The organism is Mucilaginibacter sp. 320_HR, assembly GCF_059691875.1.
The window spans coordinates 1-115,343 of record NZ_JCAWAI010000001.1 but is presented as its reverse complement, the minus strand read 5'-3'; the positions used below and the strand labels follow the sequence as shown (position 1 = coordinate 115,343).

The following is a 115,343-nucleotide window of genomic DNA, read 5'->3' as shown; positions in this document are numbered from 1 at the left end:
TGAGCGGCCTTTTACTGTAATGCGCATATCGCTTACCCCTGCCATGGTTCCACCCGGCCGGTAAGTGATCTTACCTACTTCTGTCTGAGAGTTGATGTGCAAACCAAATACCACATCCACTTTAGGGTTCTGCATTACGCCTTCAGCCACCATTTCCTCTGCACCACCTTTTTCGCCAGCCGGAGCACCTTCTTCTGCAGGCTGGAAAATAAACTTCACTGTTCCGTGTAAATCGCCCTTCATATCAGACAGCACTTTGGCTACGCCCATTAATATTGCCATGTGTGAGTCGTGCCCGCAGGCATGCATAACGCCTACCTGCTGCCCATTGTACTCGGTAGTTACGGTTGATTTAAAAGGTAAATTATTACGTTCTGTTACAGGCAGGCCATCCATATCTGCCCGCAAAGCAACAACCGGCCCCGGCTTTGCACCTTTTAATATCCCAACAACTCCGGTGGTGGCTATGCCGGTTTTCACTTCCATGCCCAGCGAGGTTAAATATTTAGAAATAATGCCGGATGTGCGTACCTCGCGGTTACCCAATTCAGGGTGCTCATGAAAGTCACGCCGCCAGGACACAATTTGAGTTTGCATGGCATCAGCTTTTGTTGCAACAGCTTTTAGATATTGGGAGGTTTGTGCGTTAGCATAAAGAACCGATAAGGAAAGTAACAAAGTATACCGCTTTTTCATATTGAGGGATTTGGCAGCTTAAGTTATGCTAAATGTGTTGAAATTTCATCAGCCTTGCACAAACCCTGAATAACAAAAAAGCGACGGTTAGGTGCCGTCGCTTTCAGTTATGTTGTTATAGAGTCTATTTAAAACTTAACAGGTCGATAGTAAATATCAGATTAGCATTACCTGGAATTTTACCTGATCCATTTGGACCATAAGCCAAACCGGATGGAATGATAAGTAATATACGGCCGCCAGATTTTACATGTGGCACGCCATACTGCCATCCTTTAATTAGAGATGTTAGCGCATATGTAATATTGCCACTCTCAAACTGCGTACCATCCAATAGTTTACCAACGTAATTAACTGTAACAGTAGAACTCAATGTTGGATTTGTACCATTACCCTCAGTAAGCACCTGGTAATATACACCGGATGGATCTTTAGTTGCATTGATGCTGGGGTTAGCAGCCAGGTAAGTTTGAATAGCAGCATCATCAATGGCAGCTTGCTCGCTGGCGCTAATAGTCTTGTCTTTCTTGCAGGCAGATAAGCCAACAATTACGAAACTCAGAATTAATAAAACTTTCTTCATATCTGTGGTAACGGGAAAACTGCGGCTTACGATACAGTTGTTTTTATTTTTAATTCGTTCATCTGTGCTTCGGCGATAGTGGATGGCGAGTCTATCATTACATCACGGCCGGAATTATTTTTCGGGAAGGCGATCACATCGCGGATTGAATCCAATCCGGCAAAGATAGAGGCGAGCCTGTCAAAACCGAATGCAATGCCACCATGCGGAGGTGCGCCAAACTCAAAAGCATCCATCAAAAAGCCAAATTGCTTCTGTGCTTCTTCTGCAGAAAAGCCCAGGTGTTTAAACATAAGCGATTGCAAACCACGGTCGTGGATACGGATAGAACCACCACCTATTTCGGTACCGTTGATTACAAGGTCATAAGCGTTGGCGCGTACATCACCAGGGGCAGTGTCTAGTAAGGCGATATCTTCCGGCTTTGGCGAAGTGAACGGGTGGTGCATGGCATGGTAACGGCCGGATTCTTCGTCCCATTCCAGCAACGGGAAATCTACTACCCAAAGCGGCGAGAACTTATTTTTGTTGCGTAAGCCCAAACGGCCGCCTATTTCCAGGCGCAGCTCGTTCATTTGCTTGCGTACTTTGTCGGTTTGGCCGGCAAGCACCACGATAAGGTCACCCTTTTCGGTTTCTAAAGCAGCCGACCATTTGGCCAGCTCTTCTTCATTATAAAACTTATCTACAGATGATTTAATGGTCCCATCCTCATTGTGACGGGCGTAGATCAAACCTGTTGCACCTATTTGCGGGCGCTTCAGCCATTCGGTCAATTCATCTATTTGCTTGCGGGTGTAGTTTGCGCAACCTTTAGCATTAATGGCTACTACCAGTTCGGCATTATCAAAAACACCAAAACCCTTGCCTTTTACAACGTCAGTCAGTTCAACAAACTGCATCCCGAAACGAGTGTCGGGCTTGTCGGAACCGTACAGGCGCATAGCGTCTGCGTACTGCATACGTGGAAAATCTTCAAACTCCACACCCTTTACATGGCGGAACAAATGACGGGTTAACCCTTCAAAAATGTTCAGGATATCTTCCTGCGTGATGAACGACATCTCGCAGTCTATCTGGGTAAACTCCGGCTGGCGGTCTGCGCGCAGGTCTTCGTCCCTAAAACATTTAACGATCTGAAAGTAACGGTCAAACCCGCTTACCATCAGCAACTGCTTAAAGGTTTGCGGCGATTGCGGCAGCGCGTAAAACTCACCCGGGTTCATGCGGCTGGGCACCACAAAGTCGCGCGCGCCTTCCGGTGTAGATTTGATAAGCACCGGAGTTTCTACCTCTATAAAGTCAAGTTCAGACAAGTAACGGCGTATCTCCTGTGCCATTTTATGGCGAAGCACCAGATTGTTACGTATAGGGTTGCGGCGCAGGTCCAGATAGCGGTATTTAGCACGGAGTTCCTCACCACCATCAGTTTCGTCCTCTATCAGGAAAGGTGGGATCTTTGCAGCGTTAAGCACCTCAAGTTCGGTTACCAGTATCTCAATTTCGCCGGTGGGTATTTTTAAGTTCTTGTTGGTACGCTCAAGCACCTTACCGGTAACTTTTATCACAAACTCGCGGCCTAGGCCACGGCTGGTTTCACGCAGCTGCGCGTTACTATCGGTATTAAATATCAACTGGGTTAAACCATAACGGTCGCGCACATCAATAAAGGTGGTGCCGCCCAGGTCCCGCGATTTTTGCACCCATCCGCAGAGGGTTACCGTCTCGCCTAAATTGCTGATATTTAATTGTCCGCAAGTGTGTGTACGTAGCATAGTTTCCTTGTTAAAAAGTCTGCAAAAGTAGGTTTTTAGTCGGGAAGTCCGCAAGTCAGCGCGGCGGAAAGTGTGTTTAAAACACTTATTACCTTTAAAAATCTCAGCTATTTAATGAGTTTTAGCCTTTCGGTACTAAAAAAATATATCTTTGCCGCATAATTCTCAAGGGGTGCCTTGCTTTGAGCAATCAAACTGAAAGACAGGCTGAGATCAAACCCATACCCCCCATCCCCCTGAAAGGGAGCTATAATACTTAAGTCGACTAAGTAAGTAGCTCCGCTAACACAGGGCCGGGGAGTGACACCTGATCCGGGTAATGCCGGCGTAGGGAGAGGTAACAAGTTAAGTGTACTGCCGTTTTATCCCGGCGAGCAGATGGTTTAACTCATTTATTGTTCAAACATTTTGAAAAACTTTTTTGCGGCGCTTATCGCCCTGCTGCTGCCTGTACTGGCATCGGCTCAACTTTCCATCAGCGGAAAGGTTACTAGTCAAACCGGCGAGGCACTGCCGGGCGCAACCATCAGCTTAAAACAAACCGCTTCGTCCACCGTAACAGATGCGGCGGGCAAGTATCAGTTCAACAATCTTACTACCGGCACTTACACCATTGAAGCCAGCTATGTAGGGTACACTATCAACAGCAAATCTGTTGTTTTAAAAGGTAGTCAAACCATCAACTTCATACTTAGCGCTAATGCAACAAGTATTGAAGAAGTTACGGTTACCGCAACGAGGGCGGGCAAAAATTCGCCCACCGCTTTTACAAACGTAAGCAGGCAGGAGCTGCAAAAGCGCAATTTCGGGCAGGATCTTCCGTACCTGCTCAACCAAACCCCATCGGTAGTTACTACTTCTGATGCCGGCGCAGGTGTGGGTTATACCGGTATCCGCATCCGTGGCAGCGATGCTACAAGGGTGAATGTAACCATTAACGGTATCCCCTATAACGACTCTGAGAGCCAGGGCTCTTACTTTGTTGACCTGCCGGATATTGCATCCTCTATCAACAACATCCAGGTGCAGCGTGGTGTAGGTACATCTACCAACGGCGCAGGTGCATTTGGTGGCAGTATAAACATTCAGACCACAACACGCAGGGATACCGGTTATGCAGATATCAGCACATCGGCAGGTTCGTTCGGTACTGTTAAAAACACTGTAAACCTGGGAACCGGCTTGCTTGGTGGTCATTTTAGTGTTGATGGCCGTTTATCACGCATTCGCAGCGACGGCTATATAGACAGGGCCTCGTCAAATTTGAAGTCATTCTTCGTAAGCGGTGCTTATTATGGTAAAACCAGCACGTTGCGGGCTAACGTATTCTCGGGCTACGAACGTACTTACCAGGCCTGGAACGGTGTGCCGGATTATATTATTGGCGATAACACCGTCCCCAACAACCGCACATATAACGAATTGGGGCTGATGCCAAACGGGCAGTATTACAAAGACCAGGTAGATGATTATACACAGAACCATTACCAATTACTGTATGATCAAAAGCTGAGTGATAAACTATCATTCAGCGGCGCATTGCACTATACCAAAGGTAAAGGCTATTACGAGGAATATAAAACAGGCGCAAAAGTAGCGGACTATGGCTTAACTCCTGTAATTATCGGCGGAGATACAATAGTCAGGACCGACCTTGCGCGTCGCCGCTGGTTGGATAATGACTTTTATGGCGTTACTTATGCCCTTAAGTACGTGCCAACTGATGCACTTAATTTAACGTTGGGCGGCGCGTACAATCGTTACACAGGCGCGCACTTTGGTAATATTATATATACCGCGCAAAGCGCAGGTATTACACCAAATTACGAGTACTACCGCGACGATGCCAAAAAGAACGACTTCAACATTTTCACCCGTGGTGAATTTAAAGCGGGTGATGTTACCTTATACGGTGACTTGCAGTACCGCAGGGTAGCTTATTCTTTCTTTGGCCTTGACCAGAACTTAAACAATGCACAACAGGAGGCAACACTTAACTTTTTTAACCCTAAAGTTGGTTTAACTTACCAGTTTAATGACGACAATAACATTTATGCTTCATTTGCTGTAGGCCACCACGAACCTAACCGTGACGACTACGTTAACTCCACGCCGCTAACACGCCCCAAAGCAGAAAGCCTGAAAGACTTTGAAGCAGGCTACCGTACTACAAGTGAGGTTTTCAAAGGTGGCATTAACCTGTTTTACATGTTGTACAGTAACCAGCTAATATTAACAGGTGCTTTAAACGATGTAGGCGAGCCAATACGGCAAAATGTTAAGGATAGCTACCGCGCCGGTATCGAGCTTGATGGCCGCGTAAAAATTACCGACAACTTTAGCTGGGCGGCTAATGCAACCATCAGCACCAATAAAATTAAAAATTACGGCCAGTTCTTTTCAAACTACGATGATAACACGCTGGTAGGGCAAACATTTAAGAAAACTGATATTGCTTTCTCGCCGTCGTTTACCGGTTATAGTGAATTAAGTTATGCTCCATTCAAAGGCAGCGAGATCGCTTTTGTAAGCAAATACGTGGGCAGCCAGTATTTAGATAATACTATGAACACCAACCCTGCTGGTTTCCCGGTGACCGGTGATAACCGCTTTATAACCGACCGAAAGCTAAACAGCTATTTTGTAAATGATGTACGGCTACGCTACAATTTCAGCGTACACTGTATCAAGAATATCGGGTTAGGCTTGCTGGTTAGCAACGTATTCAGCAAAAAGTACGAGGCAAATGGCGCAACCTACCCGGATATTGAAGGTGGACAGGTAGTTAATTACAACTACTACTTTCCGCAGGCAACACGAAACTTCCTGGCTTCTGTAACCTTAAGTTTCTGATCAGATACAACAACCTACAAAGGCAGCTTATTTACAGATAAGCTGCCTTTTGTTGTTTAAAGATGAATGGATTACAAGTTGTGGTACGATAACGACTGTCAAGTTTTGCCAAATAATTATTTAAACCGCGGTTTCGTTTAATTTTTTTTATTTTTATTGACGAAATATTTTGTTAAACGCACCCTTGTTGCAATATATGTTCATTATCTACTGGTACTATTTACACTTATGAAAATGATGTCTAGCGCTGATTTAAATACGAAAGGATTAAAAAAATGGAGCAGCCGTGCAGGGGCTTTAACCCTTATTGCCGTTTTACTACTTGCAGCTGGTTGTAAAAAAGCAGGTGAGCCAATTATAAAAAATGAAGGCACTGGTGGTATACCAGCAACTGCAAATCTTGATAAGATAGTAGCGTTTAAAAATTTTAAGAAAACACCATCTATAGGTTATGACCTTGTTGCAATCGGCGACTCTTATATTCAAGGTGATTACTACACCCTAAACTTAAAAGGCAAATTGATTAATAGCGGCCTTTCAGACGGTGGCCCGGGTTATTGCAGTTTCGGCCGTTTCGATGAAAACGACTCTAACTCTATTGACAGTTCTATCGACCCATCTCAACTAACGTTTACTTACAGCGCAATGCAGTGGGCACTTAATCAGGCAGATGCAATTGGCCCATGCGGAGATGTAAAAAGCAATATCGACAATGCTCCTATCAATGTTGTTTCTACTATCCCTCTTAATACAATTACCATCATCTATGAGCAACACCCGGGTGCAGGAAGTTTCCGGTACAGGGTAAATGGAGGGGACTGGACAACCATGAGTGCCGAAGCAGCAAATAGTACCATAGCAAATGTTATTGTAAATACATCAGCAGCCGGGTCTGTTATTAACCTTGATATTGAGTCGCTTAAAGCAGGGCAGCGTTTTTGCGGCGTAGTGGGTAGAAAAAGCGGAAATTTAACAGTTCACAAGGCGGGTATGTCTGGTGGAATTTCCGTGTTTTTTGCTCAGAATGATCAGTGGAGAGACGCGGTAAAGGTGTTAAATCCAAAGGGAGTGATCATAAGTTTTGGCACAAACGAAATGGAACTGGGTATTGAACCGGAAAACTTGCGGGTGAATGTACAATACATAATAAACAGAGTGAGAGAAGCTCATCCTAATTGTGATATATTATTAATGTGCCCGCCGGAAACAAAGTACGAAAAGCTGGAACCGAAAGCTTACAAGATTGCCGATTATGGTGCCGCACTATACCAACTTGCTTTAGAAAACAATACCGCATTTGTAAACCTTGCCGCTGTGTTCCCTCATTTCAGCCAGGCATCTATCGATCAGGGCTACATGAATCCTGATGGCAAGCACCCGGGAGAAAAGGGCGGAGAGTTGATAGCTAAAACCTTGTACGACGCATTTAATAAATAACATAAACTCAATTCCATAATAAAGGCTGCCCACATACGGCAGCCTTTATCTTTTAACCGAGGGGCTGTTTTCTACTAAACGGTTATATAACATAAATATCACATTGGATGTAAAACGCATTACCCATATTTGCGTTTTGTTAACATTTACCCAATGAAAGTTAAGTATCTTCTCTTAGCCGCGCTATTGTATTCAGCCGGTAGTTTCGCACAAAACAAAAAAACATCTACAGTAATCCAAACTGCTTTACCAAGGCCCAAACTGGTGGTTGGGATAGTTGTAGACCAGATGCGATGGGATTACTTGTACCGATATTATGACCGCTACCAGGCGGGTGGTTTTAAGCGCATGCTTAATGAGGGATTTACATGTGAGAATACCCTTATACCCTATATACCAACAGTAACAGCTATTGGTCATAGCTCTATTTATACCGGCTCGGTTCCTGCTATTCATGGCATTGCCGGTAACGACTTTATTGTACAGGCTACCGGAAGATCAATGTACTGCACTGAAGATACTACGGTTAGTACAGTGGGCAGCACCTCAGTGGCGGGCAAAATGTCTCCAAAAAATTTGCAGGCCAGCACCATTACAGACGAGTTGAAGCTTGCCACTAACTTTCGCTCTAAAGTTATCGGTATAGCGTTGAAAGACCGTGGCGGCATACTGCCAGCAGGGCATGCAGCAAACGCTGCCTACTGGTTTGACGATGCAAGCGGCAACTGGATAACAAGCACGTTCTACATGAACGCGCTTCCGGCATGGGTAAAAACCTTTAATGCGGGCAAGCCTGCAGAAAAGTACCTAAAGCAGGACTGGAACACACTGTACCCTGTAAACACCTATTTACAAAGCGCCGCAGACAACAGCCCTAAATACGAAGGCAAATTTGCAGGAGCCGAAACGCCTACCTTCCCAATAAAAACTTCGGAGTTATATAAAGGCCGCGTGGGCATGATCCGCAATACACCGTATGGCAACTCCATGACTCTGGACCTTGCCCGCGCTGCGGTAGATAACGAGAAAATGGGACAGAACACGGTAACAGACTTCCTGGCGGTGAGCCTGTCGTCTACCGATTATATTGGCCACCAGTTTGGGCCTAACTCAATAGAGGTTGAAGACACTTACCTTCGCCTGGATAAAGACCTGGCTGCATTTTTTACTTTTCTGGATGGCAAGCTCGGTAAAGGTAACTACAGTGTATTCCTGAGTGCTGACCACGGAGCTGCACACAATCCTAATTTCCTTATTGACCACAACATTCCTGCAGGGTACTGGGACGAAAGTGCTGCATTAACAAAGCTTAACACAGCCCTGGAAGACAAATACAAAACAAAGGGACTTGTACGATCACTATCTAATTATCAGGTAAACTTAAACTACACCTCGCTTGAAAAGGAAAAGATCAGCGAAGAAGGTGTTAAGGCAGATTGTATCCAGTTATTGCAAAAACAGGCTGGTGTTGCTTACGTAGTAGATATGCAGCGGGCCCAAACCGCTAACATTCCGGCAGATTTACGTACACGTATTATAAACGGCTACAATGCCGAGCGCAGCGGGACTGTACAAATAGTGCTGAAACCAGGTTGGTATGGCGGCCACGGTGGCACCGGTACAACCCACGGCACCTGGAACCCTTACGATGCACATATTCCATTAGTGTTTATGGGTTGGGGTATTAAACATGGAAGCCTTGTTCGTGAAACGCACATGACGGATATAGCAGCTACCCTTGCGGCACTATTGCACATACAGGCACCCAGCGGTAATATAGGAACTCCGATAGGTGAGGTATTGAAATAATACCTCATTTCAGTATATTCAGCCCATAATTAGAAATTAGTGATGATGAAAAGTTTTAATTGGGGCAGGGTATTCCTTTTATTGTTAATGGCACTAAGCATACAAACTGCTTTTGCGCAAATTCCGTCTACTCATTGGGCTACAGATGGCTATCAGTACTACAAAGTGCAAAACGGCGAAGTAGTGATGCTGGACGCGCGCGATGCGTCCAAGAAAACGGTTGTACTAAGTCGTGCCATGCTAACGCCAGCCGGCCAGGAGCCTGTTGCAGTGCGTAATTTCTACCTTTCTGAAGACGGGCAGAAAGCGCTCATCTATACGAAAGCGAAACGTGTTTGGCGCTATGCAACACGCGGAGATTATTGGGTATATGACATGGCCGCTAAAAAGCTCACCAAACTTGGTGGGCAGTTGCCTGCATCATCATTAATGTTTGGCAAATTTTCGCCGGATGCCACCAAAGTGGGCTATGTCAGCGGCCACAACATCTACGTAGAAACACTTGCAGACAACAGCATAAAACAGCTAACAACTGACGGCACCGAAAAACTTATAAACGGCACTTTTGACTGGGCTTACGAAGAAGAATTTTTTTGCCGCGATGGTTTCCGCTGGAGCCCCGACAGCAAACAGATAGCTTACTGGCAAATAGACGCCAGCAAGACCAGAAACTATTTGATGCTGAACACTACCGATTCGATTTACCCGTTTGTTAAGCCTGTTGAATACCCGGTAGCGGGCGAAGCGCCGTCACCATTTAAAATTGGTGTGGTAAGCGCTGCAGGCGGCAGTACTAAATGGATGGACATCCCGACAGATCCTGTACTTCAATCATACGTGCCCCGCATGGAGTGGGCGGCAAATAATTCAGAACTGATCATCCAACACCTTAACCGCGCCCAGAACCAAACCGAGATAATGCTGTGCAACGTAGGCACAGGCGCTGCAAAAACTATTTACGAGGAAAAAGACGCAGCCTGGCTGGACATTTTGCCCGAGTGGGAGGAGCATTATTACTACGGCGGATGGGATTGGTTTAATAACGGCAAGGAATTTATGTGGGCCAGTGAAAAGGACGGATGGCGCCACCTGTACCGCATTAGCCATGATGGTAAAAAAGAGAAGCTCATAACCAAGGGCAACTATGATGTAATGCAGATCAACGCGGTAGACGAGAAATCGGGCTATGTGTATTTTTCTGCCTCTCCCCAAAACGCTACTCAAAAATATCTTTACCGTACAAAGCTGGATGGTAGCGGAGTTGCAGAGCGCCTTACCCCAATGAGCCAACCCGGCACACACAGCTACGACGTATCGCCGAATGGCAAAGCGGCGACACATTCCTTCTCCAATTATTACACCCAGGAAGCTAATGAAGTAGTATCCCTGCCTGAGCACAAGACCTTTAGCGGTGCCGAAGAAGTAGCTAAAGCTATTGCTGCGTCTGCCGCTGCCAAAACACGTTCTAATATTGAATTCTTTAAAGTTAAAGACGAAGAAGGCGTGGAAATGGACGGATGGATGCAAAAGCCTGATAACTTCGACCCTAAAAAGAAATACCCTGTTGTTCTTTACGTTTACGGCGAACCATGGGGACAAAATGTTAAAGACGAGTTTGGCGCTACTTACAACTTCTTGTACACCGGTAACATGGCGAAAGACGGCTATATATACGTTTCTATAGACAACAGGGGTACACCTGTACCTAAGGGACGTGAATGGCGCAAATCTATATATAAAGGGATAGGCACCTTAAACATACGCGACCTTGCTTTAGGTATGAAACAAATGCTTAAAGACCGTGCATACATGGATAGCTCTCGCGTGGCTGTTTGGGGATGGAGCGGTGGCGGATCATCAACACTTAACCTGATGTTCCAATATCCGGAGATATTTAAAACAGGCATAGCTGTTGCTGCAGTAGGTAACCAGCTCAATTATGACAACATTTACCAGGAACGTTATACCGGCGTACCGGTAGACGAAGCCGGCCGTGAAGCGTACCGCAAAGGTTCACCGATAACTTATGCTAAAAACTTGAAAGGCAACCTGCTTTATATACATGGTACTGGCGATGATAACGTACACTATAACAATGCCGAGCAGCTGATAAATGAGCTGGTGAAATATAACCGACAATTTGAATTGATGAGCTATCCTAACCGTACCCACGGCATAGCTGAAGGGCCGGGCACTACGCAGCACTTGCGCACATTGTACACCAATTACCTGCGGGAACATTGCGCCCCGGGTGCACGGTAATTATCAGGATGAGCTTACGCGCTTTGCCTTAAGAACTAAGCCCAGATACCTTTCGGTATTTGGGCTTAGTTTTGTGTAACAGGTGTAACACGCGCGCGTGTTACACCTGTTACACTTTGCTCGCTTTAAAAACATCTAAAAACTTACTGCTGAGCTATTTAACAAAATCCCATGTTACAGTTTTAAAATGGTGATACAGTTTACCCAAAACAGCTTATAGAACAATATGCTGAAATACAGAGATTTATATATACCTCTCTTTTTTACACTGTAACAAGTGTTACACCCCTGTTACAAACTTTATGGCATAAAAAAAGCCCCGCAGGTAGCAGGGCTTTAATTAGGTGTATTATTGGTTAGTACTGGAGGTCGTCACTGTCGCCACCCTTAAAATTTTCATTTTCTACAGCTCTGGCAACACGGCTTTCGCCGCTTTCAAAATCAGTTTTACGGCCAAGCATAGTAAAGTTCTCAGCCACTACTTCTGTAGTGTATTTTTTTATTCCCTCTTTATCTTCAAAGGAACGGGTGCGTAATTTTCCCTCTATATAAACAAGTTTTCCTTTTTGTAAAAATTTTGCAGCAACATCAGCAAGACCGCGCCACATCACGATGTTGTGCCACTCTGTCTGCTCTACTTTTCTGCCTTCTTTATTAAATGTTTCAGAAGTAGCCAAAGGAAAACTAGCAACGGCAACGCCGCCCTCCAAATGCCTTACCTCAGGGTCTTTTCCTAAATGACCAACAAGTATTACTTTATTAATTCCAGACATGGCATAAATTAACGGAGAATTATTTAGAAATTAAAAAAATATTTTATAAATATAAAAATCGGTTTTGGCAAGGCTAATTTTTCCAAATCAGCAACATTTGTAAAAAACCATTCCGGTTTCATTTTTATAGGTTTCTCTTCAATTACTATAAACTGTATAAACAGCTCCTGGTGTGTCAAAACATGTTTCACAACAGCCGAATTATACTTAATTTTTACTTTTTCTCCAAAATATTCCTGTACTTCAACTATATCTAAAACTTCGTCCGGCGTTAACTGCCTGTCACTTTCAAACAGGGGTAAATCATACATATTTGCCCAAATACCACTTTCGTCGCGCTTATTAAGTACAAGCTTATCATTTTCAATATTTAACAAATAGTTAAAAAATCTTACCCGCTTCTTGATCTTGTTCACTTTTACGGGAAGTGCCGTTGTCGAGTTTAATTTAAATGCAACACAGTTAAGCCTTACCGGGCAAATACCACATGCAGGGTTACGGGGTTTACACAGCATTGCCCCAAACTCCATCATTGCCTGGTTGTGCAATCCCGGTCGTTCCTGGTCAAGTACCTCATCAGCCAATTGCTGGAACAGCTTTTTCCCCTTAGGTAGATTTATAGGTTCATCTACACCAAAGTACCGTGCCAGCACGCGGTAAACATTGCCGTCAACCACGGCCTTGGCCTCATTAGCTGCAAAGGACGAGATAGCTGCTGCGGTGTACTCGCCTATCCCTTTAAGCTTAAGCAGCTGGCTATACGTCACGGGGAACACACCATTATAATGCTCCTGCACCAACTGCGCCGTTTTGAGCATATTGCGTCCGCGGGAATAATACCCAAGGCCTTGCCAAAGTTTTAAAATATCGTCTTCGGGTGCAGCCGCAAAATCAGTAACGGTAGGGTAGCGGTCCAAAAAGCGGTTAAAATACGGTAAACCCTGCTCTACGCGCGTTTGCTGCAGTATAATTTCAGACAGCCAAATGGTGTAAGCATCTGTTGTATTTCGCCATGGAAGATCACGTTTATTTTCGGTATACCAGGTGATGAGTTTGGAGGATAGATCCATTCAATACAAAAATACATTATCCATTTTAGTATCATAATTTTAACTCAGAAAACGTGTTTGATGCCGCTTCCAAAAAAAATGCGCCATTTATTTTAATCTTTAATTTTAAAGCGATACTTTTGCAACCCCAAAACAGTTAAGTATTTATACAATTAAATAAAAGAAAACAGGATATGACCAAGGCAGAAATTATAGCTGAAATCTCTTCTAAAACAGGTATCGAGAAGGTGGACGTGCAGGAAACTGTTGAAGCGTTTTTCAAAGTAGTGAAAAGCTCAATGGTAGGCGGCGAGAATGTTTACGTAAGAGGTTTCGGTAGCTTTGTGGTAAAGAAAAGAGCTAAAAAGACCGCGCGTAACATTTCAAAAAACACTGCCATTATTATCCCTGAGCATTTTGTACCCAGCTTTAAGCCAGCTAAAACTTTTGTAGAGAAAGTACGCACAGGCAACAAATCTGCTAAAGCAAGCAAATAATAAGTATGAACAAAAAACAAATAGTCGTAAGTGCGATAGTAGTTGCTACTATGGGCTATTTGTATGTATTGCCTGTTAAAGGCCTTGTAAAGCCAAAAGAAACAAGCAACAGCACTGCCGGCGTTGCACCGGCACAGCAGCAAGCCGCCAATGTTACCGAGGAAGCAGCTGCAGCACTTGCAAAACCAGGACTATCGCAGGAACAGCTTCAGCAAATAAACACGCTGGAAGAAAAGCTGAAAGCTGCAGGTGAGGCCGACAAGCCGGCCCTTCAGCGCCAGTTGGCTACATTGTGGGACCAGGCACAGCAACCTGCACCAGCTGCGTTTTATTACCGGGCGCTTGCCCGTAAGAACAACGAATTTGCCGACTGGGTTAACACAGGTAACCGTTTTAACGAAGCAACAAAAGCAACTGAAGACCAGGCGCAGCAAGCAGGCCTTGCCGCTAATGCCGCAGAAGCTTTTCAAAATGCGACCAAACAAAAGCCTGATGATCTTGAAGCCAAAACCGGCTTAGGGGTGGCACTTGTAAATGGTGGCGGTATGCCTATGCAGGGTATTACTTTACTGCTTGATGTAGTAAAGCAAGACCCAAAAAATCATGCAGCATTGCTTAACCTTGGCATGTTTGCCATGAAGAGCGGGCAGTATGACAAAGCAGTAGGCAGGTTTAAAACCATGCTGCAAACCAAAGAAGAAGTGGAGCCATTGTTTTACCTGGCAGAAAGCTATAAGCAGCTGGGCCAAAAGCAGGACGCTATTGAAGCTTACGAAAGGTGCAAAAAATTAATGGACGACCCCGTTGCCGGGCAACGCATTGACGAGTATATAAAGGAATTAAAAAAATAACAAACACTTAAAAATTATTATCATGCCAAGCGGTAAAAAACGTAAGAGACATAAAATGGCTACCCACAAACGCAAAAAGCGTTTAAGAAAAAACAGGCATAAGAAAAAATAAGCTGCTTTAAGTAGTTTATGCCCCCGTTAGGGGGCTTTTATGTATGTTTTTGTCCACTTATAACATATGGCGCTCCAACGCGCCATTTTAAGAAATGGAGTAGCAATTGATAAAAGAATTAATTATCGATTCATCCCCCAACGGGGCTACTATTGCATTATTACAGGACAAACAACTTGTAGAACTCCATAAAGAGCAGATCACCAATAATTATACTGTTGGAGATATTTATTTAGGCCGCATTAAAAAAATTATGCCGAGCCTGAACGCTGCTTTTGTGGATGTAGGTTATGAGAAGGATGCCTTTTTGCATTACCTTGATTTGGGGCCGCAGGTACAAAGCCTGCTTAAGCTTACCAAACAGGTACGTAGCGGGGGATACCAATCAAAGCTTTTAGATAACTTTAAGCTCGAAGCCGATATAAACAAAGGAGGCAAGATCTCTGATGTTTTAGCGAAAGGCGGGCTTATACCTGTACAAATTGCCAAAGAACCTATCTCTACCAAAGGCCCGCGCCTTAGTTCAGATCTGTCAATAGCCGGCCGTTATGTTGTACTGGTGCCTTTTTCGGAAGTTATCTCTATCTCTAAAAAGATAAAAAGCAATACTGAGCGTACACGCCTCCGTAAAGTGGTGGAAAGCATTAAGCCGCAGCATTTTGGGGTAATTATACGTACGGTATCTGAGGGTAAAGGTGTACAGGAACTGCAAAAGGACCTGCTTGATTTGATAGCCAAATGGGAAACCTTTGTTACCAAGCTACCCGGTACCGAACCTGCTAAGAAAGTGCTTGGCGAAATTGGCCGCACATCAACCATCCTGAGGGATATTTTAAACCCCGACTTTCAGCATATATACACCAACGAACAGGGGATGTATGATGAGGTGCGCTCGTATATACACGAGATATCGCCCGAGATGGAAAGCATTGTGCGCCTGCACAAGCATAAGGACCCGCTGTTTGAATACCATGGTATAGAAAAGCAGATTAAGGGTGCTTTTGGCAAAACGGTAAACCTTGCCGGCGGAGCTTACCTGGTAATTGAGCATACCGAAGCGCTGCACGTTATAGACGTAAACAGCGGTAACCGCACTGCCAACAAGGAGAACCAGGAGGAGAACGCTTTCCAGGTAAACAAAGAAGCTGCGCGCGAAATTGCCCGCCAGTTGCGCCTCAGGGATATGGGCGGTATTGTAGTGGTCGATTTTATTGACATGCACAAGCCAACTAACCGTAAGGACCTTTTTGACCACCTTAGGGCCGAGATGGCGCATGACCGTGCTAAGCACACCATACTGCCTCCTAGTAAATTTGGTTTAGTGCAAATTACCCGCCAGCGCGTGCGCCCGGAGATGAACATTGTAACTACCGAAGTTTGCCCTACCTGTAACGGAACCGGAACTATACGGCCAACCATACTGCTGCTGGATGATATTGAGAACAACTTCAATTACATACTGGAGGAGCAGAATGAAAAAAATATTACGCTTTGCGTACACCCGTACATAGAAGCTTACATTAAAAAGGGCTTTTTTAATCGCCAGCTTAAATGGTACTTTAAGTACAACCAGTGGATCAAAATAAAAAGCAACCCTGCCTATCAGATCACCGAGTTCCACTTTTTCTCCAATAAGGACGAAGAAATAAAGCTTTAATATAGTATCGCACTCACCATGCGGATGAAGGAAAGCGGTGATGCTAATGTAGCATCTCCGCTTTTTTGTTACACCATTTGCTCATTTATCCCGTTCGATATCGCACTAAAACTGTACGTTTACGTACAGCTCACTTCGTAGTTATTTGTAAATGAGCTCAATAAGGCATATTATGGTGTTGGCATGCCTATTGGGCTAGTGCTCAACGGTAGCGGTAAAATTACACCGAAGTTGTATGACCATGTTCAACCTGAAAATTGCTTTTCGTAATATCTTAAGAAACAGAGTCTTCTCGGCTATTAACATCTTTGGCCTTGCGTTAAGTATCGCTTGCTGCATGCTAACATCTCTTTATGTTTGGAATGAGTGGAATGAGGATTCATTTCACAAGAAAATACAGCAAATATATCGCGTAACAGAGCTGCAAAATCAAGCGGGTAAAATGTACAATGTTGCGGTAACCCCGGGGCCGCTATCTGCCGCTCTGCAAAAGGACTTTCCGGAGATTGCCAATACAGTACGATTTGGCAGCTGGAGCGGGATACTGGCAAATGGTAAACAAAGTTTCGAGCAGGGATCAATACAACTTACAGACAATTCCATTTTTAGCGTATTTGACTTCCCTTTAGTTAAGGGCAACCCAAAAACCGCTTTAAAGGACCCTAGTGGCCTGGTTGTTACAGAGAAAATAGCAGAACAGTATTTCGGAAAAAATTGGCGCAACAATCCAAACGTAATAGGCCAAACATTTCGCTTTAACAACGAGACTGATTTTAAACTGACCGGAGTAGCTAAAGATGTACCTGCAAACTCCAGCATTCGTTTTGATGTGTTATTACCACTGGCTTACCTTCTCAACTCCGATCCATTTTCAAATAAGTGGAACAGCAATAACTACCACACCTATCTACAATTAAAACAAGGTACTAATGCGAATGCGTTTCAAAAAAAGATAGAAAGCAGGTTACGTTTTTATAACAACAACTCGGGCGATAAACTAAGTTTGCAACCGCTTAAAGAGCAATACCTCTACTCAAATTTTGATTTTAATACAGATTGGGGTAAAAGAAGCAATATAAAGTACATCCGTATCTTTTTAGGTGTCGGGTTTATATTATTGCTTATCGCCTGCGTAAACTTTATAAACCTTTCTACCGCCAGATCGCTTAAGCGATCAACAGAGGTTGGCATCCGCAAAGTAACCGGTGCATCACGCAAACAGTTAATAGTGCAATTTTTAAGTGAATCTCTGCTTATCGCTATTATTTCAGGGTTACTCGCAGTGTTCCTGATAAGTTTAGGTAAGCCTGTCATCGCTGCTCTCGCAGGTCTTAATATTGATATAAGTCCCTCCGGATCAATGATTATTCCTTTCTTCATTCTTTTTGTTGTTGTGATAGGCTTATGCGCAGGTATTTATCCCGCCTTTGTTTTGTCGTCGTTTACCCCTTCCAGGGTGTTGAAGAAAGCTGAGGCTGTACAATCCGGCAAGTTATTCAGGCAATCAATGGTGGTGGGGCAATTTGCAATTTCGGTAACACTCATTATCTGCGTGTGCTTCATGTATCAACAATTTCAATTTATAAGGAATAAAGATCTTGGTTTTAACAAGGAACAAGTTTTGCGAGTGCGCCTTGGTGGTAAGCTAATGGAAAAGGCAGGCGTATTTAAACACGATATACAGCAACTCGCCGGAGTGGAGTCGGCTTCGCTTGCAACGTCATCGCTGGTAAATGATGAAAACTCCAGCTATATGGAATGGGAAGGCATGCAAAAAGATGATAAGTTTTTAATAACCCAGGCCAACATTGATCCCTACTTTATAGGTACGCTTGGGATGCGTTTAATAAAAGGGGTTAATTTTTCACAACAACTAAGTAACGACACAGCCAATTACATCATTAATCAATCTGCAGCTATGCGTATGGGCTATAACCAAAGTTCGGCAATTGGCAAGCAGGTAACCTTTTGGGGCGCTAAAGGAAAAATTATAGGCGTTGTTAAGGACTTTAATTACAAACCCCTCAATGCCGCTGTAGAACCATATATATTCAGGTACCAGCCTAAAGACCGGTACTTTGGGCTATTCTTAAAAATTACACCAGGTAAAGCAGAAGATGTATTAGCACACATACAAAAGATTTATCAAGGGTACGAACCTGCGGTCAGCTTTAGCTATTCGTTTCTTGATGAAGCGTTGGATCAGTCCTACCAGGATGATAAACGTACCGCGCGTTTTATCCTGTTCTTCGCAGGGTTGACAATTTTTGTAGGTTGTTTAGGATTATTTGGCCTCACTGTGTATTCCGCAGAACAGCGTGTTAAAGAAATAGGCATCCGCAAGGTTTTAGGTGCTGGTGTAACAGGTATAGCGGGGTTACTCTCAAAAGATTTTTTAAAGCTTATACTCATCGCTGTTGTGCTGGCTATACCTATTTCACGCTATTTTACTTACAAGTGGCTGGATAATTACAATTACAGGATAACTATAGAATGGTGGGTTTTTGCTGTGGTAGGTTTGTGCGTTTGTGGTGTGGCTGCTCTTACAATAAGTTTTCAGGCCTTCAAAGCAGCCGTGGCAAACCCCGTAAAAAGTCTGCGTGACGAATAACCTTAGGCATTATAATGCCGCGCCGCTTAACTAATATTATTAGCAATACCGCGGATTTTTCTTAGCTTTGTTCATTAGCAATTTGCAACCAGCATATCTGCACCTTTACAATGGCTAAAACCAAAATAGCATACTTCTGCCAGAGCTGCGGCTATGAATCGCCTAAATGGCTGGGCAAATGCCCAAGCTGCCAGCAATGGAACACATTTGTAGAAGAGATACTTGAGAAATCGGCAGCGGCGGTTCCTACGTGGAAGGCTACGCCTACATCATCTCAACGGGCCAACAAGCCAGTGCCTGTAGCGGACATTGTATTTAAAGAGGAGCACCGCCTGCTTACTCCGGATAAAGAATTTAACCGGGTACTTGGCGGCGGCATTGTTGCCGGATCGCTGGTGCTGATGGGCGGGGAACCGGGCATAGGTAAATCTACCCTGATGCTGCAGATAGCGCTGACAATGCCCAATATAAAGGTGCTGTATGTATCCGGCGAGGAAAGCGACCACCAGATAAAGATGCGGGCGGAAAGGTTAACCCCCCACCCCCCTGAAGGGGGAGTTTTTGGAATTAATGGGACTTCTACACCCCCTTCAGGGGGCCGGGGGGCTTTCATCCTTACCGAAACTTCCACCCAAAATATATTCAAACAAATAGAAGAACTACAGCCCGACCTAGTAGTGATTGATTCTATCCAGACCCTGCATTCCGCGCATGTAGAGTCTACTCCCGGGAGTGTGTCGCAGGTACGGGAATGTACTGCCGAATTGCTTCGATTTGCTAAAGAGACCGCTACACCGGTGTTCCTTATCGGCCACATAACTAAGGACGGTATGATAGCCGGCCCCAAAATACTGGAACACATGGTTGATACCGTTCTACAGTTTGAGGGCGACAGGCACCATGTTTACCGCATATTGCGCACCATTAAAAACCGTTTTGGCTCCGCATCGGAACTGGGTATATACGAAATGCTTGGCGAGGGCTTACGCGAAGTATCAAACCCGTCGGAGATATTGTTATCACAACGGGATGAACCGTTAAGCGGTATCACGATATCAGTAACACTAGAGGGTATGCGCCCGATGCTGATAGAAACACAGGCGCTGGTGAGTACATCTGCATACGGCACACCGCAACGTACCGCTACCGGTTTTGATACTAAACGCATGAGCATGCTGCTGGCAGTATTAGAGAAGCGCTGTGGCTTTAAACTGGGTACGCAGGATGTATTCCTGAACATTACAGGTGGTATACGGGTGGAAGACCCTGCAATTGACCTGGGCCTTGCAGCTGCCATTGTTTCCTCTTACCAGGACATCCCCATTCCTGCAAAAACCTGCTTTGCGGGCGAGATAGGGCTTTCGGGTGAAATACGTGCGGTTAACCGCATAGAACAACGTATAGCTGAAGCGCAAAAGCTTGGATTTGAGCAGATCTTTATTTCTAAGTACAATATGCCTTCAGCTGCAAAAGATAAAAAGCGGCTGGACCTGACGCGCTATACTATAGATGTAAAGCCTGTTGGCAGAATAGAGGAAGTGTTTGGGTTGCTGTTTGGGTAAAAGGCGTTGCTTTAGGAGATCTTTACCGCAAGCAGTGTAATATCATCAATAGGTTTGCCTTTTATAACGGTGTTGATGTGTTCCATCATTGCGTTGTTAAAGTCGTCTGGTGAGAGTTCGCCGTTTTCTATTACAAACTCCAGCAGTTTTTCCTCACTCCAGGCCTCATAATTCTGTAGTTCGTGATCCATCAGGCCGTCTGTGTAGTTAAAGAACAGGCTTTCAGGCTCTATATCAATCTCGCCTTCGTTTAAAAAAGGCAGTTCTTCAAAAGCACCGATCATGGTTGTTCCCAACTTCAACGGAACCGCCTCACCCTGGCAATACAGGATGGTTGGATTGTGCCCCGCGTTAACGTAATTCAGTTTCCTCGTTTTTTGATTGAAACGCGCCAGGAACATCGTGATAAAACGTTCGCCTTTTGTATTTTGGATAACCAGTTTATTAAGGCGTTCTATTATAGTGGTAAGGTCGTCTTCAATGGCGGCCAGTCCCTGCAAGCTCGCCTGAAAGTTGGCCATCAGCAAAGCCGCGGATATTCCCTTGCCTGATACATCGGCAATGCACCACAGGAACTCGTCTTCATTCAGCCGTATAAAATCGAAGTAATCCCCGCCGATGGTTTGGTGCGGCAGGTATTTGGCCCCAACTTCAACACCATTCTCCTTATACACCCGCATAGGAATAAGCATGTTCTGCACCTCAACTGCCAGCTCCATCTCGCGCGTCAAGCGTTCGGTCTGGAGGCGTTCGCGGAACAACCTTTTGTTTTCCAGCGCTACTACTATAACGTTAATAAGCGTTTGAATAAAGGTCAGGTCATTGTTGAGCATTTCGCCGTTGGTGTTAAAATCACCGATGAGCGCATATGCCAATGCCTTGTTTTTGTGGTAAATGGGAATAAAATAGTTGTACGTGCCTAAAATAGGGTCGCTATGGTTATTTAATGCGGAGGGGGCCTTTAACTTGCTAAGGTGTTTCCAGGTGTTGTTGAGTACGTTGGCACGTTCAATGTGGCCGCCGTATTTAGAGATACAGCTGTAAACACCCTCCTTTTCTATCAGGAAACGGAACTTGCCTACCTGCAGGTAGCGCTGCAAAATTACCTCCAGCATCCGTATAAGGTCGGGTGTAGAGGCGTTCTTGTTGATCGCTCTAGTAATTTCGAGCAAAGAGTTTAGCTCCGTTTGCCGCTTAAGCAGCAGCCGGATTAATTCTTCCTCTCCCGAGTTACCCTGTAGATTTTGCATTATTTGTTAGGCAGTCTAAAGTAATGAAATTTAATTCAAACGGAATTATTTAGCTGCTTATGCAGAACAAATTTCGTGCTGCTATCGCACTACACGGCCTTTCCAGGAGTATTTACGCGTGTTCCCCATTAAACCTATGTACACAAAGTAGATAATATGAACAGGAATAAGTATTGCCAGCAATGCTACCAGGCTGCTGCGCTTAAAAAATGAGGTAATCGGTAACAGGTATGCTGCCTCGAACAAATACTTTAGCAGGTACTGCACCAGGAATAACACCAGGAACGAGATATTATAAAAACCTAGTAGGGCATTCACCAGCATAGAAAGGTTAAAGAGCCAGATAGCAACGGCAAGCGCAACTATCTTTTTGTCCTTATACCGTGTGGATTTTGACGCCCAGCGCCTGCGTTGCTGAAGAAATTCCCTCAGGGTATGCTTGGCATGGGTATAAACCACCGCATCGGTGTTTTTTAAAAAGCCTATGCGATTGGGGTATACTACGGCTATTTTCTGCAGCAGCAGTTCGTCATCGCCGGAGGCAAGGTCATCTATACCTTTAAAGCCGCCAACTTCATGAAAAACATCTTTACGGTAAGCCAGGTTAGCCCCGTTGCAGTTAGATGCTCGTCCATTGCCGATGAATGCACCGCCTATGCCAATCAGGTAAGCAAACTCCAGCGTTTGCAAACGTTCAAAAAGGCTGCGTTCTTCAAAATAAGTAACCGGTGAGGATATCATCACCAGATCATGTGTCTCGTAATAAGCAACTACAGAGCTCAACCATTTGGTACCCATACGGCAGTCAGCGTCTGTTGCTACCATCAGGTCGCCGGTAGAGCGGCTTATGGCTTCGGCAATGGCCTTTTTCTTGTAAGAATTGAGCGGTTCATCCTCCTGCAGCTGCATCAGCTTAATACCCCGGCCGGCATAGCTACGGATGATCTCGGCGGTGCTATCGGTAGAGTGGTCATCTACTATGATCACTTCTGTAAGGTGCCTGGGGTAATCCTGCGCCAGGATGTCATCAATAGTATAGCGTATGCGTTCCTCTTCGTTACGGGCGGCTATCAGTATGGTTACTTTTGTATTAAGCGGCGCGCCATCTGTTTTCGGGCGTTTTAAGTTGCTCCATCCTTTTATAAGATAGGCTACAACCACCAGATAAACAGCGGTGAGCAGAAGAGAAATGATACTAGGTACGATCAAAGAATTTTAATTTAAGAACAAACACAGAACCCAGTATCGCAGGGATAATGAGATTAATAAGCCAAATAGACGAAACAGCTGCAATAATAGCTATTTGCTGGGTGGTAATGTACAGAAACAAATGCGCTGCGGTAAAGCTGCGTACACCTATATCTAAAAGGTCCAATGAGGGAAGGGCCGACTGGATGAAAATAAAGACAATCACGGTAAGCATCATTGGGCCAAATGGTATAACAGGCAGCAACAGATGTATAACCAAATAGTACTGGAACGTAAACACCGCGAACCTGGCTATGCTGTATGCCATCACTACTATCAATTCGCGCTTATTATAGCGGCCCATTATGTAAAAGAAGCGGTGATACTTACGCAGAAACTTAATGCGGTCCAGCAGGGCAACCAGCCAGCTAATATGGAAATAGAACACCAGGAACAAACCCAGGACGATAAGCGATAATATCGTGATCCCTGCTAATAACCAAGGATCCAACTTTAGATAGGTATATATAAATACCAAACCAGCCAGGATGCCGGTAAGATTGGTAACCACGTTTTGCGCAAAAGCACCTACAGCCATTGCAAACACACCATGTATACGTTTACGGCTCGGCAGGAACATTACCCTCCCACCATATTCGCCTATGCGGTTTGGGGTAAACACAGCCCATGTCAGGCCACAAAAAACCGCTTCGATCGCTTCCCATACAGATATTGCAACCAGCCGCTTTGCCAGGTACTGCCATTTTAAACTTTCCAGCAGCCAGTTCAGGAACATGAGCAGCACTATTGCACTAAGCGTAATTAGTACCTGCTGCCTGCTTATTTTTGATATCAACAGCTCGAACTGCCTAAGATCGGTGTTTTTGGTTAGGAACTTGTGGTAGATGAACAGCGCCGCCAGGAACAGTATGCCCGCTTTAAGCAGGTACGAGAGAAACTTTTTAGCGTACGCGGTCAATTAAATAGAATTTGTTGCAATGTTACAAAAAGCCGCGGCAAGCCGCGCGCTTGTCTGCCCATAATGTAGAGGTATGGCAGCAATTTGGCTTTGGTAAGACAATGTTGTATATATTTTGTTTTGTACCTGCATGCCTACCCTAATATCTCCCGGATATCATCTGCAGATAACGACTTGATAAAGCTTTCTTCGGTAGTGATTAGCGAGCGGGCAACGCTTAGCTTACGTTGCTGCAGGGCAAGTATTTTTTCTTCTACCGTGTCTTTGGTGATGAACTTGTATATGAACACGTTTTTGGTTTGGCCAATACGGTGCGTACGGTCTATAGCCTGCTGCTCTACAGCCGGGTTCCACCATGGATCCAGTATAAACACATAGTCTGCCTCTGTTAAGTTTAGGCCCACACCTCCTGCTTTTATCGAGATCAGGAACACCCTTGTCTTTTTATCCTCCTGGAACTGCCTCACCACATCGCCGCGGTTTTGGGTGCTTCCATCCAGGTAAACGTAAGGGATACCCTCCTTCTCTACGTGTTCGCGGTAAATGTTCAGCTGTTTTACAAACTGCGAGAAGATAAGCACCTTATGCCCGCCATCCAGCACGTTGGCAAGCGTATGCACTACGTTCTCAAATTTGCCCGAATCACCTTCGTATTCGGCGTCTATCATGGCAGGATGATTAGCTATTTGCCTAAGCTTGATCAATCCCTGTAATACCTGTATCTGCGTTTTAGCATAAGTACCATCTTCCAGGCTGCGCAGCAACTCGTTCCGGTATTCTGACCGTACTTTCTCGTACACCTCGGTTTGTTCTTCGCTCATCTGGCAGTAGAACAGGTTTTCCGTTTTTGGCGGCAGCTCTGTAGCTACCTGTTCTTTCGTACGGCGCAGTACAAAAGGCTTTATAATAGCCTGCAGCTTGCGCGCCTTCTCCTCATCTTTCTTCTTTTCTATCGGCGCCACAAACTCGTTGTGAAAATATTGCTGAGAACCCAGCAGGCCCGGGTTAATGAACGACATCTGCGTCCACAGGTCGTTTACCGAGTTCTCTACCGGTGTGCCGCTGAGTATAAGCTTATACCTCGACTTTAGTTGCCTTACGGCCTGGTAAGATTTGGATGACGGATTTTTGATGTTCTGGCTCTCGTCAAGTATAACATACTCAAAAAAGAACGCCTTAAACATTTCTATATCTATACGGCTTATGCCGTATGTAGTTATCACGGCATCGTAGTTGGCAAATACATCGGCAGATTTGTACCTGAAAGCGCCTGTATGTACCATAATGCGCAGCTGCGGTGCAAACTTCTTGGCTTCATTAAGCCAGTTGTATATCAGCGAAGTAGGCATTATCACCAGCGAAGTGCCTTTGCCACCGTTTGCCTCGGTATCTTCTTTATGTTTTTGCAGCAGCGCCAGTGTTTGTATGGTTTTACCCAAGCCCATATCATCCGCCAGACAGCCACCGAAATGGAAATCTTTTAAGAAGTGGAACCAATTGTAACCGGCCTTCTGGTAAGGTCGCAGGCTGCCGGCAAAGTTTTGAGGCATAGGAACGTCTTCAGTTTCCTCAAAGTCTGTAAGCTTTTGCAGTTTGCGGTTCATGGCGGTTTCTGCCATTTCTCCTCCCAAATCACTCACCAAACCAAGGTGGTGGCGCCGAAGCTTTATGTCTTCGCCCGATTCTGAAAAATGCAGCAGGTTACCAAATTGGGAGAACCAGTGCTCGGGTATTACCGCTATCTCGCCTGATGGCAAAACAAATTCTTTCTTACGGCTTAAAATATGATTTTTCAGTTGGATGAAAGGTATAGCGTACGGGCCGAAGTAAACTACCGCATTAATGTCAAACCAGTCATTGTTCTCTTTTACCTGCAGATCTATTTTGGTGGCACCGAATACGTAGCGCTTTTGGCCGTCCGGCTGCTCTATTTCAAATCCTTTTTCAACCAGTTCATCATGATGCTGGTTGAGCCACTCAAAAATGGGGAACGAGCGGTCGCCCTCCTCATCACTCACTGCAACCTCAAGGTTTTGGAACAGCGACGATGTGGTTTTAAGACCCATACCCTCCAGCTGCGACAGCTTCCCTTTTTCCCAGCTTACCGAGCGGCGGATGCGGTGAAAAAGGTAATCGTCGCCGTTCTTTTCCATCCGGACAGATACATTCCTGCCATCGCCGTAAGGGAATACATAGCCAGCGTACTTAAAATACAATTGCAGCTGCGATGTGCCGCCTTCTACATAAATAGGTTTTACAACCGCTACCGCATCGTACTTTTCGGTATTTATGGTAAAGCCCTCCGCATATACATTGTGCTTCTCTATCAGGGGCGCAACAAATTTTTCGAAGTAAGAATGTTCTGAAGATTTTGGAATAGAAATGTACCGTTTGTTAAGGAAAGGCTGCAGCTTTTTACCCTCAATATCCTTATCAAAATAGTATAAGGTATCATCAAGCAGCATCCAAGCCGGGTGGTTGCAAATGATCTCCGCATCCTTAAACATGAACTCTATCCGCAGGTTTTGGTACTTAATGGTAGGGAAGTAACGTATCTCCTCTTCGTTCCTGCGGAAATGGAACAGCACGGTTGCCGCTTCATCGGCAATGTGCACCTGCCGGCCTGCCGGGTAGCCCTCTTTGCTCATGAGGTACAATTGCTTTTTGCTGCTGCCTAAAAGGCCCAGCGCTTCCACAATCTTCTTTTCTATTTTAGGGCGGATGGTCTCAAAAAGCTGTTCGTTAAAAACCTTGGCAAAAAATTCAAATGGGCGGATAGGTTTTTTATAGAAGCGTTTGATAATGTTACCCTGCTCAATATCCTCCAGTATCTTTATCAGCTTACGGTCGGTATCATCTATACAGTGGGTAAACTCTTCGGCAGTGTTACTAAAAAGGCGCTGATGTGTAAATGAAAATTCGCCGTTGGGATTCAGCTGAACAATGTGCGGTTCGATAACATACGACAGGAAATCATGCCGGGCAATGGCATAAATTATCTGGCAGGGTTTGGTACTATCGACGCGTAACATTAATCACAGGTAAAAAATTAATGCAAGCTACGATCAGAAAAAATTCAAACGTAAACAGAAATTATAGGAAACCAAATTCTTTAGCAGGATTTTTATTAACAATTGGGCAGAGACCCTTTTATCCTGTCATGCTGAATTTGTTTCAGCACCTCATAATTTGGGATGTCCGCATTCGTTGGGCGAAAAAAGCTTTGTAGATAAAAGGCTAAATCCATGATCTGCGCCGGAGGTGCAACCCTTAGCTAAGGGGTTGATAGCACCCTAAACTTCCACTTCTCCTGTAAACACCAATTCAGCTGGCCCTTCCAGGAAAATGTTGCTAAACTTTTCGCCGTCGTGATCAAACCGGATGTTCAGATCGCCGCCCAATACTTTTATAGGTGTGTTAATGGTGCCATACTGCTGGTTATGTTTTGCCATAGCCAGTGCTACGGCGGTAACACCCGTGCCGCAGGCGTAGGTCTCGTTCTCTACACCGCGTTCGAACGTACGCACAAAATAGCCGTCACCTTCTTTCTCAACAAAGTTCACGTTAATGCCTTCTGTCTTGTAAGTCGCATTGTTGCGTATGGCGTAACCTTCATTATAAACGTCTTTTACCTTAAGTTCCGTTGCCTGTTTTACGTAGTGTGGCGAGCCTGTATTTAGCACATAAGCGCTGCCGTCCTTTTCAATCGTGTCAACATCTATCATCTGCAAACTCACCCAATTGCCTGCATCTGAAATTTTGGCATGATGAATCCCATCAGTAGCAAGAAATTTTGTCGTGTCATTTATTACACCCAGGTACTTGGCAAAGGCCACAATACACCTGCCGCCGTTGCCGCACATGCTGCCTTCTTTACCATCGGCATTGTAATACACCATCTTAAAGTCGTACCCGTCCAGGTTCTCCAGCAGCATAAGTCCGTCGGCGCCAACACCAAAACGGCGGTCGCAAAGCCGCGCTACAGTTTCAGTACTAAGCTGTTTTACAGCATTTTGCCTATTGTCTATCAGGATGAAATCGTTTCCGGCGCCCTGGTATTTATAAAATTTAGCGTTCACAAAAATCTATTTTTGATTACTGTTGTTCCTTTTAGACCAACCACATGTAACAAACGTAAGCAACTGTAAAGGTCTATTTAACAATTTTTAACAAAATTGCACATAACTTATCATTGTTTATGTCGTCTATATGGTATTAAATTTGACACTACGGTATACATAACCGTAAACATAAAAGAGAAAATATATATGGATATGAAAAGATTTGGTTTAACACTACTTACCGCTTTCGCAGGCGGTGCCATGGCGTTAGGCGTATACAAATATGCCGAAAACAAGTACGACCAGGGCATGTCTTTTGAAGATAAGCAAAAGGTATATTTTGCTAACAACCGTTCTGCTGCACCTATTACCTCATCTGCCGGTACGGTGGACTTTACCCAGGCTGCTGCAGAAGCTACCCCGGCGGTAGTTTACATCCGCACCACTTACGCGTCAAAGTCAGGCGGCGACCAGGACCAGTTTGAGCAGATGTTCGGCCAGATGTTTGGCCAGCGTATGCGACCACAAGGCCCGCAAATGGCTTCAGGTTCGGGCGTGATTATCTCTACCGACGGCTACATTGTTACCAACAACCACGTGGTAGCTAAGGCCGAGAAGATACAGATCACCACTAACGACCACCGCCAGTTTGAAGCAAAGGTAATTGGTACCGACCCTAACACCGACCTTGCCCTGATCAAAATTAACGCAACCAACCTGCCTATTGTAAAACTGGGCAACTCTGACGCGGTACGCGTTGGCGAGTGGGTGCTTGCTGTAGGTAACCCTTTTAAACTAACCTCTACCGTTACTGCAGGTATTGTAAGCGCGAAAGGCCGCAGCATAAACATCATTGGCAATAACGATGAGGACGACGATAACCAAAACCCGTTTGGCCCGGTTAGGCAGCAAACTCCAACCCTGAGAAAAGGTATTGAATCTTTTATTCAGACAGATGCGGCTATTAACCCGGGTAATAGTGGTGGCGCGCTGATAAACACCAATGGTGAACTAATTGGTATTAACGCTGCTATCGCGTCGCACACAGGTTCATACGAAGGTTATGGCTTTGCCATTCCTATTAACCTTGCCAAAAAGGTATTAAATGATATTAAGAAATACGGTTCGGTAAAACGTGGTTATATTGGTATAAGCTTTGCAGACCTTAGCGACCCTGAAGCAGCGCAAGGCATTAAAACCGATAAGACTAACGGCTTGTACGTAAACAGCCTGGTAGCAGGTGGTGGTGCAGAAAAAGCAGGAATACAGCCAGGTGATATTATTACTAAGGTTGAAGGTAACACCGTATACGAATCATCAGACCTCCAGGAGCGTGTTGCACGTTTACAGCCTGGCGATAAAATAAATATCACTGTATTGCGTAACGGCAGCGAGAAAAGCTTTGATGTAACGCTGAAAGAAGAGGCACCTGTTGCTAAAACCGCGACGCTGTCAAAATCAGCATCAGAACTGTTTAATAAACTGGGTGCCAGCTTTGCGCCAATAAGTGCGGCTCAAAAAGCTAAGTTCCATGTGAGCAATGGCGTAGTGGTTACCCAGGTTCGTACTGGCGGTATATTTGATGATACCGAAATCCCGGTAGGTTCTGTTATCACCTCTATCAACAGGCAGCCAATCAGCAGCATTGAAGATATGGATAAAGTGATCACCAACCTGCGTAACGGCCGACTGATCATCAGCGGTGTTTACCCGAACGGCGGAAGCTTTAACAACGTTTTTGAAGTTCAGTAATTGAGCAATTTTGAATATTAAAGGCCACCCAAAAGGTGGCCTTTTTTTGTGCTCATATGGAGGTACTTTTAACCTGTAATTTATACTATTACTTGCAAATTTATGTGAAAATAGCCGTGTAAAAACGTGCGGTTTTTGAAGGTGACTGCATGAAAAATGGCCAGAAAACAGCCTTATTGATGTTATTTCGGTGTTTTTATAAAGGTTTTTTTGTGCGGTTAAAAAAGTGTTCAAAACGCACCGGCTCAAAAAACGCTGAACACTTTTGAACATCTTCTTTTTTGGAGGCCGCCTTTGTGGCGTGTATCTTTGCTGCCGATATGACGATGAGTGCGGGTACCCCTTTTAAGTTTTTAGACCAGGACCTTTTATTGCTGCCGCAAAAAGCTATTTACTGGGAACAGGAGAAAGCGTTGATAGCTGCGGACGTACATTTGGGTAAGGTGGGGCACTTTCGCAAGGCAGGCATAGCCGTTCCGCTAAATATGGAGCAGGATGACCTGGCCGTACTGTCGGACCTTATTGCTGAGCACCGGCCGGAGAAGATCATCTTTCTGGGCGACCTCTTCCACAGCGATATGAATGCCGATTGGGACTGGTTTGTACTATGGCGCAAACAGTTCCCCAAGCTCCAGATCATACTGGTAAAAGGCAACCATGACATTATACACGACAGACATTACCTCGAGCTGGATATTGTATTAACAGAGCACCTGAGCGTAGGCCCTTTCCTGATGCTCCACCACCCCCTAAACGACCCAACCAAACGGCAGGATGGCGGCTATGTGCTTTGCGGCCATATACACCCCGGCGTTAGCCTAGTAGGCCGCGGCCGGCAGAGCGTTACTTTGCCCTGCTTTGCATTCGGGAAAAACCAGGCAATCCTACCTTCTTTTGGCAAGTTCACGGGTAAGGTTGCAATCCGCAGTCTTAAGAGTGACAGCATTTTCGGCGTGTTGAAAGATAAAGTGATCGCGATAAGTTAGTGAGTTTTCAAATACTCGTGCACTTCCGTGTCTACTTCTTCAAAAGCGATATTCGGTTTCAGTATCCTCCAATTCTTATCTAACAAGAAAAACGCCGGTAACTTTTTTATACCCCAGCTGCTTACATTAGGTGAAGCATCACCTTTATTATCTGATACCTGTAACCAGGCTACATGATTCCCTTTTATCGCTTTTTTCCAGGCAGCGTCGTCGTCTCCCACCGATACACTTACAACACTGAAATACTTTCGGTCGGCGGGTGTAAGTATCATACCGGGAACAATACGCTCGTGCGTCAGTTGGCTCATGTCGTTATCTGGCTTCCAGAATTCAACAAGTATAACTTTGTTGCCGACCTGGTTTTTGTTGAACGGCTTGCCATCCGAGGTGTTGCCTTTGATCTGCGGTGCCTCAGCTCCGGCAATCATGTTAACTAAAGGCATAAGTTTGTTGCTGATGTTAAGTCCGTCGTCGCTGTTCTTTACGCTATCACTTAGCTTCTGAAAAATAGCATAGTAAGCCGATGGATCCTCAACAAAGTATTGGCTTGCCATAATGTGCGCGCCTATTGCTGTTTTTGGGTGCTTATCTACATACTGCTTAAGTACATCTAATTGTAATTCCCGTTGTTTCTTTTGTAGCGCACGGGTGCTCTCGTACAACTTGTTCCGCTCTGATTTAGATAACCGGGAAACCTCGTTTGAAGCCAGCTGATGTTTTGCAGAATCTATCTGCTCAACTATACGGGATGTAGCTTTGTACTCCCCGGCGTAATAATCGTTAAGTTCTCTCTGCGTAGCTGATGCTGTCTCTATTTTAGGATAGGTGTCCGGCTTAGCAGTATTTACATCTATGCTGTACTCACTATTATCTAAATAAATGTCATAGCTCATGTTGTTCTTAATTGCCTTATCAGTGTTAAATAAGGTTAAGGTATAATAGCCGGGTGACTGTAATTGCCGGGAAAAGTTAAGTTTCCCGCTCCTAAGTGGCTCATTTATTACTTCTTGATTATTCTGTTTGATGATTATAATTCCGTTAGCAATCTCCGGCGCTTTGACAGTTAACTTTAATCCGGATGGTTTATTACAGGCAAAAAGCAGCAAAATTAGTGCTGCGGCATAGTGTAGTTTCATATACTGGTTTAGTCAACCTAAATAAAGAATAATTTACCAGTTGTTGAACCGGCCGGGTAAATAAACTTATTACTAGTCTAACTAACACGTCAGCATCGCAATTTTAGATTGTTTCTAAATAACCGATTGTTCTGTATTAAGCCGAAACCATTTATATCATTTAGTTTTTAATAAATACTTTTGCCTAAATTAATATGACCGAATAATGAGCGAATTCAAACAAACCTTTAACTCCTCGCTGGGAAAGAAGCTTATCATGGCTTTAACAGGCTTGTTTTTGTGTACTTTTTTAATTGTGCACTTAGGTGGTAACTTGCTGTTGTTTAAACACGACCAAGGGTACTCTTTTAACGCCTATGCAAACTTCCTGACACACTTCCCTCCAATAGAAGTAATAGCTTACATTTTGTATTTGGCTATTATCCTGCATGCCATCTATGCATTGGTACTTACTGTTAAAAACCGCCGCGCCAGGCCTGTAGATTATGCTGTACGTACAAAGTCACCTGCATCATGGTCATCCAAGAACATGGGGCTGTTGGGTTCTATCCTGTTATTGTTCATTGTAATCCATATGGGCGATTTCTGGCTTACTTATAAGTACAAGCACATTCTTGGATTTAAAGAATACCGTACTAACCAGGTTACCGGCGAGCGTACAGTTGTTGATTTTAACCCGCCTAACCAGGAATTCGAGCGTTCTTTCACTACTGATGGCGATATCGAGATCATGCGTGTTAAAGACCTTCATTCCCGTATACAGTGGAGCTTTAGCCACCTTTGGTATGTGGCATTCTACGTAATTGCAATGGGCGCATTATCGTTCCACTTGCTGCATGGTTTCCAAAGTGCTTTCCAAACTTTTGGTTGGATGCACAGGAAGTATAAACCTATCATTTACTTTATCGGCACCTGGTTGTTCGCGGTGATCATACCATTAGGGTTCGCTTTGATGCCTGTAGTGTACTACTTTCAAAGTTTAAGTAAATAATACTTGAGAAGGAATCGGGATAAGAATCACGATTCAAGACAACAAAAATACCGACAGAGGAAAGAACACAGCTGTTAAACGCTTGAAATCTCGCCTCTTTAATTTAAAGAAGAATATGAGTTTAGATGCTAAAATTCCGCAGGGCCCGCTGGCCGAAAAATGGAGCAAGCATAAATTTAACTTAAAGCTGGTTAACCCTGCTAACAAGCGTAAATACGATGTAATAGTTGTAGGTACGGGCTTGGCAGGCGCTTCAGCAGCGGCATCTCTGGCCGAGCTTGGTTACAATGTTAAGTCATTCTGCTTTCAGGACAGCCCACGCCGCGCACACTCAATTGCCGCGCAGGGTGGTATAAACGCTGCTAAAAACTATCAGAACGACGGTGACAGCGTTTACCGTCTGTTTTACGATACTATTAAAGGTGGCGACTACCGCGCCCGTGAAGGAAACGTTTATCGTTTAGCGGAGGTTTCCGTAAATATTATTGACCAGTGCGTGGCACAGGGTGTACCATTTGCCCGCGAGTATGGCGGCTTGCTGGATAACCGTTCATTTGGTGGTTCACAGGTATCACGTACTTTTTACGCCCGTGGCCAAACAGGGCAGCAATTGCTGTTGGGAGCCTTTTCAGCACTTAACCGCCAGATAAACCTGGGTAAGGTTAAAATGTACACCCGTACAGAAATGCTGGATGTGGTGGTAATTGACGGCCATGCTAAAGGTATTGTTACACGCAACCTGATCACCGGCGCAATAGAAACACACTCCGGACACGCGGTTCTGCTAGCTACAGGCGGCTACGGTAACGTTTTCTATCTATCTACAAACGCTATCGGTTCTAATGTAACAGCAGCATGGCGTGCTCACAAGCGTGGCGCTTATTTTGCAAACCCATGCTACACACAAATACACCCAACTTGTATACCGGTTACCGGCGACCACCAGAGTAAGCTTACGCTGATGTCTGAGTCGTTACGTAATGACGGACGTGTTTGGGCTCCCAAAACAGTAGAAATTGCTGAAAAACTTCGCAAAAAAGAGATAACCGCCGCACAGGTCAAAGAAGACGAAAGAGATTACTTCCTGGAAAGGAAATATCCATCATTTGGTAACCTTGTTCCGCGTGACGTGGCTTCACGTAACGCCAAGGAAATGGCTGATGAAGGCAAAGGTGTTGGTACATCTGGTCTGGCTGTTTATCTTGACTTTGCAGAAGCAATCGAACGAATGGGCGAGGACACCGTAAGGGCTAAGTATGGCAACTTGTTTGATATGTACTATCAAATTACCGACGAAAACCCTTACAAACAGCCAATGCGTATTTATCCTGCAGTGCACTACACTATGGGTGGGCTTTGGGTTGATTATAACCTCAGCACTAATGTACCGGGGTTATATGCAATGGGCGAGTGTAACTTTAGCGACCACGGCGCTAACCGTTTGGGTGCATCTGCACTAATGCAGGGCCTGAGCGACGGGTACTTTGTTATCCCTTACACACTGGGCGACTACCTGGCTACCATCGGCCCTAAACCAGTTGATAAGAACCACCCAGCTTTTGAAAAAACCAAGCAGGACGTAATAGCATACAACAACAAACTGCTTGCATTAAAAGGCAATAAAACTGTAGTAGAATACCATCGTGAGCTTGGCCATATCATGTGGGAGTATTGTGGAATGGCACGTACGGCAGAAGGCCTGACCAAAGCGAAAGCGATGATCAAAGCTCTAAAAGCTGACTTCTGGAAGAACGCAATTTTGACCGGTGAAAACGATGAGGTGAACGCTGCGCTTGAGAGAGCCGGCCGTGTTGCTGACTTTATTGAACTGGGCGAGCTTATGGTTACTGATGCACTTAACCGCAACGAATCATGTGGCGGACACTTCCGTTTGGAGTCTCAGACAGAAGAAGGTGAAGCATTGCGCGATGATGAAAATTACGCTTATGTAGCTGCCTGGGAATTTAGAGGAGAAGACCAGGAAGAAGTGCTGCACAAAGAAGATCTGGTATTTGAAAACGTTAAGTTAACACAAAGAAGTTACAAGTAAGAGTAAGCAAATCAGGCTGCAGGCGACGTTTTGTTGCTGAAGAATGATCAATTTACTCACTAATCTCAATAAAGATGAGTCAAGGAAATATGAACCTGACGCTGAAAGTATGGCGCCAAAAAAACTCACAAACATCAGGTAAGTTTGTGACCTATAAGGCCGAAGGTATTTCTCCGGACATGTCCTTCCTGGAGATGCTGGACGTAGTGAACGAAAGCCTTACCAGAAAAGGCGATGAGCCAATTTATTTTGACCATGATTGCCGCGAAGGTATTTGCGGATCATGTTCATTGTATATCAATGGCCGCCCTCATGGCCCTAAAAGGGCTATTACCACCTGCCAGTTACACATGCGCAGCTTTAGCGACGGCGAAACCATCACCATCGAGCCATGGCGCTCAGCTGCGTTCCCTGTGATAAAAGACCTGGGTACAGATCGTTCTGCATTTGACAGGATACAGCAAGCAGGTGGCTTTATATCAGTTAATACTGGTGGTGCACAGGATGCTAACGCAATACTTATCCCTAAAGTAGTTGCTGACGAAGCTTTCAACTCTGCTACCTGTATACAGTGCGGTGCCTGCGTTGCAGCATGTAAGAATGCATCGGCAATGCTGTTTGTATCTGCAAAAATCACTCAGCTGGGTTTATTGCCGCAAGGCCAGCCGGAGCGTTACAGCCGTGTACAATCAATGGTGGCGCAGATGGATGCTGAAGGTTTTGGTAACTGTACCAATACAGGTGCCTGCGAAGCAGAATGCCCCAAAGAGATAACGCTGATGAACATTGGCCGCATGAACAATGATTATTACAGTGCTAAGCTTTTCCGTGAAGAAAAGGCGCACGAGCACACCGGCGGAGAAAACTAATTTTACGCTTTTAATAAAAAAGCCCTGATCACTAAACGTGATCAGGGCTTTTCTTTTGATGGTTATTTCGGTTTAAACTTTCTTTACAGCTTCAATCAGTTCGGGTACCTTGGGAACTTTCGCAAAGGATTTCACCAGGAAGCCATTCCTGTCGTATACTGCCACAAAGGGCGTTGTGGTTATCTGGTAGTACTTCTGCACGCTGCCGCCGTAACCTTCGGTACCCATAGTAAAGTTCTTGTAGGCAGATATGTTAAAGTCATGGTCAAAGGCTTTAACCATCTTAATGTCCGTAAAAGTTATCATTACCACCTGTAAATCCTTAAAGCTGTTCATCTTCGGCTTCATGTCGTAGATCAGCTTTTGGCAATGGCTGCAATCCGGTGCAAAATAGATAAGCATAACAGGCTTATTCTTCTGCAGATCTGCATTGGTAGTATAGGTATTATCCATTTTGAGCATCTTATAAGGTGCTATAACGGGTGGCTGCGCTTTAATGCAGCCTGTAGCCATAATAAGGCCAAGGGCAAATAAAAGTCTTTTCATCTTTTGGTATAACATCTTTATGCTAAGCTTCCAGCAGCTCCAGCTGCCAGTAAATGTGCTCTTCAGTTACAGGGAATAACGCGTTTTCGCGCACGGTATGATACACAGCATCAAATATCTGCATATAATTGCCTTTATGTGATGGTACCGCTTCTACACACTTGCGGTTGTCAATATCCATTATCACCAGCTTACCTTCGTTTCCTGCCGGTTCTACACCATACTCGCCGTTATCGGGCATCATGCCCTTGTCTAACTGTGCTTCCTGCACATCGGTGCGGTTCTTAACAAAGCTGCCTGCGGTACCGTTAACAATAAACCCGGGCTGTTCCTCAGCAATCAGCAAGCCCGAGGTTAGGTAAACATTAAGCTGATTAGGGTACTTCAGATGAAAATGGAAATAATCAGGAACTTCTGATCCCTCACGATAGATACCCGTGGTTTTTTCAAAAGACAACGGTCTTCCAAACAAAGCAATAGTGTTATCTACCAGGTGTGCACCTAAATCACACACCAGGCCATTTGCGGGCACGTCTTTAGTTTCTTTAAAGGCTTTAACCCCTATCTGTGCCTTGTACCTGTCCATCCTGAAGATCACCTCCTGCAAAGTACCCAAACGGCCGCTTTCGATAACTTCTTTCACCGAAAGAAAACCACTGTCGTACCTGCGATTCTGATATATCATCACGTGCTTCTGCAGCTCGCGGCCTTTATCAAACAAATACTTTATTTGCTCCGCTGTAGCAGCTGCGGGCTTTTCAATCAGCACGTGCTTGCCGGCCTCCATCGCTTTAATGGCATGCTCCAGGTGCAGGTTGCTGGGCGTATTTACTATGACCAGCTCAATTTCATCGTCGTTTAATAAATCGTCTATTGAATTATAGCTGATAACATCCGGATAAATTTCCGCTGCCTTTTTCTGACTGCGTTCTACTATTGCCTTTAACCTGAAATTGGCATTAGTGTGGATGAAAGGTGCGTGGAAAATTCTACCGGACATGCCGTAGGCCATTAAACCGGTTACAATAGGTGCTGACATATTGGTAAAATTATCATTATTAATACACGCGGCAATAAATAATCAACAAAAAAAAGGGGAACAAGCAGCGCCAGTTCCCCTTTTCTCTCTTATTTAAAAAACCGATTATTTCATCGATTTTTGGATGGCTTCTATTTTAGCCAGGTGTGCTTGTACCACAGGCAAGGTTTTGGTAGCAAATGCCATCAGTTCCTTGTCTTTGCAGTTTTTAGAACCATCTTCAAGTAACGATGCAGTTTTTTTATGGCCATCAACCATTGCGTCTACATAAGCTTTATCAAACTCTTTGCCTGATTTACCTGCAAGCTCAGTAGCTTTTTTCTGGTGCTCTTCATCAGGTGCAACCGGTAATGTAATATTCTTGGTTTTAGCAATCGCCATCAGTTCTTCGTTTGCTTTACCGTGGTCCATTACCATCATGTTGGCAAATTCTTTTACTTGCGGGTTTGTTGCTTTTTCAGCTGCCAATTTGCCCAATGCAACTTCTGCAAGGCCACCATTTGCTACGTCAGTAGCAAACTTAGCGTCCATTTCGTCAACTGCTATACCGGTAGCACCGGTTGTAGTTGTATCCTTAACCTGGTTAACGCTATCGGCACTTTCTTTACTGTCTTTTGCGGCATTGTTACATGCCTGGAACGACAAGGCTGCAAGCCCTATCATTGCCACTAAACTGATCTTTTTCATTTTGTAGGTTATGTATTTGTTTTTTAGTTAACACTTTTTCGCACAATTAGTTTTCGGGCACCTTATTCTTGTTAAACAGCAGTATTGTTATAGCCAAAGTTTTGTTATTTTTGACACATATAAAATCAACATTATGAATTTTCCTGCCGAGTTAAAGTATACGAAAGATCACGAGTGGATTAGGGTTGAAGGCAACACTGCTACTATAGGAATTACCGAATTTGCCCAAGGCGAATTGGGTGACATTGTTTACATCGATATCAATACTGTTGGGCAGGATGTTGCCAAAGAGGCTGTTTTTGGCACCGTTGAGGCTGTAAAAACAGTATCTGACTTATTCATGCCGGTAAATGGTACCGTAGCTGAAATTAACCCGCTATTAGATACTCAGCCTGAATTGGTAAACAGCGACCCTTACGGTGACGGCTGGATGGTAAAAATTACACTGAGTGACGTTACCGAGGTTGACGAGTTATTATCTGCAGACGATTATAAAGGCGTAATTGGCGTTTAATGACCGGAAAGCTTAAATATTACGGGCCCGCTATTTTGTGGGCCCTCTTTATTTTAATTATTTGCAGCCTGCCTATGGGCGGGATAGATAAGTCGCCAAGGTTTTTTCCCGGGTTTGATAAACTGGTGCACTGCGGTTTGTTCTTTGTGCTTGCAACGCTTTATTGCTTCGGCAGCATCAGGCGGTTTAAAACCCGGGGCTTGAGAATAGAGATAGCAATGAAGAACACCATTGTGCTGATTAGCTATGGTGCATTGATAGAAGTTTTACAAATGTATATATTTACTTGGCGCACCGGCGACGCTACCGACTTGTTTGCCGACACTGTTGGTGCTTGCATGGGCATATTTGCCGTATTGGTAACTGCTACTGCATTAAATCATGAAAACAGCTAAAATTATACTGCTCGGCATACTTGCCACTGTTGTTGTTTCGTCATGCGGCATCTTTAAGAAAGATTGTGGTTGCCCGCATTTTGGTGCCCGTAAGCCTACTCAAAAAGTTTACAGATCGTAGACGATCATCTAAAAAATACCCCTAATCTTATTTGGATTTATTTTAAATAAGCTTACATTTGTGTAGAAATTTACGCAAATGAATTTATCAGAACTTTCAGTAGGAGAAGCAGGTACAGTAAAAGAGTTTACTGACCTTGAAATGTCTGTTAAACTAATGGAAATGGGCTGCCTGCCCGGAGAAAAGATAACTGTAGCACGGGTAGCTCCACTTGGTGACCCTATTGCTATTCATGTTTCCGGCTATCAATTAAGTTTGCGCAAGTTTGAAGCGTCAACAATAATTTTGCAGTAGTTCTTTTGGCCCATTGAAAGTTGATATAAGAGTAGCGCTCGTAGGCAATCCTAATACCGGTAAATCAACACTTTTTAACGCCCTAACGGGCCTTAACCAAAAAATAGGCAATTTCCCCGGCGTTACTGTTGATAAGAAAGTAGGCTTTTCTCAATTGCCTGATGGCCGAAAGGCCGAAATCGTAGATCTTCCTGGAACATACAGTCTTTATCCCAAAAGCCGCGACGAATCTATTGTATTTAGCGTTTTAGCCGATAAAGATTCAGAATTAACGCCCGACCTGGTGGTCATCATTCTTGATGCTACTAATCTCAAACGCAACCTGCTGCTATATACGCAGGTAGCCGACCTTAAAATACCTGTAATAATTGCGCTTAACATGATGGATATGGCCAAGAAAGCCAATATCCGGATTGATATTAATCTACTATCGGCAAGGCTTGGAGTGCCCGTTGTACCGGTTTCTGCACGTAAAAGCGAAGGCATAGATGAACTGAAAAAAGCAATCTCATATATAAGCAAGTTTGCACTACAGGTAGATACTATTGATGTACGCGCGCTGGCACCAGCATTAATTGATGATATAGCTGAGGAGATAAATACTGACAACCCCTATTTTGCTTTGCAGCTGGCGCACCAGCATGAAACGCTGAAGTTTCTTAAACCGCAGCAGAGTGACCGTATAGAGGAACTGGAGAAAAAACATAATTTCCATTCGCAAAAAGCTCAGGCAACTGAAACCATAGCGCGGTACAATTACATTAACGATGTACTTTACGATACGGTTAAAACACCCGAAACAGCGCACGAAGAAAGCATAAGCAATAAAATAGACCGTGTTCTCACACACAAAGTCTTTGGCTTTTTAATTTTCATTGGGGTACTGTTGTTTATGTTTCAGTCCATCTTTGCATGGTCGGCTTATCCCATGTCGCTTATCGAAGATCTTTTTGTTTGGATAGAAGTAATACTGCGGAACGTTTTACCTGCAGGCCCGGTAGCCGATTTGATTATAGATGGTGTAGTTGCCGGTTTAAGCGGAGTAATGGTATTTATTCCCCAGATAGCTATTCTATTTGCATTTATCTCCATCCTCGAAGATACCGGCTATATGGCCCGCGTAACGTTCATGATGGACAAGATAATGCGTAAGGTAGGCCTTAATGGCAAATCGGTAGTGCCGCTAATAGGAGGCTTCGCTTGTGCGGTACCATCTATTATGAGTACGCGTACAATAGAGAACTGGAAAGACAGGATGATAACCATAATGGTTACGCCGCTTATAACCTGCTCGGCACGCCTGCCAGTTTACGTATTGCTTATATCTCTTGTAGTGCCAAACCGCAACATTTGGTGGCTGTTTAACTTACAAGGGCTTGCGCTAACAGGCATGTACCTGCTCAGCCTGGTATCGGCAATAGTAGTAGCATTTGTAATGAAGTATATTTTGAAGGCGCGCGAGCGTGGATACTTTATTATGGAGCTGCCCGTGTATCGTATGCCGCGGTGGAACAACGTATTGCTTTCTATGTACGATCGTGCTAAGACCTTTGTGCTCGAAGCCGGCAAAGTTATAATTGCAGTATCTGTTATCCTTTGGGTATTATCTTCTTATGGACCGGGCGACCGCTTCCAAAAGATTGAACAAAAGTACAGTGCGCCTAAATATACCGGCAACGTGAAACCTGACGAACTGAACCGGATTATTTCATCAGAAAAACTCGAAAATTCTTATGCCGGGGTACTGGGGCATGCAATAGAGCCGGCAATAAAGCCGCTTGGCTTCGACTGGAAAATAGGCATTTCGCTAATTACATCATTTGCCGCACGCGAAGTATTCGTGGGCACAATGGCCACCATTTACAGTGTAGAAGGTGATGCCGACCGAATAGATTCTGTACAGGATAAAATGCGGAACGCCCGTAATCCGCAAACAGGCAAACCGGTGTTTACGCTGGCAGTTGCTTTCTCCCTGATGATGTTTTATGCTTTTGCTATGCAATGTGCCAGCACCGTAGCCGTGGTTTACCGCGAAACAAAAAACTGGCGCTGGCCGGCCGCACAGTTCCTGTACATGACCGTACTGGCATATGGGGCTGCATTTTTGGTATATAACCTTCTAAAATAACGCGGGACTTTTGTCTGTAAGCTATTCTAATTATCTTTGATACAGAGGTAGACATTGGATAAAGTAAAAGTTCTGGAAAAGTATCTTCCACCGGGTGCGGCCCCTCTTATCGGCCGCTGGATAGATTACTTTAAATGCGAGTTTAAGATCTCCCGTAACCGTAACAGCAAATTTGGCGATTACCGTGCACCTTATGGTGGTAAGGGTCACCGCATATCTGTAAATTATGATCTCAACCCTTACGCTTTCCTGGTAACAACCGTACACGAGTTTGCGCATTTGCATACCTGGAACGAGCATAAGCAAAATGCAAAACCACACGGCACCGAATGGAAAAGCAACTTTAAGCGGATGATGCAGCCTTTTTTTGAAAAGGACATATTTCCAGCAGATATTAAACATGCTATAACCAGTTACCTTAATAATCCGGCTGCGTCCACCTGTTCAGACCTTACACTTTATCGTTCCTTAAGAAAATACGACGCTCCGAAAGAAGATGTACATACCGTAGAAAAGCTGCCTGTAAATGCCGTTTTCAAATTAAAGGACGGTAGGGTATTTCGTAAGGGAGAAAAGCTGCGCAAACGGTTTAAATGCGTAGAGGTAAGCAGCAAGCGGGTATACCTTTTCAACCCTGTTGCCGAGGTGGAATTAATTGAAGGTTAGGGCACCTAAAGTGTGCCCTGCTCTTAAAACCTGAGTAACCTGTCCATACACTCTTCAAGCCTGGCCTTTGCCAGGAACTGATCTTCCAGCGCCTTGTTCATGGGTATAGGCGTATCCAGACTGCCGCACCGCATTACAGGAGCATCAAGATACTTAAACAAGTGCTCACCGATGTAAGCGGCTAATTCACCACCGAATCCGCTGGTGAGTGTGTCCTCATGCAGTATCAGCACTTTGGATGTCTTCATTACTGTTTTCTCAACAGCCTCTTTGTCCCACGGCTGCAAGCTGCGCAAATCAAGTATCTCTATAGATTGGTCCGGATGATTGTCTGCATACTCCATAGCCCAGTGCACGCCAAGTCCGTAGGTAATAATGCTGGCTTTAGTACCCTTTCTTACAATATTGGCCTTACCTATCTCCACATAATAATCATCGTCCGGAACATTGCCGGTAGTGCTACGGTATAGATATTTATGCTCGAAATACATTATAGGGTTAGGATCTTCAATAGCCGACATAAGCAGCCCTTTGGCATCATCAGGAAATGCTGGGTATACCACTTTTAATCCGGGAGTTTTAGTAAACCAGGCTTCGTTAGATTGCGAATGAAACGGCCCCGCACCAGTACCTGCCCCGGTAGGCATTCGTATCACCACGTCTACATGCTGCCCCCAGCGATAGTATGTCTTTGCCAGGTTGTTTACAACCTGGTTAAAGCCGCTGCTTACAAAATCGGCAAACTGCATTTCAACCACGGCCTTATAGCCATTGAGTGCAAGCCCCATGGCAGCACCCACAATACCCGACTCGCAGATCGGTGTATTGCGTACCCGCTCTTTTCCAAATTCTTCAACAAAGCCCTGGCTAATTTTAAATGCGCCACCATACTCGGCAATGTCTTGCCCCATGATTATCAGGTTGTTGTATTTCCGCATACTTTGCCTCAGGCCATCACTAATAGCGTCTATGTATCTTTTACCGGATAATACCTCGTATGGCCTAGGTTCCGGTTTGTGATACATCCGATAGACTGAGTTCAACTCCGTTTGAGCATGGGGTACAATATCCGGCTCGTTGAAAACCTTCTCTATTTCTATATCTATCAATTTTGTGAACTCCTCACGCAGGTAAGGCACCCATTCTTTACGGAGTACCTGTTCATCCAGCAAGTATTGCTCAAAGTTATCCAGCGGATCATGTTGCCGCCACTCTTCAAACAAGTGCTGGGGTACATACTTGGTTCCGGATGCCTCCTCATGCCCGCGCATCCTGAAGGTCATACACTCCAGCAACACCGGCCGTGGTTTCCGGCGCATATCCTGCGCCAGTTCGTTCACGGTATGATAAACCTCAAGTATGTTGTTACCGTTAATTCGTCGTCCCTCTATGCCATAACCAATTGCCCGGTCTACCAACGCTTCACACCGATATTGTTCGTTAGTAGGAGTAGATAGTGCATAGCCGTTGTTTTCTATGATAAAAATGACGGGCAGATCCCAAACTGCTGCTATGTTAAGTGCTTCGTGGAAATCCCCTTCGCTGGTGGCACCTTCTCCGGTGTATACCAACGTCACTTTCTGCTGTCGGCTAAGTTTATCAGCCAGTGCTATACCATCGGCTAAGGCAAGTTGCGGCCCCAAATGCGAGATCATTCCAATTACCTTGTACTCCTGGGTGCCAAAATGAAAGGACCTGTCGCGGCCCCGCGTAAAGCCGGACATCTTGCCCTGCCACTGTGCCATTAAGCGTGATATAGGGATATTTCGCGCGGTAAATACGCCCAAATTGCGATGCATGGGCAAGATGTATTCATCAGGCTGCATAGCAAGCGTACTGCCTACAGCAATAGCTTCCTGGCCAATACCGGAGAACCATTTGGATATGCGGCCCTGGCGCAGCAGGATCAGCATCTTCTCTTCGACCAAACGTGGCAATAATAGTTTCTTGTAAAACGTTATTAAACCGTCATTATCGATATTTTTACGGTCGAAAATCATACCCCTAATCTAAGAAGTTTTTAAAACTTTGTATGTTTGAACATTCCTATTTACTATGAAGCAATTGTACGTTATCCTACTGGTGATATTTGTTGGCTCGGGCCTTGTTGCATTCTCGCCTGACAGCTTTCTGCTCCCCGAGAACTTCTACCTGCATAAAGGCGATAAATTAAGCGTACACCTGCTTAGCGGCGATGACTTTACCAAGGAAGGTGAAGACCGCTACAATTCCAAAAAGACGGTCAAATTTAATATATACGACGGCTCTAAACCTACCGACCTGCTAAAGGTAGCTAAGGACAGCGCCGCCCCGGTACTTAGCTATACTCCTGCAAACAACGGGCTGGTACTTATCGGCATGACGCTTAAACCCGAAGTGAACGAATTACCTCACGAGGACTTTGTGGCTTACCTGCAAAAGCAGGGATACGATAATTTGGCCGATAAAATAAAAGATGATACCCGGTTAAACCTGGTTGAAAAGTACCGGTATTTTCTAAAGACACTGGTTAGTGTTGATAACGGCGGCGGCAGCAATTACAATAAAGTTACGGGCGATGAACTGGAAATTGTGCTTAAACAAAACCCATACAAGAAAAGCTACGGCGACGATATTACCGCTGTTGTAAACTTTCAGGGGAAACCGCTTAAGGAAGGCAATGTAAGCCTTTACATAAAGTCGGCATCTGGCAACGTGCACAAGGACTTGTTTAAAACAGATGCAGATGGCGTATTTAACTTTACCCCGAGCCGGGATGGTATTTACATGATCCGCTGCGTACAGATAGCCCCCTCTAAAACAAACGATGCTGATTTTGATACCTGGTGCGCAACTTACTCCTTTGCATTCAGCAACCGCGATGAGCTACCAAATACCTACAAAGAGTTCGGCTTTGGTGATAAGCACTAAAGCAGGTTAAGCATATCCATGTTAAACCTTGGCTTAATGCTATAACGTAATTGCACAAGGCCGGTAGTGTATGTTTGCTGGCTGATAAGTTCCAGATCAAGCTTTTGCTCAAGATTGCCGAACAGTGGCTTTCCTGATCCAAGTATCACGGGATGAACGGAGAGCAAAAGTTCTGCAACCAGGTTCTTATTTATAAAGGCAGAGAGCAAACTGGCCCCGCCAAACATCCAGATGCTTTTACCCGCCTCATTAAGGATGCCGTCAACCGCGTGATCGAAATTAGTTGACGGGATCACCTCAACATCTTCATTTTTCCCCGGGGTTAACGTGTCCGAGAACACATACATCTTTTTACCCGGGAAGCTATAATCTTCTGCTTTGATCAGCTCGTAGCTTTTACGACCGATAAAAATGGCGTCCGTTTCTTCAAAGAAAGCAGCCATTCCATAGTCCTGGTCGGTTAGGCACCAATCGTATTCACCGTTAGGGCCTTCTATAAATCCGTCGAGTGTAACGGCTACGTTCAGTATGATCTTTCGCATTTAAACTTCTTTGTCTGCCTGGTTACGCTCTGCCCATTGCTGGCTGAACGATTTTTCTGCCACCTGCGGCATCTCACGGAAATGCCCCCATGATTTCTTAAAGAACGTCCGCATCATCCAGTTCTTTGTTTTGCCTTTAAAGAAGTCGGTAAGGCTGCGTTTCAGCATACCTTTTTTCCAAAGCGCCCAACCCCACTTTTCTTTTTTGGGCACTATCCCTTCGTTAACCGCGTCGCGCCTGTTCAGCAGCAGCATTTTATGGATGTCTATCTTCACCGGGCATACTTCGGTGCACTTACCGCAAAGGCTGGAGGCATAGCTCAAATGTTTAAACTCTTCCATGCCCTTCATGTGAGGGGTTATTACAGATCCTATCGGCCCGCTGTAAGTAGTATCATAAGTATGGCCCCCAATGTTCTTATACACCGGGCATACGTTAAGGCATGCTCCGCAGCGTATGCAGTATAAGCCTTGCCGCTGTTCTTTTTGCGCCAGCAGGTTAGTGCGGCCGTTATCCAGCAGCACAACGTACATCTCGTCGGGCCCGTCCGTTTCGTTAGGTTGGCGTGGGCCGCTCAGTATGGTGTTGTAAACGGTTAAGTTCTGCCCCGTACCATGGGTAGCCAGCATGGGCCAAAACAAATCAAGGTCGGTTATAGATGGTATTAGTTTTTCTATCCCAACTACCGCAATGTGAATTTTAGGAAATGAGGTAGTCAGCCTGGCATTACCTTCGTTCTCGCTAATGGCTATACTGCCGGTATCGGCAATCAGAAAGTTGGCTCCTGTTATCCCTACATCTGCGCTCAGGTACTTGTCGCGCAGTAGTTCGCGTGCTTTTTGGGTGAGTTGTTCGGGGGTGGAGTCTATCGGCGTACCAAATCGTTCGTTAAACAGCTTTGCTATGTCCTCTTTGGAGAGGTGCATTGCCGGGGTAACAATATGATAAGGCGGCTGCCCAAGCAGCTGCACTATGTATTCGCCCAGGTCGCTCTCTACCGACTCAACCTGGTGTTGCTCTAAAAACTCATTAAGATGTATCTCCTCCGTAGCCATCGACTTGGATTTGATCACCGTTTTTGCACCGGCTTTTTGGATAATGTTAAGTATCTCGCGGTTTGCTTCTTCGGCATCGTTTGCCCATATCACCTTGCCGCCGCGCTTTTGAAAGTTGGCTTCAAACTCGGGCAAAAACTTGTCCAGGTTCTCCATCACCTTCCACTTTATGGCATGGCCTTTCTTTTTAGAATGGTCCAGGTTTATCATCCTGGCAAGGCCGCGGGTAACAGCTGTATCGTATTTATCAATGTTGTAATTGATAATACGCCGGTGGTCCATCTCAAAGGCTTTCTCCTCCGATGCTACCAAAAACTCCTCTGCGGTATTGCCCATATATGCGAAAGTAATTAAACGCCAGTTAGTTTTTAATAAGTGTTGAAAATAACGCTTTAATCATCGCTTTTTTGACAAGCAAAACAGATCGGCAGCGTGGCGGCAGATGATGGTATCTGTTTACCGCCATTAACAAAAAAGGCGCCTGTTAAAAGCGCCCGGGTATTTATGATTCCAGATAAATATCAAGTAGTCCTTCGGGCAGGTCTACGTAAAACTCTTCCCCTTCAACATCAATGCCTTTTATGATCTCCACATTAAGCGGAAACAACACTTCTTTTCCCTTGAACTGAACAGCTGCAATTAGCTGTTGCGGGTACTCCATAATATCTGTTACCTCGCCAAGTTCCCCGTGAGTTTCATCTACTGCCAAAAAGCCTTTCAGGTCCTTTAGCGTAAACTCTTCTTTCTTCTTTTTAGGCTTTTGCTTGTTAGATACGTAAACATCTTTTTTAACCAGTACCGATGCCTTTTCAACCGTGTCTATATCCTCCAGTTGTAAATAGGCCTGGCTTTTTTGCAGGTATTTAATTGAGCTTACAAAATAAGGAACCAGTTTACCGGCAACGTCAATAAAAACCGAATTCAGCTTTATCTTTTCAGTATCCTCAAAATCAACATAAAAAACCATTTCACCTTTCAGGCCCTTGGTCTTCAGTATCGTACCTATTTTAAAATGCTCAGTGGTATTGCTCATGCGTATTGTTTTTAAACAACAATGGCGAAGACTGTTAGGTGCTTCGCCATTGGGGTAAAAATCAAGAGTTGAGAATCAGGAATCAAGATCCCCAAATCTAAAAATGTTCTTGACTCAAATAATCAATATTATTCAGCGCTTTCTGCTTCAGTTTCGGTAGCAGCTGCTTCTTCAGCAGGAGCTTCTTCTTCAGCAACAGGAGCGTTCTTAGCAGCTATTGCAGCAGCCCTGTCTTCTTTCTTTTTAGCTTCTGCAGCTAAAGCAGCTTTGCGGGCTTCTTCTTTTGCAGATGTAAGGCCGGTTTTCTTACCGGTGATCTTACCTTGTTTTTGCTCGGTCCATTCAGCAAATTTAGCATCTGCCTGCTCTTGGGTTAAAGCACCTTTAGTAACACCGCCCTGTAAGTGTTTTTTGTATAATACCCCTTTGTAAGAAAGTATTGCACGGCAGGTATCAGTTGGCTGTGCGCCATTGTTTACCCACTCGAAGGTTTTGTCAAAATTAATCTCGATAGTAGCAGGGTTGGTGTTTGGGTTGTATGAACCTACACGCTCAATAAAACGGCCGTCGCGTGGTGCGCGGGCGTCTGCCACTACAATGTAGTAAAAAGGCTTGCCTTTTTTACCGTGTCTTTGCAGTCTGATCTTAGTTGCCATTCTTTTATTTTATGTATTCAACATTGTCCCCGGAGTTCTTTCTGCGGGGACGCAAAGGTAATCATATTTATTAAAAATTAAAACCCTTACTATTAATACTTTGATTGTACTTTTACAGATAGCGTAATTTGTTAAACTCCCCACAAACAATTACCTTAACAAGGTATTAATTTAGATATACTAAACCCGCAATGGTATGGAGCAGCTTACTTTACCGGTAATAAGCGAATGCGTTGTTGCTTACGATCTTGATAAGCAGCAACACCTTACTATTGGGCCATACCTGGGAGAACTTGCAGGGTTTAAGCAAGGCACCCCAATAAGCGTACAGGATTTTTGGTTACAGCTGGTACACCCGGCAGATCTGGAAAGGGTTAAGGCCGCTTATCAGCAGATAACCATAAACAACAGCCTGGATATCAGCTATCGCCTTGTGCACGTTAACAGCAAAGAAACGCGTTATATAAGCGAAAGACGAAACATGTACTACGACGGTGCAACCGGCAGCCGCGTAGTAATGAGTATAATAAATGAGCATACTGGCGATACGTCTTTGTCGGTTGCAGGCCAAACCGAAGAGGATGCGCTTAAACGCGAACAGTTCCTGCTCTCGCTCATCAACTCCCAAACCAACTTTTTGATACGGCTGGACAACAAAGGCCATTTCACCTTTGTAAACAGGCGCTACTGCCAGGTATTCGGGTACTGCTCTGAGGAACTTTTGGGCCAGCACTTTTCCATTAATACCGCACCCGAAGATATGGAACGCTGCCAGCTGGCCTTTGAGCGGTGCCTTGCCGAACCCGGCGAGTTAGTAACGCTTATACGCAGCAAGCTGGATAAAACCGGCGCCAGGCATCCGTCTGAATGGGAGTTTATTGCAGTAACAAACCAGAACGGCGAAGTTACCGAGATACAAGGCGTAGGGCAGGACATTAGCCAGCGGGTAGAAATGGAAGAACAGGCCGCGCAGGCAGCTACCCGGCTGGAAAACTTTATTGAGAGCGTTACCGATGGCTTTTTTATAGTTGATAAGAACTGGCGGTTCATTAGAACAAACCCGGCGTTTGAGGAATTGATGAACACGGGCAGGCACAATATTATAGGTGGCGTGTTATGGAACGTATTCCCCTTTTTTGTAAATACAGAATTTGAAAGTGCTTACCGCAAAGCGGCCGAAAACCTGCAGACAGTGCACTTTAGCACTTACTTCACGCCGCTAAAAAGATGGCTGCGGTCTACAATATATGCTTCTACAGATGGGCTTACTGTTTTTATACGGGATATAACAACACAGCGTACAACAGAAGAAGAGCTAAACCGCGCACGGAGGAACCTGGAGTCGTTGATCAACAATATTGATGACCTGATATGGTCCATAGATACCTCCGGGTGCTACATCTATACCAATAACGCATTTAAAAATAATCTTGAAAAAGCAACCGGGCAAAGGCCTGCCGACGGGCAGAAAGTTAGCTATTATGGCTACCCCGGTGCTATAGCCGAACAGTGGAAGGGCTATTACGCCAGGGCATTTAATGGCGACCGCTTTGATGTTGTAAACAATGCGATTGACCCGGAAAGCGGTAACGATGTTTATTACGAGATAAATTTCAGCCCCATTTTTAATGACGAAGGATTAATAGCGGGCGTAGGTTGTTTTGCACATGATATTACCTTAAGGCTTGAGTACGAGAACGAGATCATACTCCAGAATGAGCGTTTAAAACAAATTGCCAACTTAAGCTCGCACGAACTGAGGCGGCCGGTTGCCAGTATGCTGGGTTTACTAAGCCTGATTGACCTTAACCAATTTGATAATCCCGAGAACGAGCAAACCATACGTTACCTTGTAGATGTAGGTAAGGAAATAGACAAAGTTATACGCCTGATTGTTGACAACACTTTCACCGACAAACTGGTCTAAATCAGCTAAAAATTTTTTGATTTTGTGTAACAATTACACTGGCCGGCTATCTTATAATCGCTATATAGCCAAGGTCTCATAAAGCTATAAGTTTTTGTGAGGAGCCCGCACCTTAAGGGCCCCGTTAAATCAAATTAATTTCAAAATGTCTGATTCTATCCTCCAATTCTGGTGGGTGCTGCCGCTTGTTGCCGCCCTCCTGGCGTACAAATTTGTACTGCAAGTTTTTTTCGGTATGATCATCGTTCCTGATGCCCGCATTGGTTTGGTTGTTAAAAAATTTACGCTTTATGGCGATAAGCGGTTGCCCGATGGCCGCATTATAGCCATACAGGGCGAGGCCGGTATGCAGGCAAAACCCCTTGCCCCGGGTTTGTACTGGCGCTTATGGCCATGGCAATACACCATTACCATGGAGCACTTTACGGTTATTCCGCAAGACAAACTGGGCCTGGTAAAAGCCAAAGACGGTGCACCTATGGACACCGGTCGCGTATTGGGCAAGCCTGTCGCGTGCGATAAGTTCCAGGATGCGCAGGCTTTCCTGGAAAACAACGGCCAGAAAGGCCCGCAGGCCGCTTTCCTAACACCGGGTAGCTATCGTATTAACACCTTTCTGTTCGAAATAGAAATGGTGCCCATTACCCGTATTCAGGAAAACAAGGTAGGCATTGTAACCACGCTTGACGGCGAGCCGCTTGACAAAGGTGAAATAGCCGGCGGATCTGTTGCAGGGCACCGTAACTACCAGGACCCAATGGCGTTCATTCAATCGGGCGGTAAAAAAGGCTTGCAGGAAGATGTTATACTGGCAGGTACCTATTACCTTAACCCGTGGTTTGCTATTGTTGAACAGGTAGAGATGATACACATCCACATCGGTTACGTGGGCGTGGTAAACTCCTTTGTAGGTCCCGAAGGTACCGATACCAGCGGCATAGGCTTTACTCATGGTAACATTGTTAAGAAATTTCAAAAGGGCGTGTGGGACGAGCCTCTGGATCCCGGTAAACACCCTGTAAACATTTACACCCATACGGTAGAGATTGTACCAACCACCAACATAGTGCTTAATTGGGCAAATAGCCGCACCGAGTCGCATGAGCTGGATAAAAACCTGTGTACCATCAGTGTGCGTTCATCAGATGGTTTTACCTTTAACCTGGATGTGTCACAGATCATCCACATACCGCGCAATGAAGCGCCAAAAGTCATTGCGAGGTTTGGTAACATGAAAAACCTGGTATCGCAGGTGCTTGAGCCTACCATTGCCAACTATTTCCGTAACTCGGCACAAAAGAGCGGTGTTATAGAATTCCTCACCAACCGTTCACAAAGGCAGGAAGACGCCCGTGCACAGATAGGTAAAGTGCTGGCCGACTATAACGTTGAGGGCGTGGACACGCTGATTGGCGACATAGTGCCACCGGAAGCGTTAATGCGTACCCTTACTGACCGTAAGATAGCCGAGCAGGAACGTGTTACCTATGAGATACAAAAGAGCGCACAGATAGAACGTAAAGAATTTGAAAGCGCTAAGGCCGGTGCCGATATGCAGCCGGAGGTTGTAAAATCTACCCGCCAGGTAGAAATAAACACCCAGATGGCGGCTTCAAAAGTGGCTGCCGCGAAGGGTGACGCGGAATCGCGCATTATTAATGCCAAGGCAGATGCGGAAAATAAAACCATTATCGCCAAAGCTGATGCCGAGGCCAAAACCATCAACGCGAAAGCCGATGCCGCTGCAACCGAAGTAAATGGTAATGCGGAAGCTGGTAAGATTAAAGCGGTAGGTTTGGCGGAAGCCGAGGTAACCAAGCAAAAAACCGAAGCGATGGGTACCGAACAATACGCCATAGTACGCGTAGCCGAAGCCCTTGCCAGCAACGGCGTGAAACTGGTACCGGAAATTCTGGTGAGCGGTAAAGACGGCGGCAGCGGCGGTATGATAGATGCCCTTATAGGCAACGAGATGCTGAAGAAACTACAGCGCGAAAGCGAAGCTAAAAAGCCCGAAACCATCTAACGCCTATTTACACGAAGCAAAAAAGAGCGGCTGATCCCATAGATCAGCCGCTCTTTTTTTAGTCCTCAACCAGGCCTAAATTATACCTGTAGTTTATACTATTACTTGCAAATAAAATTTAATATAGCCTGTTTTTTACGTGTGGTTTTTGAAGGTTCCCGCACCAAAATAAAGGCAAAAACCGACAAATTGATGCGTTTAGAAGCCTTTTATTGCAGGTAACTTAAAAGTGTTCAAAATACCCGCGGCACAAAAAAACGTGAACACTTTTGAACACTTGCGCTATATAGACAGTATCTCTACGATCTTTAAAAAGTTAGCGTTTATCTCTACGTTATGCTTGCAGGCATGCTCAAACGAGGTATAAGAAATCTCGTTATGTACGATGCCTATCATCTCATTACGGTGCCCGTCGCGTAACGCTTCTACGGCAGCTACACCTATACGGCTGGCCAATACACGGTCCATACAGGTAGGTTTGCCCCCACGTTGTATGTGCCCCAGTATAGATACGCGGGTATCGTAGTTTGGGAACTTCTCTTTTACATGGTGGCCAATCTCAAAAGCATTGCCGGCTTCTTCGCCTTCTGCTACAATAACAATCTTGGATGATTTATCCTTACGGCCATGCTCCAGCTTGTCCATCAGCGCATTAAGATCACGCTTGGTTTCAGGGATCATAATAGCCTCAGCACCAGAAGCAATACCAGTACGTAGCGCAATTAACCCACAATCGCGGCCCATTACCTCTACAATAAACACCCGGTCGTGAGACTCAGCAGTATCGCGTATTTTATCTACGGCGTCTATAACGGTGTTTATAGCAGTGTCGTAACCAATGGTGAAATCAGTTCCGTACAAATCATTGTCGATGGTACCGGGTAAACCTACAACAGGCACATCAAACTCATTGCCGAATATGCGCGCACCGGTAAATGTACCATCACCACCAATAGCAACAAGGCCGTCAATTTCGTTACGTTTTAGCTGATCGTAAGCCAACCTGCGGCCTTCCGGTGTACGAAATTGCTCACTACGGGCGGTCTTTAATATGGTGCCGCCACGCTGTATAATGTTAGCAACAGATTTGACGTCCATCGGTATGAACTCACCATTTATCATGCCCTCATAGCCACGGCGAATACCAATAACTTCAATGTTATAGTATTGAGCAGAACGCACCACTGCCCTAATGGCAGCATTCATTCCCGGCGCATCGCCGCCTGAAGTAAAAAGTCCTATTTTTTTGATTTGCGTCATTTGCTGGGGAAAACGCTCAATAGCTTATAAATGATTAATTTACCTAACCTTTAAACGCCATTAATCAGCAAGCTGTATAATAAGCATTGGTTAAAAGTCGCGCAAATTTACATTTTTTTGTCAAACCTGACCTGTAGAATTGAGATTGCTTTGAGATTAACTGTTACTTATACAGATTATTTGGCAGCATTGTAAGCTTTGAAGCCGCTATCCAGATAAGAAGTAAAAGTGTTTATATCAGTTGCGCCAACCGGTTCAACCAACTTTTCCCCTTTTTCGTTGATAATGACATAAAATGGCTGCGCATTGGTTTGGTAGTTTTTTATTTCAAAATCCAGCATCTTACCCCCAATAGTAGTAATCTTCTTATGAGTAACATCAGAAGTATACTTATCCGCTTCGGGCAGTTCTGTTTTATCGTCAATAACCATCTGCAGTATAATAAAGTCATTTTGCAAGCGCTTTAATACTCCCGGATCAGGGAACACCTCTTGCTCCATTTTACGGCAGTTCACGCAATTCCACCCCGTAAAATCAATCATTATTGGCTTATGCAGCTGTTTGGATAGCTGCACTGCCTGATCGTAATCGTACCATTCATCGAGGCCTTTTACCTTTGGAAGCCGAGCGAACAATTCTTCGTATTTCTTTTCCTTAATAATACCCAACTGTTCAGAAGTACCCGCAGGTACAGCAGCACCGCCTGCCGAAATATCAAAGTCCTGCGTACTTAAAGGTGGAAGTAAAGCACTAATCGACTTAAGCGGAGCACCCCATAAACCAGGTATCATATAAACAGTAAAAGCAAACGCTGACATTGCAAAGAAGGTTCGCGTAACTGTTAGATGCGCTACATCACTATCATGCGAAAACTTAATCTTTCCGATCAAGTATAAACTTAGCAGTATGCCTATAGCTATCCATACGGAAAGTACAACCTCCCGGTCTATCAAATTCCAGTGATAAGCCAGGTCAACGTTCGATAAAAACTTAAGCGCAAATGCAAGTTCTATAAAGCCAAGCACCACCTTAACCGAGTTAAGCCAACCACCGGATTTCGGCAAGCTTTTTAGCAGCGAAGGGAACATGGCAAAAATGGTGAATGGCAACGCAATGGCTAAAGAAAACCCGAACATTACTACAATAGGGGCCAGCCTTTCTCCCTTTATAAACGCATTTGCCAGCACCCCACCAATTGCTGGGCCTGTGCAGGAAAATGAAACAACAACCAAAGTTGCAGCCATAAAAAATATACCAGCCAAGCCCCCTTTATCAGAGTTTTGATCAAGCTTGTTGGCAAGTGAACTTGGTAATGTTATTTCAAATGCACCGAGGAATGATACCCCAAATACAACCAGCATCAAAAAGAAAAAGAAATTAAAAATTCCGTTGGTAGCTAGACCATTAAGGGCAGCGGGTCCGAATATTAATGTTATAATCAGGCCAAAGAATACATAGATAAAAATGATAGATAAGCCGTACAAACAAGACTGCCAGATAGCCTTTGCTCGGGTACCGCCTTTTTTAGTGAAAAAACTAACGGTAAGCGGCAGCATAGGATAAACGCAAGGCAGTAAAAACGCAGCAAAACCACCTAAAAAGCCTATAATAAACAACTGCCACAAGCTTTTAGGCATTTCCACGCCGGAAGCTGTACTTGCTGCCGAACCTGGTTTTTGCACCTTAGTTACTGCTTCACTCGCCGCATTACTAAAGCTATCCTTCTTAGCATTATCCTTATTCAAGCTTATGCTATCGGATGCGGTTGGTATATCGGTAAAATTAAGTCCGGCAGTATCAGCTGCTTTTTGCTGAGCAAATGCCGCATTTGGGACAAATGACCCAAGTAAAATGATTACCGATAGAAATAATAATGCTTTACGCAACAGGTTGCGGCTGCCGTGTGCCTTCATCAATAGTATGCTAAATGTTATTTACCTAAAGGAATGGAAAACTCTACCTCTTCCGGCGGAAGGCACTTAGAATTATTACAAACCATGTACTCCAACTTACCTTTTACAGCAGCGGCCTTTGCAGATTTCAATTTTACCTTTTGCTGGAATACTACGGAGTTCTCAAAATAACCAACATTCATCCCGAAAACTTTCTCGAACTTAGATATAGGGGCTGGCTCGATAGTTTTACCTACCGGTGTGTATTCTTTGGAAGGGCTGAAAGTAAAGCTGGTTTTCACCGGTCCACCATCCTTAACCGTTTGGGAGTAGATATGCCAGTCCTTATCAATGGTTGCTTTCAGGTATACCACAGCTTCGGTCGCGCTAACCTTCTTGGCCGCATAAGACCACCTAACCGGATTTTCAATCTGTGCTTTAGCTCCAAATGCCATTAGAACGGCTATAACCGCTAACAATAATTTCTTCATTTGTCTTTATTTAAAAATTCTATCTCTTTTAAGTTATAAAGCTTCTCTTCACCGTTGCTTAGTACAACCAGTTGCCCTATAACCGTTACTCCGGTTATTTCGCCGGTAAAAACCTGGTTGTTTGACCTGAATAGATGCTGTTCGTTTAAACGGTATAAGCAAGCCAAATACTTTTCTCTTATCAAGTTTACGTTTCCGGCTTTCAGTTTAAGGTACCAGCCCTCTATATGGCTGCAAATTTGCGATAATATCTGCTGCAAATCATAATCCCTTTGTAATATCTGGCAAATGGAGATAGGAGCGCCTGACTCAACAGGAAAGTTATCCTGATTAACATTTATGCCAATGCCAACAACCGAACTCTTGATTTGTCCGCCTTGTATCATATTTTCAATCAGCATTCCGCCTAGTTTCCTGTCGCCAAAATAAATATCATTTGGCCATTTTATCTTTAATCTGTCACGCAACAAGGGGTATAAAGCGTCATAAACACCTAAACTGATTGCTTTTGTAAGGTCAAACTGTTGTTGTGGAGATATAAAAGATGGTTTAAGCAATAAGCTAAAGGTAAGATTCTTGCCCGGCTGAGCATGCCAAACGTTATTTTGCTGACCGCGGCCAGCAAACTGGGTGTCTGCCATAATGACTGTCCCCTCGGGTACTGGCTTGGAATTTGACAGCATATCTTTTAGGTAATTGTTGGTAGAGTCAACTTCTTTAAGTGACACTAAATTTTGTCCAACAAATAATCCTGAAAATATGTTATTTTGCAACGTATAATAAATTAAAAACCGAAATCGTTCAAAACTAAATCTTTTTGATGGTAAAAAGTAAAGTGATAAATGAATCCACTTACATATCTGAATTGGCTATACACGGCATGCAGGAAAAAAAGGGGAACGAACTCGTAAGGCTCGACCTGCGAAATATTAAAAGCTCGGTGGCAGATTATTTTGTGATTTGCCATGCCGATTCTGCCACACAAGTTAAAGCAATAGCAAACAGCGTAGAAGACGAGATCTTTAAAGCTATACAAACAGAACCATGGCGCAAAGAAGGCCTGGAGTACGGTGAGTGGATATTGCTGGATTATGTTGACGTGGTAGTACATGTCTTCAGGACCGATAAACGTGAGTATTACGGTGTTGAAGACCTTTGGGGTGATGCTGAAATTAAAAGCTTCAAAAGCGCTTAATAAGCTCGTAAATATATACCTCTAAAATTATTGATTGACTGAATGAGCTTATATCGAAATGAAAGATAAAGACACTAAGGCCGACGGCCAAAAACCTATACGGAAAATCTCCAATAAAAAGATCAGTCCGAAACCTCCGAAATTTAACTTGATGTGGCTGTATGCCATTGCTATTTTAGGCTTACTTGTTGTACCAACTTTATTAGGCGGAAACAGCGGCAAACCTATCGACTTTCAGCGGTTTAGCAACGATATGCTGAAAAAGCATGACGTATCTAAAATTATTGCCTACAAAAACGGCGACCTTGTAGTAGCAGAAGTTTACATTAAAAAAGACAGCCTAAGCAAGCCGGAATACGCCGATGCTAATAAGAACCAGCGCGGATTGAGCATGGCATCAGACGGGCCTCAGTATTACTTTACCGATGCTTCTTACGAAAGCCTTAAACAGTCAATCACTAATGCTGAGAAAGACGTTCCGGATGCGATGAAAACGCCTATCCAGTACGAGCAAGGCAAAGAAAACCTGTTAAGCAACTGGCTGGTACAGTGCATTATAATGGCCGTATTGCTGGTTGGCGTTTGGTTGTTTATTATGCGGAGAATGGGCAGCGGTGGTGGTGGCGGCCCGGGCGGCCAGATATTTAATATCGGTAAGTCGAAAGCTACCCTGTTTGATAAAGAAGCGCAAGTATCTGTAACCTTTAACGATGTTGCCGGCTTGGAAGAAGCCAAGCAAGAGGTGATGGAAATTGTCGACTTCCTTAAAAATCCTAAGAAATACACCAATCTGGGTGGTAAAATTCCTAAAGGCGCATTGCTGGTAGGTTCTCCGGGTACAGGTAAAACGTTGCTTGCTAAGGCTGTAGCAGGCGAAGCACAGGTACCATTCTTCTCTCTGTCAGGTTCAGACTTTGTGGAGATGTTTGTTGGTGTGGGTGCTTCTCGTGTGCGTGACCTGTTCCGCCAGGCTAAAGATAAGGCACCATGTATCATTTTTATAGATGAGATTGATGCTATCGGTCGTGCCCGTGGTAAAAACAACATTGTGGGTGGTAACGACGAGCGTGAGAACACCCTGAACCAGTTGCTGGTAGAAATGGATGGTTTTGGTACCGATTCCGGTATTATTATCCTTGCTGCAACCAACCGCCCCGATGTACTAGACTCTGCTTTGCTTCGTCCCGGTCGTTTTGACAGGCAGGTGTCTATTGACAAACCAGATTTGGTTGGTCGTGAGCAGATATTTAAAGTGCATTTAAAGCCAGTTAAATTAGCTGATGGTGTTGATGCGAAAAAGCTATCTGCACAAACCCCGGGCTTTGCAGGTGCTGAGATAGCAAATGTTTGTAACGAAGCCGCATTGATAGCTGCACGTAAGAACAAGGAAGCTGTTGACATGCAGGATTTTCAAGATGCTATTGACCGCGTGATTGGCGGTTTGGAGAAAAAGAACAAGATCATATCTCCCGAAGAAAAACGTATTGTAGCTTACCACGAAGCGGGTCATGCTATCGCAGGCTGGTTCCTGGAGCATGCAGATCCATTGGTGAAAGTGTCAATAGTGCCGCGTGGTGTAGCAGCATTGGGCTACGCTCAATACCTGCCTAAAGAACAGTTCCTTTACACCACAGAGCAACTGCTTGACGGTATGTGCATGACTATGGGCGGCCGTGTTGCTGAGGACATTGTGTTCGGAAAAATATCAACCGGGGCACAAAATGACCTGGAGCGTATTACTAAACTTGGTTATGCCATGGTGACTATATACGGTATGAACGAGAAAGTTGGTAATGTATCTTTCAACGATACACAGGGCGAGTACCAATTCAATAAGCCATACTCTGAGAAGACTTCTGAGCTAATTGATAACGAGGTTCGTAACCTGATCAATGATGTTTATGCGCGTACCAAGCAATTGCTTACAGACAAGCGTGAGGGTTTAGAGAAGCTGGCTAACAAGCTGATTGAAAAAGAGATCCTGTTCCAGTCGGACCTGGAAGAGTTACTGGGTAAACGCCCGTTTGATAATCGTACCACTTACGACGAGTTTGTAAACGGAGAAGGCGAATCAAACCAAGACCCGGTTGCGCAAAACTTAGTGCATGAAGGTGTCGGGGATCACTCAGGTACCTTTAGCAGGAACCCGGGCGAAGGCAGCGAGCCAAGCACAGCTACAGAATAAGATCCGAATCGAGATCTAAGGTCTAAAGTTATAAGCTCAATTACGTTGACTTATGACTTTAGACTTTTTACTTTTGACTAACTATGAGGGATATCACAACATCGAAAGAAAAACTGCTTAAAAAGGTGCGCAAAGCCCTTTTAGAGAAGCGTGATAACCCTTACCCAAACCTGGAAGAATTGCCCATGTATCCTCCTGCAGAGGACATATTAGAGGTAATATTTGCCGAACAGTTTACAGCAGTAAGTGGTCAATTTGTGTTTTGCGAAGACGAAGTGCAGTTTATAGAAAACCTGCTTGAACTAGCCGAAGAGCGCAAGTGGCACAAGATATACTGCTGGGAACCAGCACTGCAACAACTACTTGCTACTTACGAGTACCCTTACTTTGAAACCGACAAGAACTTTGACCAGGCTGACGTTGGCTTTACTTTGTGCGAGGCCTTAATATCCCGCAATGGCAGTATCCTGCTCTCTAACGGCAATGCTGCAGGGCGACGTTTAAGTATCTATCCACCAGTGCACATTGTACTGGCTTACACCTCCCAAATGGTGCTTGACGTTAAGGACGGCCTTAAACTGATCAAGCAAAAGTACGGGCCGAATATCCCTTCCATGATTACTAATGTGACAGGGCCGAGCCGAACTGCCGACATCGAAAAAACCCTTGTTTTAGGTGCCCACGGGCCAAAAGAACTGTTCGTGTTCCTGCTGGACGGGTAATTGCGAAATACCTTTAGTTTTCACACTCAGGCACTCATTTCTAGCATTTAAGTAAGTTCAGGCAGACAAAAATCTGCAAAAGCCACACTTTTTTTAAACATGATGTTTTACAAATAGGCAGGCATTTAACCATCCTGTAACAAACCAGAAAGGTAAGCTCATGGCAGTTTATATTGTGAGCTCACCAAGCTTGCACTCCTCCAAAACAAGCCTTTCGCTTTGCTTATTTTTGTAACTCCATTTAATAAGCCGGATACCACCATCAGCAATCTCAATGCCGGTGATATCGCCATCATCAAAGCAGCAGCAGCCGGTATTAAAGTAAGTGTCCAAATAGCCATTAAAGTTGGGCTGGTCGCCGGCCTTCAGATGTAAGGCTATTATCTTCTTTTCCAGCACAGCTGCCTTCTCCAGATTGTTAGCGGCTTTGGCATCTTCCAGATTGCTGTATAATATTTCCAGCTGAGTTAGCGAGCGGAACACTGGTTGATGGGTGTGCCCGGTTATCAGCAGCATTTCTTTCCGCTGGGCGCTCCACTCGTACATAATACGGTTGTGGTCGGTTTTAAGCTGATTACTAAATGCCGGTGTATTAGGGTTTATTTCCAGGTAAGCCTGAAGGGGCCCCCATATGTTCGACACAAACCATTTGCTGAACCAGTTGCCATCGCTTTGCAGGTCGCCCTGGTGGCCGTGGGTCATAAATATAGATAGCGGTTTATTGTTTACCGTTGTTTGCAGCAAGGCACCTTCATATATCCTGATGGCTGTCCCGTAAATCTGCGTGAGGCTTACCGCAGCAAGCGGGTCGTTACCCCAGTACAAATCGTGATTGCCAAATATCTTCACAAACCTGTCTGCGTCAATAAATAGCTTCTCTTTCTCAAATGTAGCCTTATTGTGCCGCTTAACCGTTAGGAATATGTTTCCCCATAACTCCTCGCTATCGCCAAGGTTAATGTAAAAATAGTTTTGTTGATAATAATAGTCCAGCGCGTTGAGGTAATTGCCGGCAGCTTTGGCAAACATGTCTGCACCGTCTCGGGCACCCTTGTGCTGATCCGAAAGTATGATAAACTTGTCGCGCATGGGATCAAAAGGAATAACCGGTCCCTTCTTTCCGTCGTTTGTGGATATGTTCTGATGAAGCTCATCAAGCGCCTTGTTCACCCTTCCCTTATCAGGGCGGGAAGAATACTTATCGGCCAGCCGGGCAATAGGTTTATAAAGCAATTTTTGCAAAAAACGGCGCATTGCTGGTTAACATGCAAAAGCCGGATTTGTTGGTAGGTAGATGCAGGGCGTACGCCTTGAGGATTTTGGAAGGGGCGTGGGGAGCTTGCGCCCCCCTGAACCGAACCTTCCTCCCTAAATTCCCCCGAAGTAGGGATTTTTTCTAACGTGTAGTTTGAGCGAACCGTACGTTTTAAACACATTTCTTAAGCCTTGTTGTACAACCCGGCTTACGATCAACTATTTATCTGTGTAACAAATATAGCCCGGCAATACCCGTAAGCAAAGCAGGATAGCACCCAAACGGGCAGGTACTTTAACGTGTAAAATACCGTGAAAACACGGGTGGTTCTTTTACTCCGAATATGTATAAATTGGGGGTGATTAATTTTTCACTCAATCTAAATTCCCTAATTATGTCACAAGAACGCCCGGTTACCCCCGATCCCAAGTGGGTTTCAAAAGCTAAGATCAAACAGCTTTCTCAAAATTTTTTTAAACGCCTCCAGGTAGACGATGGCAGTGGCCATCGCCCAATGAGCTGCGATGATCCCCGCGATCCCAAGAAAAATGATACACGGTCTGTGTACTTTAAAAAAGCCGATCTGGATGCGCTTTTCGCAGCCAACCCCGGCAGCGACGGATTAAAGATCTACTTCGGCATGCACCATCCCGACATCTTCAACCCGGGCGGAACGCTTGATCCCAACTATCACCACAAGATGATGGTTGTGCTGGTGTCAACAACAAACGAGGTAGATAATTTGCACGACAAAAGCGATACGGAAGCTCTTGCGCTGGCAGGCACGGGCGATGGTTTGGACAGTGGAAAATTATGTCCACCCAGTCGCGATTGCGGCTCTTAATACTGTATATTAGTGGCAATGCTTGAGCAGATATACATTTTTTTTGAGCTACTGTCATTCATAGTGGCAGTAGCTCTGTATCCAAAGTATAAGCATACGCCTTATAAATACCTGCTACCATATCTTTTCCTGGTTCTGGTTTATGAATACGGTACAATAAGCCACTGGTTCGCTATCAATCATCGCAACCTTTACATTGCCAACATTTCATGGAACATCTTTTTCGCGGTATTTGGTTTTTTGTTAACCCGGTTAACACGTACGCCGGCATTTAAAAAATGGATGCGGTTTGCGGTAGTAATTACGCTTGCCCTTTCGCTACTAAACGAGGCTTTTTTTCAGGGTTTTTGGGACCTCGATTCCTATACAATCCTGCTGCAGTTTATTGTTATAATCGTTTTTAACGGGCTGTTTTTCTACGAGCTGATGCACTATGCAAACGAACAACTTTCTGTAACAAGCATACCCGGGTTTTGGTTAAACACCGGGTTGCTTTTCTTTTGCCTCGCCAATTTTTTGTTTTACGCGTCCTTTGCAATCATGGCGTACAGTGGCGACCCAAATTATCTGCTTCTATTCCAGGTTATCGTTAACATTGCAATTGCTATATTGTACTCATGTTTAACAGCAGTCTTCTTATGCTTCAGGAAGAGATCAGCCCGATAAGTATCATTATAGCGGGTACTATTATGCTGTTGCTGCTGGGGATGTTTATTGTTAGCTTCCTGTTTTTTTATCAGCGCAGGCACAATGCAAACATTGCGGCCCGGGAACAATTAAAGTCGGCGTTCAAGCAGGAACTTCTTCAATCGCAGGTAGAAATGCAGGAACAGACCCTTAATTACGTAAGCAGGGAAATACATGATAATATTACCCAGGTACTATCCTTTGTTAAAATGAACCTGGCCATTAAAGGTAATTTAAGTGATGAGGATAAAAGCCGCAAGGTTGACGAGAGCCGCAAACTGGTATCACAAGCCATTACAGACCTGCGAGATTTATCTAAAAGCCTGAGCTTTGAGCACATTGCCCAGCTTGGCCTGGTTAAAACCATCAGCATAGAGGCAGACCGACTGAACAAAAGTGGCTTGATGGAAGCAACGCTTACAGTTAGTGGCAGCCCCGTAAGCCTGGGCGATCAGCGGGAGCTGGTTATTTTCCGAATCTTCCAGGAAGCGCTCAACAACAGTCTTAAGCACTCCGGTGCAAGTCAGCTAAAAATTGGCTTGCAGTATTCTGAACATTTGTTTAATTTAACCATCGCTGATGATGGTGCCGGGTTTACTGTTGATACGTTGAAAGATGGCGGATCTGGCCTCAGAAATATGCAAAACAGAGCAGCCTTGATAGGTGGCGCTGCACAAATAAGCAGCGCGCCTGGTGAGGGTTGTTGTATTACAATTACTATTGACCCCCTCTTACAACAACAATATGCCAACGACGGAAGCTATTCAAATAGTTTTAGTTGATGACCACCGCTTATTTCGCAGCGGCCTTGTGTCATTAATCAGCAGTCTTGGTGGCTACCAAATACTTTTTGAGGCTGCAAACGGCGAAGAGCTTACCCGCAAAATATCTCCGCAATTAAAACCTGATATAATTTTATTGGACATAAACATGCCGGTGATGGATGGTGTAGAAACCGCGCAGTGGTTAAAAGCCAATTACCCCGAGGTTTGCGTTATAGTACTATCCATGTTTGAGGATGCCGAAAAGGTGCTTACCATGGTAAAGCTGGGCGTTAAGGGTTATCTGCTTAAGGACTCTGAACCTTACGAGTTTGAGCACGCGTTGCGCAAAGTTTCGCAAGGCGAACTGTATTACCCCGAATTTGTTACCCGCCATATTGTAAACAGTTTTAATAAGAACGCGAACGAAATTAAACTGAACAGCCGCGAACTGGAGTTTTTAAAACTTGCCGGTACCGAACTTACCTACAAAGAGATTGCCGACCAGATGTGCATCAGCGCGCGCACAGTAGACGGCTACCGCGACCAGCTTTTTGAAAAACTGCAGATAAAAAGCCGCGTAGGCCTTGTGCTATACGCTATTAAAAATAACCTGGTACAGTTGTAATTTGCTAATTATTTTAGCAAATTTGCTGTATGTCGCATGAGGATAACCCGGAGTTTTTTAAGGGTAGAGGGGCCCAGGTAAATACACACAACCGCTTTTTAAAAAGTAAGTATGTTTTAGAACACCCCGAAGGGTTGGACGAACAACTGCTGGAAAATACCACTACACAGCTTTTTGAGGAAACACCAAAGAAAATTGTAAGCGAAAGCAACAGCCCGGACCTGAGCCATTTCTTTTCTATCAATCCTTACCAGGGTTGCGAACACGGGTGTATATACTGCTACGCGCGCAATAGCCACGAGTATTTTGGCTTTAGTGCCGGGCTTGATTTTGAACGCAAGATAATTGTAAAGCGAAACGCCCCGGAGTTGCTGGAGACGTATTTTAACCGCCGCGGTTACCAACCGGTGCCCATTGTACTATCAGGCAATACAGACTGCTACCAGCCTATAGAACGCAAACTAAAGATAACTCGTGCGCTACTGGAGGTGTTCCTTAAATACCGCAACCCGGTAAGCATTATCACCAAGAACAACCTGGTGCTCCGCGATATGGATATTCTGTCGCAGATGGCAAAGATGAAACTGGCGCATGTTAATGTTTCGCTAAATTCCCTTAACGAACAGCTACGCCAAAAACTGGAGCCACGTACCGTTACGGCAACCGGCAGGCTGGCCGTTATACAGCGCCTCTCTGAGGCAGGCATCCCTGTGCGCATTATGGTAGCACCTATTATACCGGGGCTAAATAGCAACGAGGTGCCCGACATTATAAAGGCCGCTGCCGACCGTGGTGCCGTATCGGCAGGGTTCACTATTGTAAGGCTTAACGGTGCCATAGCCGAAATATTTACCGACTGGGTGCACAAGGCCTTCCCCGACCGCGCCGAAAAGGTGCTGAACATGATTAAGGCCTGCCATGGTGGCAACTTAAACGACAGCGACTTTGGCCGGCGCATGAGCGGCAGCGGGCCAATAGCCAACTCCATCCATCAAATGTACCGGATGGCATGTACGCGTTTTCTAGCCGGTCGCGACATGCCGGAGTATGACCTCAGCTTGTTTACGCCTAAAAATGGCAAGCAGACAAGTATGTTTTGATAAAAGGTTTAGCTACCTTTAGTTAAACCTTTTATCATGCCTTCCTTTTCACGTGTAGTTGTTTCCCTCGCTTTTTGCCTTATAATGGCTTTGCACGGCATTGCACAATCCCAGGGATTATCTGAAAAACTTCTTCGGCTTACCGCCCAATCAGATAGCATGAACAGCCAAATGCCACGCGAAACAATTTACATGCAGTTGGACAAACCCTACTACGCAGAAAGCGACACGTTGTGGTTTAAAGCGTATGTTCTTAACAGCAGTTACCTCACGCCATCAACAAAAAGCGGTTTCCTGTATATCGACATAGCCGATGCATCGGGTAAGCTAGTCAAACAAATGCGTACCGCCGCAGTATCAGGTGTTAGCTGGGGTGATATACAGCTGAATCCAACTGATTTTAAACCGGGCGCTTACCTGATAAGGGCTTATACCACCTGGATGCGCAACTTTCGCGATCAGCATTTTTGTTATCAATCCTTTTCCGTTATTGATAGTAGCGGCAACGTAGCCCAACCGTTGATGTATGTTCCAAATCAATCAACACAAAAAAAAATTAACAATAAGCCAGGCACCGCAGTACTGGGCGTAACTGTGGCTGACATTACAGATTCCATTGGCGTCTCTATTCAACCAGGAAATTATGGTAAAACCGGCAAGCAGCCTTATTTTCTGGTGGCGAAAGCAAGAGGAATTATTTGCTATGCGGCAACAATAATGCTTAATCAGCAAACCTTTAATAAACGGTTGCCCACAAAGCTTTTTCCATCCGGAGGAGTGTCCTTTTATTTGCTGGATACTACGGGAACAACGGTGTCAGAGTCTCATACGATGGTAGATCACAAAGATGCCTTGCAGATAAAGCTCATCGGCAACAAACCCGTTTATAATCCGCGAGATAGCGTAACCTTGCAAATAGCAGTTATCGACGCGGGCGGACGCCCTGCATCTGGCAACTTTTCAGTATCTGTAACGGATGACTCGCAGATAAAACCAAATACAAGCATCAATGCTAATATCATCACAAAAACTACTGAAAACTTTGCAAATACGGGCTGGAACGAGCAACCTGCTAAGCCTGCGTTTCCTGCCGAAACGGAGTTCCTGGTGGCTGGGCAGGTGGTTAACGTGTTTAACAAACCGGTGCAAAAAGCAGTGATAGCGCTGCTGTCGCGCAAGCCCTCGCTGGTGTCTGAAGCAGTTACTGATGCCACGGGCCACTTCGTGTTTAAAAATATTCCGCTGAGCGATACGGCCATTTATATCCTCCAGGCTAAAAACAAGCCGGGACGTATGTTTAACGTAGATATCCGCATGGATGACGCACCAGCACCTACGTTCGGCAAAAACAACCTGAATCAGCTTTCGGCACCAGGAAATGCAGCGGCAGATACGATAGCCCGTAAGATGGCAGGCAAAAAACAAGCATTTCAGCGTTACATAGAAAAGCTTGAAGGTGTGGACCATCACCTTAAAGAAGTTAAGATTGTTGCTAAAAAGGTAGTTAAAGATTCTAAGAACTGGAACGGTGGCGGGAACGCCGACATAGTGCTGGACGAGAAGGAACTTGAGAAAGCCGGCAAAAAAAACCTGCTGCAGTTGCTGTTAGAACGGGTAAATGGATTTCGAGAGGGTTTTTTTTATACCCCGCAAACGAGGCCCGGCAATATTCGCCCCCAATCTGTAATTAATTTTGAGAATTGGCTAAGGGGTACTAAAGATCCAACCCCATGGTATTTTATAAAAGATAAGCTTGCAATAGTGTTTATTGATGGCATAGATGTAAAGCCATTTTTAGATCCTTTTGTTTTTACCGAATATAAAAGTTTACTGCAAAACTTTTCCGCGGAGGATATAAAGGGCATAGAGGTAAACATAAACAACAAATACACCAATGCTTATTTCAGACGTTGGCAAATGCCCACTGAAGAACTAGCTTATCGTGATTTTGCCTTTATTGAAATAACAACCCGCTCGGGAGGAGGCCCAAACACGAGCCGCAGCATTGGCAATTACCTGTATAAACCTTTGGGGCTAAGCTATCCCTCACAATTCGATTCGCCGAAGTACACAGGCGCTAAACTCCCTAAAAATGCACCAGACATCCGGTCAACTGTTTATTGGGCGCCTAACGTTTTTACAAACGAACAGGGGAATGCCCTGGTAAGTTTCTACTGCGCAGATTCGCCTGCTACCTACACGATAACTATAAATGGTACAGATTTGAAAGGGAACATCGGCTCTGCTATTTTTAAACTGACGGTGCAAAAATAAAAAAGCCACCCTTTTAGGATGGCTTTAGATATAAGTTATGCGGGGTTTGCTTATTGTGCGTTCTCTTCTTCAAGCGCCATCTGCTCATCTACCAATATACGGCCGCAATGCTCGCATACGATGATCTTTTTGCGCTGGCGTATATCGCTCTGGCGCTGTGGCGGGATCTGGTTAAAGCAACCTGAACAAGAATCGCGCTGGATAGTAACTACTGCAAGGCCGTTCTTAGCGTTATTACGTAAACGGTTGTAAGCAATAAGCAGGCGCTCTTCTATGTTAGCCGTAGCTTTCTCTACCTGAGATGTTAACTCGTTCTCGTCCTTTTCAGTTTCAGCTGTAATGGTGCCCAACTCGTCTTTTTTAGCCTGCAGGTCAGCACGGCGTGCTTCAAGGTCGGCAAGTGCTTTCTCGTAAATAGTGGTTTTAGATGCAATCTCAAAACCAAACTCACGTATCTTCTTTTCGCTTACCTGTACATCAAGGCCTTGTATCTCAATTTCTTTTGATATAGCGTCGTACTCGCGGTTGTTCTTAACCTCGTTAAGCTGTGCTTCGTATTTTTTAGTGTTCGCTTGCGCCTCTTTAATAAGGTTCTTGCGGGTTACAATTTCGTCCTCAAGATCGTCAAGCTCATTTTTTATTTTCTGAATGCGGGTTTCAAGCCCGGCAACATCATCTTCCAGGTCGGCAACTTCCATTGGCAATTCGCCTCTTACCTGGCGTATCTTGTCAATTTTTGTGTGGATAGTTTGCAGGTCGTATAAAGCCTTAAGCTTTTGTTCTACGGTTTGTTCCATTAAATAAAATATTTGACGGGGTTTGTATTCACTGTTGTTAAACGGACGGCAAAGTTAACAAATTTTTTCTGAATAATTTCACACAATAATTGCTGCGTAAATTGCTCACTTTCAAAATGTCCGATGTCTGCAATCACTATCTTTCCCTCAGCATCAAAAAACTCGTGGTATTTGTAATCAGCAGTGATAAAAATGTCTGCGCCGGCCGCAATAGCATGCTTGAGCAGGAAGCCGCCGGAGCCGCCGCAAACCGCCACTTTACGGATAGATTTACCCGTTAAAGCGGTGTGCCGTATTACTGCCGCATTCATTTTTTGCTTTACCAGGCCCAAAAAAACTTCAGCCGATTCGGCGTTTTCCAGCTCACCTATCATACCGCTGCCAATTTGCTGGTGCTGGTTGGTAAGGTGGTACAGGTCATACGCCACTTCCTCGTAAGGATGTGACAGCACCAGTGCCATAATGATCTTACTTTCCAGATTAGCGGGATAAATGGTTTCGATTCGGATTTCGTGCTCCCGGTGGCGTTTGCCCGCTTCGCCCACAAAAGGTGTCGCGTTCTCGTTAGCTTTAAAAGTACCAAATCCTTCCGCGCTGAAACTTGTTTCGCTGTAGTTACCAATATGGCCCGCCCCCGCTTCAAACAACGCCGACCGTACCTGCTCAGCTTGCGCAACCGGCACGTACGTAACCAGTTTCTTCAGCAGTCCGCTTTTCGGCGAGAGTATACGCGTATTCACTAGTCCCAGGGTTTCGCAGATACGGGCGTTTACACCGGTCATTATGTTATCCAGGTTGGTGTGTATGGCATAAAGCGCAATGTTGTTGCGGATAGCTTTTTCTACTACACGCTCTACATATGTTTTACCATTAAACTTCTTTAATCCTTTAAAAACTATCGGATGGTGCGAGATGATCACCTGGCAACCATTAGCAATTGCCTCATCAACTACCGCTTCGGTGCAATCTAAGGATACTAGCGCCTGGTGAACATCCTGCTCCGGATTGCCTACAATAAGCCCGCTGTTATCATAATCTTCCTGGTAGGTCAGTGGCGCAAGGCTTTCCAGGTAAGCTGTAAGTTGTGCTAGCTTCATAATGGTTAAAGGTAAAAACCTCCGCCAACATAACAATACTGCCAATCCATTTGTTACGTTCCTGCTCGTGGCAGCGCGTTGCTATGCTGGAAATTTTTCCGTTATTTGATCTTGTAAATGAACCCCTATCAACAAAAACGCACCTGGAAATATTCGCTGCTGGCGTTTGCAGTAGTTATTGCCAGCGGCTCTTTATTTTACACCAGTTACCTGGTGCGCAACATTGCCCAAAGTGAGCGCACGCGGGCACAGGTATGGGCGCTGAGCATGAAACAGATCACATCATCAGATGATGCCGATTTCCTGAGCTATGTGATAGCGGTGAGGGATAGCTCTACTGTGCCGGCTATTATTGTTAATGAACAAGGGGATATGAAGTTCACCCGCGGACTGGATAGTACCAAGACATTTATTAAAATGGATCCGCAGGAGCTTAAACTTAAGAAGCAAACCTACGATCTTGACTATTTTAAAGGCGAGCTGCAGTACATGAAAGAGCAGCATGAGCCTATCCGCATAAAAATGCTGGGTGATAATTTGTTGGTTTATTACAAAGACTCCGACCTGTTGAGGCAATTGAAAATATTCCCGTATGTGCAGCTGTCTGTAATTGCTATATTCCTGATGGTAGCTTATACGGCGTTCAGCTCATCCCGCCGGTCTGAACAGAACCAGGTTTGGGTTGGACTAGCAAAGGAAACCGCGCATCAACTGGGTACACCCATATCGTCGCTTATGGCGTGGATTGAGCTAATAAAAGATAAGTTTAACGCCGAGGATGACCCGCTAATGGCGGAAATGGAAAACGATGTAAAGCGCCTGGAAATTGTTGCCGACCGGTTTTCTAAGATCGGCTCTAAACCTAAGCTGGAAACACATTCCGTTTACGAAGTAGTAAAAGATTTTGTAGATTACTTTAAGGTAAGGGTAAGCGATAAGATAAGCTTTGAGCTTACCGGTAACCGAAGGTTGATAGCCGGGTTGAACATCCCGCTGTTTGACTGGGTTTTAGAAAACCTGCTAAAGAACGCCGTTAACGCCATAGAAGGTACCGGCAGTATTAAGGTTAATATCAGCGGAAGCCGCGCTAAAAAACAAGTATTTATAGATGTTACAGATACGGGGAAAGGCATACCCCGTTCTAAGTTTGAGACCGTGTTTCAGCCAGGCTATACCACTCGTAAGCGCGGCTGGGGGCTGGGTCTGTCGCTTACCAAACGTATAATAAACAACTATCATAACGGGCAAATAGTGGTAAGGGATTCTGAAGTTGGTAAGGGCACTACCTTCCGCATCGTTTTAAAAAGCTTAAACAATGATACCAAGACCACATCATGATGACTATTCGCCACAGGCTACAAATTACGTAGCACAAGTTCCGGAAGGAGCTGATGTATTACAGTTGCTCAGAGACAATCAGCAGATCACTTACGATTTGTTCAGCAACATGACCGAAGAGCAAGCTATGCATAGCTATGCACCAGGCAAGTGGACGCTGAAGGAGATGCTGGGACACATGATAGACACTGAACGGGTGTTCAGTTTCCGCGCGTTTGTGTTTTCACGGGAAGACATTGCATTGCCGGGATTTGACCAGGACACCTACGTTAACAGTACTGATTTTAACAGCCGCACCATATTAAGCCTTGCAGAAGAGTTTAAAGCGCTCCGTACAACTACTTTATTCTTGTACGAGTCATTTAGTAATGAGCAACTCCAACAGAGCGGCATGGCGAGCGGATACATAGTAAAAGTAAGCGCATTGATTTACATTACCGCCGGGCACGAACTGTACCATCATCAACTGATTAAAGAGCGTTACCAATAAAAAAAGCGGAGCAACTCGTAAGTATGCCCCGCTTTTCCGGTCAGGTTTGAAAATATCTTTAGCAATCTGGTTCAATTACAACCAATTTGCATCACCTTATAAAGATAGCTACGATTAAATAATAAACAATAGTAATTAAATATTAATTAACTGCTATTGTTTATTAAGCTACTCTTTAGAGCCTTGCTTCTCTAAATACTTCATATCTGCCTTATAAGACAGGTATAAGCCTATACCACCAAATATTGCAATTAAAGAAAAGTATACTGCCGGATTTTCTTCACCCTCATGGTGCAGAACAGTGGAATCAAGCAGGTATGCTAAAAACAATCCCAAACCACATCCAATAAGCAGCAAGCCCCATTTCAAATTGGTGTGTGGCTGCGGCAGATCAACTTTGGGGTTCATGCCCCTTTCAATCATTGCCATCCGCTCGCGGTTGCGGATATAAAAAACGCCAAAGATCATTGCGAAAAACCCCAGTGGAACTAATATGGGTACCAAAACTCCTTCCATGATAAGTATAATTTTAAGTGTATAATTTGTGTTGTTAAACACACCGTTGTGGTGTATTTGTCAGCTCTGACTACACATCTTTTAACGAGGTTACAGGCTGGTATTAAAATTTACATCTTTAATTTACTCAGGTGGCGAATAGAGTTCTATTGCTGTCACCGTCTACTATCGTCACGTCAATTATCAATTTAAAATATTAAATTTAGGTGTAACCTAATTTATGGCGCTGTTGTCAGAGCTATTATTGATATGATAAGCAAGTTTTCGGACATAGAGCTAATTGAGCAAACACTGGCAGGCAACCAGTCGGCTTATGCCGATCTGGTAAAAAGGCACCAGCGCTTTGTTTTTACGCTTGCTTTGCGGTTTACCAAACGCCGCGAGGATGCTGAAGAGGTTGCACAGGATTGCTTTATAAAAGCTTACAGGTCACTCACCGGCTTTCAAAAGCAATCAAAATTTAGCACATGGCTCTATAGTATTGTTTATACCACTGCTATGACTTTCTTGCGTAAAAAACGGGTAGACACATCGTCGATTGATGATGAAGCAACCTATCTGCAAATAGAAAGCCGGCCAAGCGCTTATGACACGCATAATGCAGAGAATAAATCGAGGTCGTTTTACCTTAACCAGGCTATAGAACAATTGTCGGCAGATGATGCTGCAATTATTACTATGTTTTACAAAGGGGAGCAATCTCTTGAAGAAATAGCCCGCACGATGGGCATTGAAGCCAACACAGTTAAAGTAAAACTATTCAGGGCGCGCCAGCGTTTGAAAGACAAGCTGGAGCACAATCTAAAACACGAAGTGAACGAATTGATATGAACCACATAGAAGAAAAGCTTTGGAACTATATTGATGGTTCCTGCACAACAGCAGAAGCACAGCTTATTGCCGGGCTTATTGAGCAAGACGAAGTGTACCGGTTAAAATATCATGAGCTGCTAAAGCTGAATGATGAATTTAGCACTATGGAACTGGACGAACCGCCAATGGCGTTTACTTACCATGTTATGGAGGGTATACGTGCCGAGCACGCTAAGCAACCACTGAAAGCGGCTATAAACAAGCGTATTATATGGAGCATTGCCGCCTTCTTCATTGTAACAATATTTGCTTTGCTGGTTGTTGCATTCAGCTCCCTTAATTGGACAACTACAGCAAGCACCGGGGTTAAACTTCCGCAACAACTTAATGCGGCACACATAAGCAATATCTTTTCTGGCGCCCTTATGAAGGGATTCCTGTTTTTTGGCTTGGTGATGGGATTATTCCTGGGCGATTCGCTCCTGAAAAAAAAATCGGGTTTGAAGCAAGTTTAGCATTTGTGGTGTACAATTTTGCTGACACATTGTACAAATGCCTTTACAGTTTTACCATAAACTTAATGTAAGCTTTACACCTTTAAACATATTAAAACAAATGCAACCTATTTTGGTACGGTGTTTGTAAATACTTGTACGGACCGGTAATCTACCGGTTAATTGTGATAAGGTTTAGGTTGAAAGTCTCCCGGCGCAAGGTTGGGAGGCTTTTATTTTTTTACGAGCTATTTAATTTCTGTTTTAAAAGCAAACGTCATGGTTAAACCATTTCACAAGAAATTCATCCTACAATTGCTACCTTAGCGCAATTGTATAAAACTAAATGAAACAGCCTTTAATATACTTGTTCAGCATGCTTATGGCGTGTTGCATAACTACAAAAACATTTGCACAGGAGCCCCGTATTCCCGAAGCCAGCTCTACACAAACGCTTATACAGGATTTTGGGTTAGGTAAAATCACCATTACCTATTCCAGGCCTAACGTAAAAGGCCGCAAAATATTTGGCGGTATTAACCCTTACGGTCAGGTTTGGCGCACTGGTGCCAACTCCGCTACCACCATCACCTTTAGTGAAAACGTTATTGTAGAAGGCAACAAAGTACCTGCGGGCACCTATTCTCTCTTCAGCATTCCTGAAGAAAAGGAGTGGACCATTATCTTAAATAAAACCGCAAAACAATGGGGCGCTTATGGTTACAAGCAAGAGGACGATCTGCTACGTTTCAAGGTGAAGTCTATCTACTTATCTGAAAAACGTGAAACCTTTACGCTACAATTTGCAAACTGTACAACAAAAAGCAACGACTTATACATAGTTTGGGACCATACCGGTGTTATCATACATATGCAGACCGATGATGACGCGCAAATAACAGCTAACATCGAAAAGTTGATGCTAAATCCTGATGTAAACAAACGCCCTTACTTTAACGCTATACAGTATTATTACGAAAACGACAAAGATTTGAAGAAAGCCATGACATGGGCGCTGGAAGCAGAAAAAATTGAACCGAAAGCACCATGGTACAAGTTGTGGAAAGCCCGTATACAGTTAAAAATGGGCGATAAAGCTAAGGCAATAGCTACTGCGCAGGAAGGCATAAAGCTGGCTAAAGCTACAGATGACGAGGAGTACGTCAGGCTTAACGAAGCTGTAATTACTCAGGCTAAAAATTAAAACTTTCTTATATGATATTGAAGAGCCGCATTAAGCGGCTCTTCTTGTTTTAGGGCGCTTAACTTAATTCTGTACCGACTGTTGATGTTGGGTTCTCCTTTATAAAAAGGTTTAACAGAGATGCAAGGATTATGACGCCAATGCAGCCGATGGCATTGAGCCACAAATAAGCTACAACGTTATAATAACCCATAACACAAATTATAGCTTCGGTAAGTACCGCGGCAATAAAAACGGGGGTAGACTTGATCCGCTTAAGATAAAAGGCGACAACAAAAACACCAAGGATAGTACCGTAGATGTAAGAGCCCAGCTGGTTCACAGCCTCTAAAAGATTGCCAATTTTACCGGCATATAGCGCCATTACAATGCAAACCAATCCCCAAAATACCGTTGCCAGCCGTGAGGCGATTACATAACTCCGATCTGACGCTGTTGGATTAATGATTCGCTTATAAATATCTACCACTGTTGTTGAAGCAAGGGAATTAAGCCCACTTGCGGTTGACCCCATCGATGCCAAAAAGATGACAGCAATAAGCAGCCCAACCAGCCCGCGTGGCAAATAGCGGGTTACAAAAGTGAGGAACACGTAGTTAGTATCATTAACATCAGCCTTGCCGTTATTTTTCTTTATTACTGCAATAGCATTTGTACGCACTTTATTCATTTGCACATCTGCCAGTTTCATCCGAGACTTCGCGGTATTGATCAATTGCTGATCCTCCGACTTTATCGCGTTGTCTAGCTGTATAGCAGATGCTTTCCTTTGCTCAAAAAGCACGTTGTATTGCTGCTCTAACTTATTGTAGTCTCCCGCATAAGCGCTTTTCTTAACTTGTTCTTCTTCGTAGTTGTTAAAAAACACCGGCGGACGGTTAAACTGGTAAAAACTGAACACCAGTACGCCTACCAGTAATATCAGGAACTGCATGGGTATTTTCAACAAACCGTTCATGATTAACCCCATACGGCTTTGTCCAACATTACAACCTGTTAAGTACCGGCCTACCTGGCTTTGATCTGTACCAAAATAAGATAGCTGCAGGAAAAATCCACCTATAAGGCCACTCCATATATTATAGCGGTTATCCGGATCAAATTTCCAATCTATAACGTTCATCCTCCCGGCATATCCGGCCAACTTAATTGATCTTACGAAACCTATATCACCCGGCATCAGCATTACAACAAATATCGCAGCCAGGAAGATGCCGGCAAAGATGATACTCATCTGTATCAGCTGTGTATACGATACTGCTTTAGAGCCGCCGTAAACGGTATAAAACAATACCAGTAAGCCTATGAATAAGGTGGTATAGGTTATGTTAAGATGCAATATTCCTGATAGAACGATAGAAGGAGCATAAATGGTAATACCCGTAGAAAGCCCTCTTTGTATAAGGAACAACGTTGAGGTGAGCACACGCGTTTTTAGATCAAAACGTTGCTCCAGGTATTCATATGCTGTATAAACTTTCAGTTTATGAAAGATAGGTACAAAGGTTACGCAAAGCACGATCATGGCCAGTGGCAACCCAAAGTAAAACTGAACAAAGCGCATCCCGTCACTATACGCCTGCCCGGGCGCAGAGAGGAAGGTAATGGCGCTGGCTTGCGTAGCCATCACCGATAGGCCCACATGATACCAGGGAAGCGAGCGGCTGCCCAGATATTGATCAATGTTTTTGTTACCGCCGCTTTTCCATACGCCGTAAAGCACAATGGCCAGCAGCGTAAAGCCCAGCACTATCCAGTCGGCGCTGCTCATTCAAACGAACGGGTAATAAGCCAGAACATTAAAATTAAAAAAACCAGCCATACAACCACAAGGGCGTAAAACTGGTTCCAGCTTTTTATGAAAGAAGGGAGGCTATCCTCAGACGTTTTCACGGCCTCTCACCAAAAATTTGATAAACAAGGCAGCAGTAAGTAAGCCTAAAACTCCACCTACAGGTATATAAATAAATCCCCTGTCTACTATAGCGCCAACAAACATTCCGGCTAACAGTGCTACCAGGTAAAAAATATAGTCAAAGTTCTTTTCTTCTTCGTGGTGATTATGAGACATAGTATTACGGTTTAAAAATCCGAAGCAAATTTATACTAATAAACGCTTGAAGCCTAATTGTATTATCAATTTTTCGGCTTGCTTAATAAATTAACAAACAGGCGGTATGCACCCGGTACGCCGGCCGGTAACTCCCGGAAGAACACCAGCGATGTATATACAAAGCGCCCTTTGCCGTAGTTTGCCACCGCCAGCGCGCCTTTGCTTTGGGCCTCATTAGGATCGCCCATTTGCAGCGGTGTTTGGTACTCAGGCGCCAGATTGGTTAGCATATAAATGCTCCGTTCCTGTATCCAATCCTTAAAGTCGTCTTGTGTTATCTTGTTAGGGTAGTTAAGTACAGGGTTATTGCTGTCTGTAATGGTAACCGGCGCATCTTCATTAGTTACGCGCTGATTAACGATGGTGAACGGATAAGGGCCGATCTCCCGTGTAACCAATGGGTTATTCACGTTATACTGTACTACCAGATTGCCGCCGTTCTTTACATACTCCATTAATCTCGGTTGCTGATAAGGCAAGCGCTGATTGGTGTTGTATGACCGTACGCCAAGCACAATGGCATCGTAGGAACTCAGGTCCCCATTTAATATTTCGTTCTCTGTAAGCGGATGAACTTCGTAACCAACCTCACGCAGCGCATCAGGTATTAAGTCACCGGCACCTGCAATGTAGCCAATTTTCTTGCCGGCAGTTTTCAGGCTGATGTTTACCAGTTTTGCCTGGGCAGGCGGGAACAATGTAATTGATGGGATATGCTCATACCTCATCTGCAGCAAGCCTTGAGAAAACTGTTTGCCATTGGCTGTCGCTACCACATCAAAGCCTGCGGTATTTGTTTTAGTGTCTGTTGGGGCTACAGTAAATGCAACCGTCCATTCGTCGCCGGCTTTCTTGCCTGTATAATCTATTTTCTCAGGAGATATCTTCCATCCAGTTACAGGTTTAACACTTACCGAACCAGATGCATTAGTGAAAGCCTTCAATTTCACTTGAACAGTTTGCGGCTGTGTAGAATTAAAGATGTAAGCCTTTTCCGCAATGTTGGCCGTAATCGGCGGGGCAATTACCAGCGGCTGATATATTTCGCCACGAGCCGGATCAACATATTTGAACTGAACAGGGCGGTTATAACTTATATCCCTGCCGTAAATGTTGAAGATGTAAGACACCTTTGGGGCATATGGATTTTCGGGATAGCCCGCTAAAGTATCGTTCGCCAGCACATAGGAACCAATGCCGTGAGATGTCTGCAGCCAATAAGGTTGAGATAGTACCTTTAAAGGCATACGAAGATCTTTGTTATCAAATGGCACAGTAGTAACCTCACTGGCGCTAAGATTCCAGCTATCCGTTCCGGTCATGGCTTTTATTGTTTCGCCCCCTCCATCTACTTTCAAACCAAATATCGGCACTTTGTTCCTGTTTATCATCTGGTTATTTACGGTCATGCTATCGCCAAGAGCATAGGTTGGCTGTGCGGCGTAACTTTCAAACCATACGCCGGCGCAAGCAGCAATCAGGTCTTTTACTTCAGTTGTTTTTTGCTTGTGCCAGTATTCGTAATCTGCAGCAGCCGTCGCGGTAAGCCGTACAGTTTGCACGGCCTTATCGGTAGCAATGGTTTTATCTACCTTATCCAGTAAACCTACCAAAGCCTTTACGGAGTTTTGGGGGGCATCGTCATTAAAGTCTTTCGTTATTGCCGCAACTTCTGTACCTATGGCCGCCCCGGCGGGTATCCTGATCCAGGTAGTTTGTACGCCGTCCATCAGGTCGGCCTTTGGTGCATCGCCTAAAATGGTTTTAAAGTATTCAAAAGCGTCACCGCGTTGGCGTGCCGAGCCAAAGCCCTGTGTTTTGTGGTTACTACGGCTTTCTGCAGCTAATTCACCATAGCTTTCACCCAGGACGGGGTTGTAAGTACCAACATTCAGCTTAAACTGATCTTCTGATGTGGTATTGGTATTACCGAAGCTAAAGGTATTCCACAGCAGCCTTTTTGCCTGCCAAACCTGTACATATTTTAGTTGTTCCGGGTAACGCTTAGGGTCGGCAGCGGCGCTGAACGCCTCTTGCGCAAGTATGGCTGATGCCGTGTGGTTGCCATGGCCGCCCTCACCTGTAGTAGGGAACCTGCAGATCATCACATCCGGGCGAAACTTGCGTATTACCCAAACCATATCGCCAAGTACCTTTTCTTTGTCCCAAAACTTAAGTGTTTCCTCCGGATTTTTTGAGAACCCAAAATCATTTGCACGACTAAAAAATTGCTCCGCGCCATCAACCCGCCTTGCAGCCAATAGTTCCTGCGTACGTATAAGGCCCAGTAGTTCGCCCTGCTCGGTACCAATAAGGTTTTGGCCGCCGTCGCCCCGGGTAAGCGATAAATAGCCTGTGCGGTAATGTTTTTCCTGTGCCAGGTAGGCAAGCAGGCGGGTGTTCTCATCATCCGGATGAGCGGCTATATACAACACACTGCCAAGTACATTTAATTTCTTAAGATTTTGCCGTATAGTGCGGATATCTGCAGGCGGTGCAGTTTGAGCCATAACATTACCAACGACTACTAACAAAGACAATGTGAAGAATAATTTACGCATCATAAGGCAAATATATTGTAAAGCAGTCCTTCACTATAGGCTCACATGTATTATTATATCATCATAAACTAATATTTCGTGTCGATGTGCAGGCTAGGCCATTGTTTTGGCATGGTTATCACTTAAAAGTTCAAAACAGACATTACAAAGACAATATACATTTTAACTAATCAATCGTTTGATTAACTTTGCACCAGATTAAAGCAATGGAAAAAGAAAAGATTGATAAAAAAGATCACATACTGGACGCAGCGGAGCGTGTGTTTGCTGAGTTTGGTTACGATGGCGCTTCAACCAGAATGATTTCTGCTGAAGCGGGTGTCAATATGGCGATGCTTAACTATTACTTCGGTTCTAAAGAAGGTGTGTTCGTTGCAATTTTTGAACGCCGGATTGCCTCATTTCAGTCGGTACTTGCCGGTATAGGTGTAGATGAAACTATTGACCCATGGGAAAAGCTGGAGAAGTATATTGACAGCTACGTAGAGCGTGTTGTAAATAATAACTGTTTTCACGTTATCATCAACCGCGAACTAAGCAAGCAAAAGAAAACGGACCTTTCTGACCAGATCACAAATATTGTGATGAAAAACGTATCTGTTTTTCAAGACATTATCCGCAACGGAATTAAAAGCGGACACTTTAGCAAAGATGCCGACGTGGAGCTGCTTGTAGCTACCATGTACGGCACCAAAAATTACATTGTAAATACCCCTAATATTTCATCACGCATTATTGGTTATGACGTAACCGATAGCAATAATCAGGAAATACTTAAGCCACGCCTTAAAGCTTACATGAAAAGGTTGCTTAAATGCTATTTATCAAACGACAATGACAACAACTAATAATCATCCCTTGAAACCTCATCTACTAAAAAGAGCTGTAAAGGCAGCGGGTAGCATGGCCGTACTCACAGCGGCGTTGCTTTTTGCTGATCCCGCCGCTGCCCAGGACAGAACCATCACGCTTGACGAAGCTGTTAAGCTGGGATTGGACAACAGTAAAACACTTAAACTATCACAGGCCAGGATAGACCAGGCAGTATCGCAGTACAACCAGGCTAAGGACCGCTCGTTGCCTACCGGCAGTGCCAGCTTTGGCTACAACCGCGCTCAGATACCTGCCAATAAGCTAAACGTTGGCGAAGAAAGCCTTACATTGCCTACCAGTGCTAACGCTTACCTGGGTACGGTATCGTTAAATCAAACCATATGGGCGGGTAACAGGCTGCGCTATGCCCGCGAATCCACCAACCTGCTTACACAAGTGGCCAGGCTGGACGCGGTTAATGATCGCGACGAGATTGCTTACAACATTATTAACTCTTACTACAACCTGTACAAGGTACTGCAAAGCAAAAAAGTAGTAGAGCAGAACCTGAACACAGTTGATGCACAAATAAAGCAGTCACAGCGCTTTTTTGAGCAAGGTTTGGTAACCAAAAACGATGTTCTTCGCTTCCAGTTACAACGTTCAACTATTGAACTGAACGGCATCGATCTGGAGAACAATCGTCGCATAATCAACTATAACATGAATATTCTGCTTGGTTTACCTGAGGACACCCAGCTTACCATTGCGGAAATTAAAGAAGCAACTGCAACACCAGCGCCGTTAGCGGCCTACCTGGACACAGCAGTTGCACACCGCCCTGAACTAAGGCAGCTTGACCTGCGCACACAAGTTGCAGAAACCAACATCAAAAGCATACAGGCTAACTTAAGCCCAACGCTTTCTGCTTCGGGTAGTGCTTATTATGTAGGCATTTCAGGCAACCCGATACCAAAATCAGGCAACTTTATCACACCTATTTCATTAGGTGTAACCCTTGGCTGGAACTTTGGCGCGCTTTGGACCAATAAAAACAAGGTAACAGAGGCCAGAATACAGCGCGAACAGGTATTGATCAGCAAAGGAATTACTACAGATAACGTCAAGAACGAAGTGAACCAAAGCTATCAGAACTATAAAGCAGCTGTGGACAGGATAAACCTGCTGCAAACCTCTATTAACCAGGCGTTGGAAAATAACCGCATACTGGAAAACAGGTACCGCAGCAATGTGTCGACCGCTACAGACCGTGCCGATGCGCAAACCTTGTTATACCAGGCACAAATAAACCTGGAACTGGCTAAAGCCGATGCAGGTTTGGCTTACTATACTTTACTAAAATCAACCGGAACTCTTAACAAATAATAAAGACTAAATACAATGGCAACTCAGGAAACAGAACCAAAAAAGAAACCAAATAAGGTACTTCCCATTATACTGGGGATCGTACTTATCGGCGGTATAATTTTCGGTATAAAAGAATATATCTACTTTAGCAAGCACGTTGATACCGACGATGCGCAGATAGACGGCGACATAAGCCCGGTAGTAGCACGTGTAGGCGGCTATGTAGACTCTATCTACTTTGAAGAAAACACGCACGTTAACAAAGGCCAGCAGCTGGTTAAAATAGATGACCACGACTATCGCATTAAATTGGAGCAGGCACAAGCTGCACAGGTTGGCGCAAGTGCCGGCATAGGTGTTGGTCAGTCACAAATATCTACCACTGCAGCAAGTGCAGCCAGCGCCCGTGCTGATGTTGCATCTGCAGCTGCACGCCTGGAAAAGGTACAGAAAGACTATGACCGCTATGCAAACCTGGTGAAAGACGGATCTATCACCCGCCAGCAATTTGACCAGGCTAAGGCCGATTTGGATGTAGCAAAAGCAAACTACCGCGCTTCACAGGATAAATACAGGGCAGCACAGGAACAAGTAGCCACTACCAGGAGCCAATTAACTGTAACCAACACCGGTGTAAGCCAAAAGAAGGTTGATATTGACTACGCAAAGTTGCAACTGTCGTACACCAATGTAAAATCACCTGCTGCTGGCATTGCTTCTAAAAAGAATGTTCAGGTAGGTCAGTTAGTACAGGCGGGGCAAACGCTGTTCAACATTGTTAATGATAACAGTATTTACATCACTGCAAACTTTAAAGAAACACAGCTGAACAACATTCGTAACGGACAGAAGGTTGAGGTTAAGGTTGACGCATACCCTGATATGGAAATTAGCGGTACTGTGTACAACTTCTCGCCTGCTACAGGTGCTAAATTTTCACTGCTCCCTCCGGATAATGCTACCGGTAACTTCGTGAAAGTGGTACAGCGTGTTCCTGTGAAAATTAAGATAACCGGCAAAGCCGAAGATATTGCCAAACTGCGCCCGGGCATGAGCACAGATGTATCCGTGTTAATAAAAGAATAATAAAATGGCTGAAACTGGCTTTAAAAAATGGATAATTACCATTACGGTAATTATGGCATCGCTGCTCGAGCTGATAGATACTACTATTGTGAATGTTGCTATTCCGCACATACAGGGTAACCTGGGTGCAACGCTGGAAGACATTGCATGGGTAGTAACCGGCTACGCGGTTGCCAACGTTATCATATTGCCCATGTCTGGATGGCTTGGGGGCCGCTTTGGCCGTAAGAACTACTTTCTTACATCAATTATTGTATTCACCATAGCATCGTTTCTTTGCGGTAATGCTACATCGCTCAACCAGCTTGTAATGTTCAGGATATTACAGGGAATTGCAGGTGGTGGGCTAATATCTACCGGCCAAACCATACTGATAGAGACCTGGCCCCGCGAACAGATTGGTACAGCTACCGCTCTGTTTGGTTTAGGTGCGGTTGTAGGCCCTACTGTTGGCCCAACAATAGGCGGATGGATAACCGAGAACTACGCGTGGCCATGGATATTCTATGTGAACATACCGGTAGGTGCGCTGGCCGTATTCCTGACCGTCACTTACGTAAGGGAAACGCCCAAGGAGGAGAAAAAACCTATCGACTGGTGGGGAATTGGTTTGCTTGCTGTTGCTGTTGGTAGCTTACAAACCATCCTTGAAAAAGGAGAATCGGAAGACTGGTTTGCAAAAACGTATATACTTGTGCTCACCATTACCGCAGTATTGGGTACCATCCTGTTCATCTGGAGGGAACTAAGTACCGATCACCCTATCGTGAACTTCGCTATCATGCGGCATCGAAGCTTCTCTGTAGGCATGTTTACATCCTTCATTTTGGGCTTTGGTTTATATGGTTCGGTATTCGTGTTCCCGGTATTCTGTCAAAACCTGCTGGGCTTTAACGCGCAGCAAACGGGCGAGCTCTTGTTCCCCGGCGGTGTCTGTACTATTGTGATGATGCCTTTTATAGGTAAAATGCTTAATAAGGGCATACCGGCGCAGTTTATGGCAACAGGAGGTATGTTCTTGTTTTTTGTATTCACCACCATGTTAAGCAACTCTACGCTGCAAACAGGACAGGGTGATGTGTTAATACCGCTTTTGATAAGGGGCGTTGGTATGGCGCTATTGTTTGTGCCGCTTACCACATTGGCCATGTCCGACCTAAAGGGGCCGGAGCTGGGTCAGGGCTCTGGATTAAACAATATGATGCGCCAACTGGGTGGCTCTTTTGGTATTGCTGCTCTTACAACACTTATACATGTGCGCCAGGGCTTTCACCGCACATCATTGGTAACACACATCAATCCATATAATAATGCGTTTACCGAGCGTTTAAATATGCTTACTCATGCCTTTATGGCCAAAGGGAAATCTATGCTCGACGCTACACATATGGCTTATGCAGCAATAGAGGGTACTGTTATCAGGCAAACGATGCTTTTATCGTATGACGATGCGTATTGGGTATCCGGGTTAATTATGCTGTTCTCCATTCCATTGATCTATTTACAGCCGTTCCGTAAGAACATGAAGGCTGTTGCAGATGCACATTAACAAAGGGACTTTAGATGTGGAGGTATCATAAAATGCGCCCTCCCATCGGGGATTAAAATAAAAGCCGTTACAGTCTTATCGACGTAACGGCTTCTCCAAAAAAATCAACAATTAAATTCTGCAGCCCAAACCGGGTTCACAACAAGTTTCAGTTAAAAAATCTTATGATCGGAAGAGGCGGTATAATCTTATGCCTTAAAATTACTTGTTTTAAATTAACAAACGCAAATTTAATTTCATAAAATTTTCATAATTCAGTTTACGTAAAAAAGGAGATGGTATAAACCATCTCCTTTTTTATTGTTAAGCTTTTAGAGAAGCTTAGAATATTACTTTGCCGGTAGCAGTTACCAATGATGCAATGCGTACAGCGTCAAAAATGCGCTCTTCGGTTGTGCCCAGCTTTATAAGAGAGTCTTCGTGAGCGTTAACGCACATTTCGCAACCATTAACTGCAGAAATGGCCAGGCTCATCAGTTCAAAAAACTCTTTACCGGTAACCGGCTTCATCATCAGCTGCATGCGTATGCGTGCAGGTATCTGCGTGTACTTCTCCTTTTGAGTGAAGTGACGGAACCTGTAGAACACGTTATTTGATGCCAGTAACGATGCACAGCCAACAGCCTCTGCAATGTCTGCGGCAGTTGCGCCCTGCTCTTCGGCATACTTTGTATAGTAGTTGGTAAGCGGCAGGTTATTATTGTTTACAGCGGTGCTCAGGCCAAGTAACGCGCATTCTTTTTCGGTAAGATGAGCTGAAGTAAGCGTGCTGGTAAAATTCAATTTAAAATCGCGCAGGTAGCGTGATTCGCCTTTTTCAAGCAAGGTTAGACTAACGGTGCGGTAATTATTCTCGAGACCTACGCTTTGTAGTATCTCTTGTATCAGTTCGGTACTTTCTGACATGATGTTTTTTATTTAAAATGGTAGACAAAAAAATAACCACAGAGAACGCAGAGGTATTTACAGAGTGGCAGAGTTTATCCCCGTGTACCCTGTGCCTTCTTTGTGCTCCCTGTGGTTAAAAGCTATTGCTAAGCGGGTACTTATACAGTTAAAGTTTCTTGGCCTTTTTCCCAGTTGCAAGGGCAAAGCTCGTCAGTTTGTAAACCGTCAAGCACGCGTAGTACTTCTTTAACATTACGGCCAACATTCAGGTCGTTAACAGATACCCAACGGATGATACCTTGTGGGTCTACAATGAAAGTAGCACGGTAAGCGATCTTTTCATTTGGCTCTAAAATACCCAGGTCTTCAGCCAATGATTTTGAAGTATCAGCAAGCATCGGGAATTTCAGATCGCGCAGATCGTCATGGTTTCTTCTCCATGCAGCGTGAACGAATTCAGAATCAGTAGAAGCACCAATTAAACGGGTGTCGCGGTCGCGGAACTCACCGTAAGCTCTGTTGAACTCAGCAATCTCAGTTGGGCAAACAAAAGTAAAATCTTTTGGCCACCAGAACATTACGGTCCATACGTTATCTTCATTCACCAGGAACTCTGATGTAATGGTTTCAAACTCTTTACCTTTTTCGATGCTGGTTACTGCAGTTTTAGAAAATTCCGGAAATTTTTGTCCTATCGTTAACATAACAGATGTTTTATTAAAATTTATGCAACAAATATACGGCTAAAACCATGCGGATTTCATTCTTAATATCTATGGGTTATAGGCAAAACCTATAGTGTTCTAAATACACTGATAGCTAGTACTTTAGATCAAGATTACGCTGTTTTTTATACCGCATGCGCAACTGTTGCCTCTAAAACCGGCGCCTGTTTTTCTTTAAGCTTTTCTTTGTGCAGATAACGCCAGTGCAGTGTGCCTATCAGCAGCGCTGCAACACCCTCCAGCAGCATGGTATTAGTGGTACCTATCCACTTAGATACTGCACCTATAACCAACCCGCCCAGCGGCTGCATACCAAAGAAAGCCATAGCGTAAAAGCTGATCACTCGTCCGCGCATGTCATAAGCAACAGTTGTTTGTATTAAAGTATTGCTGATGGTGATCTGCGACATCATGCCAAACCCAGCAATGGTTACAAACAGCAGCGCCAGTGGATAACTCCCCTCGTGCGAGAACAGGATTAACCCGGTGCCAAATACCAGTGTATTGATGAACAGGATTTGTTTAAGGTTGCTGCCCGGCTTCAGCGATGCCAGGAATATGGCGCCAGAAAAAGCACCAAGGCCAATAAAGCTATCTATAACACCAAAGGTTGATGCTGTACCATGGAAAACGTCCTTGGCGTAGAAAGGTATAAGCGTACTAAACGGCAATACAAACAGGCTAATGAGCGCAAGCATAATAAGCACAAAACCTATGGATGGTGTTTGCTTGATGTATGTAAAGCCTTCTTTCAGGTCGGCAAAGGCATTACCGGCATGCGGTTTATGTTCTACCTTAGGCAACCTCATCATTAGTAAGGAACCAATAACAGCAATAAAGCTGACGGCATTTATTCCGAAGCAGGCGTCGTCGCCAAAGGTCTCCAGCACCAGCCCGGCAATACCAGGGCCTATAAGCCGCGACAGGTTTACCATAGAGGAGTTTAACGCCAGGGCATTGGGCAGATCACTTTTATCTTCCACCATGTCATAAACCAGCGATTGCCTCGCCGGCACATCAAACGCGTTGATAATACCCAGTACCACGCTTAGCGCCAGTATTTGCCACACCTCGTAATGGTTAAAAAATATAAGTAATGCCAGCAGCACAGCCTGTACCATGGAGAGCACTTGTGTAGTAAGCAACACCTTAAACTTGTTATAGCGGTCGCTCGCTACGCCACCTATTAACGAAAAAATAAAGGAAGGGAACTGGCTGGCAAACAGCGTAAGCCCCAGCATAAACGTAGAATGGGTAAGTGTGTAAATAACCCAACTTACAGCGGTCTTCTGCATCCAGGTACCGATGAGCGATACCGATTGCCCCGCAAAGTATAACCGGTAATTACGGCTGCGGAACGCTTTGAAAGTACTAATATTCATATTATAACCCTTTTATACGCAAACTCACGGGGTTACTCTATCTCTACAAGCTTTGTTAATGGTGCAATTGCTTTTAATAAAATCTCCTGCTCTTCGGCTGTACAGGTGGCTGCAATGGCATGGCTTAACCACTCCACCCGCTCGTTACGGATCTGCGACAACACCTTCTCCCCTTCGGCAGATAACGAGATCAGCACCTTACGCTTATCTGTTTCTGAAGCAGTGCGACTGATGTATCCTAACTCATCCAAATGGCTTAAAATTTGCGACATGGACTGATTGGTGATCTTCTCCATTGCGGCAAGCTCGCTTGGTAAAAGCTGCGTTTTATCCAGCAACGCCAGGGTAGACCGTTCGGTTAGCGAAAGCCTGCTGCCTGTAGCAGATTCTTTCCGCAACTTCTTTATCAACCGGGTTACGGTTACGCGTAACTGAGATGCCAAATCATCAATATCAACTTTGCTCATTTAATTAAGTAAACTAATAAGTTTGCCTTACAAATATACGGTGAAAGTGCCGGTTTGTTTATCACGAAAGTATCATTTGTAAGCACCATAATTCACATACAGAATTTTTTGCATTAATCCAAATAATGGTGAAAATAGCTGTTTTTAATGGTGCAAAAAAGTGTGGTTCTTGCTGGTAAATAGCCGGTTACACAAGTGTTCATTTTCGGCGTTCACGAAAAACACTGAACAAAAAAGACGCGTTGTGCCGCGTCTTTTTTTTTATGAGATGAAGTGATTGCTAAAGAATATACTTCGTGCTCAGAAAATTGGAATCGTTATCATTCACAATCTCATTGATAAGCTGCTTGTTGGTATCATTCATCTTGGTAGCAACCAATGATCGTATAGAGAACGAGCGCAAAGCGTCATGTACAGACAGGGTGCCCTCGGCACTATCCTTACGGCCGGTGAACGGGAACACATCTGGCCCGCGCTGGCATTGGCTATTGATGTTCACGCGGCTTACCAGGTTGACAAACGGATCGATCAATGCCGATATCTCTTTGGCATCGTTACTGAAAATACTCACCTGCATACCATGTGGCGAATCTATCTGGTATTCAATTGGTTCCTCAATATCCTCAAACGGTACAACCGGAATTACCGGGCCAAACTGCTCCTCGCGATATAGCTTCATTTTCTCATTTACGGGATAAACCACAGCAGGGAAAACAAAGGATCCGGCGGTGATGCCGCCGTGTTGGTTCATCACCTTGGCACCATTGGCAATGGCGTCATCTATGCATTCTCTCAGGTAGTCGGGCTTGTGCGGTTCGGGCAATGGTGTAAGCTTTACATCCTTTTCCCAGGGCAGGCCGGGCTTCATCGCGTCTACTGTATTGCTAAGCAGTTTCAGGAACTCGTCTGCAACTTCTTTGTGTACAAATATCATCTTGATAGCCGTACAACGTTGTCCGTTGAAAGATAACGCGCCAAGGATACACTCGCTTACGGCAAGTTTCAGATCGGCGTGCTTGGTTACGATAGCAGCGTTCTTGGCATCCAGGCTCAATACTGCACGCAGGCGGTTTACTTTTGGATGGCGCTTTTTAAGATCATTTGCCACCTTACTGCTGCCAATAAATGCCAATACGTTTATCTTACCGGTAGCCATAAGTCCCGGTGTAACCACTGCTCCACGGCCATAAACCGTATTTACCACACCCTTAGGGAAAGCGTCTTTAAATGCCTCTAATAAAGGATAGTGCAGTAGAGTACCATGCTTTGGTGGTTTAAACAGAATGGTGTTCCCCATTATCAGCGCCGGAATTAGCGTAGTAAAGGTCTCGTTAAGGGGATAGTTAAATGGCCCCATACACAGCACAACACCCAACGGCGAGCGTCGGATCTGCGCTACCAACCCTTCGGCCATTTCAAATCGGGATGATTGACGGTCAATGTCTTTCAACCCATCAATGGTTGCGTTTATGTATTCTACGGTGCGGTCAAATTCTTTGATGGAATCGGCATAGGACTTGCCTATTTCCCACATAATGAGCTTTACAATCAGCGTACGCTGCTCGATCATTTTGTACACGAACTTATCCATACACTTGATGCGGTCTGCTACGCTCATCGTTGGCCATTCGCCGCGGCCATTATCATAAGCTTGCAAAGCGGCATCCATAGCCTCCATGGCTTCGGCTTCGGTGCAGACGGGATAGGTACCAATTAGCTTACGCTTGTAACTACCATCAGCCTGCGGTATCATCACAGGCGAATACACCTCACTTACCTCGCCGTTCCACTGGCGCATTTCGCCATTAACCAAGTACTCGCGTTGATGTATCTCCTCTATCCGATGTTCGGCAGGTATCTGCTCTTCAGGCACGAACATGGCCTGCAGTTGATCTTTAAAGTCGCTCATAGGCATGAAAAGTTTAAAATGCTATCCGCAAAATGGGGGAATAACAAGTACTAAAAATTTAATTTGACGGTGGTGGAGGCAAAACCACCTGCGTCATGCGGCCATACTGGTTCTCCAGTTTTGATGCGGCGGCTTTATCCATAAACCAAAACAGGTCACCGCTCACCGGCTTTATCAATTGAGCAGGATAAAGTTCGATATTTTGCTCGTCCTCAAGGATGTGTTTTACCGCTTCTGCTTTGCCTTCGCCATAAACTAGAAAAGCAATGTGGTGCGCTATGTTAATGAGCGGTGCCGTAAAGGTTATCCGGTTCATCTTCACTTCGTCGATATATAATGCCTGCACGCTTGCACTTTCATCATGTAAAACCGGTGTATTCGGGAACAACGACGCGGTGTGAGAGTTATCACCCAACCCTAAAATGATAAGGTCGAAACTTGCGTTTCCCTCATCAAAAAAGTTCAGTAAGGCGGTTGTGTACTCTTTTGCTGCTTCTTCCGCACCTAAATGGGTCTCTATAGCAAAAATCTGCGACTCATCTATTCCCAGCGGATCAAACAAAGTGTTCTTCGCCATCAGGTAGTTACTTTGCTGATCTGTTAACGGCACATCACGCTCATCACCAAAAAAGAAATAAACCTTGTCCCACTCAATTTTGTCGCGGTACTCGCTTGCCAGCAGTTCATGAAGTTTCTTCGGAGAACTACCGCCGCTTAGTGCTACCGTAAAACGATCACGCTCTTTGATAGCTTCAGCAGCTAACTTAGCAAAGTACATCGCAAGTTGCGCTATTACATCATCGGGCGTGTTAGCTATGTTAAGATGCATATTGCTTATTTTTTACCGTTAACAGGCAGTGTGAACCAATTGAAACCATCGCGGGCTATTAATGCCTCAGCAGACTCTGGCCCCCATGAATCGGCACTATAATTAGGGAAGTTCAAGCTCTTCTTATTTTGCCAGGTGCTCAGGATCGGCATAACCAGCTCCCACGCTGCTTCTACCTGGTCGCCACGCATAAATAATGTCTGGTCGCCAAGCATGGTATCCAATATTAAGGTTTCGTAAGCTTCCGGCGCCTGGTTGGTGTAAGTGCCTTTATAATCAAATACCATATCTACAGGATTCAGCACCATGTCAATACCAGGGCGTTTGGCTTGCACCTGTAAACGGATGCTCATTTCCGGCTGTATACTGATGATCAACCTGTTTTGCTGCCAGCTTTCAGCGGCTTCGGTAGGGAATATCAGGTGCGGTACATCCTTGAACTGGATGGTAATCACCGACGATGACTGATGCATGCGCTTACCTGTACGGAGGTAAAACGGCACACCCTGCCAGCGCCAGTTGTCTACAAAGAATTTGATAGCGGCAAACGTCTCGGTGTTCGATTGCGGGTCTACCTTAGGCTCCTCGCGGTAACCCGGTACTTCTTTACCCTTCATCCAGCCGCTACCATACTGGCCTCTAACTGCTGAGTTACGCACATCTTCCGGCGTGAACTTGCGCATGGCCCTTAGCACATCTACCTTTCGGTCGCGCACCTCGTTAGCATTAAAGCTAACCGGCGGCTCCATGGCAATGTGGCAAAGTAATTGCAATAGATGATTTTGTATCATGTCGCGCATAGCGCCTGAGCCATCATAATAGTCTCCCCGCTCTTCCACGCCCAGTTGCTCAGTAACTGATATCTGTACGTGTTCGATATAGTTCCGGTTCCACAGCGGCTCCATAATGGAGTTGGCAAAACGGAATGCCATGATGTTCTGAACAGTTTCCTTGCCCAGATAATGGTCTATACGGTAGATCTGGCACTCGTCAAAAATACCTGACAGTAGCTGGTTAAGTTCCTTTGCCGTTTCCAGGTCATGCCCGAATGGTTTCTCAATGATGATCCTAACGCGGTTCTTATCTTCAGCTAATTGAGCTTTGGAAATATTTGAAGCGATGATAGGGAAGAAGTTTGGTGCAACCGCCAGATAGAAGATCACGTTAGCCTGGGTTTTCCATTCCTCGTTATGCTTTTCTATGCGTTTGCCAAACTCTTTATAGGTCTCAAAATCTGTTGCGTCAGATACCTGGTAGTAAATGCTGTTTACAAACTTTTCCCATTTTTTGCCGTCAACTTTTCCGCTGCGCGAAAATTGGTTAATGTCGTTAAACATGTTCTCACGGAATTGCTCGTCAGTAAGCTTTGTACGACCTGTACCTATAATAGAAAACTGATCTGGCAGCCATCCGTCAAGAAAGAGGTTATATAAAGCCGGAGCTATTTTGCGTGAGTTAAGGTCTCCGGTTGCACCGAAGATCACAAATATGGTAGGGGGCGATTTAACGTTGCTCATGATGTATTTTTTGAGAGTCAGCAGTTAAGAGTAAAGAATCAAGACACGAGTAACAAATTGTTTATCTTGACTCTTGATTCCTCACTTCTCGATTCTATTCGTTAGTCTTGTTTAGCGGTCCATTGCGTATGGAATGTACCTTCTTTGCCTATCAGCTCGTAAGTGTGCGCGCCAAAATAATCGCGCTGGGCTTGAGTAAGGTTAGATGGCATGCGTTCGCTGCGGAAAGCATCAAAATAGCTTAGCGATGCTGCGTAAGCAGGCGCTGCTATGCCTGCATTAACTGCGGCTGCTACCACTTTACGAATGCCCGGCAGCAAGCTAGTTACAATTTCCCTTACGTCGCCGTCAAGCAGCAAGTGCGCTAACTTAGGGTCTTTACCGTATGCACCATATATATTCTCCAGGAATTTGGAACGGATGATACATCCGCCGCGCCATATCTTGGCTATATCATCAAGCTTCAGGTCGTATTTGTATTCAGCAGACGCATTGGAGAGCATGTGCATGCCCTGCGCGTAGCTGATGATCATTGTAAAATAAAAGGCTTGTTCCAAAGCAGCCAGCAACTCTGCCTGATCACCCTCTATCTGCTGGTGATCTGCTGTACTGTAAATGCCCGCTGCGTTAGTGCGTAGCTCCTTGTACTTAGAAAGGTCGCGCATGGCAACAGCGGTATCTACCGTTGGGATAGGTGCCTGCAGGTCCATAGCGCTTTGCGAGGTCCATTTACCGGTACCTTTAGCACGCGCTTCATCCTTAATATCGTCTAACAACAGGTGGTCCGTACCTGGAGCATTAAATTTGAAGATATCTTTGGTAATATCCAGCAGGAATGACTGCAATCGGCCATCGTTCCACTGGGCAAATATTTCTCCCATGTGGGCGTTATCCATCTTCAAGCCCTTTTTCATGATCTCGTACGTTTCGGCAAGCAATTGCATTATACCGTACTCAATGCCGTTATGCACCATTTTTACAAAGTGACCCGATGCACCCGGACCAATGTAAGTTACGCATGGCGCGCCATCTACCTTTGCCGCGATAGCTTCAAAGATGGGCTTCATTACGTTGTATGCATCTTTGTCGCCGCCCGGCATCATGCTTGGGCCTTTGCGTGCACCTTCCTCACCGCCTGATACACCCATACCAAAGAAATGCAAACCTTTAGCTTCCAGCTCTTCTACACGGCGGTTGGTGTCGGTAAAGTGGGAGTTCCCGCCATCAATTAAAATATCACCTTTATCCAACAACGGGCTCAACTCCGCAATAACGCTATCCACAGGCTTGCCCGCAGGCACCAGCATCATAATGGCGCGTGGCGTAGTAAGGCTTTGTATAAATTCGTTAACATCAATAAAACCCTTAACGGCAAACTTGTCGCCCTCCTGGTTAAGCGAATCTACCTTACCCTGATCTTTATCGTGCCCCGCCACGGCAAACCCATGGTCGGCCATATTCAATAGCAGGCTTCGGCCCATAACACCAAGGCCAATCATACCAAAAGCGTACTTATCTGTTGTTGTGCTCATGTTAGTTGAGTTTTTGCTCTTTAAGTTCGTTCAATATCCTTTTTGTTGTCTCAAAATCCGTGTGCTGGTAAGCACGAATGCCCAGGTTCTCTGCCATTTTTACAAACATTATCCTGTCATCAAAGTACACACACTGATTTGGTGAAGCCTGGGCAATGCCCATAGCCAGCTGCCATATACCGGGATCTGGTTTACGCATTTTAACCTCGCAGGAGGAGATGAATGCATCAAAACACTCGTGCAGTTTAAACTTTTGCACCCGGTAATCGTTCAGCTCCTTACCCTCGTTATTAATAGAGATAATGCGGAAGCCACAGTCTTTTTTCCACTCCTTTAACCAGGCCAGCATGTCTGGAAGTTCCACAGACTGTGAGTACATAAACTCCTTGAAATCTTCGCGTACAAAATCCCGTGGCTGATTAAAGATCACGGTATCCAGGTACTGGTCAAGCGTAATGCTTCCTATCTCGTAAACGTTGAAGATAAAGTTGTGCAAGGCGTTAACTTCCTCGTAATCTATGCCAAATTTCTTTGCAGCTTCACGGCGAGACTCGTGGCCCCAACCGTTCGTAAGCAGTATGCCGCCAACGTCAAAGAAGAGGATCTTTAGATCATTATACTTTGCCATCGGGGTGTGCTTATGCTTTGCTTTGTTGATCCTCTATTGCTTTGAGCAATTTCTCGAATGGCTTGTTAAATTTCTCGATACCCTCGTCTTCCAGCTGCTGAGTTATCGCGTCAAGATCAATACCTAATTCTTTTAATTTAGCAAGCGTTTCTGTTGCTTTATCCAGGCCTTGCTCTAATGTATTTGCAGCCACACCATGGTCGCGGAAGGCATCTATAGTTTCTAATGGAACTGTATCAACAGTGTCCGGACCAATAAGAGCTTCTACGTATTTAGTATCTTTAAATGCAGGGTTCTTGCTGCCGGTACTCGCCCAAAGCAAACGCTGTGGTTTTGCACCCTGCTCCTCAAGTTTTTTCCAACGCTCGGTGCTAAATACGCGTTTGTAAATTTCATATGCCTTCTTTGCAGATGCAACGGCTACTTCACCAACCAGCTCTTTTTCACCTTTCTCTTCCAATAAAGGATCAACAACCACGTCTATACGGCTTAAAAAGAAACTAGCTACTGATGATATATGCGCTATTTTGTGACCGGCGGCTAAATGATCTTCCAGACCTGAGATGTACGCCTCTGTAACGGCTTCGTAACGCTCCAGTCCAAAAAGCAGGGTAACGTTTACGTTAATGCCTTTTGCTATCGTTTCGCGGATGGCTTGCAACCCAGGCTTAGTACCAGGGATCTTGATCATCACGTTTTTACGATCAACTTTTTTCCAAAGCTCCTCTGCTTGTTTTATAGTACCTTCGGTATCAAGCGCGAGGAAAGGAGATACTTCCAAACTAACATAGCCATCTGCACCAACAACGCCTTCGTTGTACACGCTGTCGAAAATGTCGCAGGCTGCCTGTATGTCTTTTACAGCAAGTTCAAAAAACAACTTTTCAGTAGTTTCTGCATTTGCACCGAGTTCTTTTACGTCGGCATCGTAATCGCTGCTGCTGCTAATTGCCTTTTCGAAAATGGCTGGATTTGAGGTTACCCCTCTTACGCCATCCTCGTCAATTAATTTCTTCAGCTTGCCTGAGGAGATGATCTCGCGATCAATAAAATCAAGCCAGATGCTCTGACCGAAATCGTGTATTTGCTTCACATTGCTAGTTGCCATATCAGGTATGTTTAATTTGTTGTTGTTCTAATAGTAAATTGTTCTACAGCGGCAAAGTTGGGGCCAATGCAACTGTAGCGTATAATCTCAATATCATTCTTTAGCTACAGGAGTGTAATTGTACTACTCATTAGCAGCTACCAGTATGTTCAGGTCGTAACCAATAAACAGGCCGCTTTCTATTACGCCGGTTATTGATTTAATATCTCGCTCTAAACTATTTGTCACATTGTCGAAATAGCAATCGAGCACCATATTGTTGTTCTCTGTGATCACAGGACCATCCTTCCCTTTAGCAGGGCGGATAGATACATTATTGGCACCTATCTTTCTTAGTTCCGAACCAACGTGCAACAGCGCCTGCGGGAACACCTCTACAGGTACCGGAAAGTTGGTGTTTATTTTTTGCACCATCTTACTTTCGTCCACAATAATGTAGTTGACTGCGCTGCTGCTTATCAGCAGTTTTTCTTTGAACATTGCACCACCGCGGCCTTTAATAAGCCAATTATTGGGGTCAACTTCGTCCGCACCATCAAACAGCCAGTCAGGTGTATGCTCGAATGTACTGGTGAGCGGAATACCCAACTTAGCGCAGAACATAGATATTTCCAATGATGTTGGGATAGCCAGTATGTTCAGCTTTTCAGTTTTTATCCTTTCGGCAATAGCCAGGAGAGCAAGGTAAACTGTTGAACCGGAGCCCACACCCAGCACGTCGCCATCTTTTACCATGGCAGCTATCTGGGAGGCAACTTTTTGCTTGCCCGTAACATTGGTGATTGTACCAGACCATTGGAGGTCTTTTATCAGATCGCTCATGTTATAGTGGAGTGGTGAGTGGTCAATAGTGAGTAGTTTATCGCAGTTTAACCGCTCACCACTCACTATTTACAACTCAACTATTTACAATATTGCTTTTGCTTTGGCTACTACGTTCTCTACTGTAAAGCCAAAGTGTTTATACAAATCTTCAGCAGGTGCAGATTCGCCAAAGGTGGTCATACCCAACATGTCGCCTTCGTCTGTAGTGTATTTGTGCCAGCCCATTGGAGAAGCCATTTCCACTGCCAAGCGTTTACGGCTTGCTTTAGGTAACACCGATTCTTTATACTCGGCACTTTGTTTCTCGAACAGCTCCCACGATGGCATGCTTACCACACGTGTAGAGATGCCTTCAGCTTCCAATTTTTCCTGTGCTTGTAGTATTAGTGCTACTTCTGAGCCGGTCGCCATTAATATCAGATCGGGGTTACCACTTTCTTTTGAAAGCACATACGCGCCTTTTTCCAGGTCGGCAGCCTTACCGTATTTATCCTGATCAAGGATAGGCAATCCCTGGCGAGTGAAGATCAATACGGTTGGTCCACCTTTTTTCTCAATGGCCACTTTCCAGGCGTAAGCAGTTTCGTTAGCATCAGCCGGACGGATAACCGTTACGTTTGGAATAGCGCGAAGAGAAGCCAGATGTTCAATTGGCTGGTGTGTCGTTCCGTCTTCTCCTAAGCCAATACTGTCGTGAGTATAAACAAATATCGGGTTGATCTTCATGATGGCTGCCAAACGGATCGGCGGACGCATATAATCAGCAAATTGCAGGAAGGTTGCGCCAAATGGCAGGAGGCCTTTTGTTAAAGCCATACCATTAAGTGCCGAACCCATTGCATGCTCACGGATACCGAAGTGGAAGTTGCGGCCACCACGGTTCTCTGAAGTAAATGAATCAAAGTCCTTCAGGTTAGTTTCAGTTGATGGCGCAAGGTCAGCCGCGCCGCCAATTAGATTTGGCAAACCTGCCGCAATTGCATTTAACACTTTTCCGGAAGCCTGGCGTGTGGCCATCTTAGGATCAGAGCCTTTAAACACAGGCAGCTTGTCGGCCCAGCCAGAAGGTAGTTCGCCTTTAAACGCAGCTTCATACTCAGCTGCAAGTTCAGGGAACTTTTCTTTGTACTTGGCGAACAACTCGTTCCACTTATCCTCTTTTTTGCCGCCGCGTGCGCCTTTTTCTGCGTAGTATTTGGCAACTTCCTCAGGTATTTCGAAAGACTTTTCAGGATCAAAGCCAAAGAATTCTTTAACCAACTTAATCTCATCTGCACCAAGCGGTGAACCGTGAGAACCTGCAGTTCCTGATTTGTTAGGACTACCGTATGCAATCAGTGAACGAACACGGATGAGCGATGGCTTTTGAGTTTCGGACCGTGCGTTTATCAAAGCAAGCTCCAAAGCATGGGTATCGTTAACATCCGGAAGGTCCTGCACATGCCAGCCATATGCACGGAAACGTGCGCTTACATCCTCGTTAAACGCGATGTTGGTGCTGCCTTCTATAGAGATGTGGTTATCATCGTATATATAAATGAGATTGCCTAACTCAAGATGCCCTGCTAAAGAAGCCGCTTCAGATGTAACACCTTCCATCATATCGCCATCACTTACGATAGAATAGATGTAATAATCAAAAAGAGAGAAACCTGGCTTGTTGTAACGGGCAGCTAAATGCTTTTGCGCTATGCCGAAACCTACACCATTGGCAAAGCCCTGGCCCAACGGCCCGGTTGTTACATCAACCCCCGGTGCCAACCCATACTCGGGGTGGCCAGCGGTTTTGCTGTTCATCTGGCGAAAAGCCTTCAGATCATCCAAAGATAAATCGTAACCGGTTAGGTGTAAGAAGTTATATTGCAGGATACAAGCATGACCCGCCGACAAAATAAACCTGTCGCGGTTTGCCCAATCCGGGTTTTTAGGATTATAGTTTAAAAATTTTGTCCAAAGCACATGGCCCAGCGGCGCAAGTGCCATTGCAGTACCGGGGTGGCCTGAGTTTGCTTTCTGTACAGCGTCCGCAGACAGTACCCTTACGGTGTCAATTGCTAACTTTTCCAGTTCTTCGTTCGGTTTTTCCATTATTGTGAGTTGATTGGAGTTTTAATTATTTAGTAGGAGTAGCCATAGCCGTGTGTGTAACCGGGTGTTTATCCTCCTGCCATAATCTTGCCCCGCCTTTAATGCCGTCGGCATTGGTTACTATTTTCATGTTCTTGTCCAGCTTAAAATTAAGCTTGTCGGAGTTTCCGCCGCCTATGTATAAGTAGTCGTAGTTGAATACGGTTTTTAAAACTTTAAAAACTTTTTTAATTCGTGTGTTCCATTTCTTTACACCTTCCTTGTCTAATGCCTTATCGCCAATGTACTCATCGTAGTCGCGGCCTTTAGATATGGGGTGATGCGCTACTTCAAGGTGCGGCAGCAAGTGCCCGTCCATCAGCAATGCAGTACCAAAGCCGGTACCAAGTGTTATCACCATCTCCAGCCCTTTGCCTTCTACTACGCCAAGCCCCTGCATATCTGCATCATTTACCACTTGTGCATCTTTACCAAGGGCGGTAACCAGCAACTGGCGAAAGTCAACGTCCTTCCAGTATTCGTTGCCCAGGTTAGGTGCTGTTTTTACAACGCCGTTACGTACATAACCAGGAAAGCCAACTGATATACGGTCATACTCCGGAAAGTCTTTAACCAGTGTTTTTATGGATTTGATAACATTATCAGGATTGGCCGGGTTTGGAGTTACAACTTTCTTGTAATCCATCTTCAGCGCGCCTTTGTTATCCAGGATTGTGCCCTTAATGCTTGAGCCACCTATATCTATAGAGAGTATTCTTAACTGGGCAGTGGTGTTTTTCATTTGAACCAGTGGTGTAATGGTGATGTTGTGCGTGTAAATATCACATTTTAAATAATAATTAGGTATTATTTAGCTATAATATTGAACATCAAATAAAAAAATCAAACGTAACCTGGGCATAACGCCGGTGTTATATTTGTATGCGCTCCAAATGTAACAGCACCACCTTTATAAAAGTTAGCCATGCCAACTTTTATGACATTGTTTAAACACCTAACAGCTAAAAAGACAAAAGCAGGATGCTATTAACAACAATGCCTTAAATACTAAGTACGTTCCTGCCGCCCTTCAGATGGTACCGCTTTCCATGCCAAACCAATACGCCCTCTGTTTTCACGGGCAAGCTAATCTCCATACGCCACTTGCCACCTAGTTTTGCGTAGTTAACCGCTACTGTTCCGTTTGGATGTGGAATTTCACCGGAGGCCTTTTCCAGCGCACCTAAATGCGGTTCTATCTTTATCTTGCCGAAACCCGGCGCATAGCTATCTATTCCCAGCACAGTGCGGAAGAACTCCACATTAGGGCTGGCTCCCCATGCATGGCAATCGCTGCGGTTATGCTCAAGGTCAGATATTTCGGCCCAGGTAGTAAGGCCCATCTTGATGTTATCACGCCATACATCCAGCCAGTTTAGGTAATTATTACCAAGCCCGCCTTTGGTAAGCGCCTGGTGCAGGTAGTACTTAAAGTAAATAGTACATTTCACCAGGCTGGTGTCTTTCTCTATTTTTTTAGCCAGCACACCCGCGTTTGCACCTGCAACGCCACTGAGGATAGCCAGTGCATTTGCATGCTGTGAGTAAGTGTCCTTGCTTTTACTGTCAGCATAAAGGCCTCTCCCGGCGTTCCAGTACTTTCGTTGAATTGTGGCCTGTAGTTTTGCAGCCTCTGCCCGGTAAAGCTGTGCAAATGCCGGCATGCCTATTTTTGCTTCCATCTCTGCCGCTTCGTGGTAAGCCAGGAGCAACTGCATATCCAATATTGCAGTGTTTCCGTCTGCATCTTTAGGTGCCTGACCAAAATCCCAACCTTTTTGCGATACCCAGTCTACAAAGGTCCAATAAGGTGCATCTTTAAGCGATCCGTCTGCTTGCTGATATTTTTTAAAGAACCGCAGCACGTCCCGCGCGCCATCAAGCTTGTTTTTTACAAAAGCCTCATCATTACGGTACATCCAGTAGTCGTGCAGCATAGAGATATACCAAAGTGAGAAAGTTGATATGATTTGCGGACTATACGACGGATGCCTGCTAAGTGTGACGCCCTCTGCCAGGCGCGAATTATCTATAAGGTTGATGGCGTTGCGGGCCAAACGATCGTCGCCGCTGTTAAAGTATGAAATAAGTGCCTGTATCCGCCCGTCGCCTATGTATTGCAGTTGTTCGTAATAGGGGCAATCGTAATAGGTTTCCATTGCGCAAGACCGTGCGGTACGCCAGCCTATATCCAGAATCTCCTGCATTTCGGGATTGCCGCTATTCAGCTTTGCATTAAGCTTGAGCGGATAACCGGTGAATGTGCCATAGAGGTCGTCAATGGTCAACGGTTCATCTTTCGTTGTAACATTAACGAAGATGTACCTAAACGTGCGGAATGACAGCGTGGTAAAGCTTTGACGGCTTCCGTCAGCAATAATGCTATCCTTACGCCCTACAAACTTGTAACCATCTACCTGGTTGCGGTTTGGCTTAACTATTTGCCAGGTATTACCAACATTTACCATGGGCGACTCGCAATAGGTAAAGGATACACCAGCATTATTGCCGCCGCTGAAATTGAAGGTAAGATAGGCATTGGTGAGATACGATTGATCTAAAAGAAACGAAGCTTTGGTATTTGCAGGAATGCTGAAGGCCTTTTTTTCCGCCGGAAAACCAGAAGGAAGATTAATGCCCGTAGCTTTACGCACACTTACCAGCCGTTGAAGCTTCATTTCCATTTGAGGAAGTGTAGATGGCACCAGCATCCAGTAAAAAGCATTTTTGTACCCCTTTGGATTTCCCTTGTCAATTTTTTGCACGCCGGGCCATTTGCCCGCATCATCCATCCAGCTTTTTGTTGACTGATGCATATCAACCAGCTCACCTGGCCCAGCTACATAATACGTGCTGTAACCAACGCCATTTAGCGGTTTGTATGCCACATCCCTAATGCCTTTCCAGGTATCATCCGTATTAAATACCCCTTCTTTATCGCTATCGCCTTGCAGGATAAAAGCTGTACGAACAGATATCTGGGCTTCCGCGCGGCTTTCGCCTTCATTCCATACTGTAGCCGCTATAGTATTATGACCCGCAGTTAAATAAGGAGCTATATCGACTGTTTCGTATCTCCAGTAATAAAGATCTCCCCTGGCAGGGCCTTGTGATACCAGGGTATGGTTAACGTACAGTTTGTAACGGTTATCTGCAGAAACATGAACCAGGAACTTCGTGGGTTTTGCGGGCAGGTCCGCAGATTTGCTGAAGTGGTACACGCCATATTCATGTGCAGGTTCATTCGGCACGGCTATCCATGATGCTTTCCACTGCTGCGTTAAAAGCTCCGGGTTTACATCCTGAGCAAAAAGGGACGTTAAAGCACAACAAAACATGAAGAGAGATGCGCAAAAGTTCTTCATAAATACAGATTGATGACGAGTGGCGCCCGTTACGCGCACTACAGCTAAGCTACTTATTTTCCGCCGATTGCTTTACCATAAACTCCAGTGCAGCTTTATCAAAAAGCGCTTTTGGCACTTGTTTTTCGCCAAGCTGCATCATTTTGCTGTTAGTAGTTTTATACATCGGCCATACGGGTAACCCCGGGCCGTTAGGGTCTCCCTTAGTTGCAAAGTTTACCCAATAGCTTGACATCACATCCGCCAGCTTTTGATCTCCCGGTTCAAAAGGCCGGTTCAGGAACTTTAGATTATTAAAGGCATAAGCAACCTCTGCCGTGTGGAACGACCCATATTTTTTAAATGCCTCGGTAGCAGGCACCCGGCGTACAAACCGGTACAGGTAAACAGGTCTGCCTTTATTTGCCTGTACATTGGCCCAGGTAAAGTTTTGTATACCAAAGGTAATATCGCGCGAGATATTAATCTGCGAGCGCTCCGCTTCCGCGTCGGTATTGGCAGGGTATAACTTCAGGAACTCGCCGGCTTTTTCTTTATATTGCTTTTGTGCGTCTGCCTTATAATCGGCAGCATTCTTCAGCTTGCCGATAAATGCGTCGTCCATGTTCCAGCCGGTAAGCAGGTCTGCTTTGTTCTCTTTCCCGGCTGCAAAGATAGTAGCTACATCCTGCGGCAGTATATAACCATCTACAATGGGCCGTGCATTATGCTGTTTCAACAGTTCCTCTGCAGACAGCTTCCTAAGATCCGCCAATGAGTTGGCACCTAATTTCTTGGCGGTCTCCACCCCGCCCTTTTCAGCCTGGGCAAGTGTAGTAGCACCCAGCGGACCACTGATAAAACCAGCCCCGCTTTCGGCAATAGCGCGTTTAAACAAACCTTTAGCCTGCGGCGATGCTACCAGGTAATTTACGGCAAATGATCCTGCAGATTGCCCTGCTATGGTCACATTATCTGGGTCTCCACCAAAGGCGGCTATATTGGTTTTCACCCATTGCAAGGCTGCAATAAGGTCCATCAACCCGTAATTACCAGAGGCATGATTAGGCGATTCTTTTGTTAGTTCGGGATGTGCAAAAAAGCCGAAGATACCCACCCGGTAAGGGACGCTCACCAACAGCACGCCCTTCCTGGCTAGTGCTTCGCCGTCGTATATAGGTACGTTAGTTCCACCACTTACAAATCCTCCGCCGTACACCCATACAATTACCGGCCGCTTCTCACTTACGGCTTTAGCGCCCGTCCAAACGTTCAGGTACAAACAATCTTCGCTCAGGGGTTCATCTTTAATCAAAAACTCGCGCGTATAAACGCCGAACTCGTTTGGCTTACCTTGCATGGGGCTTTGTGCAAAGTTTGTACAGGCCCTTACATCCATCCATGGTGTTACAGGCTGCGGCGCCTTCCAGCGCAGCTCTCCCACGGGTGGCGCGGCAAAAGGTATTCCCTTAAAGGACATAACAGCACCATCGGCACTGGCGGCGCCGGCGATTGGCCCGGCACTGGTTTTCGCAACTTTGAATGCATCCTGCGCTACAGCAAAGGAGCATAACAACAATAGCGGAAGAATGAGCAAGCGTTTCATAAGCGGCTAATTGGTTGTTGCTAAATTATGGTTTTGCTGTGGCTTTTACATACTTAGCTGTACGGGGATCATTAATAACACCTTTCCAGTTTAAGCCGTAGCCAAAGTCATAAGCATGCCCCTCACCGTCTTTAAATACTTTCATGTCATGAGGCACATCTTCAAACTGTGCTTCAACGGTAGCCATATCTGCAGGCATCTGCATCGGCAGCAATGCAGATGGCTCCGCTTTTCCGGTCATTATATCCAGGCTGGCTTGTCCCTGTACACCAAAATCTCCAATAATAGCACTCGCCTGTTTTTCAAACTCGCTAAACACCATCGGGTTGTTGAGGTTGACCGATACGATAACCGGTCTACCCTTCATTTTTGTGTAAGTATCCGTTACCATGGCGAGGTCGGTAACATTGGTAGATGTTTCTGCTTTACCTTTATAGCTCCTGTTGGTAAAAGACTCCAGCGGATCTCCGCCTGCAATACTGGTTGCACGCGCTGTTGCCGCCACGTACTTACCGTATTGCAACGAAATTGGCAGATAACCATTACCGCCGTTTTTGGCATCGTCGGCATCGTAGCCGCCGCGGCCAATTGGGCTGGCGATAAACACAAGGGCGTAATCCGCCTCGTCCGGGTTGTCAGTGACCTTAAAGTACTTTTTAACCGTTTCTATATTTACCGGGTACTCTAATGATTCCGGCGTTTTCATGCCAAGGAAGTTTACGCCTGCAGGCGTAAACTTCTTAGGAACGTAAACCGTTTTGCCGGTTTGCAGCGGCAGCACGTTGTTCTTGTTTTTTAGCATTACGATAGACTTCAATTGGGCATCGTAACCTGCTGCCATAAACTCCGGATTGCCTACAGTTTTCTTTGATTGCTCTGCATCCAGGTACGGGTTCTCAAACAAGCCGGTCTGGAATATATTGCGCAGTAAACGGGTAGCCGATAGTTCAAAACGAGCACGCATAAATTTTTCGCCATGCTCTTTTACCCCCAGCTGGTAGGCTTCTATAACAGGCTTCATATCGTTATTACCGCCAAACTGGTCTACCCCCGCCATTAATATTTTATAGTGACGCTGGGCAATTGTCGCTTTTTCCATCCCCCACGATTTACCGGACAAAAAGCTGTTGATAACCGTTTCATCACCGGTAACCAGCCAGTCTGTACACACCACGCCATCGTAGTGGTATCTATTGCGCAATAGGTCGGTAATAATGTATTTATTGTAGTTGTTGGCTACATTTTCGTGGTTCTTGGTGTCCTGCTTCCAGCTAATAGTGTAATAAGGCATTACGGCGGCGGCCATTTTGGTTTTGCCGTTCAGCTTGAAAGCGCCTTCGGTAAATGGCACCATGTGCTGGGCAAAGTTATTGCCCGGGTAAACAGCGTACTTGCCGAAACCGTAATGGGCATCACGCCCGCCCTCACCGGCGCCACCGCCCGGCCAGTGTTTCACCATAGCATTCACGCTTACGTAACCCCAGCCTTTGGCAATTTCGTCTTTACCGGTAGAAGTTTGGAAGCCCTCTACGTAAGCTCTGGCCATATCAGCAGCCAGGTAAGGGTCCTCGCCGAAGGTTCCGCTAAAGCGGTTCCAGCGCGGGTCTGTAGCTATATCAATTTGCGGAGACAAAGCGGTAGCAATGCCTAACGCGCGGTACTCCTGCCCTGCAATGCTGCCGAACTTTTGCGTTACAGATGGGTCGAACGTAGCAGCCATCCCTAACGAGCCCGGCCACATAGAAATAGAACCACCTGCACCCGCGTTAAACTCGGCGGTAGCACGTGTGCCATGCCGCGGGTCGCTGCTGTTGTTGGCTGGTATTCCCAAGCCAATGCCCTCTACCAGTGCCTGCGCATTATTGTTCCACTTGGCCGCAACTTCCGCGCTTTGTACCGATGTGATCAACACATGCCGTACGTTGTCTTCTGTTAAGAATTTCTTTTGCTGATCGCTAAGATCCCAGGCATTTGCACCGCTTTCGGCAAATACCTTACCATTATAGCTACCAGCAAAAGGGCCTGCCGGTGCCGCCGGTATAGGCTGATGCCGGCTGTATAACATCAGCCCTGCAATCTGCTCAACGCTCATTTTCGCAGCCAGGTCTCTAGCGCGCTCATCAACCGGCAGTCGCCAGTCCTCGTACTTGTCCAGCTTACCATTCTTGTTCAGGTCCTTAAAAGCTAACCCGTCCACCGTAAGCAATTTTACGCCCGATGTAGTGGAATAGCCCAACTTCTGGCCGGCTTTGTTGGTCACAAAAACAATGTCACCTACTTTGTTTTCGGTGTACTTGGTTTGGGCTGCCGCAGCCATTGGCAGCATCATGCTAAGCAGCAGATATCGTTTTTTCATTTATTTAGAGTTGTTGTAAAATGATCTTAACTGTTGGTTGCCAACAAACAGGCACAAACGAGCACAGGAAGAACCAGGCTAAACATGCGTCTGTAACGGGTAAATAGTAAGCGTTTAAAATTATAACTGGTTGAAAGACAATCTTTGTGTCTATACTACACAATGGTAGAAATTATATTTTACAATCACAAATAAAATAGCGTGCGACATCCTGAAATGCCTTATAAACTAAGACAACTCGATTTTCAGTGCACAAAACTATTTACTATAATAGTGCGTTCCTACTTTCCAGTCACCCTACAATGAAAGGCGCAGGTGGCTGGCGTGAATTAACACAATACGATGCTTTCAGAAAAACTAAAAGAACAAACACAGCAAGATCATCAGTACCTCGAGAAAATGATGGTAAAGGATTTAAAAGCCATCCGCACTAACGGGGAGTACGCGGCTTTGTTACAGAAGTTTTACAGCTACTTTGGCGGACTGGAAGTCAAAATAGATGAAGTATTCGATAAAACCCAACTACCGGATGCAGCCGAACGCCGCAAAGCAGAGGCGCTGTCAAATGATATTAAGTTTTTAGGCGGACAGGTTGCTGATAAGGCTACCGGAGCTGCCCTTCCCTCCATCAACAACCACCTGCAGGCCGTAGGAGCGATGTATGTTATTGAAGGATCGACCCTGGGCGGAAAGATCATCAGTAAAATGATGCAGCAGCAGCTTGGCCTAACAAACGACGGTGTAACTTTTTTTGAAGGATACGGCGATCAATCCATGCAGATGTGGGGCACCTTTAAGGAAATGCTGAATACGCAAGCAACCAACCCCGAACAGGAAGCAGTGGTGATAGCCGCAGCCAATGAAACGTTCCGCAAGTTTGGCGATTGGTTTAAAAACAGCGAAAACTAACGCTATTTGCGGAAAGCGATGCTGAAAGTGGTGCCGCGCCCAAGTTCGCTGTCAACCCATATTTTGCCTTTGTGCTTCTCTACAATACGCTTAACAATAGCCAGCCCTACTCCGGTGCCTTCAATGTCGCCCACGTTATCCATACGGTGAAAAAGCTCGAATACGCGCGGCAGCTGTTTTATATCTATGCCCAACCCGTTATCTGTTACGGTGTAAACAACCTCAAGGTCATTCTCCGTACCGTTTATTTCCACCATAGGTGGTTCCGACTTTATTGAATATTTAATAGCGTTGCTGATGATATTTGCAAAAACCTGCGATATCATCACCGGATCGCCCTGTATTCGTGGGGTATCGCCAATAGTGATCCTGGTATTTTCGGCTTTGTACACAAGTACCATATCTTTTACCTGCTCGTTGATGATATGCGCCACATCAATATCAGTTGTCACCGGCTCGCTTCGGCCAATACGGGAGTAGTCCAGCACCTCCTCAATCATGTTATTCATCTTGTCGGCACCTTCTCTTATACGGTCGAGCGCTCTAAGTGCCTGCGGCTTAAGCTCCTTGTCCCTGCTTAAGATCTGCGCATAACTCTTTATAACCGCTATCGGGTTTTTAAGATCGTGCGATATAGTAAAGCTAAACGTGTCCAGTTCTTCGTAAGCTTGTTTTAGGCGCTCGTTCAGCAAACGTATGGCGCCTGCTTTTTGGTTGATTGCGTAGGAGATCTCGCTTTTAAGCCTTACTATAGACTTTACTTCCTCGGCTCCCCATGGCTTTGATGTACCCGTAACGGTTTGCGACCATTCCTCAAAAGATTTGCGCGGAGAGATCTGCATCATGCCATTACCGCTTACTTCAACAGGTTTCTCCGGGTTGCCGGCCCATACTATAGTTTGCAGCTGTTCGGGCTTAAACCAAATTACATACTCGCCCAACTCTTTAGAAATGGTAAGCACCATCATGCCCGAAGCTACTTCTTTAAATGCCTTAGCCCGCTCAAACTCTGCAGAGAGGTGATGCGTATAGTATACCGACTCATTTACATTAGCCTTTATCCACCCAATTAATCCTGTTAGCTGATCATTAGTTGGTGTGTTGCCCAGCTTTTTAATATTGTTCTCAAAAACCAGCACAGCCCCGTCAGCATCGGTAACATCTAACAATGTCACCGGGTTGCCGGTAAGTGCTACCTCAATCTCGTTGTCTTTCAGCATCAGCCTGCTTAGTTGATCAACAGCGGTTTTATAACGCTCTTGTATGAACTGGTTCTCCTCGTCCTGCCTGAACTCCAGTGCTGACGACAAAATTTGCCCGATAAGCTTTGCCGACTCGCGCGAACGATAATCAATAAAACGCGGCGTGTAGTTGTGGCAGGCAATAAGCCCCCAAAGCTCCTGCTTATAAATAAGCGATATGCTAAAACTGGAGGCAACACCCATGTTCTTGAGGTACTGGATGTGTATAGGCGAAACCGCGCGTAACTGCGACGGGGTAAGGTCCAGCGGTGTATCGTCGCCGTTGTCTTCGCGTACAATACCCGATGGTTCGGTATGTACATCAGCAATCAGGCGGGTAAAGTTACGCTTATATAATTCACGTGCCTGCTGCGGGATATCTGACGCGGGATAGTGCAGCCCCAGCCACGATTGCAGGTCGGCATCTGCCGCTTCGGCAACCACTTCGCCGTGGCCGTCTTCCGCAAAACGGTATATCATCACCCTATCGTAACCTATAACGTTTTTCACCTGCATCACGCTATTCTTAAGCAGATTTTGCAGGTTCTTGTCGGTAAGCATTTCAGAGAGTGAGCGGCCTATGGCCCTTTGCACATCGGTCTCGCTATCTGACCGTGCCGGCTCAAACTCCAGCAGGTAATACTCTGCCGATGAAGAAATGATCAGGTGAAAGGGTTTACCCTGGATATCCGTATTAAAAGGATTGGTTTGTTCAAACCCGTTGTTCTTACCAAAAAGAATCAGCTGGCTGATAAAATTTGGCGGCTCGTTAGCGCCTATCAGCGGCTCAATAGCTGTTACATGTTCACCCAGGATATTGGCTGGCATGTTAGGTACAAAAGCATGCAGATTATCACTGTAAAAACGCACGATGAACTTTTTATCCATCACGATTAAAAAACCGTGCGCCTGTATTTTGCCCGGGATATGGATAGGCTCCTTATCGCAGTTACTGAGGTCGATGTTCAAAGGAAAATGGTGTTATAGATAGCTAAAAAACAAATATGAAAATATAAAATCAATTAAGCAAAAATGATAGCCTGCCAGTTAATAGCCGCCCTTTAACCAAATCATGATAACTTAAAGTATTAAAATCAATCCGGTTGATCCAGCTGCAACTTAATTTTGCACGCGGCGTCCTTTAGTTCATATTTACTTTTTTATTCTTTATGCGTATTCGGCTCACCATTCTATTCGCACTATTCGTTTCCGGGGCATGGGGACAAGCCAAATTACCCGTGGCAACAAATTTCAGAAAGGCCTACGCCAACCAAACGCGTGATGTAAGCGGCCGTCCCGGAAAAAAGTACTGGCAAAGTACCGCCGACTACGATATTAAGGTGACTTTTGATCAAGGTTCAATTACAGGCACTGAGTCCATCAGGTACATAAACAATAGTGCGGATACGCTTAAGAAGGTGGTTTTTAAGTTGTATCCGAATATTTTTAAACCTACTGCCATGCGCAACGTGATTATTGATGACGCTGCCACCGGCGAGGGCGTAAATATCTCGACGATGCGCCTAAACAACAAGGTGATAGATAGCAAGAAACGTTCGGTTCGCGGCACCAATCTTTACATCAACGGTGTTGCCATAGCTCCCGGTGCAACTGCCCGTTTTGACGTTACCTATAATTACCAGCTAAATGACACCTCTTTTATCCGTACAGGCAGGGTAGAAAATGGTGCTTATATGATAGCATATTTCTTTCCACGCATTGCCGTGTACGACGACATAGATGGGTGGAACGAATACCCGTACTTAGGCAAGGAAGAGTTTTATAACGATTACTGCAACTTTAAGGTAGCCATTACTACGCCCGGCAAAAACCAGGTTTGGGCAACAGGCGACTTAAAGAACATTGCTGATGTTTATGAACCTGAATTTGCCAAACGCATAGCCTACGCCAAAAATAAAGATGCGATAACAGATATAATTACAGAACAAGACTTTAAAAACGGGCACATAACCAAAAATGAAAACGGCAATAATACCTGGCTTTTTGAAGCGCGCAATGTGACCGATTTCGCCTTTGCTGTAAGCAACCATTACATATGGAAAGCATCAAGCGTAATGGTGGATGCCACCACAAAAAGGCGCACCCGGGTAGATGCTGTGTATAACCCGCATCATACCAATTTTGATCCCGTTATCACTTTGGCGCGCAACACCGTCGAGGCAATAAGTTTCCGGGTACCGGGTGTACCTTTCCCTTATTCACACCAAACCATATTTGAAGGATTAGATGCAATGGAATACCCCATGATGGTGAACAACCTGCCGTTTGATAAAAACGATGTGGCTTACTTTACCGCACACGAGATATTTCATTCCCTGTTCCCCTTTTACGTGGGCAGTAACGAAACCAAATACTCGTTTATGGACGAAGGCCCCGCCACCCTGGCCGAATTTACCCTGCGGCCGCTGATAGAGCCCGGCGCGCCGAACGGGTATGACCTGTCACCGGTAAATAATACCGCCGGCAGCGATCAGGATGTGCCTGTAATGACCCTCACCCCTCAGCTTTACGGTAAAGCACGTTTTGCTGATAAGGACCTTAAACCGGCGCTCGCCCTGCATTACCTGAAAGACATGCTGGGTGAAAAGCTTTTTTATGATGCATTGAAGTATTACATTAATACCTGGAAAGGCAGGCACCCTACGCCATACGACTTTTTTTACTGCATGAACGCAGGGGCAAAGACCAACCTTAATTGGTTTTGGCAAAATTGGTTTTATGAAAAGGCCGTTCCCGATTTAGCCATTAATGAAGTGAAGCGCCATCAAAATAATTACACGGTAGGCATAAACAACATTGGCAAAGCCGCAGTACCTGTACACCTTTCTGTAATTTACCAGGACGGGCACACCCGGACCATCCACCGCAGCATTGATTGCTGGGCCAAAGGTACCGCCTCTTTAAAACTGACCTTCACCGCCAAAGGAAAGATAGGCAAGCTGGTGTTAGGCGATGCTTACGATGCCGACATTGATCCTTCGAATAATATTTGGATGATGAAATAGCCGTAAAGCTTTATGTTCATAACGCTCTACGTGATACACAATGCGTTGTGGTGAATTTAACACTTGGTATCAAGTCAGCCCAACTGCCGAATACGTAATCAATCTTAATCGATATAATACCAGTTCTTATCTATTTTTTTCAGGCTCTTTCTGTACAATGAATCTAAAGATGATATCTTCTTAATCTCCGGAATGTAAAAAACAGTCTTGCCATCATCCAGGTACAATTTTAATGGTTCGCCCAGGTCGGCAAAGTCTGTTCTAAACCCGGTAATACTAAATGCCTGCAAATCATTTTTCAGCTTAGTTGTAAAGCTTAAGATATGCTTCTTTCGGCTGGAAGAATCAGGCGATTTATCCCAGTTGTTTATCTCTGGTTTGTACTCTATAGAATCGCGCACCCACATTAACTTGTCATTATTTAGCGCCATGTAATAAGCATTTGTTTTGTTTTTGCTGTACGTATACAAAAAATAGTAATTGCCCCCTCGGCTTACTAGCAGGCTTTTATGCTGGCACAGCTGCATAAGTTTGTCCCTGTTATCGTATATTCCTGTTAATACCCCTCTTTTACCGTCGCATGCAGACAATCCTAATGCGAGTAACAGGATGATTGAGGCGGATTTTTTAAGATTGATCATCAAAATAGTATTATTTAATTGCCGATACAGCTTGAGAAGCACAAGTACGCCATGCATTGGCCTGCACCGCATACCTGCGCCAGCGGGGTCATGAAATTTATACTTACTGCTCACATTATAAATGTAAGTACAATAGGCTATCTGGCAATGTTAGTAAAGTAAAAGGTTCGAGAGGCACAAGTACGCCATGCTTTTATCCTCCACTGCATACTTGCGCCAGCAGGGGGCCATGCTTTGGTCCACGCTGCATACTTGCGCCAGCGGGGGGCGACTTGTGCTAAAGATAACTATCATTCATTCTAAAAGATCCTGTAATAAAATAGAAAGATTCCTTTTCATTTCTAATTACGCCAATACCAAACAAATACCATTTTATTTTAATTGGCTCTGAACGTTGAAGTACCCTTTTATAGAACAGCTTCTTTAAGACTACTTGATCCTCATTATAAAACACATCATTAAGCGAAAAAGAGACAACAACAAAAAACATTAACGCGATTGTCATGATAACTAACGTAGCGGTGTCATATTCCTTCTTTATGATAGTGAATGCTATGACGCTGAATCCTATTATAATAACGGCAGCTTGATTAAGCCTCGCGACGTCTTCTCCAAGAGTTTTCAATTTAGTTCAATTATTCATATTTAGCTTTTCTCGCGCTAGTGAGAGAGGCATTTACTGTCGCAAAATGCATCTATATTTCCAGCATATATTGACCTTGATAATATATCCACAATTTCAGGAGGTATTTTATCAAGAGTAAGCGGGTTTAATGGTTTTGCTACCATGTGATAATTAGTGTTATTAAAGTTACCAGGTATGGTTTTATCAAATGAAAACAACCCTTTCTTCGCCATAAAAACAAAATCACTAAGATATCGCTCATCAGCTTTAAAGCCGATTATCTGACTTAAATCTTTATTTATTAAAATTTCAGATGTTTCTGGCAAGCCCATAAAATAAGCTGAAAGTAAGTTACAATTTCCGGTAGCTTTAGAGATTGATATGGGCAATACTCCTCCTCCTGATGCAGCAAAAGGAATGTGTTTGTGATTGGTGAAAAACCAATCTATATCAATCCCTAATTGTTCTTCTTCTGTGAACATGCAAGCGAGATTATTGTAGTACTTGGCCAGTTACATTGTCAGACTTGGTCATCATATTCAACCATTATTACTCCTTAAACGCTTCCGTCATCATCTGCTGCAGGTCGGCCTGGTGCATTTGCACAGCCTGGCGGCCAAGGTCTGCGCTCTTTTCCATCAGCACGGGCTGCTTTTGTACGAATTTTGTCCCTAGCGGGCTGCGGTAAAACGCGGCGAGGTCCTTTAGTTCTTTTTCGGTGAACTGCTGGGCGTAAAGGCTGGCCATTTGGTCTTTAATGGTTGCCCAGCTTACATATTTGGTTACAAAGGTGTTCATCACCTCTATAAACTTGGTGCGTTTATCTTCGGGTACCGATGCGCTGGCCTGTTTTAGCATCACCGTGATGCCCGATTTAAATTGCGCTTCGGACTGTGAGGCTACCAATACATCTTCTGCCGCTTTTAACTGTGTCGGTGTTACTGCCGGCGTTTGTGCTTTTGCCGCAATGCAAAACAACAGGCAGGCCATCATTAGTTTAATTTTCATCACTATATCTTTATAAATATTTTCCTAAGATAGAATATCCACATCACCAGCCATAGTATCAAAACAATAAAAATGGCGCCCAGCAACGACGCATTTACCGGGCTGAAGTAGGGCTGAAAAAGTGTTTGATAGATGGATTTATCGCCCAGCTTAATCAGGTTTAAATAATGCGGAATAAAGCCCGACAGCACGTAGGCCGTTATGGCATTGGTGCCGAACACCACAAAGGGATAAGTAAAACGCTTGTGACCCTGCACATCAATCAGCCAGAAACAGCTGGCCAACGTTATGGTAGCTAGTCCGCCGGTGTACAGCACAAAAGAGCTTGTCCACAAGGCTTTGTTTATGGGGAAGAAAAGGTCCCAAATTAAGGCTGCTACAACAGCAATAACGCCGTAAGTGAACATCCAGGTGGTTTTTATGGTATCGTCGCGGTCCTTACGTTTTACCCAGGTGCCTACCCGTATACCAAACAGCCCAGTCCCAATGGCCGGGAGGGTGCCCAGCAAACCTTCGGGGTCCCACGTGTGCGACGAACGCCAGAGGTGGTCAGGCGTAAGCAGGGTGCGGTCTACCCATGCGCCCAGGTTAGTTTCGGGTTCCAGGTTGGCATAACCCACACCGGGCACGGGCACAAGGGTCATGAGCAGGTAGTAACCTACAAGCGCTATTACAAATATCCAGTCGCGCGTTTTTTGTGAAGTTTTGAGGTAAAGCACGGTGCAGATAAAATATACCAGGGCAATACGCGGCAATACACCGGGCAGACGCAGCTTACCCAGATCAAAGTTCCAGCGCAGGATTAATTGGGTACACCAGGTGATGAGCATCAGGATGACCATACGGCGCAGTGCGGTTAGGATCATCTTCGACTGGTTCTCGCCAGATGCCTTGCGGCTTTCCATAGCGTACACAATAGACACGCCCACCATGAACAGGAAGAAGGGAAACACCAGATCGGTAGGTGTGCAGCCGTTCCATACCGAGTGTTCCAGTGGCGCGTAGATGTGGCCCCAGTCGCCTGGGTCGTTCACCAGTATCATAAAGGCAATGGTAGCACCGCGAAAAACGTCGAGGGAGAGCAGGCGCTTAGGTTTGATGGTTGTTGCAGACATCCGTTTTACAATTGGTGCTGTAATATAGATAATGCCTGCTTAAAAATTAAAGTTTTTAGCGCAGCCGGATCATGCTGCTATTACTTTCATGTAAGATGTTACAAACCGTGTGGTTTTTGCAGGTTTTGGGCTGTGCAGAAATCATTGCCGTGATGATACATTGAGTGGGTATTTTGCCCCGGGAAACTGTAACACCGCGTTACAGCGATGAAACAGGCCAATGCTGCCAAGTAGCTGTTATATAGCAAGTTGCTAAAATGGCCTTTTTAGCCAAACTGTATCATGGTTCCAAAAACTGTAACACAGGTTTTTGTTAAAGCTATGTATTACAGCTTCTTAACTGTTTTAAGCCCCGAAAAAGTGTAACAGGTGTAACACGCGCGCGTGTTACACCTGTAGTGTTAGAACTTATACCTGACGAAGGCCTCCATAGCCGCGTACTCGGCCATGCCCAGCTTATCGTAGTTCTGCGCCGTCTCGCGGTTGCGGTCCTCGGCACGTACCCAGAACTCGCGTTCGTCGTCTCCCGGGAACACCGGACGATCCTTTTGGCTCTGGTGCTTGAAGATCGCGTTCCGCTTGCGGATCACCTCTGCAGGAGATAACGGTACGGCCATCTCTATCTCGTGTGTGGCAAACTCGTGCCATGCACCGCGGTACAGCCATAGCCAGCAGTCCTTTACCCAGTCCTCCGTTTCTTTCAGCTTGTTCAGCGCGGCAAGGATGATGTTGAAGCACACCAGGTGGGTACCGTTCGGGTCGGCAAAGTCGCCTGCTGCAAATACCTGCTGGGGTTTTATCTTTTGTAAAAGCTCTATGGTGAGGCGTACGTCCTCTTCACCTACAGCGTTCTTCTTGGTCTTGCCGGTCTCGTAGAATGGCAGTGCCTGGAAGTGAATGTTGCTGTCGGGCAGGCCCGCGAACCGCGCACCGGAGATAGCTTCTGTTTTGCGGATAAAGCCTTTTACGTTGCGGATCTCCTGCGTATCGATCTGGTTAGGCAGCTTGCTGCCCATGAACTGGCGCATTTCCTCATAAGTGGCTTTCATGGCAGCGGTATCTTCCCCTACGCTTTCCTTAAAGTCTATGGCGAACTCTACAAAGCGCAATACATCATCATCCCATACAGCGGTGTTGCCGGAGGTCTGGTAGGCGACGTGTACATCATGCCCCTGGTCTACCAGGCGGATAAAGGTACCGCCCATGGAGATGACATCATCATCCGGGTGGGGAGAGAACACGATGGAGCGTTTTCTCGCGGGTTCTGCGCGTTCCGGCCTTTGGCTGTCGTCCGCACCGGGCTTTCCGCCCGGCCAGCCGGTGATGGTATGCTGCACCTGGTTAAAGATGTCGATATTGATGTTGTATACCGGGCCCTGTTCTACGGCAAGCTGTGCCATGCCGTGGTTGTTGTAGTCTTCTTCTGTCAGCTTGAGGATGGGTTTGTTTACCGCGCCGGAAAGCCAGATAACGGCTTTCTTTTTGAGCAGGTTGTCCCATACGCAATCCTTTACCAGCCAGGGGGTATCAAAGCGGGTAAGGCCGGAGGCCGCCCCTTCGTCCAACACGAACTCCACATGGTCGGATAGCTGCAGGTAGGTGGCCGGCACATCGCCGGAGATCTCGCCTTCTACGGCTTTCTTTACAATAGGTGCTTTCTTGGCGCTCCAGGC

Annotated in this window: 95 protein-coding genes (1 of these 95 running past the window's edge); 43 read left to right on the top strand and 52 right to left on the bottom strand. The window is 45.1% G+C overall.

Annotated features, from left to right (window positions below; genetic code table 11):
• The 3 genes from AC59GT_RS00475 to aspS all read right to left on the bottom strand — a co-directional run.
• On the bottom strand, window positions 1–696 hold the 5' portion of the coding sequence (locus tag AC59GT_RS00475) for an amidohydrolase (RefSeq protein WP_497235811.1). 615 nt of this gene lie to the left of the window's left edge; 696 of the gene's 1,311 nt are visible here — the first part of the coding sequence; its start codon is at window positions 694–696; its stop codon lies off the left edge, out of view.
• Window positions 697–820: 124 nt separating this feature from the next.
• Window positions 821–1,279, bottom strand: a complete 459-nt coding sequence (locus tag AC59GT_RS00470; RefSeq protein WP_497235810.1) for an FKBP-type peptidyl-prolyl cis-trans isomerase — start codon at window positions 1,277–1,279, stop codon at window positions 821–823.
• Window positions 1,280–1,305: 26 nt separating this feature from the next.
• Window positions 1,306–3,054 carry an aspartate--tRNA ligase gene (gene aspS / locus AC59GT_RS00465; protein ID WP_497235809.1) on the bottom strand — a complete coding sequence of 583 codons (1,749 nt, stop codon included), beginning with the start codon at window positions 3,052–3,054 and terminating at the stop codon, window positions 1,306–1,308.
• A gap of 408 nt (window positions 3,055–3,462) precedes the next feature.
• Between aspS and AC59GT_RS00460 the strand changes: the two genes are divergently transcribed.
• From AC59GT_RS00460 to AC59GT_RS00445, 4 genes are all read left to right on the top strand, one after another.
• Window positions 3,463–5,907 carry a TonB-dependent receptor gene (locus AC59GT_RS00460; RefSeq protein ID WP_497235808.1) on the top strand — a complete coding sequence of 815 codons (2,445 nt, stop codon included), beginning with the start codon at window positions 3,463–3,465 and terminating at the stop codon, window positions 5,905–5,907.
• 234 nt (window positions 5,908–6,141) lie between these two features.
• Complete coding sequence (locus AC59GT_RS00455; protein WP_497235807.1) at window positions 6,142–7,344, top strand: SGNH/GDSL hydrolase family protein; 1,203 nt, start codon at window positions 6,142–6,144, stop codon at window positions 7,342–7,344.
• A 153-nt stretch (window positions 7,345–7,497) separates the two neighbouring features.
• On the top strand, window positions 7,498–9,153 hold the full coding sequence (gene pafA, locus AC59GT_RS00450) for an alkaline phosphatase PafA (protein WP_497235806.1): 1,656 nt from the start codon (window positions 7,498–7,500) through the stop codon (window positions 9,151–9,153).
• A gap of 42 nt (window positions 9,154–9,195) precedes the next feature.
• The gene (locus AC59GT_RS00445; RefSeq protein WP_497235805.1) at window positions 9,196–11,415 is read left to right on the top strand and encodes a S9 family peptidase; all 2,220 of its coding nucleotides are present in this window, start codon (window positions 9,196–9,198) and stop codon (window positions 11,413–11,415) included.
• Window positions 11,416–11,771: 356 nt separating this feature from the next.
• Here the strand turns inward: AC59GT_RS00445 and AC59GT_RS00440 are convergent, their stop codons facing one another.
• Together AC59GT_RS00440 and mutY are read right to left on the bottom strand one after the other, a co-directional pair.
• Window positions 11,772–12,188, bottom strand: coding sequence for a single-stranded DNA-binding protein (locus tag AC59GT_RS00440; RefSeq protein ID WP_497235804.1), 417 nt, complete (start codon window positions 12,186–12,188; stop codon window positions 11,772–11,774).
• Window positions 12,189–12,211: 23 nt separating this feature from the next.
• Window positions 12,212–13,258 carry an A/G-specific adenine glycosylase gene (gene mutY, locus AC59GT_RS00435; protein ID WP_497235803.1) on the bottom strand — a complete coding sequence of 349 codons (1,047 nt, stop codon included), beginning with the start codon at window positions 13,256–13,258 and terminating at the stop codon, window positions 12,212–12,214.
• A gap of 173 nt (window positions 13,259–13,431) precedes the next feature.
• Here mutY and AC59GT_RS00430 point away from each other — a divergent pair, with 173 nt between their 5' ends.
• The 5 genes from AC59GT_RS00430 to radA all read left to right on the top strand — a co-directional run bounded on the left by AC59GT_RS00430 (window position 13,432) and on the right by radA (window position 20,527).
• Window positions 13,432–13,734, top strand: coding sequence for an HU family DNA-binding protein (locus AC59GT_RS00430; RefSeq protein WP_117384757.1), 303 nt, complete (start codon window positions 13,432–13,434; stop codon window positions 13,732–13,734).
• A gap of 5 nt (window positions 13,735–13,739) precedes the next feature.
• Window positions 13,740–14,585 (top strand): tetratricopeptide repeat protein, encoded by an 846-nt coding sequence (locus AC59GT_RS00425; RefSeq protein ID WP_497235802.1) that lies wholly within the window; start codon window positions 13,740–13,742, stop codon window positions 14,583–14,585.
• Window positions 14,586–14,803: 218 nt separating this feature from the next.
• Window positions 14,804–16,354: an Rne/Rng family ribonuclease gene (locus AC59GT_RS00420; RefSeq protein WP_497235801.1), complete on the top strand. Its 1,551-nt coding sequence runs from the start codon at window positions 14,804–14,806 to the stop codon at window positions 16,352–16,354.
• A 235-nt stretch (window positions 16,355–16,589) separates the two neighbouring features.
• Window positions 16,590–18,965 (top strand): ABC transporter permease, encoded by a 2,376-nt coding sequence (locus AC59GT_RS00415; RefSeq protein ID WP_497235800.1) that lies wholly within the window; start codon window positions 16,590–16,592, stop codon window positions 18,963–18,965.
• A gap of 110 nt (window positions 18,966–19,075) precedes the next feature.
• Window positions 19,076–20,527: a DNA repair protein RadA gene (radA, locus tag AC59GT_RS00410; protein ID WP_497235799.1), complete on the top strand. Its 1,452-nt coding sequence runs from the start codon at window positions 19,076–19,078 to the stop codon at window positions 20,525–20,527.
• A gap of 11 nt (window positions 20,528–20,538) precedes the next feature.
• Here the strand turns inward: radA and AC59GT_RS00405 are convergent, their stop codons facing one another.
• The 5 genes from AC59GT_RS00405 to dapF all read right to left on the bottom strand — a co-directional run bounded on the left by AC59GT_RS00405 (window position 20,539) and on the right by dapF (window position 28,023).
• Window positions 20,539–21,777, bottom strand: a complete 1,239-nt coding sequence (locus AC59GT_RS00405) for a PP2C family protein-serine/threonine phosphatase (protein ID WP_497235798.1) — start codon at window positions 21,775–21,777, stop codon at window positions 20,539–20,541.
• Window positions 21,778–21,858: 81 nt separating this feature from the next.
• Entirely contained in the window at window positions 21,859–22,986 is a 1,128-nt protein-coding gene (locus AC59GT_RS00400) for a glycosyltransferase family 2 protein (RefSeq protein WP_497235797.1), read from the bottom strand.
• Window positions 22,973–23,944 carry a lysylphosphatidylglycerol synthase domain-containing protein gene (locus tag AC59GT_RS00395; RefSeq protein WP_497235796.1) on the bottom strand — a complete coding sequence of 324 codons (972 nt, stop codon included), beginning with the start codon at window positions 23,942–23,944 and terminating at the stop codon, window positions 22,973–22,975. The genes AC59GT_RS00400 and AC59GT_RS00395 overlap by 14 nt, the downstream gene beginning before the upstream one ends.
• A 134-nt stretch (window positions 23,945–24,078) precedes the next feature.
• Entirely contained in the window at window positions 24,079–26,976 is a 2,898-nt protein-coding gene (locus AC59GT_RS00390) for a DEAD/DEAH box helicase (protein WP_497235795.1), read from the bottom strand.
• 261 nt (window positions 26,977–27,237) lie between these two features.
• Complete coding sequence (gene dapF / locus AC59GT_RS00385) at window positions 27,238–28,023, bottom strand: diaminopimelate epimerase (protein WP_497235794.1); 786 nt, start codon at window positions 28,021–28,023, stop codon at window positions 27,238–27,240.
• Window positions 28,024–28,218: 195 nt separating this feature from the next.
• On the opposite strand from dapF, the gene AC59GT_RS00380 reads away from it, so the two are divergent.
• A complete protein-coding gene (locus AC59GT_RS00380; RefSeq protein WP_497235793.1) occupies window positions 28,219–29,757 on the top strand; it encodes a Do family serine endopeptidase in 1,539 nt (512 codons plus the stop codon).
• Window positions 29,758–30,077: 320 nt separating this feature from the next.
• On the top strand, window positions 30,078–30,743 hold the full coding sequence (gene pdeM, locus AC59GT_RS00375; RefSeq protein ID WP_497235792.1) for a ligase-associated DNA damage response endonuclease PdeM: 666 nt from the start codon (window positions 30,078–30,080) through the stop codon (window positions 30,741–30,743).
• Here the strand turns inward: pdeM and AC59GT_RS00370 are convergent.
• Window positions 30,740–31,879 (bottom strand): TlpA family protein disulfide reductase, encoded by a 1,140-nt coding sequence (locus AC59GT_RS00370; RefSeq protein ID WP_497235791.1) that lies wholly within the window; start codon window positions 31,877–31,879, stop codon window positions 30,740–30,742. The two genes, pdeM and AC59GT_RS00370, sit on opposite strands and share 4 nt — an antisense overlap.
• Before the next feature lie 205 nt (window positions 31,880–32,084).
• On the opposite strand from AC59GT_RS00370, the gene AC59GT_RS00365 reads away from it, so the two are divergent.
• The 3 genes from AC59GT_RS00365 to AC59GT_RS00355 all read left to right on the top strand — a co-directional run bounded on the left by AC59GT_RS00365 (window position 32,085) and on the right by AC59GT_RS00355 (window position 35,789).
• Window positions 32,085–32,870 carry a succinate dehydrogenase cytochrome b subunit gene (locus tag AC59GT_RS00365; RefSeq protein WP_497235790.1) on the top strand — a complete coding sequence of 262 codons (786 nt, stop codon included), beginning with the start codon at window positions 32,085–32,087 and terminating at the stop codon, window positions 32,868–32,870.
• A 115-nt stretch (window positions 32,871–32,985) separates the two neighbouring features.
• Window positions 32,986–34,920 (top strand): fumarate reductase/succinate dehydrogenase flavoprotein subunit, encoded by a 1,935-nt coding sequence (locus tag AC59GT_RS00360; RefSeq protein ID WP_497235789.1) that lies wholly within the window; start codon window positions 32,986–32,988, stop codon window positions 34,918–34,920.
• Window positions 34,921–34,994: 74 nt separating this feature from the next.
• Entirely contained in the window at window positions 34,995–35,789 is a 795-nt protein-coding gene (locus AC59GT_RS00355) for a succinate dehydrogenase/fumarate reductase iron-sulfur subunit (RefSeq protein ID WP_497235788.1), read from the top strand.
• A gap of 72 nt (window positions 35,790–35,861) precedes the next feature.
• On the opposite strand, the gene AC59GT_RS00350 is transcribed toward AC59GT_RS00355, so the two are convergent.
• From AC59GT_RS00350 to AC59GT_RS00340, 3 genes are all read right to left on the bottom strand, one after another.
• On the bottom strand, window positions 35,862–36,335 hold the full coding sequence (locus AC59GT_RS00350) for a TlpA family protein disulfide reductase (protein WP_497235787.1): 474 nt from the start codon (window positions 36,333–36,335) through the stop codon (window positions 35,862–35,864).
• A gap of 22 nt (window positions 36,336–36,357) precedes the next feature.
• Window positions 36,358–37,374 carry a Gfo/Idh/MocA family oxidoreductase gene (locus AC59GT_RS00345; protein WP_497235786.1) on the bottom strand — a complete coding sequence of 339 codons (1,017 nt, stop codon included), beginning with the start codon at window positions 37,372–37,374 and terminating at the stop codon, window positions 36,358–36,360.
• Window positions 37,375–37,479: 105 nt separating this feature from the next.
• Window positions 37,480–38,061, bottom strand: a complete 582-nt coding sequence (locus AC59GT_RS00340) for a DUF4142 domain-containing protein (protein ID WP_497235785.1) — start codon at window positions 38,059–38,061, stop codon at window positions 37,480–37,482.
• Window positions 38,062–38,194: 133 nt separating this feature from the next.
• Between AC59GT_RS00340 and gcvH the strand changes: the two genes are divergently transcribed.
• The 6 genes from gcvH (at window position 38,195) to AC59GT_RS00310 (ending at window position 42,179) form a co-directional block, all read left to right on the top strand.
• Complete coding sequence (gcvH, locus tag AC59GT_RS00335) at window positions 38,195–38,575, top strand: glycine cleavage system protein GcvH (RefSeq protein ID WP_497235784.1); 381 nt, start codon at window positions 38,195–38,197, stop codon at window positions 38,573–38,575.
• Between the two features lie 74 nt (window positions 38,576–38,649).
• Window positions 38,650–38,970 (top strand): VanZ family protein, encoded by a 321-nt coding sequence (locus AC59GT_RS00330; RefSeq protein WP_497235783.1) that lies wholly within the window; start codon window positions 38,650–38,652, stop codon window positions 38,968–38,970.
• Window positions 38,957–39,091 carry a hypothetical protein gene (locus tag AC59GT_RS00325; protein ID WP_262511264.1) on the top strand — a complete coding sequence of 45 codons (135 nt, stop codon included), beginning with the start codon at window positions 38,957–38,959 and terminating at the stop codon, window positions 39,089–39,091. The genes AC59GT_RS00330 and AC59GT_RS00325 overlap by 14 nt, the downstream gene beginning before the upstream one ends.
• Before the next feature lie 78 nt (window positions 39,092–39,169).
• On the top strand, window positions 39,170–39,385 hold the full coding sequence (locus tag AC59GT_RS00320; RefSeq protein ID WP_117384777.1) for a FeoA family protein: 216 nt from the start codon (window positions 39,170–39,172) through the stop codon (window positions 39,383–39,385).
• Between the two features lie 13 nt (window positions 39,386–39,398).
• Window positions 39,399–41,513, top strand: coding sequence for a ferrous iron transport protein B (gene feoB, locus AC59GT_RS00315; protein ID WP_497235782.1), 2,115 nt, complete (start codon window positions 39,399–39,401; stop codon window positions 41,511–41,513).
• A gap of 54 nt (window positions 41,514–41,567) precedes the next feature.
• Window positions 41,568–42,179, top strand: coding sequence for a SprT-like domain-containing protein (locus tag AC59GT_RS00310; RefSeq protein WP_497235781.1), 612 nt, complete (start codon window positions 41,568–41,570; stop codon window positions 42,177–42,179).
• A 23-nt stretch (window positions 42,180–42,202) separates the two neighbouring features.
• Here the strand turns inward: AC59GT_RS00310 and AC59GT_RS00305 are convergent, their stop codons facing one another.
• Window positions 42,203–44,179, bottom strand: coding sequence for an alpha-ketoacid dehydrogenase subunit alpha/beta (locus AC59GT_RS00305; protein WP_497235780.1), 1,977 nt, complete (start codon window positions 44,177–44,179; stop codon window positions 42,203–42,205).
• A gap of 55 nt (window positions 44,180–44,234) precedes the next feature.
• Between AC59GT_RS00305 and AC59GT_RS00300 the strand changes: the two genes are divergently transcribed.
• Window positions 44,235–45,089, top strand: coding sequence for a DUF4198 domain-containing protein (locus AC59GT_RS00300; RefSeq protein WP_497235779.1), 855 nt, complete (start codon window positions 44,235–44,237; stop codon window positions 45,087–45,089).
• Here the strand turns inward: AC59GT_RS00300 and AC59GT_RS00295 are convergent.
• The 4 genes from AC59GT_RS00295 to AC59GT_RS00280 all read right to left on the bottom strand — a co-directional run bounded on the left by AC59GT_RS00295 (window position 45,086) and on the right by AC59GT_RS00280 (window position 48,376).
• Entirely contained in the window at window positions 45,086–45,631 is a 546-nt protein-coding gene (locus AC59GT_RS00295) for a dihydrofolate reductase family protein (RefSeq protein ID WP_497235778.1), read from the bottom strand. The two genes, AC59GT_RS00300 and AC59GT_RS00295, sit on opposite strands and share 4 nt — an antisense overlap.
• Window positions 45,632–47,023, bottom strand: a complete 1,392-nt coding sequence (locus tag AC59GT_RS00290) for a LutB/LldF family L-lactate oxidation iron-sulfur protein (protein WP_497235777.1) — start codon at window positions 47,021–47,023, stop codon at window positions 45,632–45,634.
• Between the two features lie 166 nt (window positions 47,024–47,189).
• Complete coding sequence (gene rimM / locus AC59GT_RS00285; RefSeq protein WP_497235776.1) at window positions 47,190–47,720, bottom strand: ribosome maturation factor RimM; 531 nt, start codon at window positions 47,718–47,720, stop codon at window positions 47,190–47,192.
• 128 nt (window positions 47,721–47,848) lie between these two features.
• The gene (locus AC59GT_RS00280) at window positions 47,849–48,376 is read right to left on the bottom strand and encodes a 30S ribosomal protein S16 (RefSeq protein WP_117384785.1); all 528 of its coding nucleotides are present in this window, start codon (window positions 48,374–48,376) and stop codon (window positions 47,849–47,851) included.
• 196 nt (window positions 48,377–48,572) lie between these two features.
• Here AC59GT_RS00280 and AC59GT_RS00275 point away from each other — a divergent pair, with 196 nt between their 5' ends.
• Window positions 48,573–50,303 (top strand): PAS domain-containing protein, encoded by a 1,731-nt coding sequence (locus AC59GT_RS00275; RefSeq protein WP_497235775.1) that lies wholly within the window; start codon window positions 48,573–48,575, stop codon window positions 50,301–50,303.
• A 145-nt stretch (window positions 50,304–50,448) separates the two neighbouring features.
• A complete protein-coding gene (locus tag AC59GT_RS00270) occupies window positions 50,449–52,329 on the top strand; it encodes an SPFH domain-containing protein (protein WP_497235774.1) in 1,881 nt (626 codons plus the stop codon).
• Window positions 52,330–52,611: 282 nt separating this feature from the next.
• Here the strand turns inward: AC59GT_RS00270 and pfkA are convergent, their stop codons facing one another.
• From pfkA to AC59GT_RS00250, 4 genes are all read right to left on the bottom strand, one after another.
• Window positions 52,612–53,589 (bottom strand): 6-phosphofructokinase, encoded by a 978-nt coding sequence (gene pfkA, locus AC59GT_RS00265; RefSeq protein WP_497235773.1) that lies wholly within the window; start codon window positions 53,587–53,589, stop codon window positions 52,612–52,614.
• Window positions 53,590–53,765: 176 nt separating this feature from the next.
• Window positions 53,766–55,502 carry a protein-disulfide reductase DsbD family protein gene (locus AC59GT_RS00260; RefSeq protein ID WP_497235772.1) on the bottom strand — a complete coding sequence of 579 codons (1,737 nt, stop codon included), beginning with the start codon at window positions 55,500–55,502 and terminating at the stop codon, window positions 53,766–53,768.
• A 17-nt stretch (window positions 55,503–55,519) separates the two neighbouring features.
• Entirely contained in the window at window positions 55,520–55,972 is a 453-nt protein-coding gene (locus tag AC59GT_RS00255; protein WP_497235771.1) for a protein-disulfide reductase DsbD N-terminal domain-containing protein, read from the bottom strand.
• Window positions 55,969–56,700 (bottom strand): biotin--[acetyl-CoA-carboxylase] ligase, encoded by a 732-nt coding sequence (locus tag AC59GT_RS00250; RefSeq protein WP_497235770.1) that lies wholly within the window; start codon window positions 56,698–56,700, stop codon window positions 55,969–55,971. Before AC59GT_RS00250 ends, AC59GT_RS00255 begins: the two co-directional genes overlap by 4 nt.
• 92 nt (window positions 56,701–56,792) lie before the next feature.
• Between AC59GT_RS00250 and rsfS the strand changes: the two genes are divergently transcribed.
• The 3 genes from rsfS to AC59GT_RS00235 all read left to right on the top strand — a co-directional run bounded on the left by rsfS (window position 56,793) and on the right by AC59GT_RS00235 (window position 60,074).
• Window positions 56,793–57,167: a ribosome silencing factor gene (gene rsfS / locus AC59GT_RS00245; protein WP_497235769.1), complete on the top strand. Its 375-nt coding sequence runs from the start codon at window positions 56,793–56,795 to the stop codon at window positions 57,165–57,167.
• A gap of 58 nt (window positions 57,168–57,225) precedes the next feature.
• Window positions 57,226–59,352, top strand: a complete 2,127-nt coding sequence (gene ftsH / locus AC59GT_RS00240; protein WP_497235768.1) for an ATP-dependent zinc metalloprotease FtsH — start codon at window positions 57,226–57,228, stop codon at window positions 59,350–59,352.
• Window positions 59,353–59,435: 83 nt separating this feature from the next.
• A complete protein-coding gene (locus tag AC59GT_RS00235) occupies window positions 59,436–60,074 on the top strand; it encodes a LutC/YkgG family protein (protein WP_497235767.1) in 639 nt (212 codons plus the stop codon).
• Between the two features lie 168 nt (window positions 60,075–60,242).
• On the opposite strand, the gene AC59GT_RS00230 is transcribed toward AC59GT_RS00235, so the two are convergent.
• Entirely contained in the window at window positions 60,243–61,328 is a 1,086-nt protein-coding gene (locus AC59GT_RS00230; RefSeq protein WP_497235766.1) for a metallophosphoesterase, read from the bottom strand.
• 395 nt (window positions 61,329–61,723) lie between these two features.
• On the opposite strand from AC59GT_RS00230, the gene AC59GT_RS00225 reads away from it, so the two are divergent.
• From AC59GT_RS00225 to AC59GT_RS00200, 6 genes are read left to right on the top strand one after another with little or no spacing between them, the layout of a single operon-like run.
• Complete coding sequence (locus tag AC59GT_RS00225) at window positions 61,724–62,173, top strand: hypothetical protein (RefSeq protein WP_497235765.1); 450 nt, start codon at window positions 61,724–61,726, stop codon at window positions 62,171–62,173.
• Window positions 62,174–62,191: 18 nt separating this feature from the next.
• Complete coding sequence (locus tag AC59GT_RS00220; RefSeq protein WP_497235764.1) at window positions 62,192–62,839, top strand: hypothetical protein; 648 nt, start codon at window positions 62,192–62,194, stop codon at window positions 62,837–62,839.
• Window positions 62,791–63,642 carry a sensor histidine kinase gene (locus AC59GT_RS00215; RefSeq protein WP_497235763.1) on the top strand — a complete coding sequence of 284 codons (852 nt, stop codon included), beginning with the start codon at window positions 62,791–62,793 and terminating at the stop codon, window positions 63,640–63,642. Before AC59GT_RS00220 ends, AC59GT_RS00215 begins: the two co-directional genes overlap by 49 nt.
• Entirely contained in the window at window positions 63,605–64,249 is a 645-nt protein-coding gene (locus tag AC59GT_RS00210) for a response regulator transcription factor (protein WP_497235762.1), read from the top strand. Before AC59GT_RS00215 ends, AC59GT_RS00210 begins: the two co-directional genes overlap by 38 nt.
• A 29-nt stretch (window positions 64,250–64,278) precedes the next feature.
• Window positions 64,279–65,349: a PA0069 family radical SAM protein gene (locus tag AC59GT_RS00205; RefSeq protein WP_497235761.1), complete on the top strand. Its 1,071-nt coding sequence runs from the start codon at window positions 64,279–64,281 to the stop codon at window positions 65,347–65,349.
• Window positions 65,350–65,385: 36 nt separating this feature from the next.
• On the top strand, window positions 65,386–67,623 hold the full coding sequence (locus AC59GT_RS00200; RefSeq protein WP_497235760.1) for a carboxypeptidase-like regulatory domain-containing protein: 2,238 nt from the start codon (window positions 65,386–65,388) through the stop codon (window positions 67,621–67,623).
• Between the two features lie 50 nt (window positions 67,624–67,673).
• On the opposite strand, the gene AC59GT_RS00195 is transcribed toward AC59GT_RS00200, so the two are convergent.
• Together AC59GT_RS00195 and AC59GT_RS00190 are read right to left on the bottom strand one after the other, a co-directional pair.
• Window positions 67,674–68,420 carry a zinc ribbon domain-containing protein gene (locus AC59GT_RS00195; protein WP_117384801.1) on the bottom strand — a complete coding sequence of 249 codons (747 nt, stop codon included), beginning with the start codon at window positions 68,418–68,420 and terminating at the stop codon, window positions 67,674–67,676.
• Complete coding sequence (locus AC59GT_RS00190; protein WP_497235759.1) at window positions 68,420–69,517, bottom strand: Nif3-like dinuclear metal center hexameric protein; 1,098 nt, start codon at window positions 69,515–69,517, stop codon at window positions 68,420–68,422. Before AC59GT_RS00190 ends, AC59GT_RS00195 begins: the two co-directional genes overlap by 1 nt.
• Window positions 69,518–69,634: 117 nt before the next feature.
• On the opposite strand from AC59GT_RS00190, the gene AC59GT_RS00185 reads away from it, so the two are divergent.
• Together AC59GT_RS00185 and AC59GT_RS00180 are read left to right on the top strand one after the other, a co-directional pair.
• The gene (locus AC59GT_RS00185) at window positions 69,635–70,855 is read left to right on the top strand and encodes a sensor histidine kinase (RefSeq protein ID WP_497235758.1); all 1,221 of its coding nucleotides are present in this window, start codon (window positions 69,635–69,637) and stop codon (window positions 70,853–70,855) included.
• On the top strand, window positions 70,833–71,345 hold the full coding sequence (locus AC59GT_RS00180; RefSeq protein ID WP_497235757.1) for a DinB family protein: 513 nt from the start codon (window positions 70,833–70,835) through the stop codon (window positions 71,343–71,345). Before AC59GT_RS00185 ends, AC59GT_RS00180 begins: the two co-directional genes overlap by 23 nt.
• A gap of 168 nt (window positions 71,346–71,513) precedes the next feature.
• Here the strand turns inward: AC59GT_RS00180 and AC59GT_RS00175 are convergent, their stop codons facing one another.
• Window positions 71,514–71,861: a DUF6249 domain-containing protein gene (locus tag AC59GT_RS00175; RefSeq protein WP_497235756.1), complete on the bottom strand. Its 348-nt coding sequence runs from the start codon at window positions 71,859–71,861 to the stop codon at window positions 71,514–71,516.
• Between the two features lie 249 nt (window positions 71,862–72,110).
• Here AC59GT_RS00175 and AC59GT_RS00170 point away from each other — a divergent pair, with 249 nt between their 5' ends.
• The 3 genes from AC59GT_RS00170 to AC59GT_RS00160 all read left to right on the top strand — a co-directional run bounded on the left by AC59GT_RS00170 (window position 72,111) and on the right by AC59GT_RS00160 (window position 74,372).
• Window positions 72,111–72,692, top strand: a complete 582-nt coding sequence (locus tag AC59GT_RS00170; protein ID WP_497235755.1) for an RNA polymerase sigma factor — start codon at window positions 72,111–72,113, stop codon at window positions 72,690–72,692.
• Window positions 72,689–73,189: a hypothetical protein gene (locus tag AC59GT_RS00165; RefSeq protein ID WP_497235754.1), complete on the top strand. Its 501-nt coding sequence runs from the start codon at window positions 72,689–72,691 to the stop codon at window positions 73,187–73,189. Before AC59GT_RS00170 ends, AC59GT_RS00165 begins: the two co-directional genes overlap by 4 nt.
• 325 nt (window positions 73,190–73,514) lie before the next feature.
• Window positions 73,515–74,372, top strand: a complete 858-nt coding sequence (locus AC59GT_RS00160; protein WP_497235753.1) for a DUF2911 domain-containing protein — start codon at window positions 73,515–73,517, stop codon at window positions 74,370–74,372.
• Window positions 74,373–74,430: 58 nt separating this feature from the next.
• On the opposite strand, the gene AC59GT_RS00155 is transcribed toward AC59GT_RS00160, so the two are convergent.
• The 3 genes from AC59GT_RS00155 to AC59GT_RS00145 all read right to left on the bottom strand — a co-directional run bounded on the left by AC59GT_RS00155 (window position 74,431) and on the right by AC59GT_RS00145 (window position 79,049).
• Window positions 74,431–76,143 (bottom strand): sodium:solute symporter family protein, encoded by a 1,713-nt coding sequence (locus AC59GT_RS00155; protein WP_497235752.1) that lies wholly within the window; start codon window positions 76,141–76,143, stop codon window positions 74,431–74,433.
• Window positions 76,144–76,251: 108 nt separating this feature from the next.
• A complete protein-coding gene (locus AC59GT_RS00150) occupies window positions 76,252–76,443 on the bottom strand; it encodes a hypothetical protein (protein WP_497235751.1) in 192 nt (63 codons plus the stop codon).
• A gap of 65 nt (window positions 76,444–76,508) precedes the next feature.
• Window positions 76,509–79,049: a PIG-L family deacetylase gene (locus AC59GT_RS00145; RefSeq protein ID WP_497235750.1), complete on the bottom strand. Its 2,541-nt coding sequence runs from the start codon at window positions 79,047–79,049 to the stop codon at window positions 76,509–76,511.
• A gap of 203 nt (window positions 79,050–79,252) precedes the next feature.
• Between AC59GT_RS00145 and AC59GT_RS00140 the strand changes: the two genes are divergently transcribed.
• Genes AC59GT_RS00140 through AC59GT_RS00125 form a run of 4 tightly spaced genes read left to right on the top strand, consistent with a single transcriptional unit; the run spans window position 79,253 to window position 83,862 of the window.
• The gene (locus AC59GT_RS00140) at window positions 79,253–79,894 is read left to right on the top strand and encodes a TetR/AcrR family transcriptional regulator (protein ID WP_497235749.1); all 642 of its coding nucleotides are present in this window, start codon (window positions 79,253–79,255) and stop codon (window positions 79,892–79,894) included.
• A gap of 10 nt (window positions 79,895–79,904) precedes the next feature.
• On the top strand, window positions 79,905–81,245 hold the full coding sequence (locus tag AC59GT_RS00135; protein WP_497235748.1) for a TolC family protein: 1,341 nt from the start codon (window positions 79,905–79,907) through the stop codon (window positions 81,243–81,245).
• Window positions 81,246–81,260: 15 nt separating this feature from the next.
• Window positions 81,261–82,313: an HlyD family secretion protein gene (locus tag AC59GT_RS00130; RefSeq protein WP_497235747.1), complete on the top strand. Its 1,053-nt coding sequence runs from the start codon at window positions 81,261–81,263 to the stop codon at window positions 82,311–82,313.
• 4 nt (window positions 82,314–82,317) lie between these two features.
• Window positions 82,318–83,862, top strand: coding sequence for a DHA2 family efflux MFS transporter permease subunit (locus AC59GT_RS00125; protein WP_117384813.1), 1,545 nt, complete (start codon window positions 82,318–82,320; stop codon window positions 83,860–83,862).
• Between the two features lie 321 nt (window positions 83,863–84,183).
• Here AC59GT_RS00125 and AC59GT_RS00120 read toward each other — a convergent pair whose 3' ends face one another.
• The 16 genes from AC59GT_RS00120 to AC59GT_RS00045 form a co-directional block, all read right to left on the bottom strand.
• Window positions 84,184–84,768 carry a carboxymuconolactone decarboxylase family protein gene (locus AC59GT_RS00120; protein WP_497235746.1) on the bottom strand — a complete coding sequence of 195 codons (585 nt, stop codon included), beginning with the start codon at window positions 84,766–84,768 and terminating at the stop codon, window positions 84,184–84,186.
• Between the two features lie 140 nt (window positions 84,769–84,908).
• Window positions 84,909–85,454 carry a peroxiredoxin gene (locus AC59GT_RS00115; RefSeq protein WP_117384815.1) on the bottom strand — a complete coding sequence of 182 codons (546 nt, stop codon included), beginning with the start codon at window positions 85,452–85,454 and terminating at the stop codon, window positions 84,909–84,911.
• Window positions 85,455–85,600: 146 nt separating this feature from the next.
• Complete coding sequence (locus AC59GT_RS00110; protein ID WP_497235745.1) at window positions 85,601–86,857, bottom strand: MFS transporter; 1,257 nt, start codon at window positions 86,855–86,857, stop codon at window positions 85,601–85,603.
• Between the two features lie 32 nt (window positions 86,858–86,889).
• A complete protein-coding gene (locus AC59GT_RS00105; protein ID WP_497235744.1) occupies window positions 86,890–87,324 on the bottom strand; it encodes a MarR family winged helix-turn-helix transcriptional regulator in 435 nt (144 codons plus the stop codon).
• 280 nt (window positions 87,325–87,604) lie between these two features.
• The gene (locus tag AC59GT_RS00100) at window positions 87,605–89,233 is read right to left on the bottom strand and encodes an NADP-dependent glyceraldehyde-3-phosphate dehydrogenase (protein ID WP_497235743.1); all 1,629 of its coding nucleotides are present in this window, start codon (window positions 89,231–89,233) and stop codon (window positions 87,605–87,607) included.
• A gap of 58 nt (window positions 89,234–89,291) precedes the next feature.
• Window positions 89,292–90,062 carry a 6-phosphogluconolactonase gene (gene pgl, locus AC59GT_RS00095; protein WP_497235742.1) on the bottom strand — a complete coding sequence of 257 codons (771 nt, stop codon included), beginning with the start codon at window positions 90,060–90,062 and terminating at the stop codon, window positions 89,292–89,294.
• Between the two features lie 5 nt (window positions 90,063–90,067).
• Window positions 90,068–91,579 carry a glucose-6-phosphate dehydrogenase gene (zwf, locus tag AC59GT_RS00090; RefSeq protein ID WP_497235741.1) on the bottom strand — a complete coding sequence of 504 codons (1,512 nt, stop codon included), beginning with the start codon at window positions 91,577–91,579 and terminating at the stop codon, window positions 90,068–90,070.
• 101 nt (window positions 91,580–91,680) lie between these two features.
• Complete coding sequence (gnd, locus tag AC59GT_RS00085; RefSeq protein ID WP_497235740.1) at window positions 91,681–93,111, bottom strand: NADP-dependent phosphogluconate dehydrogenase; 1,431 nt, start codon at window positions 93,109–93,111, stop codon at window positions 91,681–91,683.
• A gap of 1 nt (window position 93,112) precedes the next feature.
• On the bottom strand, window positions 93,113–93,739 hold the full coding sequence (locus AC59GT_RS00080; RefSeq protein ID WP_497235739.1) for an HAD family hydrolase: 627 nt from the start codon (window positions 93,737–93,739) through the stop codon (window positions 93,113–93,115).
• A 10-nt stretch (window positions 93,740–93,749) separates the two neighbouring features.
• Entirely contained in the window at window positions 93,750–94,847 is a 1,098-nt protein-coding gene (gene tal / locus AC59GT_RS00075; RefSeq protein ID WP_497235738.1) for a transaldolase, read from the bottom strand.
• Window positions 94,848–94,970: 123 nt separating this feature from the next.
• The gene (rpiA, locus tag AC59GT_RS00070; RefSeq protein WP_497235737.1) at window positions 94,971–95,669 is read right to left on the bottom strand and encodes a ribose 5-phosphate isomerase A; all 699 of its coding nucleotides are present in this window, start codon (window positions 95,667–95,669) and stop codon (window positions 94,971–94,973) included.
• 84 nt (window positions 95,670–95,753) lie between these two features.
• A complete protein-coding gene (gene tkt, locus AC59GT_RS00065) occupies window positions 95,754–97,760 on the bottom strand; it encodes a transketolase (protein ID WP_497235736.1) in 2,007 nt (668 codons plus the stop codon).
• A 25-nt stretch (window positions 97,761–97,785) separates the two neighbouring features.
• A complete protein-coding gene (locus AC59GT_RS00060; protein WP_117384826.1) occupies window positions 97,786–98,541 on the bottom strand; it encodes an ROK family protein in 756 nt (251 codons plus the stop codon).
• 259 nt (window positions 98,542–98,800) lie between these two features.
• Window positions 98,801–101,164: an alpha-L-rhamnosidase-related protein gene (locus tag AC59GT_RS00055; protein WP_497235735.1), complete on the bottom strand. Its 2,364-nt coding sequence runs from the start codon at window positions 101,162–101,164 to the stop codon at window positions 98,801–98,803.
• Between the two features lie 49 nt (window positions 101,165–101,213).
• Window positions 101,214–102,749: a carboxylesterase/lipase family protein gene (locus tag AC59GT_RS00050; protein ID WP_497235734.1), complete on the bottom strand. Its 1,536-nt coding sequence runs from the start codon at window positions 102,747–102,749 to the stop codon at window positions 101,214–101,216.
• A gap of 25 nt (window positions 102,750–102,774) precedes the next feature.
• Complete coding sequence (locus tag AC59GT_RS00045; RefSeq protein ID WP_497235733.1) at window positions 102,775–105,105, bottom strand: glycoside hydrolase family 3 protein; 2,331 nt, start codon at window positions 105,103–105,105, stop codon at window positions 102,775–102,777.
• Window positions 105,106–105,447: 342 nt separating this feature from the next.
• On the opposite strand from AC59GT_RS00045, the gene AC59GT_RS00040 reads away from it, so the two are divergent.
• A complete protein-coding gene (locus tag AC59GT_RS00040; protein ID WP_497235732.1) occupies window positions 105,448–106,014 on the top strand; it encodes a biliverdin-producing heme oxygenase in 567 nt (188 codons plus the stop codon).
• 2 nt (window positions 106,015–106,016) lie between these two features.
• Here the strand turns inward: AC59GT_RS00040 and AC59GT_RS00035 are convergent, their stop codons facing one another.
• Window positions 106,017–108,224: an ATP-binding protein gene (locus AC59GT_RS00035; RefSeq protein WP_497235731.1), complete on the bottom strand. Its 2,208-nt coding sequence runs from the start codon at window positions 108,222–108,224 to the stop codon at window positions 106,017–106,019.
• Window positions 108,225–108,424: 200 nt separating this feature from the next.
• On the opposite strand from AC59GT_RS00035, the gene AC59GT_RS00030 reads away from it, so the two are divergent.
• Window positions 108,425–110,281, top strand: coding sequence for a M1 family metallopeptidase (locus tag AC59GT_RS00030; RefSeq protein ID WP_497235730.1), 1,857 nt, complete (start codon window positions 108,425–108,427; stop codon window positions 110,279–110,281).
• A gap of 104 nt (window positions 110,282–110,385) precedes the next feature.
• Here the strand turns inward: AC59GT_RS00030 and AC59GT_RS00025 are convergent, their stop codons facing one another.
• The 5 genes from AC59GT_RS00025 to AC59GT_RS00005 all read right to left on the bottom strand — a co-directional run.
• Entirely contained in the window at window positions 110,386–110,922 is a 537-nt protein-coding gene (locus tag AC59GT_RS00025) for a hypothetical protein (protein WP_497235729.1), read from the bottom strand.
• A gap of 660 nt (window positions 110,923–111,582) precedes the next feature.
• Window positions 111,583–112,029, bottom strand: coding sequence for a hypothetical protein (locus AC59GT_RS00020; RefSeq protein WP_497235728.1), 447 nt, complete (start codon window positions 112,027–112,029; stop codon window positions 111,583–111,585).
• A gap of 67 nt (window positions 112,030–112,096) precedes the next feature.
• Complete coding sequence (locus tag AC59GT_RS00015; RefSeq protein WP_497235727.1) at window positions 112,097–112,555, bottom strand: DUF2059 domain-containing protein; 459 nt, start codon at window positions 112,553–112,555, stop codon at window positions 112,097–112,099.
• Between the two features lie 2 nt (window positions 112,556–112,557).
• Complete coding sequence (locus AC59GT_RS00010) at window positions 112,558–113,670, bottom strand: acyltransferase family protein (RefSeq protein WP_497235726.1); 1,113 nt, start codon at window positions 113,668–113,670, stop codon at window positions 112,558–112,560.
• Window positions 113,671–114,071: 401 nt separating this feature from the next.
• The coding region (locus tag AC59GT_RS00005) for a PIG-L family deacetylase (protein ID WP_497235725.1) at window positions 114,072–115,343 on the bottom strand (1,272 nt) is incomplete at its 5' end.

Excerpts from the sequence above, each read along its gene's own strand:
- AC59GT_RS00270 (WP_497235774.1), top strand. The coding sequence starts at position 50,449 with ATGTCTGATTCTATCCTCCAATTCTGGTGGGTGCTGCCGCTTGTTGCC.
- radA (WP_497235799.1), top strand. The coding sequence starts at position 19,076 with ATGGCTAAAACCAAAATAGCATACTTCTGCCAGAGCTGCGGCTATGAA.
- AC59GT_RS00230 (WP_497235766.1), bottom strand. The coding sequence starts at position 61,328 with ATGCGCCGTTTTTTGCAAAAATTGCTTTATAAACCTATTGCCCGGCTG.
- AC59GT_RS00425 (WP_497235802.1), top strand. The coding sequence starts at position 13,740 with ATGAACAAAAAACAAATAGTCGTAAGTGCGATAGTAGTTGCTACTATG.
- AC59GT_RS00430 (WP_117384757.1), top strand. The coding sequence starts at position 13,432 with ATGACCAAGGCAGAAATTATAGCTGAAATCTCTTCTAAAACAGGTATC.
- tkt (WP_497235736.1), bottom strand. The coding sequence starts at position 97,760 with ATGGAAAAACCGAACGAAGAACTGGAAAAGTTAGCAATTGACACCGTA.
- zwf (WP_497235741.1), bottom strand. The coding sequence starts at position 91,579 with ATGAGCAACGTTAAATCGCCCCCTACCATATTTGTGATCTTCGGTGCA.
- AC59GT_RS00470 (WP_497235810.1), bottom strand. The coding sequence starts at position 1,279 with ATGAAGAAAGTTTTATTAATTCTGAGTTTCGTAATTGTTGGCTTATCT.
- AC59GT_RS00110 (WP_497235745.1), bottom strand. The coding sequence starts at position 86,857 with ATGAATATTAGTACTTTCAAAGCGTTCCGCAGCCGTAATTACCGGTTA.
- AC59GT_RS00355 (WP_497235788.1), top strand. The coding sequence starts at position 34,995 with ATGAGTCAAGGAAATATGAACCTGACGCTGAAAGTATGGCGCCAAAAA.
- AC59GT_RS00390 (WP_497235795.1), bottom strand. The coding sequence starts at position 26,976 with ATGTTACGCGTCGATAGTACCAAACCCTGCCAGATAATTTATGCCATT.
- AC59GT_RS00190 (WP_497235759.1), bottom strand. The coding sequence starts at position 69,517 with ATGAAGCTAGCACAACTTACAGCTTACCTGGAAAGCCTTGCGCCACTG.
- AC59GT_RS00050 (WP_497235734.1), bottom strand. The coding sequence starts at position 102,749 with ATGAAACGCTTGCTCATTCTTCCGCTATTGTTGTTATGCTCCTTTGCT.
- AC59GT_RS00330 (WP_497235783.1), top strand. The coding sequence starts at position 38,650 with ATGGGCGGGATAGATAAGTCGCCAAGGTTTTTTCCCGGGTTTGATAAA.
- AC59GT_RS00010 (WP_497235726.1), bottom strand. The coding sequence starts at position 113,670 with ATGTCTGCAACAACCATCAAACCTAAGCGCCTGCTCTCCCTCGACGTT.
- AC59GT_RS00175 (WP_497235756.1), bottom strand. The coding sequence starts at position 71,861 with ATGGAAGGAGTTTTGGTACCCATATTAGTTCCACTGGGGTTTTTCGCA.
- AC59GT_RS00365 (WP_497235790.1), top strand. The coding sequence starts at position 32,085 with ATGAGCGAATTCAAACAAACCTTTAACTCCTCGCTGGGAAAGAAGCTT.
- AC59GT_RS00405 (WP_497235798.1), bottom strand. The coding sequence starts at position 21,777 with ATGCAAAATCTACAGGGTAACTCGGGAGAGGAAGAATTAATCCGGCTG.
- AC59GT_RS00125 (WP_117384813.1), top strand. The coding sequence starts at position 82,318 with ATGGCTGAAACTGGCTTTAAAAAATGGATAATTACCATTACGGTAATT.
- AC59GT_RS00260 (WP_497235772.1), bottom strand. The coding sequence starts at position 55,502 with ATGAAGGCACACGGCAGCCGCAACCTGTTGCGTAAAGCATTATTATTT.
- AC59GT_RS00130 (WP_497235747.1), top strand. The coding sequence starts at position 81,261 with ATGGCAACTCAGGAAACAGAACCAAAAAAGAAACCAAATAAGGTACTT.
- AC59GT_RS00140 (WP_497235749.1), top strand. The coding sequence starts at position 79,253 with ATGGAAAAAGAAAAGATTGATAAAAAAGATCACATACTGGACGCAGCG.
- AC59GT_RS00235 (WP_497235767.1), top strand. The coding sequence starts at position 59,436 with ATGAGGGATATCACAACATCGAAAGAAAAACTGCTTAAAAAGGTGCGC.
- AC59GT_RS00195 (WP_117384801.1), bottom strand. The coding sequence starts at position 68,420 with ATGGAACAAACCGTAGAACAAAAGCTTAAGGCTTTATACGACCTGCAA.
- pgl (WP_497235742.1), bottom strand. The coding sequence starts at position 90,062 with ATGCATCTTAACATAGCTAACACGCCCGATGATGTAATAGCGCAACTT.
- rsfS (WP_497235769.1), top strand. The coding sequence starts at position 56,793 with ATGGTAAAAAGTAAAGTGATAAATGAATCCACTTACATATCTGAATTG.
- AC59GT_RS00200 (WP_497235760.1), top strand. The coding sequence starts at position 65,386 with ATGCCTTCCTTTTCACGTGTAGTTGTTTCCCTCGCTTTTTGCCTTATA.
- AC59GT_RS00215 (WP_497235763.1), top strand. The coding sequence starts at position 62,791 with ATGTTTAACAGCAGTCTTCTTATGCTTCAGGAAGAGATCAGCCCGATA.
- rpiA (WP_497235737.1), bottom strand. The coding sequence starts at position 95,669 with ATGAGCGATCTGATAAAAGACCTCCAATGGTCTGGTACAATCACCAAT.
- ftsH (WP_497235768.1), top strand. The coding sequence starts at position 57,226 with ATGAAAGATAAAGACACTAAGGCCGACGGCCAAAAACCTATACGGAAA.
- AC59GT_RS00015 (WP_497235727.1), bottom strand. The coding sequence starts at position 112,555 with ATGAAAATTAAACTAATGATGGCCTGCCTGTTGTTTTGCATTGCGGCA.
- mutY (WP_497235803.1), bottom strand. The coding sequence starts at position 13,258 with ATGGATCTATCCTCCAAACTCATCACCTGGTATACCGAAAATAAACGT.
- AC59GT_RS00145 (WP_497235750.1), bottom strand. The coding sequence starts at position 79,049 with ATGATGCGTAAATTATTCTTCACATTGTCTTTGTTAGTAGTCGTTGGT.
- aspS (WP_497235809.1), bottom strand. The coding sequence starts at position 3,054 with ATGCTACGTACACACACTTGCGGACAATTAAATATCAGCAATTTAGGC.
- AC59GT_RS00360 (WP_497235789.1), top strand. The coding sequence starts at position 32,986 with ATGAGTTTAGATGCTAAAATTCCGCAGGGCCCGCTGGCCGAAAAATGG.
- AC59GT_RS00020 (WP_497235728.1), bottom strand. The coding sequence starts at position 112,029 with ATGTTCACAGAAGAAGAACAATTAGGGATTGATATAGATTGGTTTTTC.
- AC59GT_RS00445 (WP_497235805.1), top strand. The coding sequence starts at position 9,196 with ATGATGAAAAGTTTTAATTGGGGCAGGGTATTCCTTTTATTGTTAATG.
- AC59GT_RS00160 (WP_497235753.1), top strand. The coding sequence starts at position 73,515 with ATGAAACAGCCTTTAATATACTTGTTCAGCATGCTTATGGCGTGTTGC.
- AC59GT_RS00295 (WP_497235778.1), bottom strand. The coding sequence starts at position 45,631 with ATGCGAAAGATCATACTGAACGTAGCCGTTACACTCGACGGATTTATA.
- pfkA (WP_497235773.1), bottom strand. The coding sequence starts at position 53,589 with ATGACGCAAATCAAAAAAATAGGACTTTTTACTTCAGGCGGCGATGCG.
- AC59GT_RS00025 (WP_497235729.1), bottom strand. The coding sequence starts at position 110,922 with ATGATCAATCTTAAAAAATCCGCCTCAATCATCCTGTTACTCGCATTA.
- gcvH (WP_497235784.1), top strand. The coding sequence starts at position 38,195 with ATGAATTTTCCTGCCGAGTTAAAGTATACGAAAGATCACGAGTGGATT.
- AC59GT_RS00210 (WP_497235762.1), top strand. The coding sequence starts at position 63,605 with ATGCCAACGACGGAAGCTATTCAAATAGTTTTAGTTGATGACCACCGC.
- AC59GT_RS00105 (WP_497235744.1), bottom strand. The coding sequence starts at position 87,324 with ATGAGCAAAGTTGATATTGATGATTTGGCATCTCAGTTACGCGTAACC.
- rimM (WP_497235776.1), bottom strand. The coding sequence starts at position 47,720 with ATGAGCAATACCACTGAGCATTTTAAAATAGGTACGATACTGAAGACC.
- AC59GT_RS00345 (WP_497235786.1), bottom strand. The coding sequence starts at position 37,374 with ATGTCAGCACCTATTGTAACCGGTTTAATGGCCTACGGCATGTCCGGT.
- AC59GT_RS00120 (WP_497235746.1), bottom strand. The coding sequence starts at position 84,768 with ATGTCAGAAAGTACCGAACTGATACAAGAGATACTACAAAGCGTAGGT.
- AC59GT_RS00275 (WP_497235775.1), top strand. The coding sequence starts at position 48,573 with ATGGAGCAGCTTACTTTACCGGTAATAAGCGAATGCGTTGTTGCTTAC.
- AC59GT_RS00045 (WP_497235733.1), bottom strand. The coding sequence starts at position 105,105 with ATGAAAAAACGATATCTGCTGCTTAGCATGATGCTGCCAATGGCTGCG.
- AC59GT_RS00180 (WP_497235757.1), top strand. The coding sequence starts at position 70,833 with ATGATACCAAGACCACATCATGATGACTATTCGCCACAGGCTACAAAT.
- AC59GT_RS00370 (WP_497235791.1), bottom strand. The coding sequence starts at position 31,879 with ATGAAACTACACTATGCCGCAGCACTAATTTTGCTGCTTTTTGCCTGT.
- AC59GT_RS00040 (WP_497235732.1), top strand. The coding sequence starts at position 105,448 with ATGCTTTCAGAAAAACTAAAAGAACAAACACAGCAAGATCATCAGTAC.
- AC59GT_RS00080 (WP_497235739.1), bottom strand. The coding sequence starts at position 93,739 with ATGGCAAAGTATAATGATCTAAAGATCCTCTTCTTTGACGTTGGCGGC.
- tal (WP_497235738.1), bottom strand. The coding sequence starts at position 94,847 with ATGGCAACTAGCAATGTGAAGCAAATACACGATTTCGGTCAGAGCATC.
- AC59GT_RS00255 (WP_497235771.1), bottom strand. The coding sequence starts at position 55,972 with ATGAAGAAATTATTGTTAGCGGTTATAGCCGTTCTAATGGCATTTGGA.
- AC59GT_RS00115 (WP_117384815.1), bottom strand. The coding sequence starts at position 85,454 with ATGTTAACGATAGGACAAAAATTTCCGGAATTTTCTAAAACTGCAGTA.
- AC59GT_RS00225 (WP_497235765.1), top strand. The coding sequence starts at position 61,724 with ATGTCACAAGAACGCCCGGTTACCCCCGATCCCAAGTGGGTTTCAAAA.
- AC59GT_RS00415 (WP_497235800.1), top strand. The coding sequence starts at position 16,590 with ATGACCATGTTCAACCTGAAAATTGCTTTTCGTAATATCTTAAGAAAC.
- AC59GT_RS00280 (WP_117384785.1), bottom strand. The coding sequence starts at position 48,376 with ATGGCAACTAAGATCAGACTGCAAAGACACGGTAAAAAAGGCAAGCCT.
- AC59GT_RS00055 (WP_497235735.1), bottom strand. The coding sequence starts at position 101,164 with ATGAAGAACTTTTGCGCATCTCTCTTCATGTTTTGTTGTGCTTTAACG.
- AC59GT_RS00350 (WP_497235787.1), bottom strand. The coding sequence starts at position 36,335 with ATGAAAAGACTTTTATTTGCCCTTGGCCTTATTATGGCTACAGGCTGC.
- AC59GT_RS00220 (WP_497235764.1), top strand. The coding sequence starts at position 62,192 with ATGCTTGAGCAGATATACATTTTTTTTGAGCTACTGTCATTCATAGTG.
- gnd (WP_497235740.1), bottom strand. The coding sequence starts at position 93,111 with ATGAGCACAACAACAGATAAGTACGCTTTTGGTATGATTGGCCTTGGT.
- AC59GT_RS00440 (WP_497235804.1), bottom strand. The coding sequence starts at position 12,188 with ATGTCTGGAATTAATAAAGTAATACTTGTTGGTCATTTAGGAAAAGAC.
- AC59GT_RS00300 (WP_497235779.1), top strand. The coding sequence starts at position 44,235 with ATGAAGCAATTGTACGTTATCCTACTGGTGATATTTGTTGGCTCGGGC.
- AC59GT_RS00185 (WP_497235758.1), top strand. The coding sequence starts at position 69,635 with ATGAACCCCTATCAACAAAAACGCACCTGGAAATATTCGCTGCTGGCG.
- AC59GT_RS00340 (WP_497235785.1), bottom strand. The coding sequence starts at position 38,061 with ATGAAAAAGATCAGTTTAGTGGCAATGATAGGGCTTGCAGCCTTGTCG.
- AC59GT_RS00155 (WP_497235752.1), bottom strand. The coding sequence starts at position 76,143 with ATGAGCAGCGCCGACTGGATAGTGCTGGGCTTTACGCTGCTGGCCATT.
- AC59GT_RS00320 (WP_117384777.1), top strand. The coding sequence starts at position 39,170 with ATGAATTTATCAGAACTTTCAGTAGGAGAAGCAGGTACAGTAAAAGAG.
- AC59GT_RS00325 (WP_262511264.1), top strand. The coding sequence starts at position 38,957 with ATGAAAACAGCTAAAATTATACTGCTCGGCATACTTGCCACTGTTGTT.
- AC59GT_RS00290 (WP_497235777.1), bottom strand. The coding sequence starts at position 47,023 with ATGGGCAATACCGCAGAGGAGTTTTTGGTAGCATCGGAGGAGAAAGCC.
- AC59GT_RS00060 (WP_117384826.1), bottom strand. The coding sequence starts at position 98,541 with ATGAAAAACACCACTGCCCAGTTAAGAATACTCTCTATAGATATAGGT.
- AC59GT_RS00150 (WP_497235751.1), bottom strand. The coding sequence starts at position 76,443 with ATGTCTCATAATCACCACGAAGAAGAAAAGAACTTTGACTATATTTTT.
- AC59GT_RS00100 (WP_497235743.1), bottom strand. The coding sequence starts at position 89,233 with ATGAGCGACTTTAAAGATCAACTGCAGGCCATGTTCGTGCCTGAAGAG.
- pafA (WP_497235806.1), top strand. The coding sequence starts at position 7,498 with ATGAAAGTTAAGTATCTTCTCTTAGCCGCGCTATTGTATTCAGCCGGT.
- AC59GT_RS00030 (WP_497235730.1), top strand. The coding sequence starts at position 108,425 with ATGCGTATTCGGCTCACCATTCTATTCGCACTATTCGTTTCCGGGGCA.
- AC59GT_RS00455 (WP_497235807.1), top strand. The coding sequence starts at position 6,142 with ATGATGTCTAGCGCTGATTTAAATACGAAAGGATTAAAAAAATGGAGC.
- AC59GT_RS00305 (WP_497235780.1), bottom strand. The coding sequence starts at position 44,179 with ATGATTTTCGACCGTAAAAATATCGATAATGACGGTTTAATAACGTTT.
- pdeM (WP_497235792.1), top strand. The coding sequence starts at position 30,078 with ATGACGATGAGTGCGGGTACCCCTTTTAAGTTTTTAGACCAGGACCTT.
- AC59GT_RS00165 (WP_497235754.1), top strand. The coding sequence starts at position 72,689 with ATGAACCACATAGAAGAAAAGCTTTGGAACTATATTGATGGTTCCTGC.
- AC59GT_RS00205 (WP_497235761.1), top strand. The coding sequence starts at position 64,279 with ATGTCGCATGAGGATAACCCGGAGTTTTTTAAGGGTAGAGGGGCCCAG.
- AC59GT_RS00170 (WP_497235755.1), top strand. The coding sequence starts at position 72,111 with ATGATAAGCAAGTTTTCGGACATAGAGCTAATTGAGCAAACACTGGCA.
- AC59GT_RS00380 (WP_497235793.1), top strand. The coding sequence starts at position 28,219 with ATGAAAAGATTTGGTTTAACACTACTTACCGCTTTCGCAGGCGGTGCC.